Source organism: Candidatus Nitrospira salsa (assembly GCF_965152625.1).
Genome location: NZ_CBCUCO010000004.1, coordinates 1 through 114,621, shown reverse-complemented (window position 1 = coordinate 114,621; position 114,621 = coordinate 1). Strand labels below are relative to the sequence as shown.

The 114,621-nt window shown below is 46.6% G+C and carries 112 protein-coding genes, 2 tRNA genes and 1 pseudogene (1 of these 115 only partly in view); 53 read left to right on the top strand and 62 right to left on the bottom strand.

Annotation, left to right across the window (positions count from 1 at the left end; all coding sequences use genetic code 11):
* A protein-coding gene (gene der, locus ACWQXP_RS14555; protein ID WP_454063609.1) for a ribosome biogenesis GTPase Der crosses the window boundary here: on the top strand, positions 1-746 show its 3' portion. Its footprint begins 694 nt before the window's first position; only the last 746 of its 1,440 coding nucleotides appear in the window; its start codon lies beyond the left edge, outside the window; it ends in the stop codon at positions 744-746.
* A 217-nt stretch (positions 747-963) separates the two neighbouring features.
* Here the strand turns inward: der and ACWQXP_RS14550 are convergent, their stop codons facing one another.
* From ACWQXP_RS14550 to ACWQXP_RS14535, 4 genes are all read right to left on the bottom strand, one after another.
* On the bottom strand, positions 964-2,370 hold the full coding sequence (locus ACWQXP_RS14550) for a M20/M25/M40 family metallo-hydrolase (RefSeq protein ID WP_454063608.1): 1,407 nt from the start codon (positions 2,368-2,370) through the stop codon (positions 964-966).
* Positions 2,371-2,507: 137 nt separating this feature from the next.
* A complete protein-coding gene (locus tag ACWQXP_RS14545; RefSeq protein ID WP_454063607.1) occupies positions 2,508-3,557 on the bottom strand; it encodes a site-2 protease family protein in 1,050 nt (349 codons plus the stop codon).
* Positions 3,558-3,610: 53 nt separating this feature from the next.
* Positions 3,611-4,462: an MBL fold metallo-hydrolase gene (locus tag ACWQXP_RS14540; protein WP_454063606.1), complete on the bottom strand. Its 852-nt coding sequence runs from the start codon at positions 4,460-4,462 to the stop codon at positions 3,611-3,613.
* A gap of 222 nt (positions 4,463-4,684) precedes the next feature.
* Positions 4,685-5,182, bottom strand: a complete 498-nt coding sequence (locus tag ACWQXP_RS14535; protein ID WP_454063605.1) for a macro domain-containing protein — start codon at positions 5,180-5,182, stop codon at positions 4,685-4,687.
* Between the two features lie 497 nt (positions 5,183-5,679).
* Between ACWQXP_RS14535 and ACWQXP_RS14530 the strand changes: the two genes are divergently transcribed.
* Genes ACWQXP_RS14530 through ACWQXP_RS14520 form a run of 3 tightly spaced genes read left to right on the top strand, consistent with a single transcriptional unit; the run spans position 5,680 to position 8,500 of the window.
* A complete protein-coding gene (locus tag ACWQXP_RS14530; protein ID WP_454063604.1) occupies positions 5,680-6,981 on the top strand; it encodes an NAD(P)/FAD-dependent oxidoreductase in 1,302 nt (433 codons plus the stop codon).
* A gap of 49 nt (positions 6,982-7,030) precedes the next feature.
* Positions 7,031-8,044 carry a chorismate transformation enzyme, FkbO/Hyg5 family gene (locus ACWQXP_RS14525; RefSeq protein ID WP_454063603.1) on the top strand — a complete coding sequence of 338 codons (1,014 nt, stop codon included), beginning with the start codon at positions 7,031-7,033 and terminating at the stop codon, positions 8,042-8,044.
* A 48-nt stretch (positions 8,045-8,092) separates the two neighbouring features.
* Positions 8,093-8,500 carry a hypothetical protein gene (locus ACWQXP_RS14520; RefSeq protein ID WP_454063602.1) on the top strand — a complete coding sequence of 136 codons (408 nt, stop codon included), beginning with the start codon at positions 8,093-8,095 and terminating at the stop codon, positions 8,498-8,500.
* A gap of 41 nt (positions 8,501-8,541) precedes the next feature.
* On the opposite strand, the gene ACWQXP_RS14515 is transcribed toward ACWQXP_RS14520, so the two are convergent.
* The 15 genes from ACWQXP_RS14515 to ACWQXP_RS14445 form a co-directional block, all read right to left on the bottom strand.
* Positions 8,542-9,435 carry a glycosyltransferase family 2 protein gene (locus tag ACWQXP_RS14515; protein WP_454063601.1) on the bottom strand — a complete coding sequence of 298 codons (894 nt, stop codon included), beginning with the start codon at positions 9,433-9,435 and terminating at the stop codon, positions 8,542-8,544.
* Positions 9,432-10,154, bottom strand: a complete 723-nt coding sequence (gene fabG, locus ACWQXP_RS14510; protein WP_454063600.1) for a 3-oxoacyl-ACP reductase FabG — start codon at positions 10,152-10,154, stop codon at positions 9,432-9,434. Before fabG ends, ACWQXP_RS14515 begins: the two co-directional genes overlap by 4 nt.
* Positions 10,151-10,600 (bottom strand): hydroxymyristoyl-ACP dehydratase, encoded by a 450-nt coding sequence (locus tag ACWQXP_RS14505; protein WP_454063599.1) that lies wholly within the window; start codon positions 10,598-10,600, stop codon positions 10,151-10,153. The genes fabG and ACWQXP_RS14505 overlap by 4 nt, the downstream gene beginning before the upstream one ends.
* Positions 10,588-11,400 (bottom strand): beta-ketoacyl synthase chain length factor, encoded by an 813-nt coding sequence (locus ACWQXP_RS14500; RefSeq protein WP_454063598.1) that lies wholly within the window; start codon positions 11,398-11,400, stop codon positions 10,588-10,590. Before ACWQXP_RS14500 ends, ACWQXP_RS14505 begins: the two co-directional genes overlap by 13 nt.
* Entirely contained in the window at positions 11,397-12,596 is a 1,200-nt protein-coding gene (locus ACWQXP_RS14495) for a beta-ketoacyl-[acyl-carrier-protein] synthase family protein (RefSeq protein WP_454063597.1), read from the bottom strand. Before ACWQXP_RS14495 ends, ACWQXP_RS14500 begins: the two co-directional genes overlap by 4 nt.
* Positions 12,593-14,194, bottom strand: coding sequence for an NAD(P)/FAD-dependent oxidoreductase (locus tag ACWQXP_RS14490; RefSeq protein WP_454063596.1), 1,602 nt, complete (start codon positions 14,192-14,194; stop codon positions 12,593-12,595). Before ACWQXP_RS14490 ends, ACWQXP_RS14495 begins: the two co-directional genes overlap by 4 nt.
* Positions 14,191-16,425, bottom strand: a complete 2,235-nt coding sequence (locus tag ACWQXP_RS14485; protein ID WP_454064712.1) for an MMPL family transporter — start codon at positions 16,423-16,425, stop codon at positions 14,191-14,193. Before ACWQXP_RS14485 ends, ACWQXP_RS14490 begins: the two co-directional genes overlap by 4 nt.
* 104 nt (positions 16,426-16,529) lie before the next feature.
* Positions 16,530-17,105, bottom strand: a complete 576-nt coding sequence (locus ACWQXP_RS14480) for a LolA-related protein (RefSeq protein WP_454063595.1) — start codon at positions 17,103-17,105, stop codon at positions 16,530-16,532.
* Between the two features lie 355 nt (positions 17,106-17,460).
* Positions 17,461-18,381: an LpxL/LpxP family acyltransferase gene (locus ACWQXP_RS14475; protein WP_454063594.1), complete on the bottom strand. Its 921-nt coding sequence runs from the start codon at positions 18,379-18,381 to the stop codon at positions 17,461-17,463.
* A complete protein-coding gene (locus tag ACWQXP_RS14470; RefSeq protein ID WP_454063593.1) occupies positions 18,378-18,716 on the bottom strand; it encodes a hypothetical protein in 339 nt (112 codons plus the stop codon). The genes ACWQXP_RS14475 and ACWQXP_RS14470 overlap by 4 nt, the downstream gene beginning before the upstream one ends.
* Before the next feature lie 32 nt (positions 18,717-18,748).
* Positions 18,749-20,086, bottom strand: a complete 1,338-nt coding sequence (locus ACWQXP_RS14465; RefSeq protein ID WP_454063592.1) for an AMP-binding protein — start codon at positions 20,084-20,086, stop codon at positions 18,749-18,751.
* Positions 20,087-20,317: 231 nt separating this feature from the next.
* Positions 20,318-20,578 carry a phosphopantetheine-binding protein gene (locus tag ACWQXP_RS14460; protein ID WP_454064711.1) on the bottom strand — a complete coding sequence of 87 codons (261 nt, stop codon included), beginning with the start codon at positions 20,576-20,578 and terminating at the stop codon, positions 20,318-20,320.
* A gap of 236 nt (positions 20,579-20,814) precedes the next feature.
* Positions 20,815-21,594, bottom strand: coding sequence for a class I SAM-dependent methyltransferase (locus ACWQXP_RS14455; RefSeq protein WP_454063591.1), 780 nt, complete (start codon positions 21,592-21,594; stop codon positions 20,815-20,817).
* A 94-nt stretch (positions 21,595-21,688) separates the two neighbouring features.
* Complete coding sequence (locus ACWQXP_RS14450) at positions 21,689-22,318, bottom strand: hypothetical protein (RefSeq protein ID WP_454063590.1); 630 nt, start codon at positions 22,316-22,318, stop codon at positions 21,689-21,691.
* 97 nt (positions 22,319-22,415) lie between these two features.
* Entirely contained in the window at positions 22,416-23,081 is a 666-nt protein-coding gene (locus ACWQXP_RS14445; RefSeq protein ID WP_454063589.1) for a YajG family lipoprotein, read from the bottom strand.
* Positions 23,082-23,403: 322 nt separating this feature from the next.
* Between ACWQXP_RS14445 and ACWQXP_RS14440 the strand changes: the two genes are divergently transcribed.
* The 4 genes from ACWQXP_RS14440 (at position 23,404) to ACWQXP_RS14425 (ending at position 27,128) form a co-directional block, all read left to right on the top strand.
* The gene (locus ACWQXP_RS14440; RefSeq protein WP_454063588.1) at positions 23,404-23,736 is read left to right on the top strand and encodes a hypothetical protein; all 333 of its coding nucleotides are present in this window, start codon (positions 23,404-23,406) and stop codon (positions 23,734-23,736) included.
* A 192-nt stretch (positions 23,737-23,928) separates the two neighbouring features.
* Positions 23,929-25,686, top strand: coding sequence for a B12-binding domain-containing radical SAM protein (locus ACWQXP_RS14435; RefSeq protein WP_454063587.1), 1,758 nt, complete (start codon positions 23,929-23,931; stop codon positions 25,684-25,686).
* A gap of 301 nt (positions 25,687-25,987) precedes the next feature.
* Positions 25,988-26,329 carry a TRL domain-containing protein gene (locus tag ACWQXP_RS14430; RefSeq protein WP_454063586.1) on the top strand — a complete coding sequence of 114 codons (342 nt, stop codon included), beginning with the start codon at positions 25,988-25,990 and terminating at the stop codon, positions 26,327-26,329.
* A gap of 166 nt (positions 26,330-26,495) precedes the next feature.
* Complete coding sequence (locus ACWQXP_RS14425) at positions 26,496-27,128, top strand: outer membrane beta-barrel protein (protein ID WP_454063585.1); 633 nt, start codon at positions 26,496-26,498, stop codon at positions 27,126-27,128.
* 147 nt (positions 27,129-27,275) lie between these two features.
* Here the strand turns inward: ACWQXP_RS14425 and ACWQXP_RS14420 are convergent, their stop codons facing one another.
* The 4 genes from ACWQXP_RS14420 to ACWQXP_RS14405 form a co-directional block, all read right to left on the bottom strand.
* Entirely contained in the window at positions 27,276-29,264 is a 1,989-nt protein-coding gene (locus tag ACWQXP_RS14420; protein WP_454063584.1) for an Lnb N-terminal periplasmic domain-containing protein, read from the bottom strand.
* Positions 29,215-29,727, bottom strand: coding sequence for a DUF3015 family protein (locus tag ACWQXP_RS14415; protein WP_454063583.1), 513 nt, complete (start codon positions 29,725-29,727; stop codon positions 29,215-29,217). Before ACWQXP_RS14415 ends, ACWQXP_RS14420 begins: the two co-directional genes overlap by 50 nt.
* A 166-nt stretch (positions 29,728-29,893) precedes the next feature.
* A complete protein-coding gene (locus tag ACWQXP_RS14410) occupies positions 29,894-30,916 on the bottom strand; it encodes a methyltransferase domain-containing protein (protein ID WP_454063582.1) in 1,023 nt (340 codons plus the stop codon).
* A 1,230-nt stretch (positions 30,917-32,146) separates the two neighbouring features.
* Positions 32,147-32,650, bottom strand: coding sequence for a putative metalloprotease CJM1_0395 family protein (locus ACWQXP_RS14405; RefSeq protein ID WP_454063581.1), 504 nt, complete (start codon positions 32,648-32,650; stop codon positions 32,147-32,149).
* Positions 32,651-32,885: 235 nt separating this feature from the next.
* On the opposite strand from ACWQXP_RS14405, the gene ACWQXP_RS14400 reads away from it, so the two are divergent.
* Positions 32,886-33,590, top strand: coding sequence for a Crp/Fnr family transcriptional regulator (locus ACWQXP_RS14400; protein WP_454063580.1), 705 nt, complete (start codon positions 32,886-32,888; stop codon positions 33,588-33,590).
* Positions 33,591-33,722: 132 nt separating this feature from the next.
* Here ACWQXP_RS14400 and ACWQXP_RS14395 read toward each other — a convergent pair whose 3' ends face one another.
* Both ACWQXP_RS14395 and ACWQXP_RS14390 read right to left on the bottom strand, forming a co-directional pair.
* Positions 33,723-33,989 carry a hypothetical protein gene (locus tag ACWQXP_RS14395; RefSeq protein ID WP_454063579.1) on the bottom strand — a complete coding sequence of 89 codons (267 nt, stop codon included), beginning with the start codon at positions 33,987-33,989 and terminating at the stop codon, positions 33,723-33,725.
* A gap of 145 nt (positions 33,990-34,134) precedes the next feature.
* Complete coding sequence (locus ACWQXP_RS14390) at positions 34,135-34,506, bottom strand: response regulator (protein ID WP_454063578.1); 372 nt, start codon at positions 34,504-34,506, stop codon at positions 34,135-34,137.
* A 1,461-nt stretch (positions 34,507-35,967) separates the two neighbouring features.
* Here ACWQXP_RS14390 and ACWQXP_RS14385 point away from each other — a divergent pair.
* Positions 35,968-36,603, top strand: a complete 636-nt coding sequence (locus tag ACWQXP_RS14385) for a response regulator transcription factor (protein WP_454063577.1) — start codon at positions 35,968-35,970, stop codon at positions 36,601-36,603.
* Positions 36,604-36,712: 109 nt separating this feature from the next.
* Here ACWQXP_RS14385 and ACWQXP_RS14380 read toward each other — a convergent pair whose 3' ends face one another.
* Together ACWQXP_RS14380 and tatA are read right to left on the bottom strand one after the other, a co-directional pair.
* Entirely contained in the window at positions 36,713-37,420 is a 708-nt protein-coding gene (locus ACWQXP_RS14380; RefSeq protein WP_454063576.1) for a HEAT repeat domain-containing protein, read from the bottom strand.
* Positions 37,421-37,526: 106 nt separating this feature from the next.
* A complete protein-coding gene (tatA, locus tag ACWQXP_RS14375) occupies positions 37,527-38,309 on the bottom strand; it encodes a twin-arginine translocase TatA/TatE family subunit (protein ID WP_454063575.1) in 783 nt (260 codons plus the stop codon).
* Between the two features lie 259 nt (positions 38,310-38,568).
* Here tatA and ACWQXP_RS14370 point away from each other — a divergent pair, with 259 nt between their 5' ends.
* The 3 genes from ACWQXP_RS14370 (at position 38,569) to ACWQXP_RS14360 (ending at position 40,568) form a co-directional block, all read left to right on the top strand.
* On the top strand, positions 38,569-39,036 hold the full coding sequence (locus ACWQXP_RS14370) for a hypothetical protein (protein ID WP_454063574.1): 468 nt from the start codon (positions 38,569-38,571) through the stop codon (positions 39,034-39,036).
* 327 nt (positions 39,037-39,363) lie between these two features.
* On the top strand, positions 39,364-39,744 hold the full coding sequence (locus ACWQXP_RS14365) for a hypothetical protein (protein WP_454063573.1): 381 nt from the start codon (positions 39,364-39,366) through the stop codon (positions 39,742-39,744).
* Between the two features lie 62 nt (positions 39,745-39,806).
* The gene (locus ACWQXP_RS14360) at positions 39,807-40,568 is read left to right on the top strand and encodes a gamma-glutamyl-gamma-aminobutyrate hydrolase family protein (protein WP_454063572.1); all 762 of its coding nucleotides are present in this window, start codon (positions 39,807-39,809) and stop codon (positions 40,566-40,568) included.
* 49 nt (positions 40,569-40,617) lie between these two features.
* On the opposite strand, the gene ACWQXP_RS14355 is transcribed toward ACWQXP_RS14360, so the two are convergent.
* From ACWQXP_RS14355 to ACWQXP_RS14325, 7 genes are all read right to left on the bottom strand, one after another.
* Positions 40,618-41,166, bottom strand: coding sequence for a hypothetical protein (locus tag ACWQXP_RS14355; protein ID WP_454063571.1), 549 nt, complete (start codon positions 41,164-41,166; stop codon positions 40,618-40,620).
* A gap of 148 nt (positions 41,167-41,314) precedes the next feature.
* Positions 41,315-41,794, bottom strand: a complete 480-nt coding sequence (locus ACWQXP_RS14350) for a phosphate-starvation-inducible PsiE family protein (RefSeq protein ID WP_454063570.1) — start codon at positions 41,792-41,794, stop codon at positions 41,315-41,317.
* Positions 41,795-41,806: 12 nt separating this feature from the next.
* Positions 41,807-42,199 carry a hypothetical protein gene (locus ACWQXP_RS14345; RefSeq protein ID WP_454063569.1) on the bottom strand — a complete coding sequence of 131 codons (393 nt, stop codon included), beginning with the start codon at positions 42,197-42,199 and terminating at the stop codon, positions 41,807-41,809.
* Positions 42,200-42,363: 164 nt separating this feature from the next.
* Positions 42,364-43,467, bottom strand: coding sequence for a beta-N-acetylhexosaminidase (gene nagZ, locus ACWQXP_RS14340; RefSeq protein ID WP_454063568.1), 1,104 nt, complete (start codon positions 43,465-43,467; stop codon positions 42,364-42,366).
* Complete coding sequence (locus tag ACWQXP_RS14335) at positions 43,464-44,978, bottom strand: leucyl aminopeptidase (protein WP_454063567.1); 1,515 nt, start codon at positions 44,976-44,978, stop codon at positions 43,464-43,466. The genes nagZ and ACWQXP_RS14335 overlap by 4 nt, the downstream gene beginning before the upstream one ends.
* 56 nt (positions 44,979-45,034) lie before the next feature.
* A complete protein-coding gene (queE, locus tag ACWQXP_RS14330; RefSeq protein WP_454063566.1) occupies positions 45,035-45,691 on the bottom strand; it encodes a 7-carboxy-7-deazaguanine synthase QueE in 657 nt (218 codons plus the stop codon).
* Between the two features lie 204 nt (positions 45,692-45,895).
* Positions 45,896-46,591 carry an HAD family hydrolase gene (locus ACWQXP_RS14325; RefSeq protein WP_454063565.1) on the bottom strand — a complete coding sequence of 232 codons (696 nt, stop codon included), beginning with the start codon at positions 46,589-46,591 and terminating at the stop codon, positions 45,896-45,898.
* A gap of 119 nt (positions 46,592-46,710) precedes the next feature.
* Between ACWQXP_RS14325 and ACWQXP_RS14320 the strand changes: the two genes are divergently transcribed.
* The 4 genes from ACWQXP_RS14320 (at position 46,711) to ACWQXP_RS14305 (ending at position 48,886) form a co-directional block, all read left to right on the top strand.
* Positions 46,711-46,794, top strand: a tRNA-Leu gene (locus ACWQXP_RS14320).
* 511 nt (positions 46,795-47,305) lie between these two features.
* On the top strand, positions 47,306-47,527 hold the full coding sequence (locus ACWQXP_RS14315) for an AbrB/MazE/SpoVT family DNA-binding domain-containing protein (protein ID WP_454063564.1): 222 nt from the start codon (positions 47,306-47,308) through the stop codon (positions 47,525-47,527).
* A 110-nt stretch (positions 47,528-47,637) separates the two neighbouring features.
* Positions 47,638-47,997 (top strand): nucleotide-binding protein, encoded by a 360-nt coding sequence (locus tag ACWQXP_RS14310; protein ID WP_454063563.1) that lies wholly within the window; start codon positions 47,638-47,640, stop codon positions 47,995-47,997.
* A 661-nt stretch (positions 47,998-48,658) separates the two neighbouring features.
* Positions 48,659-48,886 (top strand): hypothetical protein, encoded by a 228-nt coding sequence (locus ACWQXP_RS14305; RefSeq protein WP_454063562.1) that lies wholly within the window; start codon positions 48,659-48,661, stop codon positions 48,884-48,886.
* A 39-nt stretch (positions 48,887-48,925) separates the two neighbouring features.
* Here ACWQXP_RS14305 and ACWQXP_RS14300 read toward each other — a convergent pair whose 3' ends face one another.
* From ACWQXP_RS14300 to ACWQXP_RS14270, 7 genes are all read right to left on the bottom strand, one after another.
* Positions 48,926-49,753 (bottom strand): AbiTii domain-containing protein, encoded by an 828-nt coding sequence (locus tag ACWQXP_RS14300; protein WP_454063561.1) that lies wholly within the window; start codon positions 49,751-49,753, stop codon positions 48,926-48,928.
* Between the two features lie 10 nt (positions 49,754-49,763).
* The gene (locus ACWQXP_RS14295) at positions 49,764-50,705 is read right to left on the bottom strand and encodes a hypothetical protein (protein WP_454063560.1); all 942 of its coding nucleotides are present in this window, start codon (positions 50,703-50,705) and stop codon (positions 49,764-49,766) included.
* Between the two features lie 397 nt (positions 50,706-51,102).
* On the bottom strand, positions 51,103-51,324 hold the full coding sequence (locus ACWQXP_RS14290) for a hypothetical protein (RefSeq protein ID WP_454063559.1): 222 nt from the start codon (positions 51,322-51,324) through the stop codon (positions 51,103-51,105).
* 258 nt (positions 51,325-51,582) lie between these two features.
* On the bottom strand, positions 51,583-52,044 hold the full coding sequence (locus ACWQXP_RS14285) for a hypothetical protein (protein ID WP_454063558.1): 462 nt from the start codon (positions 52,042-52,044) through the stop codon (positions 51,583-51,585).
* A gap of 10 nt (positions 52,045-52,054) precedes the next feature.
* On the bottom strand, positions 52,055-52,492 hold the full coding sequence (locus ACWQXP_RS14280; protein WP_454063557.1) for a hypothetical protein: 438 nt from the start codon (positions 52,490-52,492) through the stop codon (positions 52,055-52,057).
* 146 nt (positions 52,493-52,638) lie between these two features.
* Positions 52,639-52,968 carry a helix-turn-helix domain-containing protein gene (locus ACWQXP_RS14275; protein WP_454063556.1) on the bottom strand — a complete coding sequence of 110 codons (330 nt, stop codon included), beginning with the start codon at positions 52,966-52,968 and terminating at the stop codon, positions 52,639-52,641.
* Between the two features lie 2 nt (positions 52,969-52,970).
* Entirely contained in the window at positions 52,971-53,327 is a 357-nt protein-coding gene (locus ACWQXP_RS14270) for a type II toxin-antitoxin system RelE/ParE family toxin (protein WP_454063555.1), read from the bottom strand.
* 191 nt (positions 53,328-53,518) lie between these two features.
* Between ACWQXP_RS14270 and ACWQXP_RS14265 the strand changes: the two genes are divergently transcribed.
* Both ACWQXP_RS14265 and ACWQXP_RS14260 read left to right on the top strand, forming a co-directional pair.
* On the top strand, positions 53,519-53,839 hold the full coding sequence (locus ACWQXP_RS14265; protein ID WP_454063554.1) for a hypothetical protein: 321 nt from the start codon (positions 53,519-53,521) through the stop codon (positions 53,837-53,839).
* Positions 53,840-53,884: 45 nt separating this feature from the next.
* Positions 53,885-54,103 (top strand): annotated as a pseudogene (locus ACWQXP_RS14260) (tyrosine-type recombinase/integrase); the annotation flags it as partial.
* A 10-nt stretch (positions 54,104-54,113) separates the two neighbouring features.
* Here the strand turns inward: ACWQXP_RS14260 and ACWQXP_RS14255 are convergent.
* Both ACWQXP_RS14255 and ACWQXP_RS14250 read right to left on the bottom strand, forming a co-directional pair.
* Complete coding sequence (locus ACWQXP_RS14255) at positions 54,114-54,413, bottom strand: type II toxin-antitoxin system RelE/ParE family toxin (RefSeq protein ID WP_454063553.1); 300 nt, start codon at positions 54,411-54,413, stop codon at positions 54,114-54,116.
* The gene (locus ACWQXP_RS14250) at positions 54,410-54,655 is read right to left on the bottom strand and encodes a CopG family ribbon-helix-helix protein (RefSeq protein WP_454063552.1); all 246 of its coding nucleotides are present in this window, start codon (positions 54,653-54,655) and stop codon (positions 54,410-54,412) included. The genes ACWQXP_RS14255 and ACWQXP_RS14250 overlap by 4 nt, the downstream gene beginning before the upstream one ends.
* Here ACWQXP_RS14250 and ACWQXP_RS14245 point away from each other — a divergent pair.
* Both ACWQXP_RS14245 and ACWQXP_RS14240 read left to right on the top strand, forming a co-directional pair.
* Positions 54,654-55,034: a hypothetical protein gene (locus ACWQXP_RS14245; protein ID WP_454063551.1), complete on the top strand. Its 381-nt coding sequence runs from the start codon at positions 54,654-54,656 to the stop codon at positions 55,032-55,034. The two genes, ACWQXP_RS14250 and ACWQXP_RS14245, sit on opposite strands and share 2 nt — an antisense overlap.
* A gap of 347 nt (positions 55,035-55,381) precedes the next feature.
* Positions 55,382-55,639 (top strand): hypothetical protein, encoded by a 258-nt coding sequence (locus ACWQXP_RS14240; protein WP_454063550.1) that lies wholly within the window; start codon positions 55,382-55,384, stop codon positions 55,637-55,639.
* A gap of 171 nt (positions 55,640-55,810) precedes the next feature.
* On the opposite strand, the gene ACWQXP_RS14235 is transcribed toward ACWQXP_RS14240, so the two are convergent.
* Positions 55,811-56,473, bottom strand: coding sequence for a hypothetical protein (locus tag ACWQXP_RS14235; protein WP_454063549.1), 663 nt, complete (start codon positions 56,471-56,473; stop codon positions 55,811-55,813).
* A 358-nt stretch (positions 56,474-56,831) separates the two neighbouring features.
* Between ACWQXP_RS14235 and ACWQXP_RS14230 the strand changes: the two genes are divergently transcribed.
* From ACWQXP_RS14230 to ACWQXP_RS14220, 3 genes are all read left to right on the top strand, one after another.
* Positions 56,832-57,824 (top strand): ChaN family lipoprotein, encoded by a 993-nt coding sequence (locus tag ACWQXP_RS14230; RefSeq protein ID WP_454063548.1) that lies wholly within the window; start codon positions 56,832-56,834, stop codon positions 57,822-57,824.
* 228 nt (positions 57,825-58,052) lie between these two features.
* Positions 58,053-58,298, top strand: coding sequence for a CDGSH iron-sulfur domain-containing protein (locus ACWQXP_RS14225; protein ID WP_454063547.1), 246 nt, complete (start codon positions 58,053-58,055; stop codon positions 58,296-58,298).
* Between the two features lie 235 nt (positions 58,299-58,533).
* A complete protein-coding gene (locus tag ACWQXP_RS14220; RefSeq protein ID WP_454063546.1) occupies positions 58,534-58,710 on the top strand; it encodes a hypothetical protein in 177 nt (58 codons plus the stop codon).
* Between the two features lie 97 nt (positions 58,711-58,807).
* Here the strand turns inward: ACWQXP_RS14220 and ACWQXP_RS14215 are convergent, their stop codons facing one another.
* Entirely contained in the window at positions 58,808-59,554 is a 747-nt protein-coding gene (locus tag ACWQXP_RS14215; RefSeq protein WP_454063545.1) for an arylesterase, read from the bottom strand.
* A 135-nt stretch (positions 59,555-59,689) separates the two neighbouring features.
* Here ACWQXP_RS14215 and ACWQXP_RS14210 point away from each other — a divergent pair, with 135 nt between their 5' ends.
* The 8 genes from ACWQXP_RS14210 (at position 59,690) to ACWQXP_RS14175 (ending at position 71,378) form a co-directional block, all read left to right on the top strand.
* Positions 59,690-60,367: an ABC transporter ATP-binding protein gene (locus ACWQXP_RS14210; RefSeq protein ID WP_454063544.1), complete on the top strand. Its 678-nt coding sequence runs from the start codon at positions 59,690-59,692 to the stop codon at positions 60,365-60,367.
* Positions 60,368-60,459: 92 nt separating this feature from the next.
* Positions 60,460-63,120 carry an ABC transporter permease gene (locus tag ACWQXP_RS14205; RefSeq protein ID WP_454063543.1) on the top strand — a complete coding sequence of 887 codons (2,661 nt, stop codon included), beginning with the start codon at positions 60,460-60,462 and terminating at the stop codon, positions 63,118-63,120.
* Between the two features lie 285 nt (positions 63,121-63,405).
* A complete protein-coding gene (locus ACWQXP_RS14200; RefSeq protein WP_454063542.1) occupies positions 63,406-63,546 on the top strand; it encodes a hypothetical protein in 141 nt (46 codons plus the stop codon).
* Positions 63,547-63,672: 126 nt separating this feature from the next.
* Positions 63,673-64,131: a response regulator gene (locus tag ACWQXP_RS14195; RefSeq protein ID WP_454063541.1), complete on the top strand. Its 459-nt coding sequence runs from the start codon at positions 63,673-63,675 to the stop codon at positions 64,129-64,131.
* 876 nt (positions 64,132-65,007) lie between these two features.
* Positions 65,008-67,791: a DNA polymerase I gene (gene polA, locus ACWQXP_RS14190; protein ID WP_454063540.1), complete on the top strand. Its 2,784-nt coding sequence runs from the start codon at positions 65,008-65,010 to the stop codon at positions 67,789-67,791.
* A gap of 75 nt (positions 67,792-67,866) precedes the next feature.
* Positions 67,867-68,640, top strand: coding sequence for an exodeoxyribonuclease III (xth, locus tag ACWQXP_RS14185; protein WP_454063539.1), 774 nt, complete (start codon positions 67,867-67,869; stop codon positions 68,638-68,640).
* 432 nt (positions 68,641-69,072) lie between these two features.
* Entirely contained in the window at positions 69,073-69,762 is a 690-nt protein-coding gene (locus ACWQXP_RS14180) for a PEP-CTERM sorting domain-containing protein (RefSeq protein WP_454063538.1), read from the top strand.
* Between the two features lie 197 nt (positions 69,763-69,959).
* Entirely contained in the window at positions 69,960-71,378 is a 1,419-nt protein-coding gene (locus tag ACWQXP_RS14175) for a phosphoglucomutase/phosphomannomutase family protein (RefSeq protein WP_454063537.1), read from the top strand.
* 120 nt (positions 71,379-71,498) lie between these two features.
* Here the strand turns inward: ACWQXP_RS14175 and ACWQXP_RS14170 are convergent, their stop codons facing one another.
* On the bottom strand, positions 71,499-71,885 hold the full coding sequence (locus ACWQXP_RS14170; RefSeq protein WP_454063536.1) for an HPF/RaiA family ribosome-associated protein: 387 nt from the start codon (positions 71,883-71,885) through the stop codon (positions 71,499-71,501).
* Positions 71,886-72,180: 295 nt separating this feature from the next.
* On the opposite strand from ACWQXP_RS14170, the gene msrB reads away from it, so the two are divergent.
* Positions 72,181-72,681: a peptide-methionine (R)-S-oxide reductase MsrB gene (msrB, locus tag ACWQXP_RS14165; protein WP_454063535.1), complete on the top strand. Its 501-nt coding sequence runs from the start codon at positions 72,181-72,183 to the stop codon at positions 72,679-72,681.
* 167 nt (positions 72,682-72,848) lie between these two features.
* Here the strand turns inward: msrB and ACWQXP_RS14160 are convergent, their stop codons facing one another.
* Complete coding sequence (locus ACWQXP_RS14160) at positions 72,849-75,446, bottom strand: sigma 54-interacting transcriptional regulator (protein ID WP_454063534.1); 2,598 nt, start codon at positions 75,444-75,446, stop codon at positions 72,849-72,851.
* A gap of 59 nt (positions 75,447-75,505) precedes the next feature.
* On the bottom strand, positions 75,506-77,491 hold the full coding sequence (locus ACWQXP_RS14155) for a tetratricopeptide repeat protein (protein ID WP_454063533.1): 1,986 nt from the start codon (positions 77,489-77,491) through the stop codon (positions 75,506-75,508).
* 456 nt (positions 77,492-77,947) lie between these two features.
* Between ACWQXP_RS14155 and ACWQXP_RS14150 the strand changes: the two genes are divergently transcribed.
* The 4 genes from ACWQXP_RS14150 to ACWQXP_RS14135 all read left to right on the top strand — a co-directional run bounded on the left by ACWQXP_RS14150 (position 77,948) and on the right by ACWQXP_RS14135 (position 83,804).
* Positions 77,948-79,618 carry a SulP family inorganic anion transporter gene (locus ACWQXP_RS14150; RefSeq protein ID WP_454063532.1) on the top strand — a complete coding sequence of 557 codons (1,671 nt, stop codon included), beginning with the start codon at positions 77,948-77,950 and terminating at the stop codon, positions 79,616-79,618.
* Positions 79,619-79,749: 131 nt separating this feature from the next.
* On the top strand, positions 79,750-82,419 hold the full coding sequence (gene pepN, locus ACWQXP_RS14145; RefSeq protein ID WP_454063531.1) for an aminopeptidase N: 2,670 nt from the start codon (positions 79,750-79,752) through the stop codon (positions 82,417-82,419).
* 127 nt (positions 82,420-82,546) lie between these two features.
* Positions 82,547-83,413, top strand: a complete 867-nt coding sequence (locus ACWQXP_RS14140) for a hypothetical protein (protein ID WP_454063530.1) — start codon at positions 82,547-82,549, stop codon at positions 83,411-83,413.
* A 145-nt stretch (positions 83,414-83,558) separates the two neighbouring features.
* Positions 83,559-83,804, top strand: coding sequence for a hypothetical protein (locus ACWQXP_RS14135; RefSeq protein ID WP_454063529.1), 246 nt, complete (start codon positions 83,559-83,561; stop codon positions 83,802-83,804).
* A gap of 29 nt (positions 83,805-83,833) precedes the next feature.
* Here the strand turns inward: ACWQXP_RS14135 and ACWQXP_RS14130 are convergent, their stop codons facing one another.
* Both ACWQXP_RS14130 and ACWQXP_RS14125 read right to left on the bottom strand, forming a co-directional pair.
* Positions 83,834-84,097 (bottom strand): hypothetical protein, encoded by a 264-nt coding sequence (locus tag ACWQXP_RS14130; RefSeq protein WP_454063528.1) that lies wholly within the window; start codon positions 84,095-84,097, stop codon positions 83,834-83,836.
* Between the two features lie 384 nt (positions 84,098-84,481).
* Entirely contained in the window at positions 84,482-84,886 is a 405-nt protein-coding gene (locus ACWQXP_RS14125; RefSeq protein ID WP_454063527.1) for a rhodanese-like domain-containing protein, read from the bottom strand.
* 175 nt (positions 84,887-85,061) lie between these two features.
* On the opposite strand from ACWQXP_RS14125, the gene ACWQXP_RS14120 reads away from it, so the two are divergent.
* The 3 genes from ACWQXP_RS14120 (at position 85,062) to cysN (ending at position 88,701) form a co-directional block, all read left to right on the top strand.
* On the top strand, positions 85,062-85,475 hold the full coding sequence (locus ACWQXP_RS14120) for a hypothetical protein (RefSeq protein WP_454063526.1): 414 nt from the start codon (positions 85,062-85,064) through the stop codon (positions 85,473-85,475).
* Positions 85,476-85,852: 377 nt separating this feature from the next.
* The gene (gene cysD, locus ACWQXP_RS14115) at positions 85,853-86,794 is read left to right on the top strand and encodes a sulfate adenylyltransferase subunit CysD (RefSeq protein WP_454063525.1); all 942 of its coding nucleotides are present in this window, start codon (positions 85,853-85,855) and stop codon (positions 86,792-86,794) included.
* The gene (gene cysN, locus ACWQXP_RS14110; protein ID WP_454063524.1) at positions 86,794-88,701 is read left to right on the top strand and encodes a sulfate adenylyltransferase subunit CysN; all 1,908 of its coding nucleotides are present in this window, start codon (positions 86,794-86,796) and stop codon (positions 88,699-88,701) included. The genes cysD and cysN overlap by 1 nt, the downstream gene beginning before the upstream one ends.
* 942 nt (positions 88,702-89,643) lie before the next feature.
* Here cysN and ACWQXP_RS14105 read toward each other — a convergent pair.
* The 3 genes from ACWQXP_RS14105 to ACWQXP_RS14095 form a co-directional block, all read right to left on the bottom strand.
* Positions 89,644-89,901, bottom strand: coding sequence for a hypothetical protein (locus tag ACWQXP_RS14105; RefSeq protein ID WP_454063523.1), 258 nt, complete (start codon positions 89,899-89,901; stop codon positions 89,644-89,646).
* A 793-nt stretch (positions 89,902-90,694) separates the two neighbouring features.
* Positions 90,695-91,057 carry a helix-turn-helix domain-containing protein gene (locus ACWQXP_RS14100; protein WP_454063522.1) on the bottom strand — a complete coding sequence of 121 codons (363 nt, stop codon included), beginning with the start codon at positions 91,055-91,057 and terminating at the stop codon, positions 90,695-90,697.
* A 241-nt stretch (positions 91,058-91,298) separates the two neighbouring features.
* A complete protein-coding gene (locus ACWQXP_RS14095; protein WP_454063521.1) occupies positions 91,299-92,279 on the bottom strand; it encodes a transposase in 981 nt (326 codons plus the stop codon).
* 113 nt (positions 92,280-92,392) lie between these two features.
* Between ACWQXP_RS14095 and ACWQXP_RS14090 the strand changes: the two genes are divergently transcribed.
* The 4 genes from ACWQXP_RS14090 to ACWQXP_RS14075 all read left to right on the top strand — a co-directional run bounded on the left by ACWQXP_RS14090 (position 92,393) and on the right by ACWQXP_RS14075 (position 95,067).
* Positions 92,393-93,172 carry a cyclase family protein gene (locus ACWQXP_RS14090; protein ID WP_454063520.1) on the top strand — a complete coding sequence of 260 codons (780 nt, stop codon included), beginning with the start codon at positions 92,393-92,395 and terminating at the stop codon, positions 93,170-93,172.
* A 686-nt stretch (positions 93,173-93,858) separates the two neighbouring features.
* Positions 93,859-94,134: a hypothetical protein gene (locus ACWQXP_RS14085; protein ID WP_454063519.1), complete on the top strand. Its 276-nt coding sequence runs from the start codon at positions 93,859-93,861 to the stop codon at positions 94,132-94,134.
* Positions 94,135-94,442: 308 nt separating this feature from the next.
* Complete coding sequence (locus ACWQXP_RS14080) at positions 94,443-94,670, top strand: CopG family transcriptional regulator (protein WP_454063518.1); 228 nt, start codon at positions 94,443-94,445, stop codon at positions 94,668-94,670.
* On the top strand, positions 94,654-95,067 hold the full coding sequence (locus ACWQXP_RS14075) for a type II toxin-antitoxin system VapC family toxin (protein ID WP_454063517.1): 414 nt from the start codon (positions 94,654-94,656) through the stop codon (positions 95,065-95,067). The genes ACWQXP_RS14080 and ACWQXP_RS14075 overlap by 17 nt, the downstream gene beginning before the upstream one ends.
* A gap of 346 nt (positions 95,068-95,413) precedes the next feature.
* Here ACWQXP_RS14075 and ACWQXP_RS14070 read toward each other — a convergent pair.
* Positions 95,414-95,488, bottom strand: a tRNA-Gly gene (locus tag ACWQXP_RS14070).
* Between the two features lie 667 nt (positions 95,489-96,155).
* Between ACWQXP_RS14070 and ACWQXP_RS14065 the strand changes: the two genes are divergently transcribed.
* Entirely contained in the window at positions 96,156-97,478 is a 1,323-nt protein-coding gene (locus ACWQXP_RS14065) for a UDP-glucose dehydrogenase family protein (protein WP_454063516.1), read from the top strand.
* 50 nt (positions 97,479-97,528) lie between these two features.
* On the opposite strand, the gene ACWQXP_RS14060 is transcribed toward ACWQXP_RS14065, so the two are convergent.
* The 5 genes from ACWQXP_RS14060 to ACWQXP_RS14040 all read right to left on the bottom strand — a co-directional run bounded on the left by ACWQXP_RS14060 (position 97,529) and on the right by ACWQXP_RS14040 (position 102,879).
* Positions 97,529-98,200, bottom strand: coding sequence for a HEAT repeat domain-containing protein (locus tag ACWQXP_RS14060; RefSeq protein WP_454063515.1), 672 nt, complete (start codon positions 98,198-98,200; stop codon positions 97,529-97,531).
* 47 nt (positions 98,201-98,247) lie between these two features.
* Complete coding sequence (locus ACWQXP_RS14055) at positions 98,248-99,018, bottom strand: HEAT repeat domain-containing protein (protein ID WP_454063514.1); 771 nt, start codon at positions 99,016-99,018, stop codon at positions 98,248-98,250.
* Between the two features lie 5 nt (positions 99,019-99,023).
* Positions 99,024-100,109: a HEAT repeat domain-containing protein gene (locus ACWQXP_RS14050; RefSeq protein WP_454063513.1), complete on the bottom strand. Its 1,086-nt coding sequence runs from the start codon at positions 100,107-100,109 to the stop codon at positions 99,024-99,026.
* 35 nt (positions 100,110-100,144) lie between these two features.
* Positions 100,145-101,236: a HEAT repeat domain-containing protein gene (locus ACWQXP_RS14045; protein WP_454063512.1), complete on the bottom strand. Its 1,092-nt coding sequence runs from the start codon at positions 101,234-101,236 to the stop codon at positions 100,145-100,147.
* Positions 101,237-101,391: 155 nt separating this feature from the next.
* Positions 101,392-102,879, bottom strand: a complete 1,488-nt coding sequence (locus tag ACWQXP_RS14040; protein WP_454064710.1) for a glycine betaine uptake BCCT transporter — start codon at positions 102,877-102,879, stop codon at positions 101,392-101,394.
* A 383-nt stretch (positions 102,880-103,262) separates the two neighbouring features.
* Here ACWQXP_RS14040 and ACWQXP_RS14035 point away from each other — a divergent pair, with 383 nt between their 5' ends.
* The gene (locus ACWQXP_RS14035; RefSeq protein WP_454063511.1) at positions 103,263-104,915 is read left to right on the top strand and encodes a glycine/sarcosine N-methyltransferase; all 1,653 of its coding nucleotides are present in this window, start codon (positions 103,263-103,265) and stop codon (positions 104,913-104,915) included.
* 289 nt (positions 104,916-105,204) lie between these two features.
* Here ACWQXP_RS14035 and ACWQXP_RS14030 read toward each other — a convergent pair whose 3' ends face one another.
* Genes ACWQXP_RS14030 through ACWQXP_RS14020 form a run of 3 tightly spaced genes read right to left on the bottom strand, consistent with a single transcriptional unit; the run spans position 105,205 to position 108,114 of the window.
* Positions 105,205-106,587 carry a HEAT repeat domain-containing protein gene (locus tag ACWQXP_RS14030; RefSeq protein ID WP_454063510.1) on the bottom strand — a complete coding sequence of 461 codons (1,383 nt, stop codon included), beginning with the start codon at positions 106,585-106,587 and terminating at the stop codon, positions 105,205-105,207.
* Positions 106,588-106,619: 32 nt separating this feature from the next.
* Positions 106,620-107,027 carry a hypothetical protein gene (locus ACWQXP_RS14025; protein ID WP_454063509.1) on the bottom strand — a complete coding sequence of 136 codons (408 nt, stop codon included), beginning with the start codon at positions 107,025-107,027 and terminating at the stop codon, positions 106,620-106,622.
* 37 nt (positions 107,028-107,064) lie between these two features.
* On the bottom strand, positions 107,065-108,114 hold the full coding sequence (locus ACWQXP_RS14020) for an alkaline phosphatase family protein (protein ID WP_454063508.1): 1,050 nt from the start codon (positions 108,112-108,114) through the stop codon (positions 107,065-107,067).
* Between the two features lie 235 nt (positions 108,115-108,349).
* On the opposite strand from ACWQXP_RS14020, the gene ACWQXP_RS14015 reads away from it, so the two are divergent.
* The 7 genes from ACWQXP_RS14015 to ACWQXP_RS13985 form a co-directional block, all read left to right on the top strand.
* The gene (locus ACWQXP_RS14015; protein WP_454063507.1) at positions 108,350-109,615 is read left to right on the top strand and encodes a hypothetical protein; all 1,266 of its coding nucleotides are present in this window, start codon (positions 108,350-108,352) and stop codon (positions 109,613-109,615) included.
* Between the two features lie 440 nt (positions 109,616-110,055).
* Positions 110,056-111,219: a Re/Si-specific NAD(P)(+) transhydrogenase subunit alpha gene (locus ACWQXP_RS14010; protein ID WP_454063506.1), complete on the top strand. Its 1,164-nt coding sequence runs from the start codon at positions 110,056-110,058 to the stop codon at positions 111,217-111,219.
* A gap of 26 nt (positions 111,220-111,245) precedes the next feature.
* A complete protein-coding gene (locus tag ACWQXP_RS14005) occupies positions 111,246-111,524 on the top strand; it encodes an NAD(P) transhydrogenase subunit alpha (RefSeq protein ID WP_454063505.1) in 279 nt (92 codons plus the stop codon).
* Between the two features lie 44 nt (positions 111,525-111,568).
* Complete coding sequence (locus ACWQXP_RS14000; protein WP_454063504.1) at positions 111,569-112,957, top strand: NAD(P)(+) transhydrogenase (Re/Si-specific) subunit beta; 1,389 nt, start codon at positions 111,569-111,571, stop codon at positions 112,955-112,957.
* Between the two features lie 144 nt (positions 112,958-113,101).
* Positions 113,102-113,296 (top strand): 30S ribosomal protein S21, encoded by a 195-nt coding sequence (gene rpsU / locus ACWQXP_RS13995; RefSeq protein ID WP_447970159.1) that lies wholly within the window; start codon positions 113,102-113,104, stop codon positions 113,294-113,296.
* A 97-nt stretch (positions 113,297-113,393) separates the two neighbouring features.
* Complete coding sequence (locus ACWQXP_RS13990; protein WP_454063503.1) at positions 113,394-114,053, top strand: endonuclease III domain-containing protein; 660 nt, start codon at positions 113,394-113,396, stop codon at positions 114,051-114,053.
* Positions 114,054-114,522: 469 nt separating this feature from the next.
* Positions 114,523-114,621, top strand: a 99-nt coding sequence (locus ACWQXP_RS13985) for a twin-arginine translocation signal domain-containing protein (protein WP_454064709.1), incomplete at its 3' end; no start/stop codon positions are given.

The window sequence follows — 114,621 nt, the reverse complement described above, 5'->3', positions numbered from 1 at the left end:
CAGGAATCCGACGGCGTGGCCGCATAGATCGAGGCGTCGAGGGATATAGTGTGGTCCGTGCGATGCGTGCACTCGGGCGTTCTGATGTGGCCATTCTGTTGTTGGATGGCGTGGAGGGTGTCACTGAACAAGACACGAAGATTGCGGGCTTGATTCAACGACAGGGTCGTGGATGTGTGCTCATGGTGAATAAGTGGGACTTGCGGATTCAGGACCCAGAAGCCCAAATAACCTATGAGCGAGAATTACAGCGGCGATTTCCATTTTTTGGTTTTGTCCCAGTGGTGTTCGCATCAGCCTTGAACCCAGATACCATTTCACAGGTGTTTCGTAAAGTTAATAAGGTCATGTCTGAGTTCGTAAAGCGAATTCCAACGGGACAGCTCAATCAGTTCTTGCAACGTACCTTGGAGAAAAATCCCCTACCCCTTCGGGCTGGAAATCCAGTAAAGTCTGTCTATATCACGCAAGTCGCGACTAGACCGCCAACATTTGCACTCTTTGTGCGTCATTCCGGGGATGTGAATACCACGTATCAGCGATATCTTGAGAATGCTCTTCGAGAAGCCTTTGGATTTATCGGTACTCCCATCAAGGTTATGGTTCGCAATAAAAATGCTCCGTCAACCCAGAAATTGAAGCCCAAGCCGAGTTACAAGCTTCCGCCTAAGCCTACTAAGCCGCAAAGCAAGATTAAGTCCCCCAGAAAACCAAAGATCAAAAGCAAGTCAAAGTCTGTACGATAAGTTCGTTCCCGATATTGTTAATCTGCTGCTGACTTGCCTACTTGGAAGTGCTGAAAGGCAAGCAACATTGAACGTTGTTCTCCTTCTGAAATTTCGATGTAGAAGAGGGAACGAACGGAATGTCCTGGATGGTGTTGTGGTGTGCCGGCAGGGGGTATCTGAGTCTGCGCTTCTTCTCGTTTTATATATACTGGTTTTTATCAGCTGAGTTGACCGATTAACGTGCAGATCGCTTAGGTTTTTTCTTCATGGCCGATTGACGTCCCATCTGGGAAAGCTCCCGAAAGTACTGGACGAACGTTCGTATCCCACCTGAGGCCTGTCCCCAATCAAAATATTCATTCGGAGCGTGGTATCCATGTTCGGGTAGGCTTAATCCCATGAATAGAATTGGCACATTCCACGTTCGGTCAAGATGATCAATCGCACCAATTGACCCGCCTTCTCGCACCATGACTGGAACCTTTCCGAATCCCGCTTGTACCGAGCGAAGGAGAGCCTCAGCATACGGTCCGGTCGAGAGACCTCGAAAAGGTTCTAATTTCCCATCGCTGATCACTCGGACGTTTGGATTAATGTTTTTCACATGACGCCTCAGGAGTGTAAGAATTTTATCTGGACGTTGATTGGGAACGAGACGCATACTCACTTTAAGCTCTCCAGAAGCTGGCACAACGGTCTTGACGCCTGGGCCAGCATGTCCGCCCGTTAACCCGTGAATTTCAAACGTTGGAGCTGCCCAAATTCGCTTTAGCAGCTCTGTTCGATTGTCTGTGCGAAGCGAGTGTAATTGATAGGCTTGTTTAAATCGATTAACTTGAAATCCTGAAGCGAGAAACTCTTTCAGTTCTTCCTGAGTCGGTTTCACGGCCTTGTCATAAAATCCTGGGATTTTCACGTCTCCTGATTTAGCATCGACGCAGGCGTTGGCCACTTCGCATAATTCAGCGAGAGGGTTACGAGCTCCTCCCCCTGTTAATCCGGAATGCACATCGGTACTGCCGGTTTGTAAGGTCAGGCGTGCTGAAAGCAGGCCACGGAGACCACAGGGAATGGCGGGTCGCTGCTTGGCAACCCAGATGGTGTCGGAAACCAATACGGAGTCTGACCGGGGGACAAGGGCTTGTTGGCGCAACACTTCAGCAAAGTTCGGGCTTCCAATCTCTTCCTCTAATTCCCACAAAAAACGGATATTGAGATGAAGTTTTTCTTCAATCGCATATCGCGCAGCAAAAAGCGTTGTGAGAGCCGGTCCCTTATCATCAGTTGTGCCTCGTCCATGATAGCGATCAGACTCTTTCTGAAAGGAAAATGGGTCTTGTCGCCATTCAGGTTCATCTGCCGGCTGCACATCCAAATGATTATAAATCGTGACGGTGGGGTAATGGTTCCCGACAAACCACCCGCCGGACACAGCAGGATAGCCGGACGTTTCGACCATTGTGGCTTCGGCTCCAAAGTTTTTTAGAATACGTGTTGCCGCCGTCCCCATTTTTCGAATATCGGCGGTATGCGCAGGGTCAGAACTAATGGAAGGAATTTCGACCATCTGTGCGAGAAGGTCTTCATACTGCGATCGGGAACTTTTGATATAGGACTCAAGATGTGGGTCGTGTTTCTGCATCGTTCGATCTTCCAGAGAATGAAGCAGTCCGTACTATACCATGGCCTGAATGTTTTTCGAACGAAAAATTGTTCAGATTCGTGGGCGGTTGTTGAATGAGGAGAGGTGTCGCGATGGACCGTATAGGAATATCAATATCAAAAATAGAAAGGAACAGGGGAAAAAGACAGCACAAAAATAACTAAGGCGAACCAAGCCACCCATATGCGTTTCTTTCCCAATGTCATTCGTGGGTCCACAACTGGAGGATGCGAAAGTCCGACAAGACCTGCCAAGCAGGCCCATAATATCCAGCCTGGCCAGCCGATTAATCCGAGGAACACTAAAATTGGAACGGCAATGAGTGCCAATGTGCGTTGTCGTTGACCAAAGACGGCAAAAGCGACATGACCTCCATCAAGTTGTCCTATGGGAATCAGATTCAACGCTGTTACGAAAAAACCGAACCATGCTGCAAAACCGATGGGATGTAGGACAATGTCGTGGGTTTCTGGAATGGGGCCGAAAATAATCCATGCGATGAACTGTAAGAATAAAGGCTCACCCAACTGGAGTCCAAATGTTTGATAGCGAGGGACCACCTCAGAAAGCGATAGACCGATAATCAACGCGAACACGGCAGCGATAAAGCCGGTGATTGGACCGGCCACGCCAATGTCAAACAACGCACGTTTTCGCATAATTGGAGATTTCATACGAATGACGGCTCCAAAGGTTCCGATGAAATGAGGTGGACCAGGAATGAACAAGGGAAGAGAGGCAGGTACTCGATGAATACGTGAAAGGACATAATGTCCTAATTCATGGGTCACTAAAATTCCCAGAAGTGTACCGGCAAATGGTAATCCGCGGACGAGCGAGCCCGGATAGTTAACCAGGAAGTCCCACGCTCCGCTTGCTGGCTTGGTGTTGAGGTGCAGTGCACCAGCCCAGAGTGTCGTGAATATCGTTAACACAAAAAGGACAATCGGAAGGAACCATGTCGAGAATGTACTGGAAGTGGACTCAGGATACGAAGAGATTGTCTCAGGCCATTCCTGGGAGGATTGAGAGCTGAGGGGATGTTCTGTTTCCGAAAGGCCAGAGTTTTCCTGTTCATTATCATCAGCGTTCTTGCCTGGTTGAGATAACAAGGACTGATAAGGATTTTCTTCCGGCTCATGAGGGTGAGGCTTGTTCTCGTCCACAGTTATCGAGTTCCTGACAAACCCGCAATGGGTTGGTTAGCATGGAATGAGAGTTACGCGAACGGATTATGATTCTGTTCTTCTTGGACCGTTGTCGATGGCCCATGACCAGGCAAGAGGACGGTATCGTTCTCAAGGGTCAGGACAATATTTCGAACAGAGAGTAAATGGTTTGGATAGAGCGTGAATGGGTTTGACCGACCGACCGATCCTGCAAATAGAGTATCACCAACAAAACAGAGAGACTGCCCGTTATTGTTGAGACGAAAGCAAAAACCTCCTGGTGTGTGACCAGGTGTTGCGAGGCATTCAAGTGTTCGAGATCCAATCGAAATTTTCTGCCTATTTTGGAGAAACGTGAGGAGATGCTGAGGAGGTGTCCAGGGTAGAAGCTCAACGTCCTCCTTTCCTAAATAGACGGGAACCGGCCATCGTTCCAGAATTTCATCAAGGCCTCCTGCATGATCGGTATGCCCATGTGTCAAACACACGCCTTTGAGATTCAGCTGATGAACCTGAAGCGTTTCAAGCATTTGTTTTGCATTATAGCCCGTATCAATCATCAATGATTCTCGCGTGATGAGGTCAGACAGTAAGTACCCCTTCACCTCATATCCGCCAATATCCCCCAAAACAGTCGTGACAAGTCCATCTTGAGCAATCCAAGAAGGAGCGGCTTTTGGCGTCCATCCATCAATAACAATACTGGTTAATGGTTGAGTACGAAGGTGAAGTACCTGTGACAGTACGTTGACTTCATCGCTGCTGGGAAGTCGAGAGCCTTTTTCAAGTGCTTCCAGATCATTCTGAGGAAGATGACTTTCTTGGGCCACTGTGGCTAACGACAGGCTTTGCCCATGTCGGGATTTTTTGATGATGTCGCAGAAATCGTCTTCTAAACTCATGGTTAATTTGTCAGATTATCGGTTAAAGAGGATATTTTCTTCACACAACTGTTGTATAGTTCACTCTGATGTCCAGGGCATCCTTCTCTGATGACAATTGAAGAGAATGTTCAAAAAGTATGCCCTGTCTTGAGGACGATCATCAAAGATGCCTTGTCTTTTGAGTGTTCTCATTCGTTGTTGGAATGTTGACTCATGAGCAGGCGATTGTCGGTCCTCAAGTTATGATACTCGATCCTGCCATGCTTGAACCATAGCTGGATCAACATCAATGAGTATGACGTTTTCTAACGTGTGCGACGGATACGAGAGAATTTCATTCATCATGTGTTCAGCCGCGTCGGTGTGTGAAACTCCACCGACCCCGGTGCCCATGCCTGGGAGAGCCACAGAAGTCCACCCCTGGCAATCAGCGAATTGAATGGCCGCTCGAGTGGCTTGACTGACATTCTCAGCCGGGATGGACATGGCTGGTTCGGACATCGTTGGAGCATGAATAATTCCTGGAAATGGGGTCTTTCCTCCGGAAGTGAGGACCGCTCTTCCGACAGGGATGGGGGCCTGTTGCATGGCTTCTTGTTCGACTGATGGCCCCGCCGCCTGCCGGATCACGCCAGCAACCCCGCCGCCCATCAGCCCATAGCTGTTTGCGGCATTCACGATAACTTGGGCATCAGCATCAAGAATGCTACCTTGTATGATTTGAATCTTTAAGAGCACCCAGATCCTTGCTGTGATGACTGCTAGATTGATTGCTCAGGTTAACATAGGGTCGTTCCATGGTGAAATCATTTAAGTTTAATTGCGGTGTGCAGATGCACATCATCAATTCAGGCCACTGCTTCCGTTCTGTTAAAACTGCTTGTTTAGTTATTTGCATTAACTTTCGAGAATCTCCTCGAAAATAACTGTCAAAAATATTTGTTTGGGTTTCAACATAAAAATCTTGGCTCGGTCTAAAAATATTTCTATCCTAGCGATTGTCACTTATATGCCTTCGTTGTAGATGGAGCTATCCGACGATGTCTAAGTCCAGTCTGACGCATTGGACTCTTATCGAGAGAGAATTTTAAACTCAAGAGTTTTAGCGGCTTGCTTTACTTATTCAAATCAAAATACCTTCACCTTTGGCAATGTTTCTTCTATGATTAGAGATTGTTCTTGCGACAATAGGTAAAGTTATACTTCAGTAAATAAATAGGAATAGAGTAAGAATCATGAGAAACGTCGTAACAGAATGTGATGTGGTTGTGTTAGGGGCAGGTCCAGCAGGGTCTGCCGTTTCTGCTTTACTTGCAGAAAAAGGCTGGCATGTTGAAGTTTTAGAAAAGGCGACCCATCCACGGTTTCATATAGGCGAATCACTTCTCCCACATACGTTACCGTTTTTAAAACGATTAGGAGTTCTTCAGCAGGTTGAAGAGATTGGACTCAAAAAAAACGGCGCGGAGTTGATTTCTCATCTACATGACAATGCCCAGACCTTGTATTTTTCTGAGGCTATGGACAAACAGTATCCGTATGCCTTTCAAGTTCAACGGGCCGAGTTTGATTCGATCCTCGTACAGAATGCAGTTAGGCGAGGTGTGAACGTGCATCAAAACGTATCCGCGACAGATGTCAATTTCGACAATAATGAATTTGTGAGTATTACCGCCACGAATCAGCAAAACCAAGATGTCAGCTGGCGAACTCGATTTGTGGTTGATGCAACAGGTCGACAGACGTTTTTGTCCTCCAAGCTTCAACTCAAACGCAAGAATACGAAACACAATAGTGCGGCTATTTTTAGTCATTTTAATGGCGTTCAACGTCATGAAGGCCATAATGAGGGAAACATCACCATTTGCTGGTTTGAGCATGGGTGGTTTTGGATTATTCCTTTTAAGAATGGAGTCACGAGTGTTGGGATGGTCTGCACGTCTGCCTATATAAAAGCACGTTCAGGAACGACCGATGAATTTTTATGGCACACGATCCGACAATGTTCACCCATGGCAGAACGAATGCGGGAGGCTCAAATGGTCATGCCAGCCGTAGGAACCGGTAATTATTCTTATTGGTCGGATCGGATGATTGGGGATCGTTTTATTTTGTTGGGAGATGCCTTTGCGTTTGTTGATCCAGTGTTTTCAAGCGGTGTGCACCTTGCTTTGAATAGCGCCCTTCTTGGGTCAGACGTTGTTGATTCAGTCTTGAAGAAAAGTTCGGATGTTGAACGGATAAGACAGAAATTTGAACAGACGGTACGACATGGACTTTCCACATATTCTTGGTTCATCTTCCGATTCACACAGCCGGCGTTTCGAAATCTTTTTATGGCTCCACGGAATATTTTTCGAATGAAAGAGGCGATTTTGTCGATATTAGCAGGAGATATTTTTGGTACAACTCCTACTCGATTTCCTATACTTGCGTTCAAGGGGCTGTACTATGTCTCCTTATTATTCGATTTAAAAGGCAATTTGAACACTTATTTGATACGTCGTTCGCATGTTGAAGGTTCTTTTCATAGTTAAGACGAAGTTCATTCTCGTACTCTGACTCTGTTCGTCAAAAGGTTGTTCATTGATTCAATACATTCATCCCGCTCAGCTATCGAGAATTCTTTCGGATCACTCCGGTCACGTTTTAGCGCTCGTGGATTATGGGAAAAACTTAAAAGAGTTGGATCGTGACGAGGGACTGACGATGGCCATTGATCTGCCCCAACGAGGTCATGGCCAATTAGTGGAAATGTGGACAAGTCCTCATCCCGTCTCCATTTGTCGTGAAAAAGATGTCGCTTTCGCGTTTGATGATGACATCTTACTTGGCTCTATCGAAGTGTCTCAGAAGCCTCACGTCTCTCTTGAGCAAACGACTTTGACTGTCTACCAGAACATTCTTCGTTCGATCACCAACATGGGGTATATTCATCTCGCTAGGATGTGGAATTACTTTCCGTTGATTAATGCGGAAGAAAATAAGCAAGAGCGATATCAGCGTTTTTGTGTGGGTCGTCATCAAGCATTCTCAGAGCATAGAGAGGAGTTTCAAGCAATATTGCCGGCGGCAAGTGCGATAGGCACTTACGGTAATCTATTTCAAGTGTATTTTGTTGCAGGAAAAATACCTAGTACGCATGTTGAAAATCCACGGCAGATCAGTGCCTACCACTACCCAAAACTCTATGGACCCCGGAGTCCTTCATTTGCTCGTGGAACGTTATTCACGATGCAAAACACTTTATATTTTTTTGTGTCAGGAACAGCGAGTATTGTGGGACATGCCACACAGCATATTGATGATCCACGAGAGCAAACAGTCGAAGCCATTCTGAATATTCAGGGGCTCGTAGATCATGCAAATAAAGAACTCGAAAAAGAGTTCGGCCAGGATTTCATGTTAGATTTGCTCAAGGTTTATGTCCGGAATATCAAAGATACGAAGATTGTACGAGAGACTCTGGAAGAACATTTCGGAAAGGAGCAGCCAGTCTTATATTTAGAGGGTGAAATGTGTAGGAAGGACCTGCTCGTAGAAATTGAGGCTATTTTTAGGAGTAAAAGTCAATTAAAGTGCAAGTCGGGTTCAAATTAAAAGCAGAGGTCATACGTTTTGAAACTTACATTCAAGGAGGAAATGCCCATGAACGTGTCGATGCTTCGTGTCTGCTTATTACTTATCGCGATTGTATTTATCCAAGGCTGTCGAACGGCTCCACTAATGAATGTCACAGATTCTGGCATCAATCCAGGATCAGGCAAGGAGGCAACGTTGCAAGAAGTCACGCAAGCCATCCTTGGAGCGGCAACTTCGACAAGACCTGCCTGGTCAATGAATGTCATAAAGCCTGGTCATATTCTTGCCACTCTATACAATCGTTCCCATATGGCAGCAGTCGATATTACGTACACCACAACGTCCTACAATATTGCGTACAAGGAAAGTACCAATCTGAAATATGATGCCGAAGGTCCCACGATCCACGCGAACTATAATAGTTGGATTCAAAATCTTGATACGGCTATCAAGGGACAGCTCAATGCCATTTAGAGATGATGAGTGAAAGCGATACGAATGTCTTGCTGGAATCTTCATGAGTTGGGCAAGACAGGAGGAGATGTTGGGACTTCCTGTCTTGCTTGATCATGGCTCCAACGTGCTCGAAGCGATTGATAGAGTCCAGTCACATACATTCCTCGAGAGAGGAGTTTCCATGCCACCATTTTCGTAATTCTTGTAATATCAAGGATTGGGCGAAAATGACTGTTTCGCATGGTCTTTCGATTGTTTGATTGAATGGAAACTGGACGACTTTGATAGCCTAACTTCGCCCCTTCAATCAGAACTTCGCTCTCAAAAACAAAGCTATGTTCCGCATCATGCTTGCACTTCAACATACGAAGAAGGTGACATGGATACACACGAAACCCTGATTGGCTATCGACAATCGCGTACCCCGAAGCCCAAGAAATCCAAAAGTCTGCAATCTGGTTTGCGACTTTTCGATGCCAAGATTGACGGTTCCAGTTCCCTTGCCTTGCTCCAATAATGACGTGTTGAGGAACCCGTTCAGCTTCTTCAATGAGGCGAGGAATGTCTTCTGGCGAATGTTGACCATCACCATCAAGGGTAATGACGGCCTGGAAGTTTTGTGGGATCGCATGTTGAAACCCCTTCCATAAACAGGCGGCTTTCCCCATATTGGTTGGATTCTTCATGATCGTAACCGGCAAATCCTCAATGTTCTTCGACGTGTCGTCGGTCGACCCGTCATCAATCACAATCACGTCATCGATAAACACGAGAGATCTTTGGACAACGTTCCTAATGGTTTCAGCTTCGTTATACGCTGGAATCACGACCGCGTACTTTGAACGTGGAGCGTAGGATTTTTCTACGGTGTGCCAGGCATCCCTTCCATCAGGGAAACACGTTGAACGGCCTGAGTATCCTTTCGTTTTATCAAACGATTGGGATGTGTTCATGACGCCATGGCTCCATTGACCCCAATAATTTGACCGGAGATATATGCGGCCTTGTCAGAGGCTAAAAATGCCACAATGTGTGCCACCTCTTCAGGCGTTCCAGCCCGTTTCATCGGGACCAGGTTCTCTATTTGCTCTTGAGTAAAGGCATGGCTAATGGCCGGGGACTCAATGAGCCCTGGCGCGACAACATTGACCGTGATCCCTCGCGAGGCCACTTCAATTGCGAGAGATTTTGACGCTCCATGAAGCCCCGCCTTGGCCGCAGCATAGTTGGTCTGTCCTTTTCGGCCTATCATACCGGAAAGCGAGGAAATTGTAATAACTCTTCCCCACCGGGTACGAATCATTGGCAGTAACAGCGGCTGGGTTACATTAAAAAATCCATTGAGATTGACATCAATCACGTGGCGCCATTGCGTTTCATCCATTCCAGCCATCGGACCGTCATCTGAATACCCTGCATTGTTCACAATCACTTGAATTGGACCATTCTCAAGTAGAGTTTCCAGTATCTTCCGTGTCTCTCCGGTATCACGGATATCACATAAGATACTTTCGGCTGATCCTCCCGTTTGATGAATATGATTGACGGCTTCTGCTGCAATTTCTGGATGCTGATACCCGAGAACGATGATATGGAACCCTTGTCTAGCTAATTCTAGGCAAATGGCCCTTCCGATCGTACTGGTTCCTCCGCTGACGAGTGCGCGCGTCATGCCTGGTCCTTGGGTCTTTGAACAAAAATAGAGGCGCGGCCACTGAGTACGCTGATTTCTTCTGTCGTGATATGAAATGTATACATGAAATTAGCCCCGGTATTCATTACGCATGTCGCTTGAATATTCAAAAGCTTTGTACACACGTCAAGCCGTGAAACGTTCATCGTTACATCTCGGAGACCTCCCAACAATCCCAATAATGAGGTTTGTTCATGTTTGAAGGCTGTTAAGGCTATATGGATTCCCATAGCTTGAGCCGCATATTCGATACCGCAAATTGACTCTAGGGTATCCCGATGGCGAAGAGGGTGGGCTTTGTTCAGATGAGAGTTCGTCGTACAGACAATGTCAGATTCGTCCCACCATTGCACATCGCCAAGAAGGCACATGTCTTCACCATGTGGCAGCAGTCGGCAAATTTCTGAACGAGTTAGGACGGGCATGGATTGCTCTCAAGCGCTAACTGTTGGTCATCAAAATAGTCTAAGATGATCTTCTTTTGATCTTGTTGTTGGGCAAGACTGGCAAGCAGGGGAAGGGCGCGGGCTGCAGGATTTCCAAGTCGTAGTTGTTCTAACGCATCGTTGGTCATCCGGTTGGCGGATTCGACCTTTCGATGAAGAAGGGTGATATCCAGGGTCGATAGACTTTGTGGTAAATATTCAGAACTCATAACAAGCGCAACTGCAAAGGGATTCACCAAGGGGCGTGCTTCGAACAGCGGGTGGGGAGGTGGAAGATCGTATGAAACAAGCAACGCTGGAGTGTTTTGCGTGGTGCACAAAACGGCGGCTTCTATGAGTCCTCCACAAAATGAAGAGTCATAACAGGAAAGACTGGTCGACGGTTGTTGAGATTGAACGGCAATACTCCAGTATCCAGCTGCGGCGTTATGGACGGAATGATGAAAAAGGGTCGGGGACAAGACCGGCTCAGTCTCACATAAGGATAGACAGATGTTGTGGAGGATATCAGTTTCTCCTCCTGATGAAGAAAAGACCGCTGGAAGATTTTGAGGTTCTAATTTCGCCTGTTCAATGGCTTCTTGTGCAACAGTTAATGACCATCGAACGATATGACTGCTTCTTCGAAGTTCATTTGGTTTCAGGCACGTGGGCGTTGGGTCTGGAATTGCCAAAGATTGGTCGTACGTGAGTGTTCCCGTCAGTACGCGTTGGACGTCAGGCCATCCCACCAAACCCGGCCCTAATACTCCAATGCCATTGAGGTATATACGCATCATATCTTTCTGAAAACCAGACTACAATTATTGCCGCCAAATCCAAAAAAATTGCTCAGAATTGTGGAGATTGGTTTTTTTTGGTTTTGCAGAACAATGTTACTAGAGAAACAAGGGTCAACGGTTTGGGTATTCAATGATCCTGGAATGAGCTGATGGTGAAGGCACAGTGCGGCAATAACGGCTTCAACGGCTCCTGCAGCGCCGAGCGTGTGACCCGTCCACCCCTTTGTCGAACTGCAGGGGATTTGGTTGCCCAAAACCGAACTCACGGCATGGTCTTCCGTTTTGTCGTTTGCTTTCGTCGCGGTACCGTGTAAATGCACATAATCAATATCATTCGCCTGGATCGAACTGCTGGCGAGTCCCTGCTGCATGGCCAATATGGCGCCGGCTCCTGATGGATGAGGGTGAGACATATGATGGGCGTCGCAACTTTCGCCATAGCCGATCAGTGCGACTACAGGGGAAGTTGTATCGCGATTTTGACGCTCAAGTAAGACAAAGCCTGCGGCTTCACCTATACTTAACCCATTACGATTGATGTCAGATGGTCGGCATGGCTCTGGAGATTCCAGTTCCAGAGAAGCGAACCCATACAAAGTGGTTAAGCAGAGGCTGTCAACTCCTCCGACCACAACCGCATCGCAGAGGCCAGCCTCAATATATCGGGAAGCACTGGCGAAAACTTTGGCGCTAGACGAACAGGCCGTCGATATCACAAGGGCCAGTCCCTGGAGCTGTAATTGTGTTCGGACAAAATGTGCGACCGAGAATGTGTTGTGAGTATATTGATATCGAGAAGTAAATGTATCAGACAAGGTACTGGACTCAGAGTTGCATTGTTGGCGATACGCGTGTTCGGTTTCTAGAATGCCGGATGTGCTTGTTCCAAGAATGACCCCGATACGATGAGCGCCATATTGGTCACGAGCACGGACAATGGCCTCTTCGAATCCATCCTGTTGGAGAGCGAGCAATGCGAGGCGATTGTTTCGACAGTCGAAATGTTCCAACTCATCTGAAAATGAACTGTCTTCAATGCCTTTAACCCTTCCGATATAGGTATCGAGTTTGGTGTCCTGAAAATCGCATGGGCTTAGGCCTGAACGTCGTTCGCTGAGAGCTGAAAACATCGCCTGATTGCCACGCCCAAGTGCCGTGACATTGGTAAAGTGGGTTAAGAACAATGGATTCATGCGATATCCCCTACTAGGGGATGTGGAGTCAAGAATTGAGAAAGAGAGAGAGAGGGTTGGATCTGCTCAATGTCCGAACGAGATGGAAGAAGGTTGAGTGCTGATTGTCGACTTGAGTTGAAAATCTGATTGAGCCGCTTGAGTTCTTGGTGAAGACCCTGTGGGGTCCCGACTTGTTCGATCCAATCCACTCCTTCCAAGGCATTGGTAAATTGATGTTGATTAGAGTGGAAATATGTTCCATTCGCTCTCATATGTGTATCGAGTCGAGTGAAGAGCAAGGAAAAATTCGAAAGAGCGTTGAGAATCAAATCTTGTTCAGAAAGTTGTGTGCGGAGAAAATCTTCCTGAAGGTGGAGATCTTGCATATATTGTGAGAGCCACAAGTGATAGTACAACGGGAAATCTAGCTGCCATTTTAATTTTAAGAGTGGATAACTCCCTAGCAGTGAATACAGATTGCGGTAGAGACGCATGCTAGCTTCGTATCGAAAACACATGTAGTCATTATAGAGTGATGCGATTTGCTGTAACCGTTCCTCTGATTCTTCCTGCAGGTCACGCTGAATGAGGTCTGTGAGAAAATCGTTTACCAGTGCGATAAAGTCAGAACCAGGGCTGTAGAATGGATCGGTAAATGCCGCGGCTTCTCCCGTTAATCCCCATCCATGACTACTCAGATATTGCTGAGTTCCGTAGGAAAGACTTCCCAAACTTCCAATGTCAATCAGTTCGGCATTCTTGAGTAACGACCAGACAGCAGCGTGTTTTCTCAGGAACGCCAGGAATCCCTCTTCTTTGCGAAGGGTATCTTCCCAATGAACAGAACGATCCAACACGACACCAACACTTGTCACGCCTTCCCCAAGAGGGATAACCCAAATCCAATAACCGGAATAACAAAAATGACAGGTTGCAAGTCTTCGACTAGTATAACGAATACGTTTTCGAAAGGTATCTGGTCCCACCGTATCGATATTGGTGACATGGCGAAAGCGGCCCCAGATGGATCCAAGGGTATGGCCGGATTCGGGCAACCGCAAATGTAATTGCCGTGCAAGGAGAGAGCTTCGTCCGCTTGCGTCGATAATCCATCGAGCTTGACCATGAAAGTTTTGATTATGTGCCTGTTGCACATCAAAGGAATGTCGAGTCTGGCTTTTACTCGGTGTTCCAAGGTGAATATTCTCCACTCGGGCTTCTCGATAGACGTTGATGCCATTTTCCTGGTTCATGTTTAGCAAGTCAGCTTCCATGCGTGCCCGATCGATTTGAAACGCAGGGTGATACGGAAATGCGACTCCGCCGATTTCGCTCATGTTCCATAAGTCGGTGCTTTTTTCTTCATCATCAAAGAAAAACCGTAGTCCATTTTTGGGCAATTGATGCTCGTACAGATACGCGGAAAGATTAAGCCGTCGTAGAAAATAATTCGTAGCAATTTCAACAGTTGACTCTCCAACTTTGTATGATGTCTGGGCACGTTTCTCGAATACGCCAATGGTCAGAGAAGGCATGGCGATGCGAAGCTGACGGGCGAGCAGACTCCCGGCTAACCCACCGCCTATAATGGCCACCTCAAATGAAACCCTATTCATATATTATTACGCCTCTCTTCTGAGAAGGGTTGTGACAGGAGCGTTGAAAATATCAGGCAACAAAAGGCACCAAGGGCAGCCGTCAGGCCAATGCTATGCAACACAGGTGTCTGCGAAAATGCGAGTAGACCAAACACCATGATTGTTGTGGTACTACAAATAAGAATTGCCCATATGGTTCGGACCCGTGATTCTGGTTCTTGCTGATGGTGATGAAAAAAAAGCGCATAATCCAGGCCAATTCCAATGACTAATAGCAGGGATGACAAATGAAATAAGGAAATCCGTTCATCAAAGAGGTGGAGAAGGCCCAAACTCGTGACGACGCTTGCAGCCACTGATCCCACGATTCGCAGCACGAGCGACCATGACCTTAGGCGAATGATCAATGTCAGAATAATCGCGATTGCTCCAAAACTCAAGAATCGCACAACTTCATCGCGATAGGTCGTGAGGATGTGTTCAGCCTTATGTTTTAGGTCCAAATAGTACCAATTTTTGGCATTTTGCTTTTTAACCAATGTCGATAGTTGGCCGCGATCCGTAACACCTTGCAGATAGATTACCCCGATCCATTGTTGATCTTGTTGAAACAATAAGGAACTCAACTTTAAGCCGAATGAGGTTCCAGTAAAGACATGGCTGTTGACAGGCTCTTGGTGTTTGGCGGTATGTATGTCATGAATGAAAGGCTCAAAGATGCCCTGTTTGAATGGTAACCCGTTTTGTGCTTTTTCCAAACGATTCCTTAAGAGTGGTGAAGCTGGGAGGAGGGCTTGTCGTACGTGTTGAGTTTTGATACTTGGGAGATATTGTGCCGCCATCTCATAGCCTGTAATCACTCCGCGATGTTTCTGATCTTCTAATTGTGGAATGAGTTCTTCACTTTTTCGTAGCACGTCTTCCTCTGAGGGGCCGGTCAAGATTATAAGGTCGCGAACTGCTGGTGCACCGACTTCTTTTCTCATCCATGTATCCCGGTCTTTTGTTTCTTGAGAGAGTGGACTCAAACTTGCGATGTTTTGCTCCCAAAAAGCTTTGGGAGACCAGAGGAGATAGCCCGTTGCCAACATGATGATCATAAGTATGAGGACTGTCATGTTGGGTAACCTTTGTATGAAAGATATGAGAGGCAGTCCTATAGGTGAAACCGTCAGGCCTGTTGGAATCATTGACGGTAACACGAGACGTGTCACGAAAGCTGATGTCAGGAGTCCGGCAATGGCAAAAAGACCAAGTTGTGAGAGTCCAGGAAATCCAGAGAACAGCATGGCACAATAACCCAGAGCTGTGGTGAAGGCTCCTAACCCTATGACAGGCCAAAGACTTCGTAAAATCTGGGAGGCTGAACGTTGTGGTCTGAGGTGGCTGAGGACATGTACAGGATAGTCAATGGCCACGCCAATGAGGGTTGTTCCGAATCCTAGCGTAATTCCATGGACGTACCCAAAAACACTGGTAACGATGAGAGTACCGACCAGTAATCCGCTCGCTAGTGGAATGACGGTCAACCAAATTAACGTAAGAGATCGGTAATTCACAAATAGAAGAGTAATCACAAGACCCATGGCCAAGATTGACAACCATTGAGCTTCTTCTTTGATCGTTTTTCTTGACTTGACCGCAAAGACAGATGGTCCTGTTCTTAGCAATTCGATGTGATTGTTATGTCCAAGGTTGGCGTTGATTGTTGCTACGCTGTCCATGAGTTCTTGCTGGATTTGTTCCTGTGCGTCAAGGTCAAAACCGGAAGCAGTCGTTTCTGCTGTCAGAAGTGCGACATTACCATTAGAGGAGACCCAGACTCCGTTGTGGCGATGAGGGGTGTTGGAGAAGGTTGAACGTTTCAGAATTTTCAGAAACTCTCCTGTGATATCACTCGTTGCGCGGGTCTTCATAAATGGAGGCATAATCGAACTGACATCACGGAGACGGTTTCTAAGCGCTGTGTGTAATTGCGATTCATGAAATTGCTCGGCTGTCAGTTGAGGACTTAAGAGATAGCGATATTTAAAGAGGAGATTCGAGTCTTTTTGAAAAGACTTCATATCTCCATTGTGGACAGAAGAGAAACTTTGGCTTTTTCGCAGCTCGTTGGCCAATCTCTGACTTGCCTGAGCTAAGATGTCTTGGTGGGCTCCTGTGAGCCCAAGAAGGATGAGGCGCGACGTGGCCCCTTCTCGCATGTGATTGATGAGAAGTTGTTGTGTGACCCCGCTGCCAGTTGGCATTAACAAGGTGAGTTCCGTTCGAACTTGTGTCGAGTGTAGGGCGATCCAACAACCGATGCTAAAGATTGAGGCCCATAGCAAAATGACGATCTGATTGCGTGTGATCACGGTTGTGTCAGCATGAGCTGTAAGGTGGAAGAGTTTCCGCTGGATTCGTATATGACCATGGTCGTGAGTTTTTGTCTTCGTCCCTGGAATAGGATAGACGTGATGGCCTCATGCATTTCTTCGTCTCGTGGGATGATTGTCAGAGTCCACTCATCTTTCGTGCCTAGTAATGTTGTGTGATAAAGTTGGTGCAAGGTTTCGGCATCTCCGGATAACATTGATCGAAGTCCTCCAATGAAGACACGCAGAGAAGGATAGTCGGTCAAGGAGAGTGTCAAGTCGAGATCTTCAGCTGAATTTGTATAGTGAACACGGTCTCCGTTCACGGTAAATGATTCTTGTTGAGGTGTATGGACGTGCTTTTCAAGTTTGGCGGGTGGGGTAAATCGAAAGACTCCCTTTTTGGTAATAGGCGTTGTCAGAAGGGTAGAAATATACTGTTCTGTAAAGTCGATCTGACGGGGCTGTGTGAGGGTCAGGGCTTGTACAAGTTCATCGATGGACCATGTTCCCTGAGTTTCAACGAGAACGACGTGATCGTCAGACTCATGAGCCGGCGTGGCAGAGATCATGAAGATGCCACACCAAGATAGAGAGAAAAGTGCAAATAAAATGAGGACGACCTTCTTGCAGAGTCTCGGATATTTATGATTTCGTCGTTGTCGCATGGTCTAGCATTCTTGTGGATTGACTTCCGATGTTGAGCATTTGAAATTGTATCCTTATAGTCATAAGGAAGGAGATCAGATTAAAATGATCGAGGTTTGCAAGCAAGAAGGTTCAAAATGCTCACCGATGATTCGTGGTCTACTCTTGCCATGTTTGATGTGATGGTTCGTTTTCAGTCATTGGCTATTTTGCTCTTTTTCCTATATAGAAAAGTGTCTGTCCGAATGCGAAATGTCTTTTCATGCAGAATTCAGCTCGTTAAGGAAGCTTTGGCTGATGACCTGAGTGCTCTTCGTCCCAAAAGTCATAAAAATTGAACCAATTGTGTGGGGCGATCTGGCAGTGGTGTTCGAGGCGAGTAACATACTTCTGGGTCCATGCTTGAATGTCCTGCTGGCGAGTGTGTCGGTCAAGCGTGACCTGTTCTGAGAGCAATTCAAAAAAGATATCATACCGATTCTTTCCGCGATACAAGCCAAAAAATAAGATCACCGGAACCTTCATAATGCTGGCCAACAACATCGGACCTGCGGGAAACTTCGCTGGATAACCAAGAAATGTACATGAGACGACTTTGTCGTCTTTCAGCAATCGATCGCCAAGTATGCCGACGAGGCCTCCCTTGTCGACACAGTCTTTGACGCGGAGCATGGTATCAGGTTCTCCCACCGGGATAATGGCCTCGGCCATTGTTGGATCTAATTTATTGAATATTTCATTGAGAATCGGAGCATTCTCTTCATGCATGAGCAATCGAATATTCACATGTCTGCTGGATAATCCACTCGCCCGGACAACCTCAAAGCTTCCAAGGTGTGACCCCAGAAGCAGGCAGCCTTGTCCCTGATCGACACGATCTAATAGGACTTCCGCATTGTGGAAATTCAGTGAGAAATGATGGTACTGCTTTGCCAGCAAATACGTTCGGTCAAGTATTGTTGATGCAAAGCAATGATAATGCCAAAAGAGATCTCGTTTTCCTGGAGAGCGCTGGAGTACACGTTGTAGGTAGACTCGTAATCCTTGTGACGCTTGTCGAGAAAATACCACGAAGTATACAGAAATAGGATACAAGAGCGAGCGGGCGATCGGGCGACCGAGTCGAAGGGCAATCCATGTCATCAGCCGGTATGCCAACCGGCTTCCCCGTTCTCGTTGACGAAGCCATCCTGCACTCATAAAGATTCTTGTGGTGCCGTATCCATGACGCGATATCGAAGTTGGCCGCTGGCAATGAGTGTGGTCCCCTCTCGGCAAGAAAACTCTCTATTTTCCCCGTCTCGAGGGTTAAGCGTGATGCATAATTGTTTGTTGGGCTGCAAGGGTGAATGAAATTTCACGGTTCGTGCTTCGAGAACACAAATCGATGCCCTTTCATCTGCACGAATTGCGTCGAAAACCTGTCCTAGGATTACGACGCCAGGGACGACAGGATTGCCTGGAAAATGCCCAGGTAACGAAGGGTGATCGTGCTGGATGGTCACGAATACTTCTGTTGATTTTCTCTCACTCACTTTTTAGACCTCGACGCGCGATCTTCCATCTTCTATTGACCTTCGGCTTCACGATTTGCCAGAGACTTCAGTGCCTTTTCCGTTAATTTTCCTGTAGGATTTCTAGGGAGCGCGTCAACTAAATACAGGGGTCTCGGAAGAAACACCGAGGCAATTTTTGTACGCAGGACTTCCCAAATTTGATCTAAGGTTTTATCGGGTGCGACGGCAAAGGCGATGAGGCGAGTGACGGATTCGTGTGATTCATGTGGTAAGTAGAACACGGCATCTTTCACGCCATCGATCGTGGATAACTGCAAGCTCAAATCATCCAACGACGCGCGATGACCACCAATATTGACTAAATTTGCAGGTCTTCCTTCTAAGAAAAATTCTTGAGAACTCTGGATGGTAATGGTATCAGGTATGGGAATGAGACACTGATGATAAGGGGTCTCCAGTTCGACCGTCGTATCTTTAGGTCGAAGGCATAAGCCAGTAAGGAGCGTCCAATGTTTTTCCTGCACCGTGCGACGTGTCGCAATCGTACCCGCTTCGGCGAATCCATAGATTTCCATAATTTTTGTATGAAAGACTTTTTCTGCCTCTCGAGCAAGATGATCAGAAAGTGGAGCGGTCGCAGAAAGAATGGTCTCTACCGATGGTAATTGCGTGTCTTCTCTCACACATGCACGTAAGTGGATGGGGGTTGTCACTAAAATTCGTTTGGTTGGGACCGCTGAAAGAGTGATACGGATATCCTCCGGGAAAAAAGGTCGACTCGACTCGAAAGCCCATCCGTGTTGTAGGGGGAGCATGATCGAGGTTTCAAGTCCGTACATGTGCTGATGCGGAACGGTCGCCACCATAGTGAATAATTGTTTTTCGTCGTTGTCTTTGAGCTGTGCGCCGGTCTTTTGAGCGATGGCCACCATAGATCCCCATGTCTTTTCATAAGGCTGAGGGGTTCCGGTGGTGCCTGATGTAAAGGCTATGACAGCCACGAGATCTTCGGGAATTTCTGGATTTGGCAAAGGAGGATGGCCTTTTGTTTCGTCCAATTTCAAAACAATGTTTCCTCGTTCTTCTTCCGTTTCACTATTATCTGTGATGTAGTAGTTACTTGGGTAGTTCTGCGAAAGCTGTTCGAAGGCTGAAGGGCTTGTGTGAAGCGGGAGAAGTGTCGTTTGGTTGCGAAGCAGTGCGGCCGCGAATCCAATAAGAAACAGGTATCGATCAGTACAGAGATTGATGACGTAGGACTTCTGAGGGAGGAGATTCTGATAGGCCGCTACGTGAGAAAGAAACGTTGCCTGAGTAATTGCTTTTCCATCTTTCCAGGCGATGATCGAAGAGGGATGACAGTGTCTTAATAACGGAAAAGTATTCATTCCGTTATTTCTTGATACATGTGTCTCGCAAAGTGATAGACGTCATTGTATTTGGTTCTACCCCAATATTCTGGGATTGGCCATAAGTTCATGCAATGAGCGAACTGTGAACTCTACGCAAGAGAATGTCATTACACACGTATTCGACACAGTAACAAAATTTGTGGTCATTTTGGCGACGTTCCTTCATGCTTAGCCTTTTGCGATTTCTTGACTCTTCCCATACGCTTGTCACTTTGTCCTATTACGTTCGATTGCCTCGGACAACGAACGGAGCGAAGAGAAAATTCTTGTATTGTCAGGGTCATCCGAGCGTAATTTATACCCGTATTTTTGAGAAATGACGAGGGCCAATTCAAGCGCATCGATCGAATCAAGGCCAAGTCCCTCACCAAACAATGGATCGAGTGGCTGTATGTCTGAGGGCGTAATCTTCAGATTCAGTGTCTGGATGATTAGTGTCGCAATTTCCTCTTCAAAGGGGGACATGATCGATAACTCCTGTTTCCCAACCCATTTGTCGGTATATGTTCATGCAAGATGTTGATTGTCCTTACCGTATGGGCCGCTGTCAATACACTTTGCTATGTTTACGTACATTGCGGATCTTGCAGACACGCTGAGAAGAAACGCACCTGTTCCTGCTTTCTTGAGACAGCTATTCCCGTAACATATCAATAAAATGAGATTGTAGTCTCTTGTTTGTTGGTCCACTGTTGTCAGTGTGGTCATAGTTTTGTGGCATGGTAATCTTTGATTAATCCTCCGCAAAATTCAGCGACATTCACCTGAGAAAATCCCGACCGTTTGAGTGTCGTTAGGATAATCTCTGGCGAGACACAATGTTCAATGGTATCCCAGAAATATTCCATAATTGTGAGAGCCTCTTGATTTCTTGTTTTGTATCGGGCAATTCGGGGAATAATGGTTTTTAAAAAGAATTTTGCCAGCCGCATCTGTACAAGAGATCGGGGTCGAGATATTTCAAGAATGAGAACCCTGCCGCCGGGTTTCAGGACTCGAAAATACTCTGTGAACGTATGTTGGAGGTCCGAAACATGACGAAGGGCATAGCCCATAGTGACACGATCAAATATTGAATCCTGGAAGGGCAAATGCTCTGCAAGTCCCTGGCTTAAGCGCCTTAACCCATTTTTCTTCGCTTCCTGAAGCATCCCGCGGCTTGGATCATGTCCAACCACGTAGCCTTCTGGTTTCACAAGGTCTTGTGCGCATCGAGCAACTGTTCCCGGCCCGCAAGCGACATCAAGAACGTTCATCCCCTGGGAAAATCCCGATTGGCGAAGTGTATTTGTGCGATGCCAATTTCCAGATCCAAACGATAACGCCTGACTAATCCAGTAGTAGTCCGGAGCGACTTGATCAAATAACTGATTAATCGTACTTTGCCTCTGAGAATCTAGTGCGTAATAATCATTCAGCATCGGGTGGGGTTTAGTCGTTGATTGTTCGGGGTTTTTTATAAGGAAGTGTGGAGTGGAATGCATGATTGATATGAACCCTCCCCATGCTACACACTTTTTGTCATCCCCATTTCTGTTATGTGTGAGAGACAAAAGGTAGTATTCGATGGTTAAGTCACTAAGAGTTTTTAAAAAACCAATCTTCCTGGTTTCGCAATTCAGTGATGATACGATTAGCTAAATCGGCAAACCCCTTTGCTCTCGCATCGGGCGTATACCTCTCAGCTTTGGAAAAAAGGGTATGTCGTACTTCAACCACCGAACTAATTTTGACTGGCCCCAACACACGTTCCTTCTTGTTCACCCACATGTCCACTGATACGGTGAAGTTGTCTTCATATTGAATAATCCCAACGGGGAGAAAAAGGAGGAGTCCGGTAAAAAAGGCTTTGAGAAAGCCAGTCGAATCTTCATCCTTGTTACCATGTGCCACGACCTTTAACTTTAATGGGTCTGTGTGAGGTGGATAAATTGGGTAATGAACCTTGGTGAAGGTTTTATTTTCAACTAATCTTTCCTTTAAAATGGTGCCTAGTTGACCATCTCCCCACTTGAGAGAACTTTCATCTATTTCTAGTCTAATTTCATGTGCGAGTGGTGATGCTTTAGAGGGACGTTCAATAGCATCACGAACTTGTGAAGATGCACCACATCCAGAAAGTAAGCAAACTTGGATCACGCTGATGACGATTAGCGCGAGGCTTCGGATGTTTCTTCTTTTTCCCCAGGGTAACTTTCTATCTGCCAATCTGGATCGTTTTGGCTGGATACCTGTTCTGGTTGAATAACAAATATTCGTTCGTTCGTACAGGCGGACAACACCAGAAGAGATAAGATCGCGAGTCCTAGACAAAGTCTTGCTCCAGTTTTCCACATGGCGTAATCCTCAAGTTTGAATGATTGATAGTTTCTGGATACTGGTTAAGTAAGTTGATTAAGTCAGCGACAACCCTTTTCATCAATGTCATCGTGGCTTTATTCAATGCGGCCGTGTAGTGCCCCTGAGAAGCAATTAAGCCTTGATTGATGCCTTTGACATAGTACTTGCGAGTAGCCTTTAGGCCATCAGGTCTTTTCACTTGCAACTGGACAGAAAAATCGGCTTCATGATCTACGGTTGACCATTGGATGACTGGTTCTATGAACAGCTTGAGAAGCGTGCCATTCACCTCGACGTCTCCCCTGCCTGCATTATCTGTTGCTACTGTAAACCCTGCAACCTTGAGTTCCGATGATAGACGCTCGTGCAGCCATGGTAAGACATCCTTGTTAGGAAAGACGTCGGCCGTATCTTGTCCATATCCATTTTTTTTCATGCCGATTCGGTTGCTGACCTGACGTTTATCTGTAAAGGGTGCCAGGACAAGTACTTGTCCTTTACCTCCAGAAAAGTCAATCGTTGGTCCAGTAAGTGGTAATTCTGCAGTTATATCGGTAAATGCGCAGCCAGACGCCTGGGTTGTCAGCATAGCTGTGAGGCACAGGGCTTTCACGAACGATTTGCTTAGCATGTTTGCATGCCTCCTCTCGTAAAGTTTTAAACTTCAGAGAACTAAATATTACCGTATTAAAATTAATATTAGAAGAACTAATGTTTTTGCTAGGTTCTCGACCTATATAAGAGGCTGATTCAATAATTTTCAAAGATATTGCCAGAAGCATGCGTTGCAGTCATATGCTATATCCCTTGTTATTCATATACCGATTATGACAAACGTGCCTTAAATTATTCTTGACACATTCCACCAACGGCGTTAGGTTTTGGATTAATGCTTAAAAATGAGAGACTCCTGTATTGACAATAGGTAATCCCATTGTAAACAAAGGAGGATAATGATGTTTGATTACATCGTGAGAGTCCTGCTGATTCTAGGGGTGTTAACAATCACGGCGTGCCATTCGACTCCGCTTCACATCCCGACCGCTCCTCCAGGGCCAGATGAAGAAGTCCTTGGACCAGCGACCGGTAACTCCACAGGGTTAATGTTGTTCCAATTTATTCCCATCAAACAAAATGATCGATTTCAAGCGGCCTACAACGAAGCTCTTAGCAGCAAGGGAGCCACACGATTGGTTAATCCAACCATTAGTGAAAGGTGGTTTTGGGCTTGGATTCTCAATGGCTATAGCTTTACGGTAACGGGCACAGCGGTTAAGAAAAAATAACCAGATTATTGATTTCTCCAGTGGTGAGATTTTCTTGTTTTTGCTCAAGGTAATGAGAGTTGATGCAGTGCATGAGTCTTAACACGTTGGTCAATTGACGAGACGACATGATTTTTTCGCAATGGCCTTTTGTCTTGCTTTCAGAAAAAATCCTTCCTAGATATTCTTCTCACGTGGTAGGCTTAAAGGATTGTGAGCCTACCACAACCATTCCACCTCGTCCTCATCAAGCCTTCTCATTATGATGACCAAGGGTACGTCATCCAATGGGAACGGTCAGCGATTCCTTCGAATAGTTTAGCGGCATTACACGCTATTGCGATGGATAGCGTTGAGCGTGAGGTTTTAGGGGTCGATGTCGACATGACGATCGATGCCTATGACGAGACCAATACGGTTATCCCGATTACGCGCATCATCAGGAAGTTTAAACGTGGAGCAAGAGGCCTTGTCGGCCTTGTTGGTGTCCAAACCAATCAATTTCCTCGTGCCGTTGATCTGGGTAAGATTTTTCTTGATGCCCAAATTCCGGTCATCATCGGAGGGTTTCATGTCAGTGGCTGTTTAGCCATGTTGCCGAAGATCCCTGGGGACATACAGGATGCCATGGACCGTGGAATGACCATGTTTGCCGGGGAGGCTGAGTATCATTTCGATGAAGTTCTTCGTGATACGCATCAAGGAACATTAAAACCTCTCTATAATTTTTTGTCAGATAATCCTTCCTTACAAGAAGCGCCAGCTCCTATTTTGCCATTGAATATTGTCCGAAAAACTTTTCGGCGTCTTGCAAGTTTTGATGCCGGTCGAGGCTGTCCCTTTCAATGTAGTTTTTGCACAATCATTAATGTTCAGGGTCGTACCTCACGATGGCGGTCGGCAGACGATATTGAAGCGTTAGTGCGTGCCAATCTCCAGCAGGGCATTAGAAGATTCTTTATTACTGATGATGATTTTGCAAGAAATAAAGGGTGGGAGGAAATCCTCGATCGCCTGATTCAACTGCGAGAAGGTGAAGGGCTCCCGCTCTCTCTGGCGATTCAGGTGGATACGGTGTGTCACAAGATTCCAAGATTCATCGAGAAGGCGGTGCGAGCTGGTTGTTTTAATATTTTTATGGGTCTTGAATCGTTGAATCCACAATCTCTCGCTGATGCAAAAAAACGACAGAACAAAATTTGGGAATATCGAGAAATGCTGCAGGCGTGGAAAAATCATGGATGCACGATTGTGGCTGGGTATATCATCGGATTTCCTCAGGATACGCCTGAAAGTATTGCCCATGATATTGACATTATTAAAAAAGAATTGCCAATCGATCTTCTTGAGTTTTTTTGTTTAACCCCATTGCCAGGTTCAGAGGATCATAAGAATCTCTATCTTCGTCATGTGTCTATGGACGATGATATGAATAAATATGATCTAGAACATGTCACAACGGATCATCCGCACATGTCAAGGCAAGAATGGCAAGAGGTCTATCAGCGGGCATGGCAGCAGTACTATACCTTTGAGCATTGTGAAACCGTGATGCGACGTGCCGCAGCAAAAGGACAAAGTGTGGTGAAGGTCATGTTTTTTCTTTTGTGCTTCTATGGTTCAATTACTTACGAGGGCATTCATCCGTTAGAAGGCGGGATGTTTCGTAAAAAAGCGAGAAAGATGCGTCGGCCAGGAGTTCCTCTAGAATCGCCATTTCTCTTCCATGTCCACCGAATTCAAGATGAACTAAGCAAAAGTTACCGTTGGATTCGTTTGGGATGGAGGTTGAACCTCCTTCGTCGACGTATCGAAAGTGATCCCAATAAAACGCGATATACGGACCTTGCCATTAGTCCTGTGACAGAGCATTCGGAAGAGAATCTTGAGCTCGTGAACACCTATGCTCAGTATATTCCGATTTCACACATTTCACGTGGTAAAAAAGGTGGTCTTGCTCCCGCACGTTGAGGTTTGGGTTTTCAAGGAACTCCATAAACTCTGTCTGTATGGGTTTTCTCCTCAGTTATTCCTTCAAGCGTTTCATTGAAAATTACGTTTCAAGTCTAGTCCTTTTTCAGGTTTTTCATCTCCGCATCGACGAATGTCTGTCATGAAATTTTTCCTGCTCTATCATTTGTTTATCTGGTAAGAAGTGTTTCATTGTCAGGCCAATATGTTTCTTGACATGATTGGTGAAGTGAGTTAGGTATAAAAACTAGACCTAAGAAGGAAGGTTTGTGTTCTATTAACAATTTGTGGAGGAGATGCGATGAAAAAAATTCTCGTTCTTTTTGGTATTGGATTGTATGCTCTCACATTGACAGGATGTGGAATTGGTTCGCTTAATCAGCCAAGTGCTTCATTTGCTCTGGCTGGTATCTATTCAGATGTCAAAGGTGGAACCCAGGTTCTAGACAATGGTGCTACCCCAACAAAAACGGGAAAATCGTGTAGCAACCAGATACTAGGAATTGTCGCAAAAGGCGACAACACTGTAGAGGCAGCAATGGCTGACGGAGGAATGAACAAACTTGTCTACGTAACCTACGAGCTGAAGCATATTGTCTGGGGAGTGTATACACAGCTATGTACTGTTGCTCGAGGGAATTAAGCTTCGCAAGATAGTCTGTCTCACAAAAGTTTTTCTCTGAAATGTTAAAAAGGGTCCCGCCGATATGTGAGTTTCGGTGGGACCCTTTTTTTGCCTAGCTGGAAGTGTCTTTTTACCATTACGTGAACGTGATATAAATTACCTTTCTTCTCCACTCAACATCTTTATGAAAAGAATAGTCTTGCTGGTGGTGGCCGTGATCCTTGTTGGTTCTACAGATGAACTCATGGCACTGGATGAGATCGATATTTATTTGGGAGGATATGCACAAGGAAGCATGCCTTCAGATTCAGATAATGATGTTCAGGCTCTGGGACGATCTGTCCAAAACCTGTCGATTGGTGGAGGATTGGGAGGGGGAATAAAAGTAGGGTTATTCCACGATATTACTCATAGAATTATCGGTATTGAGCTAGAGTACGGCGGGAATGCAGGAGATCTCCGTTTTCAGCAAATTGGCAGCATTGATAAATCAACCGCTGATCTTGTTGTTTTCCATTCGATGGTGAACTTGATTGTCCGGTACCCTCATGAACACATACGGCCGTATGTCGGGATTGGCGCCGGTTCGTCAAGCGGTCTCTTAATTCATGCGAAAGTGGAAGGAAGGAAGAATAAAAAGATTGAAAGTGCGCTTGCATTCGAACATCAATATTTTGCTGGATTACAAGTCAATTTGAGGGAGCAAATATTTATATTCGGAGAACTGAAATATGTCAGGGCGAATTATCATTGGAAGCAACTTTCCCTTGACTATCGTTCTCAATCTGTTGTGGGGGGGGTTGGATTTCAATTTTAGAGATTACCCAGTCTTTATAGATGAGAAATCATTTTACCCTGTTGTGCATTATAAAATAACAAAATTGAACGTGAATACACCGAAAAAACCTAGTCCATGCTGCGTCAGTATGGTCTATGACATGCTGACAAGAAAAGAAGTTTTTCACTAAAAGAACGCTTGTAGCCGGAGAATGACTTCATTGTCCTGATCTCGGTGATTGAATTCTGTACGTAATGCCCAATTTTGACTAAGTGTATAGCGTTGTCCAAGCGAAAACCTGAAGTCATCAGATTGGTCTCCCAGCGGGTAGTAAAAATAGCCAATGGAGAGTAAGGCTTTCCAGTCATCTGTGAGATTGGTCACGACCCCGCCTGTTGTTCCTGCTCCAACGCGATGATGCTCGTCAAATGCTCCACTGACATTTGCATCAACTTCTGCGAACGCAAAGTAGACCTCCCTTTTCAATCGTTGAGTTTCAGTTGCCGCGCCGATTCCCAGATTAAAGTTTCCATTGCTACAGAGTTTGCAGTTGTTCACGCGAATGGTTTCCATTCCGATATTAAATTTCCAGGAAGGGGTTTGAAACAGAGTATCAATGGGGGATAGCGAGACGACTTTGGCAAAGGTAAATTGATCTAATCGAAATTGATTGCGTTTTTCGTAGTGACGAAATGTTGCGGCGAGTAATTCAATCTGTGCATCTCGTGTGTATCCGGTATCCGGGTCAAGCAGATCATGATACCCGGCCCGTATTGATAGTTCTTCAAAGAATTCGTCTTCTCTCCATCCCATGCCGATGCTTGCTCTGGAGGTGTGATGACCCGTTTCTGGCGATGTCGTATATGGTTGGACGTTGAACCGTGGTGATGGAACTTTCACTTTACTACGTTCCAGCAATAGGGGCTGGCCAAGAATTCTTGGGCGTTTACCCTGTTCCTGTTTTCCTAAGCCTTGGTATTGTAAATAGTCAGAGGCCAGATCCATGAGAAAAACCTGTCGATCTTGGGGTAATGTTTTAAATTGAGGATTTCGGACTTGCGTAGGGTCTGAGGTGAGTTTCTCGAGCCACAGGTTTTCATTCTTCGTTAACTTCTCGCGTTTGCGTTGTATTTGAGTGTTTCTTGCCGGCCGGTAGCTGATCTCTTCGACTAAGCCTTCGTATTCGGTAATTGCTCTGATCGTATCTGCCGGAACGGTCCAAAAGACGTACTGATCAGTTAGGTAGAGTGCCGGATTGGCCACTTCTAGAAGTGACAGGATGTGATACGCACAGTTTTCTTTAAAAAAGAAATAGTCAAAATACGCGTTGCCAAGTTCCCATGTATGCATGAGCATTCGGTGGATTTGTTCACGTGTCAACGAGAGTTGATATTCCCAGATATCTCGATTTTCGATATCTCGATATTCTTTGACCTTCATGTAGTAAGGAAATGTTGAAAAGAAGCCTTTATATCCCCCGAAAATTCCTTTCCAGGCATAATCAAGTCCGACATCTGGAGGCAATTCTGCAGCGTAATTAATGGTATAGGCGAGAATTCTGGTCTGTTCGGTTTGACCGACCTGATTGATGCGGAAAAACGTATGACCGAACATCGAGGCCGGATTATTCATGAACGCTGAAGGAAAAATAATTGAGATGCTTTGGGGGTTGAGCTCTGAGAGCCAAACATCGAAACGTTGGCATGCCATTGAAGGTAACTTGTTATTGTCAAAATTCAGTTGTGTTCGTAGCCAATGGTAGCGTGCTATGAACGCACATTGTGCGGGTTGTTGTGATCTGCCGACTGGTTTGTCCGAAAAGAAATGGCGGAGTGTTTCCATGAGTTCCGATTGAGGGTTCTGCTTGCCTTCCTTACTCAGAAAAAACCCTGGATCATCAACTTCACTCGTATGTCCTCCCAAAAGATTGGTCCGGTAATGTAGAAGAAGTTGCCAGTAGCGTTTTTCAAAAAGACCTTCTTGAGTCGCACGTGCTTGGAGCTCACGGAGGTAGGTGTTGTCGTCAGCTGCGTGTAAGAGGATTGGGGTTAAAGACAGATAAACAAGACAGATGACCGAAGCAAGGAAAAGGGGCCCCAGTCTTTGAGCCAGGGCCCGAGGAGGATTATCGCGTTGAGAGCTGAGCCAATACTGGATGAGTAACGATTGAATCATTCAAGGCTTTTACCACGGCCTTTGGCGTCGTTTCACCATTATTGAGAAGTGTTGTGTAATTTTCTTGAGTCATGGCAAAAAATTCTGCATGATGGTCTTGTGGAATACCCATTAACGTAGCCATAGAGGCCAAGTGTTCCCCTTGTCCCTGCGCCATCTCTTGAGAAAGATTTTCAAGGTTGACCGCTGCAAAGACATTAGCCTTTTCTTTCATGACAATGGTTCCGTCATTTGTACAACCTGAGGTTCCGGAACTTATGCCGAATGTTTGCATGCCTGTTCCGTTCAAGGTGGCCATAAGTACTTGGACCCCAATGGCGTTCTGGTTAGCGCCGCCACCAGATAAGGCAAGGTGTCCCAATCCGCAGCCAGGGCCATTGTTTGGCGGGTTGCCAAATGCAAGCCCTGTGATTCCCAGGGATAGTACCGCTGTCAAACACATCATTGATAACTTCTTACCCATGCGCATCCTCCTAAGTTTATGGTTATCATTGCTCCTGGCCCCTCATGAGCCATAACTCCCAGAGTATAGCAGAAACATGGGAATTGAAAAGAGAGAATGTGGATCTGGACGAGGTTGAACCGGAGCCAATTATTCGGAAAGGCTTATGGGGCAATTTAGGGTAAGATTAGCCCGTCGGACGCATGTGTTTTTGCCATTGTTGGCGTCGTCGAAGATTTTTTAGCGTTCGATGGCCGTCGAGATAAGCCGGGTGAGCGTGGGTTAAGTTTGTTAATGTTGAGACGGCTTGATCAATTTTCCCATTGTCGATAAGAATTGTTGTAAGGTTGAGCCAAGCCTCGAGGCTGTCGGGATTGTGGGTGAGTAATTTTTCGTATGTTTGAATGGCTTCGTCCGGATCTCCCTGTTTAAGGCAACTTTCTGCAAAGGATAAGTACAAGTGGGTATCAAGAAAAGACGCATGCTCTTGGCATTCAGCTTGTAGCCATCCCACATGAATTTCCGGGCAAATGGTGGCAATCTTTTGAGCCAAGAAAAACCCGTGAAACGCGTGACGACTCTGTGCACATGCTTGAAGTGATACTGGGCGTTTTTCATCAGTCTCCAATAATTGAAATCCTCGTTGTATGAGTTTTTTTTGGAGTTCGTGATATTCATAGAAACGGACAGCGATGGTGTCCTCCATTGGAACGTCGGGTTGAATTCCAATAGGGATTTGAAACACCAGGAGTCCTTGATGTTTAAGGACGCGATTAATTTCTTCCAGGTATCGGTCAAAAACTGGGCGTGGCATATGCTGAAATGCGACGTACGAATACACAAAGTCAAAATGACGATTTGGGAAAAGGTTCAGGTCAACACCCGATGTCTCAAATGTTGTCACATTAGGGGTTTCTCGAAGCCAAGTCTTGCTTTTGTTAATCATTTCCGCTGATACATCGACACCGAACAGTTGACGAAAGTGGAGAGCAAGAGGTTTTAGCACTCTGCCAATTCCGCATCCAATATCTAATCCTGTCCATGTTTCCCTGTAAAATGGACCGAAGGCAGCTAAGATGGCGTCGGCGGTCCGTCTTCCTGAATCAGCAAAGACCTCTTCGTTTTTGTAATCTTCTGTCGCAATCCAATACCGCGTGTGGTGCTTTGCCCGACGGTCCCAATCCTGTTTCATTTTTGTGACAATGTTCATGGGCAATTCCTTGAATGTACGTAGAGTATTGAGAAGATGGTTCAAGCAACACTAGAGGAACTGAGAGAGTTTTTATCCATACTATTTTAAATTCCAGAAAATTTGTCAGTAAATGTCGTTATGTGCATGAGCTATTCAGGAGCTAAAAATTATTTAGCAAAAGGTTTGCCAGACTTCCCTTCAGTTTTTGCAATAGTTCGGGTCTTGATTATGAGTGATGGCACGCATGTTTTGCTTTTCCACGGAGATTGTTAATCGTTGCGAAGAAATTCTATTTTAGGCAACAGACTCCTGGTAGTGGGCAAGCGATGCCTAGCAATATACTACAGTTTAATTGATTGTAAGAGAAATTCATTAGGAACTGAGGAGGGATGAACACAACGGAATTCCGGATTCACTTTTTTTGCTTAAGATAATTCTCGATATTCATTAAGGGGGAAGAACTCGTTCATACTCCAATAAACTGGTTCTTGGAGCTTGTAGAGGCTGTGAGTCACAAGAGTTCACTTATAGCCGTTTCAGTTATACCGAAACGATGAAGCGCTACCTTGGACAACTTTGCTATCAGATACGTGATATCAAACATCAATCATTGTCAGTTATAGCCGATTCAATGATTTTTCGTATTCTTGACACATGGGATATCGCGTTGAAAGTCCTCATAGTTGAGCTGGAACGTATTTGTATTCGCTATAATCCAAGCGGGTATAACCTTCCAATGTTTGAAGTAAGAAATCGCGTGGGCTTGGAGACCTTTCATCGACACCTCAGAGGGAAGACCAGGTTCAACGTTGCATGCCAATTCGGATCTCCGTCAAGTAGACAATGATCGTCGCCAAGGCCACCTCAAGTCTACACCTCAGAAGCAGAACTGCGTTGAACGTCAGTTCCCTATTGAGGTTACGCAGAATCACACCACAATCGTCGCTACTAGGACACTGTAACCCTTATGGTTCGTATGCCGAGTGCGTCTCAGTAAGAGTTGGACTGACAAAAAGCACTGGCGTGTTACGCGTTCGTGTCTTAGGCCATCTATGATCACACTATTGAGTGACCCTGGAGTATTCTCAGTAAAAATTGAAACGACAAGGCCAGTGGTGCGTTGAGCGTTCGTAGCCTAGGCACTCATCGAACTTATTTGGATTCCCTATAATTAAATCTATTGGCCGAATGTTTGACGAGTTCCACAATGCTTTTCTAAGAAATAGATACAGAGCGGAGGGTAATCGATTAGACAAATATGTCGATCTTGGGCTGATTTGAAGAGTAAGGGCTATCTGAATTTTCTTCTTCTCTTTCTTTCTGCAACTCTTGTCGAGCTTGTGCCTCCAGTGTGGCCGTCGATGCTGCGACGGCTCGATCTTGGGAGGATGGGTCTGCTGGAGCTAATGCGGCCGATCGAATCTGTTGAGCTTTTCGAATCGTCGCTTCAGGGTTCCCTGGAACTGGAGATGTATCGATATTCACCTCTCCGCCGACCGCGTATTGCCGTCCATCCGGTCCTCGTTCATAGGTAAAGCTGGCCCCACCCTTCGCGAGTCCTCCCGCAGCTGCGCTATGAGCTTGCTCGTGAGCCCGAACTTGTTTGTCTCGCGCACGAAGTTTGGCCGTCTCTTCGCGTTCCCCTTCAGTGTCGGAAGAGGACAACCCATCTTTACGAGAATTTGAATTGGCTCGTGCTTCAGGTAGGTGAGCGGTGGAATGATACGGTAATGTCGTGGGCGAAATTTCCATTTAATACATCGCTTTATTCATAAACATGTTATCGGTTTATCGGTACTTTAGAGTGAAAACTCAATGAAAATTGGTGGATGGCATGTTGAATATGTTTAGTTGGCTTTGTTCTTGGTCGTTGTTAGATTGATGTGTAATGATGAGCAGGAATGAAGGTTAAAGAGATGTTCTTCGTTGGTCATATATGATAGGAAAATAGTGTCTGTTGTTGTAGGTTTGTGATTGAGGAGTCATCATGCCATTGATCGATAAAAGATTTCAGGCCAAAAAATTTTGGTATCTTAAGAATATAAAAGTATTTGCTGAGTTGTCGTGGCAGGAACTTCAGGAGTTTCATCGCACGACACGCATGGCATCGTATCGAAAAAGTGAGATCATTTCCCTTTCTGGTGATCCAGGGGAGAATGTCTATTTATTGAAAGAAGGCCAGGTGAAAATTTCTAAAATGAATCAGGATGGACGTGAATCCACGGTAGCCGTTCTTGAGACTGGGGAGATTTTTGGAGAACTGGAAGCTTTGGGTACGGTTTTGCACGAATCGATGGTGGAAGCGGTTGACCCAGTGACTATTTGTGAAATTCAACGTGAAGTTTTTGATAGATACATACAGGCATATCCGGAGACAGGTGGAAAAACTTTAAAGTTTATAGGTGGTCGTTTGCAGCAGTTTGAAACCAGGGTGCGCGGTCTCGTCTTTAAAAGTGCTTCAGCCCGGCTTGCCTCACTGCTCTTGGAGTTAAGTGAGAAGATGGGAGAATTCGAACGTAGCGTTACTCAATCGCCAATTCGGTTATCGCATCATAGTCTTGCTAATTTGATAGGAGTTTCAGCAGAGACTGTGAACACTCTCATCGGACAATTTGCTCAGCATGGGCTTCTTGAGCAAGATCGCCGATATATTCGGCTTCTTGATAAGACAAAGCTTGCCAATGTGAGGTAACCGACTTATTCGGAACGCTATTTCATGTGGAGGATCGGTTGACATATTCCCTGATTGGTTATTAGCAGGAATGCGAAAGTTCTAAACCGATTGGGATGGTGAATGAAGTAAGTCTGCTATGAAAAGACTTACCTAAAGAGTTCTCATGCGATTTCGACGTAATTTCTGAATGACTAAGTCCGTTTGCTTATTTTGTTTTGTGATGGATCTGGCTAACTGCACTAATAAAAATGCCAAAAAGGCCAAGAGGTAAATGGTAAGAGTCGTACTTCCTTGCGAAGATTGCGTTTCGAAGATGGTTTGAGCATTCTTGATGACTTTATCAGCAACCGGCGCTCCACCTAAGAGAGTCATCGTGATGAGAGAACCTATGATCATTCCACAAAATAATTTAAGCATAACAGGACCTTTCTATTTTAAAGAGTGAAAGCCTGTGCTTAACAAGCAAGGATAGTGAATCTTACCCACCAATCTTCGAAGGAATAAATACCTCTGATGAGGTATCTCCATTTAACATTTGATGATAGAAATTTTGAACGTTGTATTAGGAAGATTGCTCAAGTGCGAGTGACACTATTGAGAGAAATTCGCTGAAATTGCAGGGTTTGTTAAGGATGGCATAGGTTCCAGCATTACGTGCTCTCGCCTTATCTGATTCATCAAGGTTTCCGCTGAGCAGAATAATGGGAGGAATTGGAGTGTTCGGTTTGCTTGATAGACGCTCAATAAATTCCAGGCCAGTCAAAACAGGCATTTTATTATCTGTGACAATCAAGTCAGCCTGTTCTGTATCTAACCATTCCAATGCAAATGCTCCGTTGAGCGATTCAATGCATTCCAGACCTTGTGATTCCAGAACTAATCGCAGGGCTCGCCGGGCGTCGTGGTTATCATCAACTAATAAGACTCGTTTCATTCGTGATGTTCTCAATTAAATATACACACCTATGATCAGGCTGTTATGACTTGAATCATCTATGTTTGAAAGACCAATATCTATTCCCCTTTTGGGGGATATGTGAAAAATTGGAGATGGCTCAGGTCCGTATGCGGCCCAAACCTTCTGTCAGTTTAACTCGTAGATCGCGTTAGGACGTAGAAGAGTCAAGGATCACCCATCCCTTCTCTTCCATGCATCCTGCAAATGAGTAGGTTTTAGAGGAAAGGCCAGTTGTGCCTGTACTTAAAATGGCCTCTTCGCATGCAAAACGATCCTGCTCAAAGTTCTGAGGGGATGCGCCGGCCTTATACCACTTATTTGGTCCGGACGAGCAACTTGCCACCAAGATAGAAATGGTCAGGACGTTGATGAGACAGATACCAAGTCGCAGGTTGCCCAATTAGATCTCCACTTTCTCCCGAACTGTTAAAGGTAAAGTAATTTTACGTCAGTCCTGCTTCAGGTTCAACTATACCGAATTCGATAGATTTTCAAATGAATCTCTGTCGCGATGGCTTGGTAGGGCAATAGAGGCAGTGATAACTCTCTTCGAAGGTTCAGCATTGTGCCATATGAACATGAATCAGAGGTGACTATAGTGAATCAAAATAGGTTCCAGTAAGGTGCCTGGGTCACGATTGTTCAATGGGTCAATGCCTTCCGTCTACCCACCATTTCCTTAAAATACATGTGAAGCATGAAATGGGGTTAGTTATAGGTGCCCAGGTGAATACGGTCGAGCAAAGGCCAAGCGTGACTGATGGGCAATTTATCGTGACGACGTTATCCTTATAGATGCCACCATTTTAGGTATTTAAGTAAACCAGCGAAAATACCAACATCAAACATGCAGAAGGTTATAGTCGCTTGGGTTATAGCGAATACAAATACGTTCCAGCTCAACCATGAGGACTTTCAACGCGATATCCCATGTGTCAAGAGTACGAAAAATCATTGAATCGGCTATAACTGATAATGGTTGATGTTATATATCACGTATAGAATTTCAAAATTGTACAAGTTAGCGCTTTCTCGTTTCGGTATAACTGAATCGGCTATAGCTGGACAGCTTTGTGGAATGACCGAGTTCCAAACCTGGTTTATGTAACTGTAAGTTCTCGACCCAACGATCGGGTTTATGAACTGTGTCCAGGTATATTCGCTTTAAACGTTGGCAGTCTGATGAAAAAGTTAGAAGGCAGATTCTAGAATCTTAATGAGAATCAGTCTCATCACTGTCGTCTAATCAGTGTATGCGTGTTTAGTGGGAACAAAAGAAACCGATAAAGAGAATGTCATTTGTTAAATTTCAATGGCCGTCCCGATAAATTTCCGAACGTCCACAGTGTGGTCCTCTATGTGTCAACGAGATTGTTTCGTGATGAAGTTATGGGTTTTTCTATAAGATTCCCGAATTTTGAAAGAGTATCGTAAATAATGAAAATTCTTGTGGCAGATGACGACTCGGTGACACAAGCTCTTCTGGTTCGCTCTCTCTCTGGGTTTGGTCATGAGACGATTGGGTGTGATAATGGGATAGAAGCTCTAGAGCATCTGAAGTGTAATGAAGGGCCAATAGTCGGTATTCTGGACTGGATGATGCCAGGATTAGATGGACTTCAAGTGTGCCAATCTCTCAGGAGAACCAATAGCTCGAGTCTGATCTATCTGATCTTGGTCACTTCGAAGAGTGGTCGGACGGACATTATAGAAGGGTTTGAGGCTGGGGCAGACGACTACATGACCAAGCCATTCGACTTGCCAGAGCTTCACGCTCGGGTTCGAGTTGGGTTTCGTGTGCTCTCTTTACAGGAAAAGCTTGGAGAACGTGTTCAACGTCTTGAGCAGGCTCTGGCCGAGGTCAAGCAACTACAAGGACTGCTCCCGATATGTAGTTATTGTAAAAAAATTAGGAATGACGAAAATTACTGGCAACAAGTTGAAGAGTATTTATCACATCGTATCGATATTCAATTTAGCCATGGCGTTTGCCCACATTGTTTCGAGAAAGAAATTGCCCCTCAATTAAAAGCTATCAAAGAAAGTAAGTCCTCTTCCTTTATCCCATCGTAGATCGCAACGTTTTCAATGGAAATTGTCAGGTACTTTGACCTGGGCACATGTTTCTCTCATTGAAGAGGCGTTTATCTCAGACCATCGGTAAACACGCAACGTGTGCATATTAATCTGGGTTGGAGGCGGCTTCTTTTAGCGCCCAAGATGCCCAAAGGTGGACATTGGGTGTCGGGTCGGCTTCAATGGCTTTCTTGAGAACTGGAACGTCATTCTGCCCACCGAGTATGCCAAGACGAAAAGCGGCTTCGGTACGAACCCCTTCATCGGGATCGTTGAGTAGGAATGTTCTAAACACAATAAGGGCTCGTCGGTCGGCAAGTTCGCCAAGTCCAGCTAGGGCGGTCTGGCGTACACGAGCGTCTTCATCTTTTACCGCATCAAGAAAAATAGAATACGAAGATGGAATTTCAAGTTCTGTCAGCGCTTGAACAACAGCACGCCTTGTCGAAACTTCTGAAATGGCCAGAACTTGTCGTAGCAAATTCGAGAGTGCTTCTTCGGGCACGACATTGCGAAGCGCGGAAGCCGCTGCCTGTTTCACAGGAGTTGAGGAGTCTCCGAGAGTCGTAATCAAAGATAAAGCTGAATGCTTGGGAAGCTCCGTTTCCATTTGTCCAAGTGCCCAAGCACTATATTCTCGAACTAACGGGTCTTCATCGTTTAATGCAGACGTTAATGCGGGAATACCGTTTGAATCAGCAACTTTTCCCAGGGACATGGCTGCCGTCCGTCTCATATCAGGGCTTGGGTCATGGGCCAAGAGGTCAGTGAGAATCGGAACTATTGAATTGGCATCATGAGAACGGGGTTCCATGGAACAGCCCGAGAGAGCAGCTAAACATATACTGCTGAACAGCAGGAAATGGAATGAGGAAAAAAGACGCAAACTGATCAAGGGGTAGATTCTAAAAAGATGTTCGTTATTCTTTAGGAGGAGCCGGTTGCTTGGCCGCTTCAATCGTTTGTTGCATTTCTTTTTCGGCTGCATCCATTTCGGCTTGAATGGTTCGCATTTCCGGATCAATGGAGTTCTTAATGTCGGAGGCTGCATCCCGAAATGTTCGAATGGCGCTTCCTAGCCCTTCCCCCAGAGTTTGCATGTCCTGCGGGGCAGGTGCCACAGCAGGTTTGCCTTTGGCTTTCATGGCCGCTTGCTGAGCCTGAACTCTGGCAACGGCCTGTTTATTAACAATAGCAGAGGGACGTTTGGCCATAGGTTTCGTTTGCGCAGATGCAGGTAAAGCCGGATATGATGGAGCGGACATAGAAGGAGCAGACATAGACCGTTCTTCCATTGTCATGGGCGGTGGAGCGTTGCTGGCTGCAGCTTCTGTCTGTTGCGCGGTCTTAGGCTGAACGACTTCTGGGCCAGCTCCCTTGTACAGCATAGCTGCTGTTGTTCCCGGCGTGAGTTCAGGTCCTGGTTGATAGGGCTGGTTGGAAGGTGGAGATTGAGGTGGAGTGCTCGCTGTTGATTGGGCTGAAGCTTCTGTTTGAGTTCCTGTGTTAGCTTGCGCCGTGGCTTGTGGCTCCGGTGGTGCGTCAGGGTCAACAGGAGGAGGTATGTCGTTCACCTCCTTCTTAAAGCCTTTCAAGGCCTTTCCGACACCTTCGCCTATCTGTGGGAGTCGACCGGCTCCAAATATGATCAGAACGATGACCAGAATGATGATCAGCTCTGAGAAGCCCATTGTTCCAAACATGTATCTCTCCCAATCCCTATTCTGATGGAATTTTTGATAAAATAATGCTTTTCCCTAAGAAACTGTATCCTTCAAGGTAAGGGGGTGTCAACCCGGAAGTCGTCATATGCAGAACGGATATTCTTCTGTTCATAGTTCCAAGCTCATGAGAGAGCAGTAACAGTCATCATTGTCCCAGGTAAGGAACTAGACCTGCCGTGAGTCGAAGCACCAGAATAGCAATTGTATTTCTCCTTGAGCATGATAAAATTCATCATCGATGGCTACGCATTCTTCACCACGAGTTCCACCCTATCGCATTACTCTTTTTTATGGACCGGAATATATTGAGGGTTCCCCGAAAACGATTCAATGTGTTTTTAATGTCAAAAAGAGAAGCTGGAAAGGTGGCGTCCAAATCGTCGTCGACGTTGATAAATTGCAATTCGCACGAGTCGAGGCATCTCTTCAGTTCGACAAATGGTTAGAAGGCATTTTGGCTCAGCTTCCAGAAGAATTTCGATCTGAGAGTAAAGTGCGAGCTAGAGATCTTTTTGCGCAACAAGTATGTCTCATGAAATTACAGCAAGCTATTCAGCAAGGGATCCGACAGGAAAATGCCAAATTAACGCGAGAGGTCTTAGTTGAAGAGCTAGACAAGGTTACGACGCAAGAAGGCGAGCAAATAAAAAGTCAGGTTCTCACAGAACTTGATGTGGAAGAGATTGAGGCTCAAGAGTTTTCATGAAGTATATGAACGTTTCCAAGTTTTAAAGGCCTGGTGTTCTTGGCAATGATATTTAAACGCATCAATGTCGGGTGTTCAAAATCTCTTGACTTACATGGTGGATCACGGGACATTGGGTGAAATTTCTTGCAAGCGTGGTAATGAGTTATGATACGAAAGTCTAGCGTACACGATAGTGGTTGCCAACAGTCTCACGTGACACGATTTGAGTAGTTGAAGAAGAGAATCTTATAGAAACCGAAGAGAAGAATAAAAAAACTCTCCTCTTCTATTCCATAATGATCTACAATTCTATTTTCTCATGCTTAGCTAAGGAGGGCCTGTTTCATGAATACCTATTCTGTGACAAATCGGCGAATGAATGGTAGACGAGGAGCCACTGCATTGACGGTAATATTGTTTGCAGCAATGATAATGTTGCATCCAGGTGCCGTGTTTGCCCAAGAAGACGAGAGTCCCTCAGGAGAAGCTGGCTTGGGAATTGGGAGTGGATTGCTAACTCTGGTGTATTTTCCTGTAAAAGTGGTGTATGCCGTCTTGGGTGGGGTGGTCGGCGGATTCACTTACGCCTTGACCGGTGGCGATCTTGAAACGGCTAAAACGGTATGGGAGCCAAGTTTCCATGGGACCTATGTCATTACCCCCGCACATCTCAAAGGCGATGAAGCCGTTCGATTTTATGGCGTCTCACCCTATGAAGAAGATTAGGTGAAAGACCGATAAGGAAATCTAGTGGGATTTGACGCACGTTTGGTGTTGATAAAAGAAGTATGAAACCTATTATTGGTATTACCCCTGATTACAATGCCGGCGATCGTGAAGATATGGGAGGGAAAGAACCTACCTATTTTCTTCGAGCTCGATATGTTCAAGCTATTGAAGATGCCGGTGGGCTGCCCATTCTGTTGCCATTGGTTATCGATAAAGCGAGGCAACGTCAACTCTTAGCCCAGGTTGACGGTCTTCTCATCACAGGGAGCGGTTCAGATTTAGATCCTCAGTTATATGGGGAACGCCAATGTGTCCCGTTTCGACAGATGAGCCATCAACGAAGTAGTTTAGAGCTGGGAGTGAGTAAATTAGCCTATAGCGAGAACGTACCAACATTGGGAATTTGTGGTGGAATGCAATCTCTGAATGTGGCGCTAGGGGGAACCTTAATACAAGATATTACCGTCCAACATTCAACGGAAATTGCCCATTTGCCGCCTGGATCTGCCACGAAAAAGGCGCATGGTCTTTCGATTACACCTCGAACACTCTTGCACCGCATTGTTCGAAAGCTGAGGATTCGTGTAAATAGTTCGCATCATCAGTCGGTTAAGAAGGTTCCTAGTCGATTGGTCACAAGTGCTCTAGCCCCAGATGGCGTCGTTGAAGCCATCGAAGCTCCTCACCATCCATTCTTCTTAGGCGTTCAATGGCATCCTGAGTTTCTGTACAAACACGACCCCATCCAAAAAAGTTTGTTTCAGGCCCTTGTAAAAGCCGCCAAATCATTCGCCACTTCACGCGCTCTACGATCAGCTTAAGCGGGTTTCTCCGAATATTCAGATATGAATATCAGGCACAGTTGAGTGTTTACTCGGCGGTTTGCGCTGGTTTGGGCTTCTGCTCAGAAGCTTTGCCTGGCGGTGGAGCCTCTTGAGGATTGGCTGCTTTCCCAGGTTGGGCATCAGGAGTTGGAGTCGGTTGTTTATTGACGGCTGGTGCTGCTGCCGGGGGCGAGGAAGGGCTAGATTGCGTCCCTGTTGCGGCCGGAGGGATAGATTTTGCAGCCGGGTCATTGGATTTTGCGGCCGTTGCTGGTGCACCTGCCGCGGCAGGTGCTGCGGGTTTGGAGGCCGCAGGTTTTGGCGGGGGTTTGGGTTTTTCTGGTTTGATTCCCCCTTCCCAGTGAGGCCCTGAATACATCTCAGCAGAAAGATCGTTCTCTTTCCACTTCGCCTCAAAAGCTGCAGCGGCCTTATTCGGCGTTTCTCCGCTACCAACTGTTCGGTTCCAAGGATAGACTCTTGGAGAAATGTGGCACATGGTCTCCTCTTGCCGCATATATAATGCGATAGGATTGCCACGGTAGGGCCCAAGGAAAATATGAACAGTTCCGACAAACTCTGGTAGTGAATCCATTATCTCCCTAATCCCATAAAAAGAAAAATCATAGTGCCACAAGGTACGTGAAGACAGCAAGATATGAGGCTGAGAAAAGTATCAGGAAAAAGAAGGGGACGAATGCGTCAAATGAGTGACTTGAAGGTGATTGGCGAAGAGAGGAAGGTTACGGGGTGATCGTGGTAGTGGGGACCACTTCACTTTTCCTAACCAAATAGAGTGCAATCATTAGCACCAGAATGATCACGACATGAAGGCTAAGATCCATCAAATAATGATAAAATGTGTCTTTTGGAATGTTCTTTACATGTGAGAGCTCTGCGCCTGTGGTCAGGATCTTTCGAACTGAGGCGATCACGCCGACATGGAGGAATGGCTCAAGGCGGACACGTTCGGACTGTAAAAATCCCAATACGGTTCGAAACAGTTCAAGCAGGATAATGACTAACAACAAATCATTGATCAGGACAATAGACGCTTCTAAAAACCCCTGAGGGGCTTGATGGAAAAACTCTATCCAACTGTACCCAAAAATCAACATACCGAGGGCCAGGAAACTCAAGCAGGCAGAGATGTAACCCCACCGGTCGAGCCATTGCATCCATTTCACCCATTGTTTAGTTGATTCTGGTGTCCAGCCGTGCATTGGCGTTTTTCCTTATGCGTTGCCTGATTGAGGGGTATTGGGGGCCTCTGCGGGGCCGCGCATGCCAATACCAAATTCAAGTGTTTGCATAGCTGCCTCGTTAACGGAATGGCTGCAGCAGAGGATTTCTTGAAATCCTGCTCCACCATCCATAACCATGACACGAAGTCCACAGGAGTCTGGAAACAGTTTTTTTTCATCAATCGTCATTCCAATCACGAGACTACCTTTTTTCCTGCCTTTACTCGTCTCAGGCGATGGTACGACATCCTCTTCTGTGAGTTCGTGTCCGCAACAGATCAGCTTTTCAAATCCTTCGCCACCGCTCATCACTTTGACCACAAGTCCACATGAATCTGGGTAACGTTTGCGTTCATCAATGATATCGCCTTTTTTCAGTGCCATGTGTATTCCTTTCTATTGGTCCCAGGATGAGAAGAAATCTGTGTTCTGATGAATGAATCAATGATGAAGTGTTTACCTAATCAGATCATGGGGCGTAAAGTCCAGAAGCCTATCGTACGTCATAGTGCTCAATGCAGAATTTTATAACAATCTGAAAGTGAATCTCAGGTTTGAGCAGACGAGATCGTTTGAATTTCAGCAAGAAGGTTCCGATGTGATGACGAACCAACCACTTGGGCTATCGAATGGTAATCCACAGGCGTATAGGAAGCAAGGAAACGTTGTTTCAGTGCAGATATCCGAGCGAGGCTCATATCCAGCCGACTTTCAGAAATCGTGCCTTTTTGAATGGCCTCTTCTACCGCCTCAATGGCTTCGGCCTGACGAGTCTGTTGGTGGCAAATGAGAATGAGATCAATGCCAGCTTGAATGGATCGCACGGCGGCCTCACCCATGGACATGTGTTCAGCAATGGCATTCATTTCGAGGTCATCACTTAACATCACACCAGAAAACCCGATTTCGTCACGAAGCAATGTTGTCATGACTTTGTGGGAAAGGGTCGCTGGAACGGTGTCATCTAATGCGGGAAAATGAATATGCGCACTCATCATGGTCATGAGGCCATGAGTGATGGCTGAGCGAAACGGATGGAGTTCAATCTGTTCTAATCGTTCCTTGGAGAGCGTGACGATTGGCAATTCTTTGTGGGAATCTTTCGTCGATTCGCCATGTCCAGGAAAATGTTTGCCGCAGGCAATAATCCCATGGTCATGAAGGCCGGAGATCGTTGCGTTGCCTAACGTACACACTTGCTCCGGGTCTGCACTAAATGCCCGATCCCCAATGATGGGATTCAACAGATTGGTGTTCACATCTAAGACGGGTGCCATATTCATATTGAACCCGACTGTACGTAACTCTTGGGCTGTGACTGCCGCCGCCTGATAGGCATAGTCAGTCGATCCGCAGGCTGCCACAGTTGCTGCAGGCGGGAAGATCGTAAACTCCGGGGGCAAGCGAGACACCTTTCCTCCTTCTTGATCAATAGCCATCAAAAGGGGGGAAGGGCCTGCAAGGTCCTGCAGAGCATTGGTCAAATGTGCAATTTGATTGGCGTCGACTAAATTGCGCGAGAACAAGATGATGCCTCCAGGTTGATAGTCTTGTATCCAAGAGATCAATTCTGGAGACAGCTCCGTTCCATCAAAACCGATCATGAACAGTTGACCGACTTTTTCACGAAGCTTCATGGCGGATTTTGTCATGTATGAGACTTCTTAGTGGAATTCAAGAGAAATTGAATGAGGAGCCTGGTCCCAATGGCTGTCGGTCCTTTACTAATACAGGGACGGTCGGTTGCACTCCAGTCGGTACTGGCGATATCAATGTGAACCCATGGGAATTTCCCAACGAATTGCTTGAGGAACATGGCTGCCGTGATCATGCCTCCTCCACGGCCTCCAATATTTCGCATATCCGCGACATCACTTTTTAACTGCTCAAAATACTCATCCCAGAGCGGCATTTCCCACACGCGTTCTCCCGAGCATTCCCCAGCCTGCCTAAACCGGTCTTTGAGTTTCTCATCGTTCCCTAACATGCCAATGGCAAATTGTCCGAGTGCGACGATGCAGGCACCAGTGAGCGTGGCAATGTCAATGACGCAGGCAGGTTTGAAGCGGCTGGCATAAGCCAAGCCGTCGGCGAGAATTAATCGGCCTTCGGCGTCAGTGTTTAACACTTCGACAGTTTTCCCTGACAGCATCGTGAGAATATCACCGGGTTTTGTGGCTTTGCCTCCCGGCATATTTTCAGCAACGGGGAGGAGTCCGATAATATTCAGCGGTAAACGCAAACGGGAAGCGGCACGAACCGTCGCCAAGACTTCTGCGCCCCCGGTCATGTCGGCTTTCATGTGGTCCATATTTTCCGCGGATTTCAGCGAAATACCTCCGGAATCGAAGGTGACCGTTTTCCCAACAAACACGATAGGTTTTTCACCCTTTTTCCCGCCTTGATACTCCAAGATAATGAATTGTGGAGGATGTTGACTGGCTTGTCCCACTCCCAATACGCCTCCCATCCCAAGTTGCTTCATTTTGGCCGGATTGAGGACGGTTAACCGAACCTTCTTTTCCTTAGAAATTTTCTTCGCTTCTTCTACGATGCGAGAGGGAGTCATGACATTAGCGGGATGGTTGCACAGATCTCGCGCAAAAGATGTCGCCTCGCCTGTGGCCGTGCCTCGTTCAATACCGAGTTTCACGTTGGCGAGTAAGGATGACTTATCGACTAATATGGTCATGCTATTCAAGGGTTTATTATTGTTAGAGGTATCCGTTCGGTACGTTGAAAAACGATAATCCCCTAAAATCACACCATCGACCATGGCTTGAGAAAGGTCATCAGGCGATAGTCCTGGTTGGTCGAGTCCAAGAATCGTGGTCGAAAATGACCGGACTTCGGCCTGACAGACACGTTTGGCCACGGCGCCCATGGCTTGTCGCACACGATCTAATGTCAGCTCTTCACGTTTTCCGAGACCCACAAGGAGCAGGCGTTTGGCAGGTATCGCGCCGCGTGTATGGACCAAGACGCATTGGTTGAGTTTCCCTTGGAACTCTCCGCTTTTCCGCAATTCAGCTAATTGGCCGCCTAGATTCCGATCCAGAGGGTGAATGGCCTTATTGAGGGCACTCTCTCCTTCATATCCTGGAATGACCAGCACTTCAGTTGGGGTCCCTGTCAGTGTTCCTTGCTTTACAGTAGTGTTCATGCAGTCCTCTTGCGTACAGTGAAAAGTGAGTAGTGGAATTCTCCCCGCTTATGCGACTAGACTCCGCGCATGTCCGGGGCCCAAATGAATTTATGGAGTTGAACTTGAAAGCGAACGGGAAGTTGATCTTCAAGAATCCATTCAGCGATTGGCTGAAGGTCGAGTTCACCAAACACGGGGCTGAATAAGACTGGGCATCGATCAATCAACCCATATTGCGCTAACACGTCTTTGGCCCATTCATAATCCTGACGGTCTTTGATCACGAATTTGGCTTCATCCTTCTTTGATAACCGGTCAAGGTTGGTCCAGTCCATTCGATCAACCATCCCACTGCCGGGACATTTTACATCGAGAATGACATGGGTACGCGGATCGACCGGTGCGGTGTCGATGGCTCCGCTGGTTTCGAGCAAGACGTCAAATCCTTGATCGCACAACACGGAAATGAGCTCTGTGGTCGCGGCTTGGCTCAGGGGTTCCCCGCCTGTCACTTCGACTAACCGGCAGTTGTACGTGCGTACGTGTTTGAGAATTTCTTCGAACGACAGGCGCTCCCCGCCATGAAACGCATAGTCGGTGTCGCACCATGTACATCGAAGGGGGCAGCCGGTGAGCCGGACAAACACGCACGGATGTCCGGCAAAGGATGATTCACCCTGGATACTATGGAAAATTTCTGTGACTTGAAGGTGACGGTTCGTCAAATCCATGAGCACTTTGGGTCAGAAGTTTAGGTTTGTTGGAGTGAATGGCAGGGTGACATATACACGACATGCCTATGACATCACACGTACCATGTTAACACAGATTTCTCGATTCGTATCTCGTTGCTGATAAATCGTATCTAGACAAGAAAAGACAAGAAGCTCTTCTCACGAAATACGAGATACAAAAGATGAACGACGATTCACGCCCTAGACCCACTCGGTCACCGGCCAACCTTGTTCTTTGGCTCGGCGCGTCATGCCGCGAATGGGGTTCACGACAATGGGATTTCCCACCACTTTTAGGGCTTGATAATCCCCTGGACTATCTCCATATGCATAGCTTCGCGTCAGGTCTAAATGATACAGGGCGGCGAGATCTTCAATGATTCGACGTTTGCCTTCGCCATACGGGAGCGGGGCATAGACTCGACCGGTGTATCCGCCTTCCGTCGTTTGCAGTCGTGCGGCTTGGACGATAGAGACATCTAAGACTTCTGCGAGCGGTTTGACAAGAAAGTCCGGCGATCCGCTAATTAATGCGACATGGTGCCCTGCCTGTTGATGACGAGAGAGAATGCCCTCCCCGCGAATCGAGAGTTTCGCGCACACTTCGTTGCGGACAAACTCGTCAGCCAGCGGCTCGATAAACCCAGGTTGTTGCCCGACTAAATAAAGTTTATGACGACGGAGCGGACTAAGTGAGACTGGAGGGATGCGTTGCGTCAAAAACCAGATACTCTCTCGCATCTGCTGAAACCCGATCACACCCAATTTCCATAAATGCCGAAAAAACAGCACTTCAATTGAGAGGCCAGGGATTAAGGTGTTGTCAACATCGAAAAAAGCGCCAATCCAATTTTCTTGGTATTCAGGCGAAGGGAGGTGCGACGACGAATTTGGCATGAGAAATTTACGAAAACGTTTAAGATGAAATAGATGAACCAACTATAAGAATTTCTAAATTTTACTTACGCCCCAGTTCGTTGACAAGGGGAAAAAAGCGATTCATAATGGGACCGAGTGCCGAAGTGGTGGAATGGCAGACACGCACGTTTAAGGGGCGTGTGGCGCAAGCCGTGCGGGTTCAAGTCCCGCCTTCGGCACCAAATACACATAAATCTACAGTTTACTCGCCAGCTTCAATATTCGAACATTACCACCGAAAATAGCTAGGACTTGAACCGGGGGTTTTGAAGGGGGTATGTCCTCTTCATGGGGTGACCGGAGCGTAGCGGAGGCACGAGGGGGCGTGGCCCCCTATAGCCGTTCCTATAAACTTGCGGACATATGAAGTGGTGTCTCGCGCTGTGTTAGTTGGAGTGAATCGACTGAAAGTTATTTGGTTTCGCTATAGTGAGAGCATAGCCAGGCTTCCGCTCATGCGACTTCAAGTGCCCGCCTTCGGCACCAAACTCTTTCTTCCTCGCGATATCCTCTCCCTCTTTTCAGATAATACCGAGTGCCCGATTTGAGTGGTAATCCCTTGCCTGAACGTACAAGTGTGCGTTCGAATAGGTTAAGGGATGTTGGGAATTTCAAATTGACGGATGCATGAGGGCAGTGTGGTATTTCTATGGTATACCAGTTTGGTATTACTTTCTGGGTTGGAGGGGGAGCATGAGCACGAGTCGAATGACTGAAAAAGGCCAAATCACCATACCGAAACTGTTGCGAAACCGACTAGGGCTACACCCTGGCGATGAGGTTGAATTGAGAGAGGTGAAAGATGGAATTCGAGTACAAAAGAAAGCATCACCTGCCCGCTTTGCAAAATATTGTGGGTTTTTAAAACCGCTAAAAGGAAAAACCTCGGACGAGCTTATTGAAGATATGCGTTGACAATGATTACGGCGGTTGATACCAATATTCTTCTTGATCTCCTCATTCCCGGTTCTTCAAATGTTAAGGAAGCTCAGCATCAATTAGACGACGCGAGAGAAAAGGGCTAGGTGATCCTTAGCGAAGTGGTCTTGGCCGAGCTTGCTGCATATTTCCCAAGCTCTCATGTATTAGAAGTATTTCTCGTGGATACCAGGCTCGAACTCCTGACGAGCGACCAAGAAGTGTGGGTTCGTGCTGGGCAAGCCTGGGGAGTGTATGCCAAACGTCGAAAGAGCGTCATGGTTTGTGCAAAATGTGGGGGGAATCAACAGGTGCATTGTATGCAATGCCAAGCCTCACTACGGAGTCGACAACATATCGTGGCTGACTTTTTGATAGGCGCGCATACGGAACTTCGAGCCGATCAGCTATTAACCCGAGATCGCGAATATTACCGCACCTATTTCCCAAACCTTTCTCTCGTCTGATCGTAGTCTCGATGTCTCCCTGAGAATTTCATTTCCTCTATCACTCTACATTTTGCCTTGTTCGTTGCCTTTTTAATGCATCTGCACTACGCTTAATTCTTACAATCACACAACGCTTCCTTCCGGTTCTCGCCCTCGCCCTATTAGGGAGAGGGAAGGGTGAGGGTAACGCGCAATCGAACTGAAAAGGCCTGATGATTAAAGTCTAAAATACTATCTGTAATCCTTTATGCCCACAGTTTTTCTCAGCTATGCAAGCCAAGATGAAGCCTACGCAAAATCCTTAAAACAAGAATTGACCAACCACGAAATCACCGTCTGATTTAATCTTATTCCCATCGACATCAATATCCATCACTTTTCCTCAAAGAAGGCTCCTAGGCTTCATGTTTTCTAAACGCTACGCCACGTCGCACCTAAAAATTTACACCTCCCCTGCGTTCGCTCCTCTCACTTGCCCCATGCTTCGCATGGGTTCCGGAAAAATTCCTAGACAGCGACGGCAACGAACAAACGGCATGGACCACGGTTGGCACTGCCTTTCAAAATGACAAAGGCAGTATTTCCCTGCGATTGCCAGCCAATATTGCGGTATCCGGTGACGTGGTGTTATTTCCGAAAGATGATGACCCGGCGGAAGACGAATAGAGCAGGGGACTGTATGCACCATGTCCCGCGACGCGCTCAAGCCGGGAACGGCCTTCCGCTCTACCTAGTCGAAGACGATATTTTTGTCTTCGTGCAGCCGTGCTCGATCATTGAAGGGGATGGATTATTTCGGCGGTTCAACATGACCGCTGGATTTATTGAGCCAGATTGGTATCGATTTAAGATGGATGCGGCACATTTAGAACGAGCAGGGGGATTTCGATTTTGTGTGATAAGATAACGCATGGAAAATTGCAGAAGAAATATTTAGTGGAAGCGACTATTCAAACCACTTTCTTAAAGTTTCAGACAAAGTTCCTATAGAATTCGCGTTTCGCATTACCCACTCTGTGCCTTTTTTCAAGAGAGTTTTTCGCTCTGTTTCAGATGCAGAGGGAAGATTGTCCAAAATTTCCTCAAGTTCATTTCTTTCGCTTTGAGGGACGCCATAACGCTTAAGGTCGCTGTGCAGACTATTGTAATCACCAATTTGAAGCTCAGCATTTGAGACATTTCCAATGACTCCCGCGAAATTATCTATATTAAAAGTAATATTTGATGCGCGTTTCACTTCCTCCCTAGAAAACGTAAGGCCTTCACCTAAAATACCCTGGCCCTCCACCTCAAGACTCCAATTAAGAATCCTATTCCTTACAGATTCAACCATACCTATTAACTGATTTTTCCCTACAAGGAGTGTTGGAACCATACCTAATCGGAAACTTTCTGATTGGCCGAAAAATGTAATCAATACGTCATGAGGTAGAGGTACCTGCAAAACCCCATCTTTTGCATCAAAAGAAATATCTTCAAGCTCTCCAATTGATTGCCCAATGACGCGTTTTGAAAGTGTTTCTTGGGACTTAGAGTCTTCCATAATTACTGGCATCCAACCGTTATGGGGATTCCAAGCTTTTAATTCCCCTTTTACAATACGATAAGGAGGTGCTTCCTCTGTAAAGTTACCGTTCATTTCATCTTCGCACCACTTCCTAAAATCCGTTAATTTAAGCTTTGTTGCAACAACCAGAGCTTTTCGTAGTAAGTCTGTGACACGTTGGTTTTTATCCAATGCCGACTGTTGAAGTTCTAGAACTAGAGATGACATATTATTTAAATTAATCGTCCTTTGACATTATGTATTGATGATAGCCACACAAACCTCCAAAATCTTGTTCTTCAGGGGTAAGTTCGGTGCTACATATTGAACATTCCTCATAGGTTCTTGTGGCAGTACAGGCGGCGCAAAAATCCTCTTCTCTAAGAAAAGTTTCAAGACTACAGTTAAAGCAAGTAGTTACAGAAGGTACCTCTCCATCAGTCATAGCTACAGAGTCTTCCCATTCATAAGCTTTTGAACATGCCGCTTCTATAATATTCTCGAATTCCGACATTTCGCCGCACGCGCGGCAATAAAAATACATTTCCATTCTATCTTCTACTTCAGGGTTATGTGGTTTTATTAATTCTGATTGACAAGAAGAACAACGAAAACAATCTGCAATAGTAGAGATTTCGGCTTCTTTCCAATTGATTTTGTCGAACTCGTTTTTACAGTCCTCAAGTTCTCGGTTGTAAACCTCTGCAACATCCAGTAAAACTTTCCATGTATCCTCACCTAAAATTTCTATAGGATCTTCATTTAATTGAGTCGTGATAAAGTTTCTTAAAATAATGAAAGAATCAGCCATTAGCTCTCTTAGACGTGATGGAGTTTCCGGCGTACAATAATGTTCTATGTCATTCCTAATATCCAATATACATTTAAGGGCTTTAACTTTGATGATGATTCCAAGACTTTTAAAACGTTCAATAATTTGTTGGACATCTACTGTTTTTCGCCCTGAACGCTGGAATGTAAATTTTCCTTCTGTATCAAGAGTAGGCAAAATCTTTTGGAAAATTAAAGCCTCGTCAGAGTCGCTAGGAGAAAGTTCTCGAAGCTTTTCCTTAAAGATAAGTAAAATACCCGCTGTTATATTTCTAACTGCCGATAAAATCCGACGATGATCGTCATCGGAAGCTTGATAGTCTTCTATCCCAATTTGAATTGACTGCACCGCGTTGTCGAGAATGGTATTCATTGAAGAAATAGAGGAGGTCTGGTTTCGAGACATTTAACCGACATAATGTGGAAATGAGTGATAATATAGATTACTACAAATCAGACATTCTTTTGCCAAGCGTTTCAATGCGTTAGGGTTTCTGTCTTCCGCTCCGAACGCGAAGAATATCAATGACATCCTTCTTGATCTCGTCATACACCAGATGGCTTTTGTAGACGTAGCGCCGGATATTGCCCTCGAAGGCCCGCCCTCATTGCGGATTATCCATGAGCAAATCAAAACTATAGAAGAGGCCGTCCAGATATTCCTGGGCTTGCTTCACCAAAATATTGAATTGTGTAGTGAGTAATCGCTTTGATATCAGATTGCGCGCGCCGGGAAAGCCTGTAGGTCATCCACCATTCATCTCGGTTTTGACTTCGGCCATGATATCGGCTGGGGTGCAAGGTCCAGCGAACCCGCTGTCGATGCCCTCTTGAACATCCCGGCGTTCAACCGCCTTCTTCTGTTCGAGGGTGAGACTATCCCACAGCTTCATATCCTCATCCGTGGGAAAGACGGTTGAGGAGAATTTCACATGGGAAATGTCGTCTGTTATGTCGATGTCGCTCATAGGCTCAGAATACCAAAGAACCTTCAAAACTGCACGGCTTTTCTTTCGGTGTGGACAAGGAAAAATTAAGGCTTCTGTCGGTTTTCATTTTCCGGCATACTTTCCCTATGAATATCACCGCGTCATTTTGGAAAGTGGCTCGTGTTCCGTCCCGTCGGCACGGCTATAAGTTCAAAAGCCAGAAGTTTTGGCCACGTCTGAAGAATACCCGCCGTTTTAACATGCCAAAGCCGAAATGGACGAAGTAACCGCGTCCCGTTACCGGCGAGCGAATTGTTCTTCGAGTTCGGCTTCTTCCCGCTGTGGCCGTGATTTTCGACCTCTTGGAATGTCATGGGTCATCACATCCACGTCATAGAGAAAGGCTTTCATCATCCGAAAGGCTCCCCAAACTTGCGCGTGAAGGTGCTGCGGGTCCGGCACCTCTTGTACGGCCACCACCAGCCCCCGTTCAACCCATGTGAGCCACGACGTATACCCGCTCCCCAACTCCCGGACGATTTCTTTGGCATGTGCCGGGTCAAAGTCGTGTTCACACACGGCCAACGCGCAACACTGTAATAGCCGTTCCGCATCTTTCCATTCTCTCGGCGTGAAGTCACAGCGAGAGCCAATCGTGCGTTTCATGGTTTCTAGGAGCAACGGAATATAATTGCCAAGTACCCGGTCAACATCAACGTGTTGGGCAACCGTCCGTTCTCGTTCCGCTTTCAACGCCATACGATGCCTCTCACAGAGAATGCTCCTTATTGGGTGGGTCTGAAGGCGGTAGCAGGCCCAGTTTGATGAGTTGTTTTGTGACTGGCCTTCCACCAAACATGAGTTCCAACTCTTCAATGGAATCGCGGCCCGCTTCATAGCGTTGTTTCAGTAAGTCCGAGCGCCGATTGGTCGTCCAAAAGACCTCCTTCGACTCCTTAATCATCCGACCTTGCTTGCCCAGCGCCCAACACCATGTTTTTTCCTCATCTTCAGGTTTGAACTGGGGTTTCGGTTCAAATTGCTCCCAGATCGCGAACTGGATCAGCTTCATAATGATCTCGTGATTGGTGGGGGAAATGGATGGGTCTACGCGGTGCGGCGTGGTGTTGTTCAGATCGCTTTCAATCCGCGCCATCGCTTTCTTCAGCCGCCAGAGGCCCTTCTCTGCCTTCTCCCTCATGGCCATGTCCTCCTGTGCTTAAAATTTCTGCCGTTTCAGGTGTGCTGGGACAGAGTCACCCTCCTCGGTTTTGTTACATTAGAAATCACGACGCTGCATGAGGCCTATGCCGTAGGATTTGAACCGGGGCAAGCGCAGGCAAAGGATGAGGGTTAGGCCATCACCACTTCTTGCAGCGGTTCGTTTTTTCGACGTCGTGAGACTTGTACGGTGACTTTCCGATCCAGTTTATTCAAAAATCCAAACAGGCGTTCAGGAGAAAACAACGTATAGCGCCCGTTCATCAGGTTCGAGACTTCCGGTTGCTTAATCTCCAAGAGCGTTCCGATTTCCCGTTGTTTGAGCTTTTTTTTCTCAAGGATCGTGCGCACGGAATGGCCAAGTTTGGCCCGTGTCAGCAGTTCGTCAGCATCATCAAGGCCCACATCGGCAAACACATTGCCGGAGCTTTCTTCAAAGGCTATTTTCCCATTCTTCTTCATCACTATTGCTCCTTTTCAATTTCCACGGCTTCCTTGTAGCGCCGTGCAATCATCTCGACATCGAGTTTGGCGGTTTGGCGTCCTTTCGGCGATTTCTTTTGAAACGCATGCAGAACATAAACCCTTCGTCCAATCTTGACCGCATAGACGGTTCGAAACGTATCCGTCTCGAACCGGGTGACGATCTCTAACACACCACTCGCAATCCCTTTAAACGGCTTGGCTTTTGGCGGTTTATCTCCCTTTTGCACGTCATAGAGGGCCGCACCGATATCTGCCCTGACAACCTTAGGAAACGATTGCACTTGTTCCCGTGCATCGCCGACCCACACCACAGGTTTTATGTCATCGTCATCCATCTCTATTTCATGTTATAAGTAATTACTTATAATTGCAAGCAAAATAAAACCATTATGTAACACTATGGGGTACTCTGTTACATCCTGACGGCCTTAACCTGTCTAAATCACCCCCTTTTCCTTGCCTGCATGCTCCAAAAATGTAACACTTCCCTAAGCAATCTGTTACATTTCCACAAAAGTAGTCACCTATGCCAGAACTCGAATTATACGACATTGACGGCCAGCGCCTCTATCTTACACAAGAGGAACGCCACGCCTTTTTTGATGCTGCCATGCTCCAAGCGGGCGAGGTTCACACCTTCTGCCACACACTCCATTATACCGGAGTGCGGATATCGGAAGCTTTGGCCTTACGCCCGTCAAAAGTCGATCTGTCCGAACAAGCACTGATTATCCGGTCCTTAAAAAAACGCGACCGGATTATTCACCGGGCGATTACGGTTCAAGAGAGCTATCTGGATACGCTCGAACTGGTCCATGGGATTAAAGACGCGCAGAAGCAAAAGTAACGCAAACCACTCTGGAATTGGTCCCGCGTCCATGCGTGGCGATTAGTCATAGGCATGATGGAGCACGCCGGGATTGATACGCGCCTGCCCCATGCCACGCCCAAAGGCTTACGGCACGGCTTTGTGATCCATGAGCTTGCGCATGAAGTGCCGTTGAATCTGGTCTCCAAATGGCTCGGCCATGCCGACATGAAAACTACGACCATCTATCACAATGCCGTCGGCATCGAGCAGCGGGATTTTGCCTCAAGGATGTGGAGTTAAGCGAAGCGGCCTATTGCAAATTGGTAAACGTATCCGGCCATTTTCGGGAGGTGTGTAGCACCGCTAAAATACGGATGGTATTTTTCTTAATGGAATACGCCAAGATATAGGGCAGGCTGGGAATAATCAGTTCTCGTGTTTTGGGGACCCGTCCGGTTCGGCCTAATTCGGGATGGTGTTCAAGCGAATTGGCTGAGGTTTCGATTTTAGTCAGGACCCGATAGGCGGCGGCGGGATCATCTGCGGCAATGGTGTGTCCGATCTCTTGTAGGTCGTCAACTGCTTCCTTGAGCCAGACCAACTCCATCATGGTTTGAACGATTCAATCAGATCACTGACCTCGGACCGGGTATAGAATTTCCCGCCCTTGTCCGCTCGTTTGAGCCGTTGCCGAATCCGCTGTTCCTGCCATTGATGCACATCGAGGTAATTCTCAATGGCTTCATTAATCAGCCAGTTGCGTGACCGTTCAAAGTCTGCGGCAATTCGTTCCAGCTTCTTTTGTGTTTTCACGGGCATGCGCACCGTGACGTTTCCGGTATCCTCAGCCATGGCCTTGTCCTTTCGATTGCAATGTATTCTCTTGCAATCATACCAGCAAATCGAGGTTTCTTCCAGCAGTATTTTGCAATTTCCCGAACGCATTATTACAATTTGTCTCTCGTTCAACGAACCCGGTAAAACCTTGGCTCTCATGGCCGGCACCAAAAAACATGGCGATACGTGGTACGCGACCTACCTCGGACAGGACGAACACGGCAATCATTTGTACAAGGAAAAGAAAACGGGCCGGACGATGGTGTGGGCCGGGACCGTGCCCAGGAAAAAAGACGCGGTCGAAGAAATGTTAGACAACGCCGTCAAAGATGAAATGCGCCGTCGCCATCCTGACACCTACCAAGACCCGGACGACAAGGCCGGAACCGCTTAACCACCCTTTCCTTCTCTATCACCGTGTTTCCGTGCTTTTCGTATGTTCTGGTCAAAATCCCCGTTTGTCTCAAAATGTTTGTCCGAGGTTGCCCCGTAAGGCCGCTCAAACTTTACCCGTGATACCGGGTACTCCCTGAATATAGCCCTCGTCCTTTCTGTGGTGGGTGCTGGATTTTCTCTGGCCTTGCGCCTTGCACCGCCCACGCCATCCGCTTCGCTCCTGTCATGTTCGGATGCTGGTCTGGCGCTACGCCCGTTGCCTGATGTGTTCTCCTTTGTTGCAGAAATTGGCTTCCGTCCTTTGTGAGGAGCCAAGTTTCCACAACAAACAAAGGAGAACACCTCATGGCAACTTCAGATAAGAAAATCCCACCACTACAGGAAATCCCTATCGGTGCGATCCAAGCGGATATCTGGCAGGTCATCCCGGAAATGGGTCACTCGTTCCTCACCGTGTCATTCTCACGCTCGTACAAACACGGTGAGCAATGGAAAAACGGCCATTCCTATCAAGCGCATGAATTGGAAGCTTTGAGCGACGTAGCTGCTGACGCGAAAGCTTGGATGAAGCAGTACCGTCACTCACATCCGGGGGTGGCCTAATGGCTGCCCTCCTTTTTTTGAACAATTGGCAGCGAATACACCGTGCAGCAATAATAGATTCATTTGTATAAAGATGTCGTCCCTGAAAAACCTGAAGCCGCAACTGCATGATCCCTTGTTTTAAATCGATATTGTGAATCATCTCCAGCGAAGCAGGCGTCAATCAAATTCTCAATATTTGGTGAAGTTTTTAGATACTTTGTAGCTGATTTCCTGGTTTGTAGCCTTTTCGACCTCTAACCGGGCACCTTTATAATTAACAACGTTACCCTCAGTAAGATCCATGGTGAAGTTGGTGGTAAAAGGCGCTGAAATTCGGTCACGAGTAAATTCGCGATAGGTAAAATTCAGGATGTTTCCAGCTTTACCGTTATATTCGATAATTTGCTGCACGGCGCTGGGTTTTGAACAGGTACTATCAGGCTTATAGGTATAGCTGCCAAATGAACTATCAAAACAGCCTGACCAAAAATCGTCAATGCAGATTTCGTTGTCAGATTTTTTATAGCTAACGACACTCCCAAAACCCCGGATTCCACCAACAAAGTTTATAAACCGGATGGCCCTGCGATCAAAACTAAAGAACTCTGTCGATTTGGGGCCGTAGCGGCAGAATGTTGCATTTTCAATTTCCGCATACTTTCCTGTAATTTTATCGACCTCCAACACATCGGTTCTAAAGCCCTTACCCTGCATTAATAATCGGTCGCCGAGGTAGGCGGTGCTGGGAACGTTGAGTGGTGGATAGGAAATATTCTGGTAGGCAATATCTGGCGTACTTGAACAGCCTGAAAACATTAATAGTATAACCAATACCGCAAGTAATTTAGGCATCACCTATTCCTTTCTGCTATTAACTTGATAAATGGCTTCGCTTTTCCGTGAACGACGTATATGTCGGTTAAACAAATCCAATGTCGATGTCCATCTAATGCGGATATCCAAACTAAACCACTTTTGAGGGTTTTAACAAGCCAAAATTGCCGACAGGGGGGAATTGAAATAAATTGCCAGTTGCGTATCCTTGTCGTACATAGCCGTGTCTCCACCGCGCATCTGTGATGATTCATTTTGCTGATCAGTTTTTTTCTTGCCTGGTGAATCTAAGCAGCCAATAACGCTATTGCATAGGGATTTGTCGGCTCTCTGTATAATACTTGCAGTCAAAATGACTGTGTGTTAGATGATCTCTATGCATAGAATCTCAATGGAACGGTTTGCGTCGCAGCAATTTCAGAAGGTCACAATGTGGTCTTGTCTGTGTCTTCTGTTGTTTCAGGCATCGTGTGCTTCAACACCCGACTTGTCATCTACAGTGCGCGACTTTCAAGTTGGTCAAATAATTGAAGTGAAAACTGGGGAGCTCGTTGAGTTTGAAGATCTGAAATCTGTTTTGACGGATGCTGATGTTGTCTATATTGGCGAGGAGCATTATACGCCTTCCCATATTGATGCGGCGGTTCAGGTCTTAGAGACGTTAGTTGCCTCTGACCGTAAGCCTGCGTTGGCGATGGAAATGTTTAGTTGGGATGGTCAATCGGCACTTGATCAATATACTCAGCAGCATGTATTGACTGAGGCACAATTTCTAAAAGACTCGCATTGGGAAGAAAATTGGGGATCTGATTTTACGGGCTATGAACGGTTAGTCCATTTTGCGAAGGAGCATCGGCTTCCGCTCTATGCTCTTAATCCTCCACGTTCGTTGGTGCGGATGGTTTCCAAGCAGGGTCTTCAGGCAGCGTTGCTCGATCCCGCGATGGAAAAATGGGGAGTGAAGAAAGATATTTCGTTGCAAGATCCTGAATATGAAAAGGTGATTTTTAAACCCATAGAACTCTGTCATCCTGGATTGCCAAAAAAAATGTATGACAGATTTTATCAAGCCTCCATCTTTCGAGATGAAGGCATGGCCAAGGTAATTACTGGATATTTAGACCAGAAGTCTCATGACCAGGGTCCATTGGTCAGTTACACGGGTGGTGGCCACATTCAGTATAAGGTCCCCGTTCCCAAACGAGTGAGGCGAGATGCGTCTTTGTCGCTCAAGGATGTTTCGATTTACCTTATCGCGTTAGACCCTGTGAGAGAAGAGGACGTGCAGGAAGCGATTGATGAAGGCATTGCCGATTACATTTGGTTGAGAGCATTAGGTCCTAACGGTCCACAGCCCCGTTGCGGTTAGAAAAAAGCGTCGCTCGTGCCTGTGCGCTGAAGCGTTTTCAGCCTTCGTAGCCACTTCGGCGAAGTAGGCCTGGCGCGTACGCGTGAAGCGTATCTCGTATTTCGTCAAAGTCACAGGGCGTCTTCCACTGACTCGCGACGAGCCTTTGATTCCCTCTGTTGATTTTTGGCTTCTTGATTCATCAGAATACGAACTTCGTGGTTGTTTGACTATTTAGAAGGAGGAACAATGGGAGATCCGATTATTATTCCCCAAAAGCTACCGTACATCATGGAAATGGAACCTGGGACTTATTACTGGTGCAAATGTGGTCGATCAAAAACCCAACCCTTTTGTGACGGATCACACACCGGAACCGAGCATACACCAATGGAAGTTGAGCTCAATGAGGCTAAACGGGTTGCATGGTGTGGCTGTAAACACACAAAGAGGCCGCCTTTTTGCGACGGTACCCATTCACGGATTGAGGAGTAGCAAGCCAGGGCGCCTTGCCCCTTTATGTGGTGGATTGCCAGAATTATTTGAAAAAAATCAAAATAATCAGTAGGTTATGGTTTTAATGGCTGATAGATTACGGCCATTTTCCAAAGATGAGAAATTGAGGCCTGGTTATTGCGAAAGACCTCTTAAGTTTTATAAAATTTCAGCCTGATTAAGATCCAATCTTAATGTGTCATTAGAAACAAAGATCACAAGGGAGGGACCCGCAATGAAAGGCATATCAAAAGGTTTATTGGGATCGGTGATGGCTATGGCACTGAGTGCCTCTCCGGCATTGGCCAATGCACCAGGTGGTGGCTATGAAGGTATTACGGCCATGTATGTGGGCTTTATCGCTGCCATCCTCGGATACGGCGTATACGACATCTTCTTTAAAAAGTCATAAAGTCGTTCCGACAAGAAGTTTTTTCAAGTTCTCAAACCTTCCAGATCTGCGTGCTGTCAGGTCTGGAAGGTTTTTTTATGTCCGCCTCACTATGACTCTATGAGGTGATGGTGGCATTGGTTTTCAGTAACGGCTCTAAAAACGTAAGGAGATTTTCCACAATGACTTTATATCCTTCACCCGTCGGATGGATGCCGTCTGCCTGATTGAGCATTCGATGCGCGGCGACCCCTTCTAAGAAAAACGGCATAAAGGCGACGTCAAACTCGTTGGCCAATTGGGGATAGATCTCTGCAAATTGCGATGTGTAGTTGAACCCGTAGTTTGGGGGAATTTTCATTCCTGTCAGTAAAACGGTGATTTGGAGATCCGTGAGGCGTTGAAGAATCTTTTGAAGATTCTCATAGATGGTTTTGATGGGTTGCCCACGAATCCCATCGTTGGCGCCTAATTCGATAACGACAATACTGGGTTGGTTTTTCAGTATCCAGTCCAAACGGCGAAGCGCACCAGCGGTAGTATCGCCGCTGACACCCGCGTTCACAACACGATAGGGATATCCAGCTTGATCTAAATGCCGTTGCAGCCGAGACGGGTATGACTCTTCCGGTGGAACTCCAAGTCCGGCGGTTAAGCTATCACCAAATGCGACAATTCGTGGTCGTTCACTTTCGATTGGGTGGGTCGCTTGTGTGAGAGAACGTGTTGATGTCACCGCAGCAGAATCTATGTGCTGGTTAGAGTTTTTTGCAGAAGACAATGGCCTAGGGGTTTGCAACGTCTGCTCGTCTGCGGTATCGCATCCAGAGAAGACCATGCAGATTGCGCATAATATTGGTATCATAAAAATCAAGAGCCTGTGGAAGTCCAAACTGTTTTTTATGATTGACCCTACTTCTGATCTCACGATGGTGTTCAGTCTACGTTCTGTATTCATCTGTCCCACGTATTGGCCTTTCTCTTTTACCATATCGAATTTATGATTGTTGTCCAGAGTCTTGTGATGGAATTGAGGGCAGGGAGTCACGTCGTTCCCATTCTTCATGATATCACGTTTGAAATTCCTCAAAAGCAAGTCGTGGCCATTGTCGGCCCATCAGGAAGCGGGAAATCCACACTTCTCGGCCTGCTTGCCGGTTTAGATAAACCGACTCGGGGGTCTATTACGATTCATGGTACTGATATCACGGCATTAACTGAAACGGAAATGGTGCATCATCGTCGGGAGCATATCGGCTATATCTTCCAATCGTTTCATCTTATCCCGACTCTTACTGCCCTAGAAAATGTTGCCCTTCCTCTTGAACTCAATGGTGATCCAGGAGCAATGAGCCGAGCCAAAGAATTGTTGCAGGCCGTTGGCCTGGAAGATCGGCAAGACCATTACCCCGTTCAACTGTCAGGCGGTGAACAACAACGCGTCGCGGTTGCTCGGGCCTTCTCAACAAAACCCCCGGTACTTTTGGCCGATGAACCCACGGGTAATTTGGATAGTGCGACAGGAGAGCTTGTCATAGACTTATTGTTCCGTCTGAATCACGATCATGGGAGCACCATGGTCCTGGTGACTCATGATCAGTCTTTGGCTACCCGGACTGAACGTATTATTGCCTTGCGGGATGGCGAGGTTGCCAGTGATACGCCCATGATATCCTAGGACCGCATCGGAGTAAGAATCGTCACGCATACATATCTGCTGGAATCCATAATCAGGGTGTCACGCGGTTGTTGGATTGAAAGAAATCTTGGATGAATAGACCATTTGCTGCAGTCATGGCCTGGCGTGAAGCTCGAGCAAGCTGGCATCGATTTGTGTTTTTCTTTATATGTATTGCGATCGGTGTGGGTGCAGTGGTCGGGGTTGGACTGTTTGCTGCAAACGTTGAAGAAGCTATTTTTCATGACGCGAGAAGTCTGCTCGGTGGTGATCTGGAAATCTCATCACGTCGTTTGATGAGTGAAGACACCCGGCAAGTCATGGATTCTCTTCAAGCAAGAGAGATTGTGGTTTCTCATGTCAGTGAACTGGCGGCGATGGCTGCTGTGGCAGACCCACAGGCTAAACTCTCTGACACGCCACCGGCGACTCAATTAGTTGAGCTCAAAGCTGTTGAACCAACCTATCCACTCTATGGATCCATCGAAACCAGCCCGGAGGCATCACTGGCTTCGCTCTTGGCCAGCCAAGCATCAAGCTGCAAGTCAGTTCCATGTTTTGGCGCTATTGTTCAAAAGTCTCTGTTGATCAGTCTGCAGGCTGACGTAGGTGACCAGATTAAAATTGGCCAGGCGCAATTCAGTATTACGGGAATTATTAAAAAAGAACCGGATCGTGTCGCTAGTGCGTTTAGCCTTGGTCCTCGTGTTCTGATTTCTCGTAACGCTCTTGACGCCACTGACCTTCTTCAGCCTGGAAGTCGAATTCGCGAGCGCTATCGACTTCGTGTTTCTCCGACCCAATCACTTGAACCGTTATTAGGTGAACTGCGAGGCCGTTTGGCGAAAGAGGGAGTCCGTGTGGTGAGCTTTCAAGACGCTCAACCTCGAGTGCGGCGCTTTCTGGATCAGTTATCCACGTACCTCGGGCTGATCGGGTTGACGACGTTGTTTATAGGCGGCATTGGGGTGGCCAGTACCATTCAGGGCTATCTCTCTCAAAAAATGACGAGTATCGCCATTCTGAAAACCATTGGAGCCGAGACGAATTTTATTATCAAGACGTACTTGTTCCAAAGCCTGTTGATGGGAGGGATTGGGAGTGTGCTCGGAGCGGCGCTTGGCATTGGGCTTCAGGCTGTCATGCCTGCTCTCCTTGGAGGCTTACTTCCATTTTCGATCGAATTTACACTCTCACTCACTCCAGTGTTGAAGGGACTGATTTTAGGATTGCTCTCGACCGCAGTCTTCACGCTTTGGCCGTTGCTGTCCATCAGGCATGTTCCTCCAGCCTTGGTGTTTCGGCGAGAGATTGATCGAGCAAATGTGCAAAAAGAATCGGAATCCTATTGGCATTGGCTTCAAAAATTTCTGAAAGGACTCGTTCGAGATCGAGCCCGTCTGATGACAGGATTTGTGATGAGTTGCAGTCTGGCTGGATTGGCGATGTGGCAAGCACAATCTGTCGCATTAGGCCTCTTTTTCATTGCAGCATTTTTTGTGGCATTATTTTGTCTTTTACTTGCGTCTAAGTTTTTGCTTCACTTGCTGAGCCTCTTGCCGCGCCCGCGAACATTTATGATACGAAACGCGATCAGTAATCTTCATCGACCAGGAAACTACACCGCTGGGATGACCGTGGCCATTGGAGTTGGCGTCATGGTGATCGTATCCATTGTGGTGATCAAAACTTCTCTGTTGGAAGCCCTGGGTGAACGGATGCCGACGAAAGCGCCGTCATTTTTCTTTATCGATATCCAGCCTGATCAACGGGAAACGTTTGAACAGATTCTTCTGCAGTGGACGGATGATCGTGACTATGAATTGTCTCCTGTGGTTCGATCAAGACTGACGGCACTTGACGGCAAACGTATTGATCCTGAAGAGCATAAAGGTAAACGAAACGGATGGTACTTCACTCGAGAATATGTCTTGACGGCACTCCCTGATCTGCCCAAGGACAATACGATTAGCAAAGGAAGCTGGTGGGATATAGATGACGCTTCTTCTCCTGCACTCCTCGCATCGAGTCCAGAGAATCCAGCAAGTTTATCGATTGAAGGCGAAGCCGCGAAAAATCTTGGACTTGATCTTGGTTCCATTGTAGAACTTGATATTCAAGGTGTTCCCCTGTTCACGAAAATCGAAAGTACCCGTAAAGTGGATTGGGGAAGTTTTTCGACGAATTTCTTCATGATCCTGTTTCCCGGGGCACTCGATGGGGCGCCCATGACCTATATTGCAATGGCACGGGTGTCCACAGCCAATGAGATACCTTTACAGCAAGCTCTTGTGGCACGTTTGCCGAATGTGACGGCCATTAATGTGGGCGACGTCTTAGATAATATCGCTAATCTGCTGCAACAGTTGTCCTGGGCCATACAGGGAATGGCAATGTTGTGTATCGTCAATGGCACGATTGTGATGACCGCAGTTCTTGCTACGACACGATACCGACGTCTCTATGAAGCGGCCATCTTAAAAGCCCTCGGCGGGACCCGCCAAATGATTGCGCAATCGCTGGCCCTTGAGTTTGGGTTGCTTGGCAGCTTGGCCGGGGTTATTGGCGTCGTGCTGGCGAATGTGTTGTCTTGGGGAATCCTTCATTTTTTCTTAGATCTTGAATGGTCTGTTCCGATAATTCCTCTTGTCATGGCCTGCGTCTTCACCATTCTTCTGACACTGATCGTTGGGTTTTTCAGTAGTTATCGTCTCCTTGCCCATCCCCCGCTTGCTGTCCTGCGAGAAGAGTAGCGACGGACTGTTCTCCTGCGGGTATCCGTTCAGATTACCCTTCAGATTTCAACGTTTCTTTTATTATCCATTTTGATACGTAGTGTGCGCAATTGGATAACATTTCTTTTTGCTCTCCTGGTTTTTCTCTTGTAACGCAAATACGAAATCCATTTTTAAGTGAATGATAACAGCTAGTTATGGTGGTTTTATATATTCAATTTATGTGTCTCATCATTGGTATGTCCTTTGCTTTAGTACAGATCTATCAGATCTTTTTCATAATTTAATACGAGGAGCAAGTCGATGGAAATATTTATTGTCGCAGTCATCACAGGACTGGGACTTCTCATAGGAATGTTTTTCATTTGGCAGGGATATCAGCCTCCGCATGTCTCAACGACCAGGTCAGATGGGATTAGCGGGGATGGGGAAAATAGGAATTGAACAAAGGAGAAAAGGTGGAATTTTCCATGAGCGATGTCACGATAGCAATATTGTCTGTAGAAAGTTCAGAGGGCAAAAAATCGCTATTTTACTTAACGGTCTTCTAGAAAATAAGGGAGAATCAATATGGATCGTGTAGAACCTGTATCCAGAAATTTGGGCATCGAACCATTGTATTATGCTCCAAAATGTATTCTTATTATTGATGACGATCCGTTGGCTCGATCGATTCTTCGTTTACTTTTCGAAACAGACGGATATCTCTGTAAAGAGGCTGAAAATGGAGCCTTAGGGCTGGCCATGCTTGAGCAACATCAACCGGACTTAGTCGTGACTGACCACAATATGCCGATTCTCACGGGAATTGAATTTCTTCAACGTTTGGGGAAAAAGAGTCGAGAGCAGGTCCCTGCTGTCATTTTTATGTCTGGCGATTCGAGTCGTGAATTAAAAACGCTAGCCCTTCAGTCTGGCGCTCGGGCCGTTCTGGAGAAACCCTATGATATTGATGAAATTCGAACCTTAGCCAATTGGCTGCTCAGATCGGAACAGGCTATTGCATTTGGTGCGCCTTCGGTAAATTGATAGACTGTAAGCATAAGGATAAAAGTAGAAATACGTTGTGCCCATGTTTTTGAATTTTTATGTTTTTTCCATGCGATGCGAGCTAAATCTGCCGGTCTCTAGCTAGGCCACGTGATTCAACGCAAGAAGATCCTCCTCAAGATGTGCCCAGCGTCCATCTTGACCATTCAAACACGTTCTTAATCAAGACATACCATTATAATACGTTCACAGATTCTTGAATCCCTTTCACTGAATTTTCTTGTTTTTCCCTAAAAAATGTAGACATTTTTCAAAATAGTGAAGGGTGTAACCTTCGCTTTACAGGGTGAGTTACTCCTCACAATATCTCAATTTCTTTCCTAACCCTCTGATTACCAAAGAATTTCAAATTGACGCTAAATCGGCATTACGTTTGCTTTCATTAACATGTAGTCCCCTTGCTGAATGAGCGAAAGGTTTTTTGCGAGTCAGCTATAGCTGGTATTTGCCGATATATCTGCATTTTGAAAGGTCTGTTGCATGAAGTATCTCCAATCCCCTCCCTTATTGCTCCTGCCGGATTTCTTCTTTACTCAAAACCCTAGGGACTTAAGTCCCATGGGGTTTTCTCATCATGACCATATTCCTCCTGCGTATTGTTTGAGATTTTTTGTCTTGAATTAGTACGAGCCCACCACGTAAGCCGGGGATTGGATGAAGGCACTGGGGTTCCTGCCCCAGTGCCGCACACATTCGGAGGCTGGACGAGTCTTTCCCCCATAATCTTCCTCAGAATCTTCATTTTTCTAACCACCTTCTTCTCCTGCAGCATACGAATGTCACTTTGATATCGACACGAGTTTATTCATCAGGTATGTTTCATGGCGATCTTTTCCCTAACTCGAAGGATGAATCGTGGAACACAGTCAAGAGCTAGACAACAACCTTCCCCTCCGAAACCTTGTGCTCATTGATGCGTCAAGTTTTATTTTTCGGGCGTATCATGCCATTAAACCGTTGACCTCCCCTGATGGGACCCCCGTCAATGCGGTGTATGGGTTTATGCAAATGCTCATGAAGCAATTGGACGATATGGAGCCAAAGCATGTCGCGGTGGTTTTTGATGTCGCGAGAATGACCTTTCGAAACGACCTGTCTCCAGAGTACAAGGCTAATCGTCCTGATCCGCCTGATGAACTCATCCCGCAATTTGCCCTTGTTCGAGAAGCAACGCGAGCGTTTAACCTTGACTGCATTGAATCCCCGGGATTTGAAGCAGATGACCTGATTGCCACGTACACGCATTTGGCGCTTCAGACGGAGGCGACGGTGACGATTGTGTCGTCTGACAAAGATCTTATGCAGTTGGTATCTGATCGTGTCAGGATGTATGACGGCATTAAGAATCGGTTTATTGGAACCAAAGAAGTTAAGGAGAAGTTTGGCGTTCCGCCTGAAAAAGTCGTTGATGTGCAAGCGTTGGCCGGTGATGCTACCGATAATGTTCCAGGCGTGCCCGGTATCGGGATCAAAACGGCAGCGCAACTCATTAATGAATATGGTGAGCTTGATACGCTGTTGGCTCGAGCATCAGAGATCAAACAAACGAAGCGCCGAGAAAATCTGATTGAACACGCTGATAAGGCTCGGTTGTCACGAGAACTTGTCCGGCTCAGAAAAGATGTTCCCCTGACGATTCCTCTTGAGAATCTCGGTCGACGTCCTGTTGATCGTGAGAGATTAATGAATTTTCTCTCTACCCTGAACTTCAAAACCATCATTGATCGAATTCAACATAAGTATCCTTCAACGGATACCTTGATGAGTCCAAACTCAGCAGCCGTCAAACCTGTACGTCTAGTGTCGAAGTATGAGCTAGTTCAAACCCGATCGGATCTTCAAAATTGGGTGGATCGAGCGTATCGCGCAGGAATAGTGGCAGTCGATACGGAAACGACCTCGTTAGATCACAGTCGAGCCGAACTGGTCGGGGTGTCTCTCAGTGTGGAGTCGACGAAGGCCTGCTATATCCCTCTTGGGCATTGTGATAGTCAAGTGTCAGGTGATGCTGCACTTCAACAAATTCCCTTCAATGAGGCATTAGAGATACTTCGTCCGTTATTGAGTGATCCGTCAGTGTTAAAAATTGGTCACAATATCAAGTATGACATGGTTGTGCTCGCTCGCTATGACGTCAAGGTATGTCCAGTCGATGATACGATGTTGCTTTCGTACGTGTTGGAAGGGGGGAGCCATGGCCATAGTATGGATGAACTTGCCGAATTGTATCTTGGCCACACCACTATCAAGTACAAAGATGTGACAGGAAGTGGAAAGGCGCAAATCACGTTTGATCAAGTTCCGCTCGATCGGGCCGTCGACTATGCCGCGGAAGATGCCGATATCACGCTTGAACTGCACCAAATTCTCAAACCTCGGTTAGTGCGAGAGCGGATGATGACCGCGTACGAGACTCTTGAGCGTCCGCTCATTCCGGTTCTTGCCGCGATGGAAAGTGAAGGGATCAAGGTTGACCTCTCGCAACTTAAACGACTGAGCGCAGATTTTGTCAAACGTCAAGGCGAATTGGAAGAAGTGATCCATCAACTTGCGGGAAGGTCGTTTAATGTTGGGTCACCCAAGCAACTTGGAGAAATTCTCTTTGATGAGCTGGGGCTTGAAGGTGGTCAGAAAGGTAAGTCTGGGACATACACCACCAGTGCCGATGTTCTTGAGTCGCTCGCGGCACAAGGGCATGATCTTCCAGCAAAGGTGTTGGAATGGCGGCATTTAGACAAACTGAGAAGCACGTATTCAGAAGCGTTAGTCGAACAAATTAATCCTGTCACCAATCGTATCCACACCTCCTATGCCATGGCATCCGCTTCCACAGGCCGCTTATCGTCGACCAATCCGAATCTCCAAAATATACCTATTCGAACAGAGGAAGGGCGAAAAATTCGCCAAGCTTTCGTGGCCGAAACTGGACATGTCCTTCTTTCCCTAGACTATTCGCAAATTGAACTACGACTTCTGGCTCACATCGCGGACATTGATGTCCTCAAGCAAGCATTTCGAGATGGGCAAGATATCCATGCCCTCACGGCCAGCCAAGTATTTGGTGTTCAACGAGACAAGGTCGACTCTTCAATGCGTCGAAAAGCTAAGGCCATTAATTTCGGAATTATCTATGGCATCAGCGCATTTGGTCTCGCTCGTCAACTTGGTGTTGAACAACGAGAAGCGGCCACCTATATGAAAACCTACTTTGAGCAATATCCTGGTATTCAAGACTATATGGAGCGGACAAAGAAGTTCTGCCGAGAGCATGGCTACGTGCAAACACTCTTTGGCCGTCGTTGTCATGTGCCGGGAATCCTTGATAAAAATCCCGCAAAGCGAAACTTTGCCGAACGCGCGGCCATTAATGCACCGATTCAAGGGGCAGCGGCTGATGTGCTCAAACGTGCGATGATTCGTGTCCCTCCGGCCTTGAAAGAGCATGGGTTGGATAGCAAAGCGTATATGCTCTTGACCGTCCATGATGAATTAATCTTTGAAGTCGCCGAGTCGGCTGTTGAACAGACATCACAGGTCATCAAGCAGGTCATGGAGTCGGCCACGTTGCCGATACTCAAATTATCAGTTCCGCTCATCGTCGACGTTGGGCAAGGATCTTCCTGGGATGAGGCGCATTAAAATGATGAATGAAATGTTGTGCGCAAGATGGGTGCAAACAATTGATCTTGGTTTTCTGAAATCGAAGGCGGCATCATGAAAATTGCCACGTGGAATGTCAATTCCATAAAGATGCGAGTTCCACATGTCGTGGAGTGGGTGAAGCAGGCACAGCCGGATATTATGTTGCTTCAAGAACTGAAAGCCATGGACGAGCAATTTCCTCGAATTGCGATGGATGAGCTTGGATACAATTATGCGGTTGTTGGTCAAAAAACATATAATGGTGTGGCCATCCTTTCCAAGTTGCCTATTGAAATCGAACAGAGATCTCTTCCCGGTGATCCAGCCGATGAACAAGCGCGTTATGTCGAAGCGACGGTTGGTGATGTCCGTGTGGCGTCGATTTATTTGCCAAATGGGAATCCAGTGAATACAGAGAAATTTTCATATAAATTGGCTTGGATGGACCGATTAATCACACGCGTTCGCACGTTATTATCGTATGAAGAGTCTCTCGTTCTTGGTGGAGATTTCAATGTCTGTCCGACTGATGATGATACGTATGACCCGGAAGGCTTTGCTGATGATGCCTTGTGCCGACCAGAGTCTCGCTCACGCTTTCGTGAATTATCTTATCTCGGGTTGCTTGATGCACTTCGTGAGCTTAATCCTCAAAAAGGACTGTTCACGTACTGGGATTATCAAGCCGGCCGCTGGAACAGAGATGAAGGACTACGCATTGACCATCTCTTGCTCTCGCCTCAAGCCACAGACCGACTGACAGCCTCGGGCGTTGACAGGGGACCACGAGGAATGGAAAAACCATCCGACCATACGCCTGTCTGGTGTGAACTCTTGAGTTCATAATTCCAAGTTTCTCATCAGCCATGGCCCGATAGCTCAGCAATGTTCAGCTATGAGTCTTCCTCCTTAATGTTTGAAAGAGCTTCGGCATTCTTCTTGACGACAGTCGTGACGGCTGCAATATTCATCAATAATTAGTATAGATTGATCCCGCTTTTCCTCCAAACTTTCTTCTCATTACTCTGCGACTTCTTTGAAGGCTTTCAATTTCCACTGATCTGTTCATAAATCCAGGCAACCACCATATTTCCTCTGTCTTGCTATTGCACCAAACATGAAGAATGTTTGCGAAATATTCTCCAATGAACAGGAACAGAAATTTGACAATTTTTCTCAACACACCGAAGAGATAGGGTAGGAAACATGAAACGAAAACATCTGGTCAGGAAAGCAATGTGTGTGTAAGCCGAAAGGCATCAAGAGGAGTCGAAGCCTATGCAAAAAATTATGCTCAGTGCCGCATTCGTGTTATTACTTTTTTCAATGACGGTGTCACCCTCGTGGGCCGTTCCTGTCAATACGAATATTGAGATCCTGAACGGCGGATCAGGGTCTGGATTTAGATATAGCGTCATTCACTCGGCCAATTGTTCAAGTACGCCTCTGTGTATGTCCGGGAGCTATTTGTATGGCACGCCGTTGACTGGCAGCTTAAATGGTGACTTTGATCTTACGGGGCCGCTCTCTCTCCGCAACATCAGGGGAACCTTGAATGCTCCTCAAGGAAATATTCAATTCACTGGGGGATTTTTGAGTACCTCTGGTGGAGGTGGTCTGACCAGCGGAGAATTACAGTACAGCTTTCTTTCAGGAAATCTCCAAGGCGAAACCGGCACGTTCTATTTCCTTGCGAGTCAGCATTGTTGTGCCGGTGGGCCGTTTGGAGGTCCTAATCACTTGACGGCCAGCGGGTTTACACTCTGGGGTAATAATTGGGATATCATGGCGAATAGTGGTTTGAGCAGTCGTCAAGCCGTTCTTGATGCAGGGTTCACACCTCTCGGGATCGACATCGTCGGAGTGAACTACACGGCCACTCCTGAGCCTAGTTCGATGCTCTTGCTGGGTTCAGGTCTTGCGGGGTTATTTTATTGGCGAAAGAAGCAAGTTCATCATGTAGAGTGACAATAGTTCCATTAAGCAAAACCTCTCTTCCCCCTAATTCTCAATTGGGGGCCAGACTTCCATCACTTCCTTTTTAGCCTCTGTATGATCTTATAAATACCAATGAGGGGCTGGCATGTTGTAAGAAAATCAACTATTCTCTTATAAAGACGAGTCATTTTTCGTCAATTATTTTGATCTGGGACGGGTAAGAGATCATGGAAAGTATAAAGTTTGGGACCTCGGGTTGGCGGGCGATTGTGGCAGACGAGTTTACCTTTCGAAATGTACGGATTGTCTGTCAGGGAATTGCTCAATATCTACGCCAAGAGAAAATTGGTCAGCGTGGGGTCATTATTGGATATGACACGCGTTTTATGGGTGAACGCTTTGCTCAAGTCGCCGCTGAAGTGTTGTCAGCGCATGGAATCCCGTCATTGATCTGTGATCGAGACACGCCAACCCCGACAATTTCTTATCATATCTTACACCGTAAGCTTGCAGGTGGTATTAATATTTCTGCGAGTCACAATCCTCCAAGCTACAACGGGATTAAATTTACTCCGGCATGGGGTGGTCCGGCGCTTCCAGAAACCACGAAAGCCATTGAGCAGCGTATCATCCCACTCTTACATGGCGAATATATCAAGTGGCTTCCCTGGGAGCGAGCGAAAGCGGATGGGCTGGTTCGTTATCTGGATGCGAAACCGGAGTATCTCACCGGCTTAGCTACTCATATTGATTGTGAAAAGATTCGCGGACGTCGACTGCGTATTATCATGGACCCGCTCTATGGCACCACGAGAGAGTATTTAGACGAATTTCTCAGAGAAGCCGGGTGTAAATTGGCCATGCTCCATCATTGGCGTGACCCGTATTTTGGTGGATTACGTCCAGAACCCACGGCAGAGACATTGCGAGACTTGCAAGATGCCGTTCAGAGAGAACAAGCTCATCTCGGGTTAGCGACAGATGGCGATGGTGATCGATTTGGTGTCATTGATGCTGATGGGACGTTTGTCGAGCCCAATCTTATTTTGGCTTTGCTTTTGGACTATCTGATTCAAACTCGGAAATGGACTGGCTGGGTGGCTCGGTCGGTGGCCACGACTCACCTTGTTGATGCGGTGGCCAATGCACATGGATTATCTGTTCATGAAACTCCTGTCGGGTTTAAATATATTGGCGAACTCCTTGCTAAAGGGGAAGTGGTGATGGGAGGGGAGGAAAGTGCCGGACTCTCGATTCAGGGTCATGTGCCTGAAAAAGATGGGATGCTCGCGTGCGCTCTCGTCGTCGAAATGGTTGCCCACTCGGGAAAAACTTTACGAGAGCTTCGTGACGACCTCTTTCACCGAGTTGGGACGATATACACGGCACGAGAGGATTTCACGATTGATGAAGGTGTTCGTCAATCGTTACAGGGGATTCTCGATCACCCACCGCAATCGTTCGCCGGCGCGGATGTGGTTCAGGTCAATCGATTAGATGGATGTAAACTGTTATTTGGAGATGGGAGCTGGTTTCTTCTTAGACCATCAGGGACCGAACCTATTGTTCGTTGCTATAGTGAAGCGAAAACCGAAGAACGTCTCAATCAAGTTATTCAAGCGGGTCGGATTCTTCTCAAGCATTAAGTTTTTTCAAACGTCTGAGTAATTCTCTCTATCCTGCCAACAGAACACCTTTCCTGACAGAACGTTCTTGTTTCCCTCCCGTTTTGCCTATGCCTGGTTAAGGTCGCCCATGCGTAACAGTCAGATGCCCTGAGCCATTTTTTCGTCAGGCACCTCTTCGGATGTCACGTCGAGTATGGCTGGCTCAACTTTGCTCGTATCTTTTGCGACTCGCTTTTCATGCATCTTTTTAATTTCAGTTTCTACTGCCTGAAATGCATGTCGAATCGCTTCTTCAAAAGTTTTTGCCTCTTTTCTGGCGGTCACGGTGTGTCGCTTGGGAACGGTGAGCAACACAAGAGCTTCTGCATTATCTGCCCCTTTTTTATGGTGAGCATTTTTTGTCAATGTGACTCTGGCATGGGTAATCTGAATGGAATCGGTCTCGAGTGCCGCCACACGATTTTCAATTTCAGTCTTCCAACGAGGGGTCATCCCCACATTACGGCTTTCAATCTTGATGTCCATGGAACCTCCTCATGTCACCATAAAAAAATTACCAAAAACCTCTATAAATAGTTTCGGGTAAACGGATAAAGATCTTGATGAGTCCTCTTGATAGTGTAAAAATTTCCTAGCTATCTGTCAAAACATCTTCTTGTGAGCGTGTTTGCTTGTAGTGCAAAATTCGACATCTTAGAAAATCGATTTCTTGTTTCACTGTAACAGTTCCGATAGAGAAGAGACTATCAATCATCACATATTTTTGGAAGAATATGATTGAAGTTGGCCTGTCGTTAAGAAATCAATGAAGGAGGAGGTCATGGACATAGATAGAAGAAATCTCTTGAAAGTTGGGGCGATGGTGGTATTGGGGAGTGTTGTGAAAACAACCGGTCTTGGTTTTGCGGGAGTGAAGGATTCAAGGGACTCATTTTCGATTATGAAATCAGAAGAAGAATGGAAGTCTATTCTTACACCGATACAGTATCGAGTATTACGAGAGGAAGCGACTGAGCCGCCGTTTAGTAATGCTTTCCATGATAGTAAGGAGAAAGGTGTCTATGAATGTGCCGGATGCCAACTTCCCTTATTTTCTTCAGACACGAAATATGACAGTAAGACCGGATGGCCAAGTTTCTGGAAACCTGTGTCAGATACTGCTGTTGAAACTGAAACGGATTGGAAGCTGTTATATCCCCGGACTGAAGTTCATTGCCGACGGTGTGGTGGTCATCTCGGACACATTTTCGAGGATGGGCCAGAACCAACTGGTCTTCGTTACTGTATAAATTCCGCCGCCCTCACGTTTGTGCCTGCTTAACGGGTTTGAGGTTAAGCCTATTACAGTTCTGGCATAGGCGACGATGTTCTGCGTTTGAATAATTGATACGGTCAGATTTAGCATGATAATCGTCTCGCCGTGAATATAAGGTGGCTTTGGTGACTCTTGCTCAGACGCTATCGTGTCTCATATGTTCTGAGCTGAATTCATGCAACTGGCCCTTTGTTGGTAAAGTGTTGACGGATGAGGATTTCAATTGCTGGAAAATGTCGTTCAGGAATGTTGCGTAAACGTTTACGGCAATTCGCGAGAGCTTCTTCCGCGGTCTCGTACGGTGTCGTTGAAGCGAGTAAGTTTTGGTAGTATTCCTTCAACTTGAGCTCTGCAATTTTCTCCAAAGACGGTGTGCCAGCAATCGAAACTGCCGCACGGTATACATCACGGTTATGGTCAACTAACGCTTGGAATCCAAGTCCTTTTAAGCGTTGAGTGACAGTACTTCTATCCCATGCGAGGGTTTTTGCCGTCGCTTGCATATCAAATCCATGCTGTCGAAGGGTCGAAAGGACGAAGGCGTCTTCGCGACGAGCCATCTCATCTTTCCCCTCTAGATTCGGCTGGACTTCATGTGAGGTTGTATCTTCAATTGTTTCGGCTTTCTCGCCTTGAGGAAGACGAAGATCATCTTCAGACAGCATATGTCCATTGGCTAAGGCTATAGCCTGGGCTAAGGTTTGCCGAAGTTCTCGCACGTTGCCAGGCCATGCGTAGGCATGAATCGCATGCATAGCGCCCTGTGTGATTTGGATCGGTCCTTGCTCTGCCTGAGGTGAAAGATCTTCAACGATACGCTGGGCTAGTAACGTTAAATCCTCTTTCCCACGTTCCCGAATTGGCGGAAGTCTGAAGACGAGGCTTCGCAGTCGATAGTAGAGATCTTCTCGATACCGTCCTTCTTTGACCGCTTGACTCAAGTCACGGTTTGTCGCAGTGATGATACGGACATCGACCTGCGTAGGCGTTGATTGTCCAACGCGATAGAATGTGCCGTTTTCCAAGACTCGCAGTAACTTGGCTTGAAGATCTAACGGGAGTTCTCCAATTTCATCAAAAAATACGCTTCCCCGATCTGCTGTCTCGAGAAGACCGCGTCGACTGATGGCACCAGTGAACGCGCCTTTGACATGTCCAAACAACTCACTCTCAAATAACTCTGGTCGAATAGCCGCCATGTTCACTGAGACGAATGAGTCTTGAGATCGGTGGCTTAATCGATGAGCCGCTTGTGCAAAGAGTTCTTTTCCCGTTCCCGTTTCTCCGAGAATGAGAATCGGGCTGTGGGTGGTGGCCGCTTTTTTCAGTTCAAGAAAGATTTTAAAGATAAGCGGGGAGCAGGTCACAATTCCAAACTTTGCACATTCTTCCTGAAGTGTCTGCTCGTCTGTCTCAAGGGCGGGTTTTTTGAGATGAGAAAGAACGGGTGAGACTTTGCGGAGTTGAGAAAGTTCATGTTGAAGACCTTCAAGCTTTTGACGGGCACCTTCAGCCTCTTCCTCAGCCTCCCGCAATTGCTGACGGGTTTCATCTTCTGACACTGACAAACTGACATACTTTTCGGAAGTATTCTGAGCATATTCTTTCGCATCAAGTAATTCGTCTTCTAACTGTTCAACATGTAGTTCTTTTCTTGCCAAATTTTCCTGCATGACAGTGAGTTGACGACTAACATTTCTGATCTGCTCTCGATCATTTTTCCGTTTTTCATACTTCGGCCAAAACGTTATTCCTATTAGCGTGAAGACAATGGCAACAGTCGGACTTGCAACAGGCCAGATGGATTCTGTGCCGACAAACAACCCCATATTCAAGGCATAATGGGTAAGAATGACGATGCTGATAGCTCCCCATCCCCAACGGTCTTGTCTCCACGCTGCGAGTAGGACAATGATCACAATCACACTGATCGTTCTGAAAAACTCCGATGCCCAGGAAGGTTGGCTGAGCCAAGAATCGGTGAGAACCGTATTTAAGAGATTGGCATGGATAAACCCGAGTGGGGCCGCATGCTCTAAAGGAGTTCCCAGAACATCGGTCTTTGAGGTAACGGGAAAGAGCAACACAATCTTGCCTTGAACGAGTGTTGAAAGCTTGACGTCCTGTCGCCCCTGAACGAAGTCAAACAATTCGGTGAATGTATAGGTTGGGAAAGGTTGATCCGACCATCGACCGACAAAAGAAACCAATCCTTGATCCGGTAGATCTAGGGAACTGCTGTTGTTGTACGCTGACGCCATGGTAAGTCCTAAAGGCAAAGGCTTCATATCATGTGTCATCTGACGGGACGATATTCTTCGAAAAATTCCATCTCCGTCAGGAGCCAGCATAAACCCGCCAGTGGCTTGAGCTTCGTTCGCAATCAGCGGCTCCACAAATGATGGATAAACCACATTCCCTGCCTGTTTGGTGGCTTCAAGAAGCTGTGCATTTCCAAATACATCACCGCATTCTGGAGGGTTGGGAAATTGGAACCGAACGGCTGGTGCAATGATTGATGCCCCGGCTTTATGTAATGCAGAAATTGCGCTGGCGATGACCGATGAATTCCATCGCTCATTTCCACACGAAGCTGGATCTTGTTCATCAAGAGTGATCAGCACAATTGCTGAATGTACGACAGTGGATGACTTGGCTTTCATCTGCCAGTCATATGATGCCACTTCAACTTGAGGAAACAATAGTGAGAATCCCAGTCCGAAGAGCATACCCAATAGGCCAAACAGGAGCCCTGCGGTTGCCGTTTGCATTGCACGTGTTGACGACGTGTTCTCAGAAGTCAATGATCGTGTCATCTTGTGGGGAAATATTAAAACCTGCAATCCTGTTGGACAATGTGCTCCATTTCAAGCCTTGGTAGATCTTCACGGACGGAAATCTTCCTCAGAAATTCACAGGATGCTGATTTCTTCTCCTGTGCGGTCTCGATCATATAGTCCAAAATTCTTGTGTCATACGGTTTCAGTTTGCCTTCCACGCCATTCTGATACAACCACTCAAGTTCTTGATGTGCGGACTCATCAAACGCGAAGGCTTCTTGGATCAACACCGGAATCGCTTCTGACACGCGTTCGTGTTGAATGAGTTGGTGCCCGAGACTCTGCTCAAACGCGTAGCCATCAATGTTTCGGACCGTTTGTCGTAGAGCCCGACGAATGAGGAACAGTCCACTCTGAATTTCCTGAGTTTTTGATGATGAGAGTTGTTGCCCGCTAAGCTGACGACGAAGCTGGGAGAGTCTCTCCTTTGCCTGGAGGTTCGTTTCCGTTGAGGATTCTCCAGAAGCAATACGAGCCCACCAAATCATCGCCATTGGAATATTTTGATCGACTCCACTCCCGTTCGCATACATCGACGCTAAAAGACTTTGCGCATCTTCTATCCCTGCCTTGGCCGCCATTTGTAGGGGAGCGATGGCTTCTTCCGAACGATTCTGTGCGCGAAGTATTACTCCAAGATGATACGAGGCATCAGCAAACCGTGGTTCAAGGCGAGTGGCAGTACTCAGGGCTTCAATGGCTTCCGTGATCGCACCCATCTGATAATGGACTTTTCCTAAACTGAAAAAAGCCTGAGCCCAGGAAGGATTCAGTGCGGCGGCTTTTTGAAAATGGGTCAACCCCATTGCCCACTTCTTGTCCAGTACCGAGACGGTGCCAAGTTGATAATGGGCTTCGGCCCATTCCGGTTGAAAGACCAATGCTTGTTGAAATTCCCCAATCGCTCCTCGCGCATCGCCCATCATCAATAATCCTGAGCCTATATCATAATGAAGAATGGCCGCTGTCGAATCTGGTGGGCGAAGGTGAAGCGCTTCCCTCCACTCACTCGTGGCTTTAGCCCATTCCCCTAGATGAGCCCAGGCGGTGCCTAATAACAGGCGGGCGGCAAGCATCTGAGGGCGTAAGATGAGCACCTGTTGAATCGGTTTGAGAACGGCTCGCCACTCTCCCTTGTTTGATAAGGCGACCGCAAAATTGAAATACGCCTCAGGTAAATTGGGGTCGAGTGTCGTTGCGTGTTGAAATGCCTCAGTGGCCTGTGCAATGTCGCCTTCAAGTAATTGAACTAATCCAAGATTGGCATGGGTTTTTGCGAGTTGAGGTTGGAGCTCAAGAGCTCTATGCCAGGTCTTTTTTGCGAGCTCGAATTCGCGAATCTCGTAATAGGCCACGCCTAATTGATGGTGAGCCATTGCCCAATCAGGATGCCAAGTGAGCGCCTGTTGAAATTTGGCAATCGCTTGGAGGGCATTACCTTGTGCTAAATATCCGAGACCTTCCGCGTAGTGAGCCTCAGCAAAGTTTGGCTGGATCCGTAACGTTGCCTGCCATTCGTCCATGGCACGATCAAGTTGACCTTGTTGAAGTAAAGACACTCCATAGTTATATGACACCAGAGCCGAAAGGTGGTATTGCACGGGTATGTCACCCGGAGCCAGGCGTTGAGCCTGAGACCAGGCAGCAATGGCTCCGGTTAAATCTCCACTCTTAGCGAGCACGACACCAAGATTGTAATGAGCGTCGGCGTAACCTGGTCGCAAACGAACAACTTCTCGAAATTCATCGATGGCGATTTCTAATTCGTCGGTCAAAAAGAAATCGATTCCCAAGCGTAAGTGATCTTCGGCTTGTTGATTGATTTCTGTCGGAGGGTTTTCGTTGGTTTGGGCGAACACACACTGAGGTGAAAAAAATTCTAGAACCACCAGGGCAATCGAGAAAATTATCTGAGTGCCGATGGAGGTAGAGCTCGAAAAGTTCATGGCATACGGGAGATGAATCTGAGGCTTCATGAAGCGATTGCCCTGGAATTGTAATGAGATGTGAATTGTCGAGTGTTGCCGAATCCTTAAGATTTCGCTCTTTCAATGTATAAGGTATTAAATGAAATTGGAAGAGGAAAGCGCAAATGCCTCCGTGTCAGGGACTCATTGAGAGCCCCTAGCACACATGAACGATTCCTGAATAGGCTGAAAATCTAAGCTGGCGTGGGGTCTTTGAAGAAATGCACGTCTCGTTGTGGAAATGGAATGGTGATCTGTTCACGATCAAAGGCAAGCTTGACATAAATCGCTCACTTTAAAAGGTTTAAAATGCGTGAAATGTCTACAGATCGTTATAAGGACAACTATCATTCACCATGGATCTCTTGTATTCTTGAGTCTATGAGAAAACACACTTTTTGATTTTCGAACTCCCAACACACTTCCTCTCAGGTATATTTTTGTGAAAGCGGGTACAGAAAACACATGATGTCAAAACTTATCCACGGATTGCACTTTAATAACCTACGAGGTGACGTCTTTGGTGGAGTGGTTGCTGCAGTGATCGCTCTTCCGCTCGCTCTCGCATTTGGTGTGTCTTCGGGAGCCGGAGCGGTTGCAGGGTTATATGGCGCCATTTTCGTCGGATTTTTTGCCGCAGTATTTGGCGGAACACCTGCTCAAGCCTCGGGTCCTACCGGACCCATGACCGTCGTGTTTGCCGGGATGTTTGTCCTGTTTGCTGATGATCCTTCTGTTGTCTTTACCACGGTCATCATGGGTGGAGGCATCCTGATCCTCATGGGCATCCTTGGTGTAGGACGGTATATCAGTTTAGTCCCGTATCCGGTAATTTCAGGATTCATGAGTGGGATCGGGGCCATCATCATTATCCTTCAGGTTGCTCCCCTCTTAGGACACGAATCGAGCGGAGACGTTGTCGCGAACCTAACAACGCTTCCGCATGTGGTGAGCACGCCGATGGTCCAGGCCTCAATCTTAGGGTTTCTGGCCTTAGCAATTGTGTACTTCACTCCGACCATCATAGGGCAATTCATTCCACCATCATTGCTTGCCCTGCTCGTGTGTACCCCTGCAGCGGTATTTTTCTTTCCTGATGCGCCGGTTATTGGTGATATCCCTCAGGGGTTTCCATCAATGCTCATTCCGACATTTCAGATTGATGCGCTGACGATCATGATCGAAGAGGCTTTTGTGATTGCCTTTCTCTGTGCCATCGATAGTCTTCTCACATCGTTAGTTTGTGACAATATGACCAGAACCCAACATGATTCCAATCGAGAACTCATTGGTCAGGGAATCGGAAACATGGTTTCAGGCTTGTTTGGTGGGCTGCCGGGTGCCGGTGCGACGATGCGTTCGGTCGCGAACATACGATCGGGTGGCCGCACGCCTTTATCCGGGATGCTGATGGGGTTAGTGCTGCTTGCCACATTGCTCTGGCTAGGTCCGCTTGCAGAACAAATTCCATTGGCAGTGCTTGCCGGTATTTTGCTCAAGGTCGGCATCGACATTATTGATTGGCGATTCCTTCGGCATGTCTTTCAAGCCCCTGGGGCCGATGTCATTATTATGATTGTGGTGCTATTCATTACCATTGCTGTTGATCTCATCACGGCAGTGGGCGTGGGTGTCGTGTTAGCCAGTATTCTGTTTGTCAAAGAGATGGCGGATCTTGAATTGGCGAATATGAGCGTGATTACGAAAGGAAGTCAGGAATCACCCCTGACTCCGGAAGAAAATGCGGTTTTAGACCGAAATGCTGGCAAACTTGTGTTGATTCATGTAGACGGACCGATGAGTTTTGGATCGGCGAAAAACATGGTTCGCCGGCTCGAGACTGTTCCGGGCCTCAAGACATTTACAAGTTGCGTATTAGACCTGTCGGATGTGCCTGTGATTGACGGGACGTCGGCCATGGCTATCGAAGATATGCTGCGAATCGTTCAGGCTCATAAACAACATCTATTTTTTGTCGGCATGCAACCTCATGTCACCGAAGTTCTTGATGGGCTAGGTGTCCTCTCCAAGATCAGGCCAGGCCATCGATATGCTCACCGCCTCGATGCACTTCGTCACGCAGCTTATGCCGCCGGGTCCACGCATTCCGACGACAAAGCAACGACGATAGGATAATGTGGGCAGTTATGGCGTTGCTCGAAGATTGTAAGAAGAGCGCTCTCGTATCTTTGAACGTTTGACGGTTGCGTGACATGACTATTTTATTTTCTAGAAGCAACAAGTATTAAAAAATAGGGGAGTAAGCCGTGTCTGAAGAACATACTGTGAAATATTTGAAAGATTATCAACAGCCAGATTATTGGGTTAAGCACGTTGATTTGACTTTTGATCTTCGTGATGGGGAAACGTTGGTCAGTGCCAAATTGCATGTTGAGAAAAATGGCGTGCATCAGAATCCACTCGTCCTTGATGGCGAAGAACTGGAATTACTCGCCGTGAAGCTGAATGACAAGAACATCGACAAAGGCGCGACTGTGGCGGAAGGCTATGTGGTTGATACAGCGTCCCTGTCTCTTCAACCCACACAAGATTCGTTTACGGTAGACACGCTCGTCAGAATTCATCCTGAACAAAATACAGCACTTGAAGGATTGTTTACATCAGGGGGCAATTGGTGTACGCAATGTGAAGCTGAAGGGTTTCGACGGATGACCTTTTTCCCCGACCGCTCGGATAATATGGCGACCTACATCACCAAGATTATTGCTGATCAAACCACCGCCCCGGTCCTACTTTCAAACGGCAACCTCGTCGATCAAGGACAAATGACTGATGGGCGTCATTACGCGGTGTGGGAAGATCCGTTTCCCAAGCCCAGTTATTTGTTCGCCCTTGTCGGCGGTACGTTAGAATGCCTCGAAGATACCTTCGTGACCACAAGCGGTCGTAAGGTCGCTTTGCGCATTTGGGCCGAGGCCAAAGATCTCGATAAACTTGGCCATGCCATGGCCTCGCTTAAAAAATCCATGAAATGGGATGAAGAGGTGTATGGTCGTGAATACGACCTCGATCTGTTCAATATTGTAGCGGTTGACGATTTCAATATGGGTGCCATGGAAAATAAGTCACTCAACATCTTCAACACAAAGTATGTGTTGGCGCATCCTGCCACCGCCACCGATGCTGACTATGAAGGTGTGGAAGGTGTGGTCGCACACGAATATTTTCACAACTGGACCGGCAACCGCGTGACCTGTCGAGACTGGTATCAGCTGTGTTTAAAGGAGGGGTTGACGGTCTTTCGAGATCAGGAATTTTCCGGTGATATGGGCTCACAAGCGGTGAATCGTATTGCCAACGTCAGAAGCCTTCGCATGGGACAATTCCCCGAAGATGCGGGGCCGATGGCGCACCCGCCGCGACCGGATCAGTTTGTCACCATCAACAATTTTTATACGGCAACGGTCTATAGTAAGGGAGCTGAGCTCAATAGAATGTTGCACACACTCTTGGGAAAGGAAGGGTTTCGCAACGCGTCGGATTTATATTTTGATCGGTTCGACGGGCAAGCGGTCACCGTAGAAGACTGGGTGCAATGTATGGAGGAGGCTTCTGGTCGTGACCTCAGTCAGTTTATGCTGTGGTATACACAAGCGGGTACGCCTGAAGTAAAAGCCAATTGGTCCTATAATAAGACAGCGAAAAAATTTACCCTCATGCTTGAACAAGTTGTCCCGACCATACCCAATCAGTCAAACGGTCAACCTAGGCATATTCCTGTAAAATTTGGATTGATTGGTCCTGCGGGTCAGGAAATCATGCAGGATGTGCTGGAGCTGACGAACGCGAAACACACGTTTACATTTGAGAATGTTCCCTCTGACTCGGTCCCTTCACTGTTCCGCCACTTTTCTGCCCCGGTCAAACTGGAAGCCCCGTATACAGACGACCAATTGCGTCATCTGATGGTACATGATCGTGACGGATTCAATCAGTGGGAAGCAGGAAATAGATTTCTCACCACGAAACTCTTGGAGCAGATTGACCGTTATGAACGCGGAGAAGACATCCTTATTGGGGAGGATGTTCTGGATTCTTTTCGTCGTATTTTGAAACGAACCGAGATGGATCAGGCACTCATGAGCCTGGCGTTAAGCCTGCCCGTCTATCATGAATTGGCACCCAAGCGAGACATCATTGATCCGCACGCCATACTGGCCGTCCGAAAGACATTTTTAGAAACACTTGGGCGTCAGTTGCACGATGAATTTCTTGAAACGTACAACGTAAATTATGATCCAGGCAAGGTATATGATCGTGAAGATGTTGGTCGACGCAGTCTGCAAAATACCGCACTCGCGTATGTCTCGCATTCAGGAGATGCTGAAGTGGCCAAGCTAGCCGTCAGGCAATACAGTCAGGCCAATAATATGACAGACCGTTATGCTGCACTGAACATCATTATCAATATGGATGAAGCCGAATCATATCGGGACGGCGTGACACAACATTTTTACTATCAGTTTGAACAGGATGCGTTAGTTATTGATAAATGGGTTGGAGCATTTGCGAGATCACAGAACGATGATATTCTGCAGGTGGTGAAAAAACTGTCAAAACATAAGGCTTTTAACACTCCAACGCCAAACAGAATGCGGGCTCTCTATGGAAGCTTTTCTCAGGGCAATCCCAAAGGCTTTCATGCAGAAAATGGATCAGGGTATGCATTTGTTACGGACTTTCTCACGGAGCTTGATCAAAAAAATCCCCAAGTGGCTTCACGAATGATTGGTGCTTTTGAAGAATTCAGGCACTATCGACTGGATTTACAAACCAAAATGGAATCTCAACTTTGCCGTATGGCCTCAATGACGAATCTTTCCACGGATCTCAGTGAAAAACTGGAACGATATTTAGGGCACGATACTTTCACTCAGCTTAGGGCTGGTAAGGCTGCGGAGCAACCGCGAGACTAAAAAGCAAAGTAGCAAAGTGGGTTGAGACACAGAATCTTGCCGTCTTCTTTTTGAGCACAAAAGAGGACATATTATAAAACAAGTTTCTTGACCCCTTTTTTTAAAATAAAGTATTGATGATATAAAAATGAGTTATAAATTTATTCTGGACACAAATGTTCTACGAGATGATTCAGTTCAACAATTAAAAGATGTCGGACTTGGTCATTCTGGCAGGTTTGCCTTTTATTTTACACCAGTGCTATTGAATGAGCGTTCGAACTTTCTATTAAAAGGGGCTATTCCAGAGACCGCTAGAAAATCTTTTGAATTCCTTTTGTCTCTTAGGTGGCAAAGATTCTTTAACGATCTTAATGGCCCTGGGGGTATTTATACTTTGGAATTGGAAGGTAAGCTTCCAAGCGAGTATCTTTTTATTCCTCATTTACAAATATGGAAAAATTTAACGTTGGTTCTTCAGGGAGGCGAACTAGATCAGGTAGCAAAATCAGCAGTACAGTGCGAAAGGGATAGGAGGTCAAGGCAAAAACAACAGAATCTTATTCTTTATAGAGAAATGCGTGAAGAAACTACTGAGTATCTACGAAAAAATCCTTCTACAAGGCGAGAAGGTTCTAAATTTTCAGACTTTAAAGATGCCAACTTTGAAAAAACGGCAATAGATAAAATCAAAAACAGTATTAATTCACAGATGACCAAGGAAACCTTAATTGAATATTGGAATAATAAAAGACAAAGATGTCCCTATTTCAACAAGTTTATTGAAGGCCAGCTATATCAGGCATGGTATGCAATGTCGACACCGGCAGAGCCAAAGATTAAGCCAAACGATTATGAAGACATTGAGCATTTGGTATATTTGAACTTCGTTGATGGGATCGTTTCCAATGAGAAGGGTTTTATGAAAGATGCTTGCCTTGAACTTTTTCCTGAAAAAGATTTCTTATCAGTTGATGAATTTTTGAAGAAAATTAATTATGAAACAAGGGAATAGGGATTTTAAATGGCCTTTTTGGTCAAACAGGAAAGTACCAAAGACCCCCGTGCGGGGCCAATCTGTGGACACCTGCTCGCTGACATGCGGGGAATCACCCTGCCAGGAGGGTTTGACAGGGCTGGTCCCATGGACCCGGCCCAGCATGACGCGCCATGGTGTGTGGGAGCGGGTGACCGGGGCAAAGGGGAGTGTGGCCTCCGGCTCTGAACCGGAATCCTGGGAGATAAAGCCATTTAACCCCGTAGGGATTAAGCCGTCTGGAACAACTCGTCGTGGTGGGCCATGCGTGGGCAAGCCCAGGTGGCGCGAGAATCTTGGCAATCACCGCCGGCTCTTCGATCGCCGTGATGAGGGGCAAGGGGCCGCCGCACTGGGGACATGTGGTTAGGTCGATGGCCAACACCCGTTGAAATGGGGTCATGTTGCTTTCTTTATAACATAGCGCTGAATCTGCTGAATCGTCTTTGCGAAGTCTGAGGATTCGCTGATGCGCTTCCGTATCTGGGTCGTGATAAAACTGACAGACCCCACATTCGACAAGCCCAATGTTTCCCTGCTGTCTGCCAAGCGATAGCTCCCGAGCTGCTGACAGAGATAGATCGCCACGTTGCGAGCGAGCAATCCTTTCTTCGGTCCTTTCACGACTGTGGTCAAGATCGTGGTATTGATCTTATAAAGCATGCAACCTGCCCCCTATGTCTACCAGACTGCTCGGCCTAAAAATCGGCCCCCTCAGCCAATCAGGATAGAATCTAAATATATCTTTTAGCGTATAAACTATGTTTATACGTTAATTGGTATATTGTAAAATTATTCGGCGACATTCTCGGACGGCATTTTATTCAGGTCGTGGAAGAAGCAGGGCTGCCGAAAAGATTCACTCGTGAAGCTATCGAGGAGTTGGTTGATACAGCCGGGCAGGTATTGGATGCCATCGAGCGCGTCCTACCGTCGGATTTTCCCGAGGTGATTCACAGAGCCATCAAAGTCGGTATGGCTGACCGTCTGCGTAAGCTGCGGATTGTTTAACTTGTCAAGTCGGGTAGGCGTCATGTACTCATCCGGCTATTCGACGCGGTTGGACATGGGGAGGCCTCGCTGTTTCCAGCCTGACATGTGACCGTCCAAGTAAACAATACTTTTATACCCCATCGTCCAGAAAGCGAATTTCCCGATCCACGCTCTCGGGCCATGCTCGCAATACAAGACAATCGGGTCTTCTGGTGTGGCCTTTGTCTTCTCGTGACGGCTCCAAATGGCGTAAAAAGGCAAATGCACAGCGCCGGGCACATGCCCGGAATCGTATTCATTTTGGGAGCGGACATCCACGACTACTGGGGCGGTGTGCGTTTGAATGGAGGCTAACAGTTGCTCTGGGGTCATATCGGACAGCCCTTTCTCCGAACATGAGACAAGAAGAGTTAATACGCCGAAACCGAGGACCCAATGTAATTGAGTTACCCCACGCATGATTGTTTAGTTTAAGGGGGACAATCTTCTTTTTCTATAGGCCTCTCCATGCATTGCGTGACAATCTGGCTATGCCTTGCGCTTCTGTTTGGTCCCTCTGCTACCATGTGATCAATTGCGGCAACGCAATGAGTTTGGGCGAGAGTGAAAAACCAGTGAAAGAGGTATATCAATCGTGAATGGTCCCTACAAAATCGAGACTCCGCTTGGAACTGGTCGGTCGTATGTTCTCAATGGTGAGGCCCATCGCATTCATACATTTGATTGTACGGCTGATGCCGAGTCATTCTGTGAACAGATGAATGAGGCATATCGCACAGGTGCAGCCAATTCTCAGAAGAGCAGTGAGTGGACCGCAGAATTTCCGACGGAAGAAGGCTGCTATTGGGTTTTGGATTACCGTAATGCGAGCGACGTTAATTCAGGCCTTTATCTCATACGGATAAAAGGAGCCGGGAATAAGCAGTGGATAGAGCATATGGGGACAGCAGCCGTAACAACCCATGAGGACATGGAAGAGTATAAAAAGAGGGATTTGCGGTATATACGTATAGACTATCCTCTGCCTCCGAGCCAGTCATCAAGCTAAGAAAGATGCATTCAACTATGAACTGCGCTGCTGAGGGTTATCGTAAATGATTGATAGTATGAAATTTTTTCGGCTTTGAGACTTTTTGTTACATTAAGATTTGCTTCTAAAGATGTCGGTGGTATCGTAAAAGAATAAGTGAGGCGCTAGCTGTCTCGTTGTGGCCATGATCGCATTGAAGTGACAAATTTTTGTTTTCTTTATGTTTCCACTCTGAGTGTAGGGTTGTGGAAACAGTTGATATAGTCAAATAGTAGGGATTAAGGTGTAATCTGTTTCATAAGCCAACTCTGTCAGTCCAAGCACGACAGCTTGTCCTTAACTAACCACCTCTTTCTTAACTAAACGGTATTTTCCCATTCATCCGTGAGGTCATCATGTCATTCTCTGTACGAGAGCTTCAGAGTTCTCCAATGAACGTTTCGAGGTCTTCCCATTTGCAGCAGTTAGAAGCTGAAAGTATTTACATATTTCGTGAAGTCTTCGCTGAATGTGAAAATCCAGTGATGCTCTATTCGATAGGCAAGGACTCGTCAGTCTTACTACATCTCGCCCGAAAGGCCTTTTATCCCTCGAAATTACCATTTCCTCTTCTCCATATCGATACGACTTGGAAATTTTCTGAAATGATCCAATTCAGAGATAAGATTGCAGAAGACTATGCGCTCGACTTAATCGTCCATACCAATCAGAGAGGTCTTGAGCAAGGCTTTAGCCCTTTGACCCACGGGTCGGTGTATACGGATGTCATGAAAACCGAGGCGTTAAAGCAGGCGCTGGAAAAGTATCGCTATGATGCGGCATTTGGCGGGGCTCGACGAGATGAAGAAGCCTCACGCGCTAAAGAACGCAAGTTGTCATTTCGGACTTCGACGCATCGCTGGGATCCGAAGAATCAACGTCCAGAATTGTGGAATATTTTTAATGCTCGAATCCGCAGGGGAGAAAGCCTTCGAGCGTTTCCGTTATCAAATTGGACGGAGCTGGATGTGTGGCAATATATCTATCAGGAAGACATCCCTGTCGTACCTCTCTATTTTGCCAAGGAACGGCCCGTAGTTGAACGGGATGGCATGCTGTTGATGGTCGATGATCATCGGCTTCCTCTCCTTCCTGATGAAAAACCGGTTTTGCGGTCCGTCCGATTTCGCACGCTTGGGTGTTATCCCCTTACGGGAGCCATTGAATCCACGGCTAGCAATTTACCAGAGATTATCAACGAAATGGCATGTTCCCGGACCTCTGAGCGTCAAGGACGACTGATTGATCGTGATGCCATTGGCTCCATGGAAAAGAAAAAACAAGAGGGGTATTTCTAATGACCAACGATTCACACGAAATCAGTCATCTGCCTGAATCCTCTTGTACAACAAAAACAGAGCTGGGATTGTTGCGATTCATGACTTGCGGAAGTGTGGATGATGGAAAAAGCACATTTATCGGCCGATTATTATGGGATTCGAAGCTTGTCTTTGATGATCAGTTGTCCTCTCTGGAATCTGAAAGCAAGCGCGTAGGGACACAGCATGGTGACATCGATTACGCGTTGCTTGTTGACGGATTGCAAGCCGAACGCGAACAGGGAATCACAATTGATGTCGCCTATCGGTTTTTCTCAACTGACAAGCGAAAATTTATTGTTGCTGATACGCCTGGGCATGAACAGTACACACGGAATATGGCCACTGGGGCTTCCACGGTTGATGTCGCGGTGCTGATGATCGATGCCCGCAAGGGCGTTCTGACTCAGACCAAGCGGCATAGCTATATCCTTTCGTTATTGGGAGTCAAACATATCGTTCTTGCAGTTAATAAAATGGATTTGGTGGACTATTCAGAAGAACAATTTGACTCGATTCAATTCGAGTATGCGTCCTTTCGTGTCTCATTAGGGTTCGAGAACGTCGTAGCCATTCCGATTTCAGCCTTAAAGGGTGACAACCTTCTCCATCCAAGTGACGCCATGTCGTGGTACCAGGGGCCAACGATCATGAATTATTTGGAGACGGTCACGATCAATCAAGATGTGACGGCCAAACCGTTCCGACTGCCTGTTCAGTGGGTGAATCGGCCCCATCTGGATTTTCGCGGTTTCTCGGGCACGATTGTCAGTGGAACCGTTTCACCTGGCGATTCTGTTGTGGTGCCCTCGTCTGGAAAAACCAGTACCGTCGAACGAATTGTGACGTTTGACGGAGACCTCGAACGCGGGGTGGCTGGTCAAGCAGTTACGGTCACGTTAACTGATGAAATTGATGTCAGTCGGGGGGAAGTGCTGAGTGATCCTCGCGCACGACCAGAATTTGCCGATCAGTTTGAAGCCAAGCTCATTTGGATGCATGAGGAGCCGCTCTTGCCTGGTCGTCATTACCTGATGAAGATTGGGTTTCAGACGAGAACGGCACAAGTCAGTGCACTCAAATATAAAGTCAATATCAATACGCTCGAACATCTTGCTACGAAAACGTTAGAACTCAACGAGGTCGGCGTCTGCAATTTCTCGCTGGACCATCCTGTGTCCTTCGATGCCTATCAGGACAATCGCGATACTGGCTCCTTTATCCTGATTGATCGTTACACCAATGGCACGATTGCCGCTGGGATGATCGATTTTACCCTACGACGAGCTCATAACATTCATTGGCAATCCGTCGATATTCATAAAGCCGCCCGGGCGAATTCAAAAGGGCAAAAACCATTTATCTTATGGTTTACCGGCTTATCAGGGGCGGGGAAATCCTCGATTGCCAATCTTGTGGAAAAGAAACTGCACTCACTGGGGCATCATACCTATTTGTTGGATGGCGATAATGTTCGGCACGGGCTCAACCGGGATTTAGGTTTTACTGACGCCGATCGCGTCGAGAATATTCGCCGCGTGGCGGAGACAGCCAAGCTAATGGTTGATGCTGGCTTGATTGTACTGGTCTCGTTCATCTCACCATTTCGAAGTGAACGACAAATGGCTCGCTTCATGGTAGAAAATGAAGAGTTTCTTGAAGTGTTTATCGATACCCCGTTGGAAGTGTGTGAACAGCGTGATGTAAAGGGACTGTATAAAAAAGCCAGAGCCGGTGAAGTGAAAAACTTTACAGGTATTGATTCGCCCTATGAACGTCCGGAACATGCTGAAGTAATCATCGATGGTTCCAAGGACACACCAGAACAGGCGGCCTTAACCATTTTTCATGAACTTGATCGCAAGCGGCTCTTGTCTAGCGACTGAGAGGCCTTAAATATTATAGCGAATCTCAATGAGTTCCAGCTGAGGCATATCAACTAACTCCACGCGATTATTCACTTCAAACATTGGAAGGTTATAGCCGCATGGAATTTCTCACAGCAACAGCAATTGATCTTATGACGTAGTGAATATCAAAATTTAGCAATTTGGTATTCGAGCGAATCGGTATAACTGAAACGGCTATAAACGCCCTCTCTAAACGAGAGGGCGTTTTTACGTGGAGTAACAATGTCACGTGAGACGATGAATTTATACTTTGATCATAAGGTCGCGTGTAGAACGACTTGTTGGGAAGGGCACCGCTCTATACTTCATCGAATTGTTTCATTCGATGTATGGCGAGAAGTATTATTTGGAATCAGAACATTGTTCCTCTTGGCCTTCCTCGTAGTTAGACAAGAGGCTCGATTCTGGCCAGGGGATACGAACGTACTTGCCACACCGGAGTTCAATGACAAGAGGGTGTGATGATTCAGAAGGGCTGGGATTTTCTTCGATTAACGCGTTATGGGTCTGGCTGTCTTCAGGCAAGTGAGAGGTTGTAGCATCAGAGTACTCAGGTGTGTTGGGAGAGAAATTATCAGGAAAAAGAAGTGGAGGTTGCAAAAAATTGAAGTTCCGCTTTTTAAAAGTTGGTTTTTCCCGAGGAATCTTCAACGCCTTATGAAGAACCCTGGGTGCCCTTGGTTGAGGTGCAATGCCTTTGGTAGTCGAATGTGATGGGCGAGCTTGAGAATTATTCCGGCCAGTTTGGGATGAAATGATTCCACCCTTTACAGATTTTCCAACAGCAGTTGCAGACTCTAACAACACTCCCCAACTGAATAGTGGAATCATAAAGATGAGAAGTTTTGTGAGCCTAGAATGGTATCTCATAAGAAGAACCTGGCTATTAACAGTTGTATGTTTAGGAGCAAAGCTAAATTATTCTCCGCTCAAGACGCGAGCGCTGTCAATATCGGGTTGTATTTCAATGCCTGTGGTCCCCTGTCCGTTATTTCCTCCAGCCTTTTGCGAATGAGCTTCCTTGTCAATACAGCCGCTTCCCCGGTCTGCCAAATCTGTATGGGGTTTCGGACACGATCGCTTCTTTCCTATGTGTATGCGATATTCCGAATAAATAATAAGTATACGGATTGGCGTGTAATTTGTGGTTATACGCCAGACGGGATAAATCATCATCGCTGTTTCCCTCCTCGCCTAATCCCTTTCTCGTGGGTTTTGGAGTTTCGTCATCAGTGCCTTCTTTGGCAGGGTCATACATATTTAGAGTCAGTCATGTGTTGAAAAAATGATAGAAAAATGGTTGTGAGTCGTTTATTCATGCGCGGAATTCAGAGTTTAGCTGGGGAAGTGTATGAAGCAAGCAGCTTGACCTCCTCTTCCATCTCCTCGACTCAGTTCTTTGACCTTGATGCCGACATGCGCTTGTTTCTAGATCGTGACGATTTGGATTCGCTAAATAGAGTTCGTTTCATGTGAGCCTCCTGGTATATTCTGCCAGAAAACTCTACTGTTACTTGTCCTCGATTGGAGAAGACTAGACAATGGTTGAGGATGACCATACGTCAGAAAAAGGAGAATGTCCCCTTTTCCAATTTTTGGAGTCGCTACATTCAGTTCAAAGAACCATTTTCGAAAATCTTCATTGACTTCCTCTCTGGGCACGTCAGATTCCAATTCAAGGAAGGCAACATCAACCGATCGATTATGAATCTCCGAAAGTGAAGGGCAACTATGCATAGATTTTACTCTCCAAATGAGAGGCTCGCGACTACGATTCACAATCTGGATAGCGATCACTCCAAAATCGGAATTTTGATCAAGTTTTACGTCGTGGAATCTTTGGTCAAAAGGCTGTTCAAGAATGTGTGTAGCGGTCATCGCAATATTACGTCCTACTAAAAATGCTGACCCGCAAGGATCAAAGTGTCCATTTTTAAAAGCAGCAAGCAATAGAATATGGTTCCAGACATCAGTTTTTCTTGCAGCCATAGCTCTTTAATATCCAATGGTGTTGGGTAAGAGTCAAGTCTAGCTTTATTAATTTTAAGGGATTTTGTAACCGCTGTTCCTTGGCCAAGTGTGCTTTAAATTGACGAATACTACTGCTCGCGCTGGCATAATGCTTCAACCCAAATCGCTGGGCAATCTCTTTTAATCTCATGTCTGCCTCTTGTTGACACAAATATATCGCGAGTCCCCGGGCCGGGTTGCTTGACGTTCGCCCCCTTTTCAATGTCCACACGCTCTTCGGTTTTACATGCAGACGCTGACAGACCACCTCGACTATTCGTTTAACCGTTGGCTTGACCCGTGCCTCTCGCAGATCTGGCACATCAATATCTTTAGATCGTAGTTTGAGGGAATGTTTAAACGCATCACTTCCCAGGACTGGAGGCTGTTTGCTTTTCGCATAGTAAAAGGGGTCAAGGCACTTGCTTCACAATATGTTTGATCACCTTGTTTAAGCGAACGGCGAATTCTTTTTCAGCTCGTTTCTTCGTTCGGACTTGGTGAGTGATAAAACTTACTGAGCCAATATGACGTAGCTGGAAATACTCCGCAATCAAAAGGGGTCAAGACACTTGCTTCATAATATGTTTGATCACCTTGTTTAAGCGAATGGCGAATTCTTTTTCAGCTCGTTTCTTCGTTCGGACCTGGTGAGTGATAAAACTCACTGAGCCGATATGGCGTAGCTGGAAATACTCCGCAATATTCTTGAGTTGGAAATCTGCCAGCTCCTGACACAGGTACATCGCAAGTTTCCTAGCTTCATTACCTTTTTGTGGGCCTTTGACGACTGTGGTGAGTTGCTCTGGCGTGGTTCGATACGCGTGAGCCACGCCCGTGACAATAGCGTCCATGGTCAGACTTGGCAAGATGACCTGCCCTTTCTCTTCTGCTTCAAGATTCGGCAATAATTCGTCATAAACCCAGGCCTTAAAAGGCTGATCTCCCATAATGGCTGCCCGATTATTTCGATGGTAAAAGTGGACGGTTTCTTCATCAACCCCCTCCAGGACATAGCGGAGATAGGCTTGAGCCCGCTGTTTGGAGTCAAGGAGGTCATATATCGTATCCCGACAGAGCCAGGAGGGGGCCTTGGCTTGACCGATGTAGGCCTGGAAGCTGGACCATTGGAAATTACTCAGATTTGTGACCAATGGCCGTTTGCAGTCAAGCGGGTTTCGATGGATATAGCGGGACACTTGGAGTAAATAGGCGTCTTGTTCCACCAAAATGGCTTTATACCGTCCTCGAAACAACGGGCCATCCGTGCGTTTGAGTCGGTTGTGCCGTTGGGTGTAAACCCCGTTAAGATGCCGCATGATGCGGCTAAGATTGGCTTTGGGAGTTTCCAGCAAGACATGATAATGATTGCCCATAAGGCAATAGGCATGAATCACGCCATGGAAGCGTATATGCACCTCAGTCAACGTGTCGAGAAAGGCTTGATAGTACTGCGCATCATGAAACACGGTGTGTCGGGCTCGGCCCCGATTCATCACATGATACACGGCATGATTGTAGGCAATGCGTTGGGGGCGGGGCATAGAGGGAGGGTAGCCGAGGAAATATCATGAAGCAAGCGATTTGACCCCTATTTCGGATCAGAAATTTCTTAACCAGGTTGCCATTTGGCTCGGGTTTCTATGAAATAACCGTCATGTTACCTCAGACTCCTATTTTAATTGCTATCTCGATGCTGCTCTGTGCTTCCTGCGCCTCTCAAGCGACGAAGATCGTGGACTTGACCTATGCCTTCGATGAGCACACGGTCTATTGGCCTAACAATGCTTCATTCCAGCGAGAAGACACTGCACATGGGTTGAACGCACAAGGAAAATGGTATGCCTCCGGCCAATTTTCGGCTTCAGAGCATGGTGGGACGCACATAGATGCTCCTAATCATTTTGCTTCCTCGGGAATGAGCGTGGATGCGATTCCCATAACCCGACTCTTCGGTCAGGCTATCGTGATTGATATCGAAGAGCAATGTATAAACAATCCAGACTACACACTGACCATTGCAGACATTCAGGAGTGGGAAGAGCAGTTTGGTCGAATTGAGGCCAAGACGTTAGTCCTTCTTCGAACAGGATGGGGGAAGTTTTGGCCGGAGACCATTCGTTATCTGGGTAGTCCAACTCCGGACGATCCAACGACTCTTCATTTTCCTGGCTTCTCGGGTGAGGCGATCAAATTCTTAGTTCATCAACGACACATCCGAGGCGTGGGTATTGATACGGCGAGTATTGATGCCGGGCAATCACGGGATTTTGCTGCCCATCGTGTCCTGAGCGAAGCGAACCGTTATGCTCTTGAAAACGTCGCCTCTCTTCAGGACATTCCGCCACGAGGAGCCACGGTCTATGCCCTGCCTATGAAAATCAAACATGGAACCGGAGGCCCTGTCAGAATTCTTGCGATCATACCCTCTCGATAATCTACTACTCCTAAAATGGATTAATCTGCTTGTTTGATAATGTCGCTCTTCATGACCTGGAAAAGGGGGACATTCAATTTTTATTGACACGCTGCGCCAACTGACTCTTTCGGGGTCCTAAACAATCGTCTACAAAGATGGTCTCAGGGCTACTAGAAATTTCATTACGAGGAAAGACCAGCTTTCAGGATACATTGAAAAAGTAGAATGTCTCCTTTTCCTTAATCTAATCCCTCTAATTGCCGGAGACACAGCCGACGTTTGTGAATTACGCAACAATATCCCCAATATATCAAAAATGAGATACTTGAAATTATTGAAGGATTGTGGCTCAATTAGGTCGAATTAAAAGAACAGAAAGATTGAGCGGTCCTAAGGCGTTGAGGGTAATCCTAGAGAAACAACGAATTCGAGTTTTTTGACCATACGGGCAGTGTCCGTGTCGAAGCTAGTAGAGCAGAATCCGACCGTGCGGCGGTTGGATACGCTGATAATCCGGCTCAACCGCGCGATCCGACCCAGCTTGTCTCTAACGCTCAATCGGGTACTTCGACCCTCCGCTACTAGGACGGGGGAGGGACGGTACCCAAACCGAGGAGGCGGCGCAGGTTTACGAGAGCGCCGGAGCAACCATGAAATGCAGGACCATCCTACGCGGTTTGGGATAAAACATAGGAGCAGAGACCATGAAGAACATCATGTGGACGCTGTTTGTGGCCAGTATTTTCGTGAGCGGGTGTGCTTCTTCAGAGACACTCGACCAGCTCGGCCACTTTAAAGCCGGGAAGCTGATCGCCTGTGATGCCTCGAGGTGGGTGAGCCCGCAGGAGGCTGTTGATCATACGATGACGTTTGCTCGCGCCCGCGAGGAGCTGCAGCATCCCGGCCAGTGCAACGAGGGCTGCCAGCGTGATCTCGAGGTGTGGCAACGCGGCGCAGAAAAAGGTTCAACCTGTAAATAGTTGACCAACCCACTGTGATTATGCCACCCGCTCAGTTACGTTTGGCAGAAAAAATGTAACATTCTGAGGGGGCCCTCAACCCACGGACACGCCATTAAGAGGCAGAAGCCTGTCGTTAAAACGCCTCGAGACTGCAATAGCCGAACGTTAGTAAATGGGGACATTCTCATTTTTTAAGGGCGCGTCGAGCTACTCTATTTATCCAGTCTCATCAATTGGAAATATGAATAAGGGTCGCAGTATGGAAGTTTTTTGTTTTCTGACTTTACGATCTTGCCTATGATAACATTTTGTCATAGAATGTTATCATGATGATTCGAACACAAATCAGCCTCACGAAGGAGGAGTATCAGACCGCGAGGCAAGAGGCGAGGCGTCTGGGAATCTCCCTTGCTGAATTACTACGACGGTCGCTCCGCACGATGCTTCCGGTTGATGGCGACAAACCCTGGATGCGCTATGCTGGACTCATTGAGTCTGGCGATTCACAAGCAAGTCAGCATATCGATGAGATCGTCTATGGGCACAAACCCTGAGGCCTATGTTGACACATCAGCCTTGATTGCCTTTCTCGATCGTTCGGATACGTACCATCTTCTTTTTTGTCGACTCTTTGCCGATCCGCCAAAACTTATCACGACTCCTTTGGTTGTTGCTGAAGGCCACGCGTGGTTTTTGAGGAGGTATGACCGCACTAGGGCTCTTCAGTTTCTCGCTATGATTGAATCCATGCGTCCCTTGAAGCTGGTCGGAATTGGTCCAAGAGAGCAAAAAGCTTCGACGGACATCCTGAGAAAGTTTTCCGATCAAGACCTTACACTAGTCGACGCAGCTGGTCTTCACTTGATGTCTAATTTAGGAATACAAAATTGTTGGTCAACCGATTTCCATTTAGGGTTGACCGGCATCCCGCTTATCATTCACAAACTCTAGCCAAGTCATACCGACACCGGCGACAGAGAAAATAAGGAAGATTTATTTTTAACCATCCGACTTCTACGGAAGAAATCAATCTCTTCGTTGACGCATATTAAAGAGGTAAACCCCTTTCGGATCCCCTCCCGGGAATTCATCGTAACATATAATATTTGTTCAATAGTTGCTAGAAGGATTGGTAGGTCGTGAACCGGTATTGAAATATTTGAGCCGAAAGGGGATTTGAATCGCCCTCCGTCGTCCGCTCGGCTAAGAAGGCCTCACCGACTCCCGCAGCAGGGGCAAGCCTACTTTTTGCAATCCCCGGTCGGGGCTTCAAATATTTGAGACTGTTTGTGGAATTTGGAGCGGGAAAGGGGATTTGAACCCCCGACCCTCGCCTTGGCAAGGCGATGCTCTACCACTGAGCTATTCCCGCTCTCTTAGATGCTTAACTGAGTCTCGATTCTAGTGTTGTGTCCTAAGGCTGTCAAGCTGTTGAGTCAATGGAGTTTTTCCTTCTAATGGACTTAATTCGTGCCCATTGTTTGAGACGGCTACTCATACACAATGTAACACATGATGGAAAATCTGGTATCCGTCCATTTAGAGATTTTGATGCGCCAGATTTAGGAGCTTGGACTTATTATCGTTTCAGCATATAATCGATGTCATTGACGACGTTGAACGCGAGGTCCTGTATCGCATTCTGGGTAATCTATTGAGAGTTGATTTGGTAGATATTGAAGAATAGAGCCGTCCCGGTTTTCAAAGTTTGAAGTGCTTATATTCGCTGTGCCAGCGAATCGAATCCATTAGACTTGAACGCCTTTATACCTCTACACCAAATGGATTATTAAGCCACAAATCGAAAGAATGTAAAATAACCTGCGGCCTTGAGTTCGACCATGTCCGAGCATACTTCTTTGTTCTTGTTTGGGTTCGCTATAGTTAGGAAAATACTACTTTATTCCGATAGATGAAAGTAAGAAGGGTTTGCCGGTGAATTCCGAGAGAGTTTCTTCCCTTCCAGCCTTGCGATAATACGAAAAAACCATACAATATCTGATTATACGTCTTCATTCTTAGCAATCGGAGGAGTCATCATGCATGTAAGTGTTATTGGAACTGGCTATGTTGGTTTGGTCACCGGGGCATGTTTTGCCGAATATGGCATTGATGTGACCTGCATGGATGTCGATTCCAAGCGCATCGACAAATTAGAAAAAGGCGAAATTCCATTTTTTGAACCTGGGTTAGCGGAGCTTGTGACAAAAAATGCCAACGCGGGACGGTTGCATTTTACCACCGACCTGTCGAAAGCCGTTGATGAAGCTTTGGTGATTTTTATTGCGGTCGGGACACCATCGAGAGATGACGGGTCTGCAGATTTGTCATTTGTAGACGAGGTGGCCAAAAGCATTGGCAGCCGTATGACAGGCTATAAAGTTGTCGTGACAAAGTCTACTGTTCCGGTAGGAACGGCTGAACGTGTCCATAAGTTAATTGCAGAAAATCAAACACGGCCTCAAAAGTTTGGAGTTTGTTCTAATCCTGAATTTTTGCGAGAAGGCTCAGCGATTGAAGACTTTATGCGGCCTAATCGTGTCGTGATCGGGGCCGATAGCGAGGCGTCTGTGGCGATTATGAAAGATCTATATCGGCCGTTGTATCTTATTGAAACGCCTATTGTGATTACCGATGTGCCGACGGCAGAAATGATCAAATATGCGTCCAACGTGTTTTTAGCCACAAAAATCTCGTTTATTAATGAAATGGCGAATCTCTGCGAAAAAGTCGGAGCAGATGTCCAAGTTGTCGCCAAAGGCATGGGGCTCGATCATCGAGTGGGTTCGAAGTTCCTACATGCAGGACCTGGGTATGGGGGCTCGTGTTTTGGGAAAGACACTGCGGCCCTTATTCACATTGGAGAAACGGCTGGCTATGACATGCAGGTTGCCAAGGCGACGAAACGGGTGAATGAACTGCAGCGAGTGCGTATGCTCGATAAAATTCGTGACGCATTAGGAACCGTTCAAGGCAAAACCGTCGCGATATTAGGGTTGTCCTTCAAACCCAATACCGATGATATCCGGGATTCTCCCGCATTAGCGATTGCCGAACAATTAATAAAAGAAGGGTGTACGGTTCGTGCGTACGATCCAGAAGCGTTAGAAGAATCGCTGAAAATGGTGAGTGGGTTAGTGGCGTGTCAGGACGCCTATCATGCCGCAGAGGGTGCGCATGCGCTAATTTTGGTGACTGAATGGAATCAGTTCCGGAGTCTTGATTTTGATCAATTAAAAACGCTTGTCAAATCTCCATGTCTCATTGATTTGAGAAACGTCTATGAGCCAGACCGGGTGGCTGAGCAGGGATTTTATTATGTGTCAGTTGGACGGCCGCCTGCCGGAAGCCGTCCTAGCTGAGTGTCGACATACAGAAAAAATCAGAATAATCGTGACGGGAACCTAATGACTTAGGTTTTGGGTTTGTACCCCATACGATCCAGCACTTTCATGATGCGTTTGGTGAGTTTAGGGTCTGCATCACCAAGCGCATCGGCCAAAGGCGCGACCGCTGGCTTTCCAATTTTTCTCAAAATCTCCGTTGCTGACTGTCGCATATCATCCTCTTCCGAAACCAGGAGAGGAATGACCTGAGCGACGGAAGGTGCCCCAATTTTAATGAGGGCTTCGTACGCACGGTGTCGCACGTCTCCTACCTCGTCATTGAGCGCTTCAACCAAGGGTTTAACCGATTCTTCGGCCTTGAGTTCTCCAAGAATTTCAGCCGCATATTTTCTATTCAACCAATGGGTGTCTGAAAGGTCTAATAAGGCGGCTTCCGCTTTTTGCACATTCGGGTCTTTGGCACGAATCCGGAATTGCTTGACGAGCCGTTTCCCGTCTTCTTCCATCACGCGAAGCGTTGCGCCATCTCCGATATGAATTTTTTGAAGATCTTCAAACGCCTCATCCGAGACGTCTAGTAAGACGGTCTTGCCGTCATAGGCCAAAAGTTCAACTTCGATCTGTTTGGCTTCAATATTAATCGCGGTCACATTTTCTGTTACGAGATTAAACCCATCCTTCTTGGTCCCACTTTTGGGGCCGATCTGGACAAGTTGTGCTGGGGATTCGTCTGCCATTCTTGCTCCTTTCACCCTCTTATGAAGAGATGAAGTCTATACAATGTTTATGATTTTGCGGAATCAGGAGTCCACCCAAAACTACTCAGGGCCCCTTCAGCGGTGTCTCTTACCATTTCGTTTTCATCTTCAAGTAACGGCACGAGGGACGTGACGACTCGCTTGTCCCCTAATCGTGCTAATGATTCTACCGCGTTTCGCCGAACTAACCAATCCTCATCGGCTAACGATTCAACCAATGGATCGACGCCGCGTGGGTCCCCGATTTTTCCCAAGGCTTCGGCCGCATGTCGACGGACGATCCAATTCGGCCCTTGAAGCTCTTGAATCAGTGCATCTGTCGCTCGAGAATCACCAATTTTTTTCAGCACGCGGGCAGCATCTTCGCGTAGCGTTGCATCCATCAGGGCATCAACAAGTGCTGGGACGGCTTCCGGGTCACCAATTCGTTCTAACGCCCAAACCGCCGCATTGCGTACGGCTCCATCTTTATCACCTTGGAGGGCTTTCATGAGGGGGGCCACTCCACGAGGTGATTTAATTTTTCCCAAAGCCGAGGCCGCTTGCTCTCTCACCATCCATTCTTCGTCTTCGGCTAAGGCTTCGATCAACGGCTCAATTGCCGGTTCACCGATTTGTGCGACCGCGCTGGCTGCAGCTTCTCGAACGACCAAATCGTCTTCCAAGAAGAGGTTGATGAGTTTTGGAACAGCCACTTCTCCAATTTCACTAAGATTCGTGGCCGCGTGATTACGAAGAGCTTCGTTGTCATCACGCAGCGAAGCCAGTAGTTGTTCAACGCGATTAGATTCCTCCATCGTTTCTATTCCTTTCCTGCCCAAGCTTCTTCATCCAATTGAGCGTCAAGGGCAGCTAATTTGTCAAGGATGATTCCTGAATTATATGAGATCAACCCATCTCGATCGGTTTTCAGCTTTTTAAATAGTTCCACGTGTGGCCGTAGCACTTCCACATCTTTAATCTTTTCCAATGCCTCTACGGCCAAGACACGAAGCGGACGGATGGGAATGATTTCGACGAGTAAATCGACAGTGCGCGCGTCGCCAAGAAGACCTAATGATTTTGTGGCAAGTTCTTTGACGCCAGTGTCGCCATCGACGCGAAGTCGTTCCATTAACGGTTCGACGGCACGAACATCTGAAATTTTTCCCAAGACGTCAGCCGCTGCCTCTCGGACAACCCAGTCGTCGTCTTCAAGATATTCAATCAGGATTTCAACCGCTGGACGACCGATGGGATGAATTTTAATGACGGCTTCTTGCCTAGCGCCTTCTCGTAACTCGGATTCTTCCACATTCGCGAGTTCGTTCATCACGTCATTAATCCGATCACGAATGGCGGTCAGTTTTCGAAGCGTCTCCATCGTGATATGGGAAATCGCAGGGTCAGCCATGGCGTCGACCAAGGCATCGGCTGAGCGTGGATCTAGAAGATGATCGAGAATCGTTGCGGCAGTCACTCGTGCGGGTTCTTCTGGATCATGGAGCATCTCTGTTAATGGACCGATGGATGTGGGAATAGAGCCAAGCAATTCCGTCACTGATTCTCTGTGACGCTCATCTTTGAGCAGTTTCACGAGTTCCGCGGCGGTGGGTTCATCTAAAATGCCTGCCATTTGTTCCAGCGATGCCATCGCAGCCTTGCTCACGGCCTCATTTTCATCTGCAATCATTTTGACAACGGGAATGCCGGCATGTGGATCTCGAATACGTGCGAGCATCCTGACGGCTTCAACTTTGTATTCAGGTGTGCCGTGAGCCATGGCTTCGATCAATCCGGCAACAGCTGGGGGACCACCTTTGAGACACGCAACGGTTGATCGCATGCGTCGCCAGTCTTCTTCGTGATTCAACTCTGAGATCAGTGTTTCTAATGTTTCTTTTGGCATTCTGAATATCGCAAATGTCTATAAATCATTCTTGGTTACAGCCGAATTTGTCCAGGCCTCCAGCCCAAACGAGAAAGAGTTTCTTTCACGTGAAACCGAATATTGTCGTCTGTTTCCGTTTTATACATCGCAACCAGTGGGGATACGGCTGTTTTCCCAAAGCGGGTTAACGCTTCGGCGGCTTCGACTCGAATGAGCGTGCTTTTTAGGCCTTGTTGAAGTGTGGGAATGGCACGTGCGTCACCAATTTGTGCCAGAGCTTTGACTGCTGCCTCCACCGGCGGCAGATCTTCCTGATACAAATTATCTTCGCATGCCGCCATTCGTCCTTCGTAGGCTTTCGTCACCAAACTGTTAATAATCTTCGTCAACGTGGGTAATGCTTCCGGATCGCCGATTTTCCCAAGTGCGGTAATGGCCTGGGTCTTCAATGTCGGCTGATCGAGAATCGACAAGAGGGGCTTCACCGCATGCAAGTCACCAATTTCACCAAGTGCTCGGATGATCTCTAGTTTGACAGCGGTGTCAGGGTCTTCAATCATCAGTTTAAGCAGAGGTTCGATGGCGGCTCGAGGTTTCAACAGAGCTAAAGCTTCCACACTATGAAGGCGAACCCTCCAGTCTTTATCTTTTAATAGGTCTAAGAGAGGAGAAACAGAAGCTTCACCTAAAGCGGCAATGGCTGCTCCTGCATCGTCTCGTACAGCGGGAACCTTGTCTTGAAGTAATAAAATGAGTGTGTCGATGGCTCGCGGATTGCCAATGTTGCCTAGAGCTTTGGCGGAATGGCTGCGTACAATCCAATTTGGATTGAGGAGCGCTGCAATGAGGGCGTCCACGACGCGATCATCCCCGATAGTGACGAGTATCGAGGCGGCTATTTCTTGAACATTGAGGTCGAGGTCTTGAAGTGAGTGCCCGAGAGCCAGGATTGCGGGTTCGCCTATTGCCGTGAGTGAGGCCGTGGCAGCCATACGGACTGCCCGATCGGTATCTTTGAGTGCCCGGATAAGGGGTGGGACACTACGTGGATCCTGAAAGTTTCCGAGCGCCGTGGCCGCGTCTTCACGAACACCCCAATCGTTGTCGTTGAGAGCAGAGATATGTTCGGCCACACTGTCTGCCATAATAAGATATTCCTAAGTAATATTTAGGCAAACTCAGAATCTGCCCCACGTCTTTCATGAATCGTGGAAATGCCATGAGAAGTCGGATAGCCGACTCACGTTAGCACAGGGTTTTTTGGGGGGTCAACTGAATACACGGTACGGGGTAGGAGGAGTTAGTGAGTCGGTAAGGCTTCTTGTTTAAAGGATTTTAAGAGGGAGAGAATCATCAGAACAATGATAATGGCGAACGGAAAGGCCGAAATAATGGCCCCTGTTTGAAGAGCTTTGAGGCCTCCGGACCATAGTAAGACGGCAGCGGAAACAGACTGAATGATTCCCCAGGTGAATTTAATGTGATTAGGAGGATTCAGACTGCCATGGGTCGTTAAGGTCCCGAGGACAAAAGTGGCCGAGTCAGCTGATGTGATAAAAAATGTTCCGATAAGGAAAATGGCAATCATCGACATCAGGGTTCCTAGAGGGAATTGTTCTAAAACCGTAAACAAGGCAACCTCAATACCGTTTTTATCGATCGTTTCTCTGATTGGTACGTGGTCGAACAATTCGAGTGAAATTGTGGTTCCGCCAAAGACGGAAAACCAAAAGGCACAGAAGAGCGTCGGAACGAGAAGGACGCCAAGGACAAATTCACGAACGGTACGGCCTTTGGAGATACGGGCAATAAACGTCCCGACAAACGGTGCCCAGGCGATCCACCAGGCCCAATAAAACAGGGTCCAGTCGTGAATCCACGTCGAATCGGTCAGCGGGGCTAAGTTGAGGCTCATGGTAGGTAAGTTTTGAAGATAGTTTCCGATTCCCGAAGAAAAGATCTCCATAATAAACCTTGTTGGTCCAAGAAAAAGGAGAAAACAAAGCAGTGTTGAAGCCAGTGCCATGTTTAAATTACTTAAATACCTGATGCCGCGCTGTAATCCTGTTTGCGCTGAGATCATATAGAGGATAGTGACGATTCCGATTATTGTCAGCTGAGTTTCCAGTGTATTCGGTGTTCCGAAGAGATAGGAAAGCCCACCACTGATTTGCACAGCACCAAACCCTAACGATGTGGCCACGCCAAAGACTGTGGCAAATACGGCAATGACGTCTATCGCATTCCCGAGTGCTCCATCAGCCTGTTTGCCGAGAATTGGTTTGCAGCTGAGGCTAATGAGTCCAGGGACACCTTTTCGAAATTGAAAATAGGCCAGGACTAACGCCACCATGGTGTAAATGCCCCAGGGATGGAGGCCCCAATGAAAGAAGCTATATCGTATCGCCATTCGAGCGGCTTCAGGTGTGTTGGGGTGCCCTGTGGGGGGATTGTGAAGATGGGAATTCGGTTCTGCAACTCCCCAAAAGACTAGCCCAATACCCATTCCCGCACAGAAGAGCATGGCAAACCACGTAAGAAGCGGAAATTCAGGTTTGGCTCCATCCGGCCCAAGGGGGATGTTTCCGTATCGTGAGAAAATGAGAGAAAAAGCTGCTAGTAAGAATGTCGAGGCAGCAAGGACATAGAACCATCCAAAGGCATCAAGGAGAGATTTTTGAGCCGCACCAGTCACCTCCGCAAGATGGCTTGGAGCAAAAGTTCCCCAACTAAGGAATGAGAGAGCGAGGAGTAGGGAGATTTTGAAGACAGGAGTCGTGGCTTGCATATTCATGAAGTTCGCCCTTGGGGATAGCACAAATGATGACTGTGAACAAGCAAAAGCAACAGAAATTGGCTAGTGAGTCGCTAAGGACACAGCTCTGTTGTCAGGTATTTACCAAAACTAACACCAGAGAAATCATGGTCAAGAATTTGCGCGTTCATTCGTGACATAGATTTGTAAATACTTATTTTTATTATAAGTATTGGCTAAGGACTGGATTGATGAAAATGAAAAGGGTTGCGGGAATGCGTCAGAACTCGTTAGACTGTGGCCAGAATTTAGGGGCTTCCTGCGACTCGTAGGAGCGCAAGGAGTCCCTTCGCTATTTTGCCTCTTTCCCACATACTTGCCTAATTCATAGGCAAAAGCTAATAGGAGTTCCATCCATGGCCAAAGAACAGCAATACGGCGACAACCCAATCGCTCAGCGGAAAACGGATCAATATAAAAAAGAGTATGTCCAAGGTTTTGTCCAGAAATGGGATGCTCTAATTGATTGGGAGGCTCGAGCCTCAAGTGAAGGCGACTTTTTCATACGAATTCTCCAGGAGCGTGGGGTCAAGCGAGTCCTAGACGTGGCCACAGGGACTGGATTTCATTCCATACGGCTGCTTCGTGCAGGGTTTGACGTGACTAGTGCTGATGGTAGCCCCGAAATGTTGGCTCAAGCCTTTGAAAATGCGAATCAGGCTGGATTTATCATGCGAACCGTTCATGCGGATTGGCGATGGCTAAGCCGTGATATACACAATAAGTTCGATGCGGTGATTTGTTTAGGGAACTCCTTGACGCATCTCTTTTCCGAGCAGGACCGTCGTAAAGCCTTAGCCGAATTTTATACGGCTCTCACGCATGATGGCGTTCTTATTCTTGATCAGCGCAACTATGATGGGATTTTGGATAACGGCTTTACTTCGAAGCATGTGTATTATTACTGCGGCGATAATGTGAGCGCGAAGCCAGAATATGTTGACGAAGGTCTTGCGCGATTCGAATATCAATTCCCAGATGGCTCGCAATATCACCTCAATATGTATCCGCTTCGAAAAGAATATACTCGTCGTCTTATGCATGAAGTAGGATTTCAGCAAATTAAAACGTACGGGGATTTTCAAGAAACACATAAAGTGGAAGATCCAGATTTTTTTGTGCATGTTGCGGAAAAACTGTATAGAAATGAGGACCGGACACAAAGCACGGTCCAATCAAATGCCTACTCACAAGCTGTTGATACGGCAAGAGATTATTATAATAGTTCAGATGCTGACCGGTTTTATGCCACCATCTGGGGCGGAGAAGATATTCATGTTGGTCTCTACGAAAAGGATGGCGATACGATTTCAGAGGCGAGTCGGCGAACCGTCGAAAAAATGGCATCCTTAGTTTTAGGTATAGATCAAAAAAGTCGAGTGCTTGATATTGGTTCTGGGTATGGTGGATCTGCGCGTTTTTTAGCCAAAACCTACGGCTGTCAAGTCGGGTGCCTGAATTTAAGCGAAATACAAAATAAGCGAAATCGTGAGCTCAATAACATACAGGGTATGAGTCTTACCATTAACGTGGTTGATGGAAGTTTTGAGGATATTCCACTACCTGACGGGTCTGTTGATGTTGTTTGGTCCCAGGATGCGATTCTCCACAGTGGGGACAGAAAGCGTGTCATAGAAGAAGTTGTTCGGGTCTTAGCAAAGGGTGGTCAATTTATCTTTACCGACCCGATGCAGAGTGAAGGCTGTCCAGCATCTTCATTGAAGCCAATTTTAGATCGTATTCATCTCGACTCTCTAGGTTCGATTCCGTATTATCGAGCCATTGCAACAGAGTTGGGCCTAAAAGAGGTCCAGATTGTAGACCTCTCTGAACAATTAGCCAACCATTACGGTCGAGTTCTCAAAGAAGTCAATGCAAATCGCAATACGCTTATTCAGGTCTGTAGTGAAGAGTATGTTGAGAAAATGAAGGAAGGGTTGCAGCACTGGATTGATGGTGGAAATGCTGGGCACCTTACGTGGGGAATTCTCCATTTTCAGAAGGTATAGTATTCAAAGAAGCATAAAGAGAAAACGCCCTCTCACGTTTTGTGAGAGGGCGTTTTTTTATATGGGAACAGCCTCTATAGCCGTTTCAGTTATACCGAATCGCTAGAATACCAAATTGCTAAATTTTGATATTCACTACGTCATAAGATCAATTGCTGTTGCTGTGAGAAATTCCATGCGGGTATAACCTTCCAATATTTGAAAGTGAGTCATTGCGCGGGGTTAGTTGATATGCCCAGCTGGAGCTTATTTGGATTCGCTATAAACGTACGACCCATGCAAGGGAAGGTTATCGTTCTATTTTGAGATCTTTAGCGGGTTTCGCAAAATCTCCAGATGTTCCAAAGCGTCCCTCTAAGCCTAAAACATTTGATGTATCTGTATATTCAGGGTCTTGCGATGATTCTTTCTCTTCCACATCAGGCTCCCACCCTAACTTCTCAAGCGTTTCACGTACAACATTTTTAAGTGCGCCGGATGCGGTCATTCGGGTTGAAGCAAAGGCGAGGACTCGTTCGCTCTCTTTGCCGACCTTTGAGAGATCAGGGTCATGTAAAAAGGAAACGAGAGGTTCTATGGCATTATCTCCAATAAGGACGAGGGATGCGGCAGCATAGTCACGTAAGACAATATCTTTAAGAAGTAAAATCAAATCAGGAATAACTTTCGGATGGCGGAAATGCCCTAAGGCTGTTGCGGCAGCCTCTTTAATGAGTTGGTCTTCACTAATAATGCATCCCGGCGTTGGCCTGCCTTCTTGATGAATACCTTTGCCTTTCAGAGCATCAAGTACGGCTGGAAGGGCACGCGGATCGCCAATCATGCCGAGTGAAGCAATCGCATGTCGTTTGACCGTCCCGTCTTTCATAGTTTCAAGTAAGCCGTCGACTGCAGTAGGGTCCCCAATATTGCCTAGGGCAATGGTGGCATCTTCTCGAACAGCTCGATCTGGGTCTTTGAGTAGCTCAATCAAAGCCTCAACGACACGGCTTTCTTTGACCCAGGCCCGGCCTATTTGATAGTCGGTCGTCATACCGCCAAGCGCTCGCACACCATGGCAGCGCACGACAAAATGTGGATCCTTGAGGGTTTCAATCAACGCTCCAACTGATGGTGCGCCAATTTTGACTAATGCTGTTCCAGCCGTTTCTCGAACAATCTTTGATGTGTCTTTGAAAAGTTTGATAAGTGGAGGAATACCTTGGGGGTCGCCGATTTTCCCTAACGCTTCTGCAGCCGCACTCTTCACGGCTCCGTCGCGATCCCGACAGGCTAGGGTCAGTCCTTTTATGGCTTGAATGTCTTTAATTTCTCCGAGTACTTTTGCCGCCTGTTCCCGCACTCTCCATCTCGTGTCCTTAAGACACGTTAATAATTGTGGGGAAACTGATTGACCAATTGAGGCCATGGCTTGGACAGCCTCACTCTGAACTTCCATCATATTGTCATTAAACAAAGTGATGAGTCCATCGATGGCATTGGGTCCCCCAATTTTGGCGAGTGCCCATCCTATTTGGACTCGGACAGCCCAATAGTCATCTTCAATGGCTGCCAAGAGCGGCTCAAGGGTCGCAGGGTCACCCAGTGTTGCAAGCGCTTTGGCCGCTTCTTCGCGAGTGACATCATCAACGTCTTCTAGAGCTTCAAGCCAATCTTGCGCGGTCTGTGTCATCGTGATTCCTTTTATATCGTTACGGAGATTTGTCAGTAATAATCAGGGTCTTGCGGGTAAGGCTGGGTGTGGCTGCATGTCACTGTCAGCTTTTGGGTTCCTCGACCTTGTACACATTGATCAAGTGACTTGTCGTAATCTAAGGTGCCTGACAATGTGACTTTGAAGAAGAAACTAAAAGTGTAGGTTCCAAATTGATATTTTCCGGGTTTGAGTTCAAGGGTTTTGACTTCTTCAGTCGAATACGCGACGTTACTTGCCGGATCCATAATCGAAATGAGCGGTGTAATACCTGGGACCTGCCACTTGGTAGGTGGATGAAGTGCGCTTGGATCAACCGTCATGGTGAATTTTCGAAGTAAAGGATTCGTCGGTTCCGATGCCAACCCTACTGAGCTGATAAAAAGACAGCTTGCTACGAGCAGGACAGAAATGCTCACGATACCCGATCGTGACAATCGATGAGAATGAGTGATTTTAATATAGGCCTTCAAGTTCATTTTCCGTTGTTCGGTGTTCAGGTATGGTTTCAAAAATTTCATCAACTGCATGACTCTCCCACTCGGTATGGGTTTTGAGCCCAAGGGCATATAAAATAGTGGCTCCTGTATCTAGTAGCGAAACGGGGCTTTCAATGGTGTAGCCCTTTTTTACATTTACACCGGAAACGATCCATGGAACAGTATGGCTGAGGGCTTCCGACGCACTTGTTTTTTGGGGACTGCCGTTCTTCCCTGGGCTTGATGATATTCCTGCATTTAAGCTTGTCACGAGAAACATGGTTTTATCTAAGGCCTGAAGTTCTTGGTAGTTTTCTTGAATTTTCCCAATAGCCTTGTCAATTTCACGAATTGAGGTTTTATACGCATCAGAATCCCATCCATGCTTTTGCCCGCTTCTGGAAGCTGTTGGCATGTGAACCAATAGCAAATTGGGAACAGCAATCAGTCGAAACCCATGTCCTTTATCGCTCGTCACTTTCTTCAAGTAGTCGCGAATGTAAATCGAAATGGTATTCGGATTACAGAGGGGTTTTGCAATACCGCATGTCTGCGAGTCGACGTAAATTTCCGGACGCGAAAGCTGGTAAAAACGTTCATCCATAAAAAAGACCGCGCTGTCTCGTCCGCCGGCAAGATCCATATAATCAAATACCGTTGGAGCGCGAAGAAACGAGCGGGCGAAGTCGTACTCTTCCCAATCTGAAGTAATCCGATGTTTGCTGATTGGAAGTCCTGTGAGGAGCGAAGCCATCGTTGGAACGGTCAACGGCGGAGTCAGAGACTCTGCCGACCATGTAACAGCTCCTTCGTTGGCAAGCGACTCCAGCGTGGGCATTGCGCCTGATTGCACGGCATCCTTGTTAATGCCTTCTAACACAACCAAGATCACATGATCGGGTTGTTTGGCTTCTATCGGAGAAAGAACGTTTGTGATTGTGAGGAGAAAAGCGGTAAAGGCCCAGGAAAGCTTATAGATTGTTGGTCGATACTGAGCGGAAAGCGTTAAGAAAGTCTTGAAGTTCATGACTCATTCATCCAGAAAGAAAAAATGTATGGAATTATGACGGAAAACTCTCAACCTTAGCATGTGAATTTTCAAGCGGTCAACTGACTGTAAGGCTGGTAAACAGGACGATGATCTCAGGGAGAATTTCCTTATCTGGACTGAGAAATCGTTGTCTCCCCATTGCGTAGAAACGTCTGTTCAGGTTAAGAGAGAACGCTGATACTTATGATACCTATCGTGAAGGACGAGTCCTATGCCGCAAGATAATAATTTTCAACATGCCAAGTATTCTCGCTCTAATCCTGGAGAGCGAGTTGCATACCCGGTGTTTCACGAAGGTGAATGCTACGAGAGCCCTGAGTGGTGTGTCTCTATGGGACAGATGGCAAAACGAATAAGTGAGTCCGGTGTTCGGGGCATGCTATTTGTGAGTGGGCTTCCCTATGACGATCTCTTTGGCGTTGGCCGCCTTGATGAAGTGGGTGGACTCAAGCGAGGGTATTCCAGAGGAATTCCCGGGATTGAATCGTTACTCACTCTTCTTCGACCGGCTTCCAATCAGATTGTGAGCGCAAGTGATACTCTGAAGCCTCCCTTGACGAATTCCCCGGAGGTGCAGAAGGCTGTCGATCTGATCGCGAAGGATGTTGGGAACTTTTCTTCAGAGTCTGTAGCTATATTTCAACAAGCTATTGATCAGTGTGATCAAAAAGAAAGCCGTTTGCGTCTTGGTCGTTACGTCTGGTCAAGCCAAAACCATCATTTTGGTCGAGTCAAAGCGGCATTTGCTCTCATCGAATTTCTTGACCACTGGGCTCAAGAGCTTTCTTTGTTGGCCAACGAACGGCTTGTGGTCCATGCGCACGGCCATGCGGGGCAGGTTCTGAGTCTTGTCTCGAATTTAATTGCCCCAGGTGAATCATCAAATCGCCAAATATTATTTCAGGTTCTCGCCGCCCATTATGAACGGACACAGGATGCAGAAGTCAGAACTGACCGGCTTGAAACACTGTATCGCAAGCTGACGGAACAGCCGTTTCTGGGCGGAGCCGTGTTAGATGTCGTGACGTACGGCACACCGGTACGCGGTGGTTGGGAGGTCGAAGGGCTTGGCCATTTACTGCATTTTGTGAACCACCGGCCTGTGAGAGCTGATGGGAAGCAGTGGTTAGCAAAAATGGAATTGCCGCAGATTGCCTGGGAGCTTCCATTGGTCTCGGGAGGAGATTATGTTCAACAGTTAGCTGTGGCGGGAACAGATATCGTCCCTGAATTGCCGCAAGATGAACTCGTTAACCAAGAATTAGGTGAAATCGTCGAACCGTATGATGGTTTCGAGCGGTGGTTGGAATGTGCTCGTCGTGGGACCCGATGTCAGAATGATGGAAAATGTTTCTTGGTAGATTATCAAGTCGATGGGGAAGCCTCACCGCGGGCACATTTATACGGGCATGCTTGCTATACAGAGAAGCGGGCGATGTTATTCAATACCTCAGAGCTTGTTAATCAATTGTGTTAAAACAGGGAGACCCTGCTCACTTTATCGATGAACCCTGCGTTACCGCTATTTTCTTATTTTGTCAGAAAATAATAAATAGGCATGCTAAGAATTATTAATAAAAACAATAGCTTATATGTATTAGACCAATTGAACTATTAGAGAACAGTCTAAAGACACATTGATTCTTACGAAAACCCTATGGTATCCCTACGTTCTTTGTCTGACGGGTCAATAACTATAGCTTATACAATTAATTTCCATTTGTTAGTGATTAAAGACTGCCGCCGCGTAAAAAGGACGTATCAAATGTCGGAAGATTATACCCGCTTGGATTTACTGGCAATGATTGACGTTTTATCTTACGTATTGGATATCAACATTGTGCAAGTTGACGCTTTATCGTTTCGGTATAACTGAAACGGCTATAGGTCAAACGATAACGATATGGTGCATTTCTTATGATTGTTGGCGTTCCAAAAGAATCTTACCCAGGCGAGCATCGAGTTGCCTTAGTTCCAGGCGTTCTAGAATCTCTGAAAAAGATTGATCTCGAGGTCTTGGTTGAAAAAGGGGCTGGCGAAGAAGCTGGTTATCCTGATTCAGCCTTCACAGATAAAGGTGGAAAGATTGCCGAGACTCGTGCTCAAGTCTTTGAGGCCGCTGACTTTATTGTCCAATTGCGATTATTGGGAGCCAATCCTGATCAGGGCCAGAATGATCTGTCTTTGATTCGGACCGGACAAATGATCATTGGTATGGCCGAAGCGTTAACCGAGCCACAATCTGTGAAAGCTCTCGGTGAGCGTGGTGCATTGGTCTTTGCCATGGAGTTGATGCCTCGAATTACCAGAGCCCAGAGCATGGACGTCTTGTCTGCAATGGGCACAGTCGCAGGATATAAGGCGGTGATCTTAGCCGCAAACTCTCTTCCCAAAATGTTTCCAATGCTGATGACGGCTGCAGGGACTGTTACCCCTGCCAGAGTGCTGATCATTGGCGCTGGCGTTGCAGGGCTGCAGGCCATTTCTATGGCACGTCGGTTGGGGGCCGCGGTTGAAGCTTATGACATTCGGCCTGCCGTAAAGGAACAGATCCTTAGTCTTGGGGCTAAATTTGTTGAATTACCAATTGAAACCAAAGATGCAGAGGATAAGGGTGGGTATGCAAAGGTTCAGGATGAAGCCTTTTACCAAAAGCAACGAGAATTATTGGCTCGAGTGATCGCTTCGAGTGACGTCGTGATTTCCACCGCCGCTGTCCCTGGGAAAAAAGCTCCAGTGCTTGTGACGGCTGATATGGTGGCGGGTATGAGCCCTGGATCAGTCATTGTGGACCTAGCAGCTGAACGAGGTGGAAATTGTGAGTTGACGAAGCCTGGTCAGGTTATTGTGGCAAATGGCGTTACGATACATGGACCGGAAAACTTGACAAGCACGGTTCCCTTCCATGCGAGCCAAATGTATGCGAAAAATATTGCAACCTTTTTACAGCATCTTGTGAAAAAAGGTGAATTGAAGATTGATATGGATGATGAGATCACAAAAGGGACGTTACTGACCCGTGATGGTGAAGTCATTCATCAACACGTTCGAGAAGCGCTAGGTCTATCCGTTAGTTCTTAAATCAAATAGGTAAGGGGTTTCGTACGATGGAAATGTTCATCATGGCTTTCACAATTTTCGTGCTCGCCATCTTCGTGGGATTCGAAATTATTACGAAAATCCCACCGACTCTTCATACACCTTTGATGTCAGGGTCGAATGCCATTTCAGGAATTACGCTGGTCGGAGCTGTCCTGTCGGCCGGTGAACAAGTCACGACTCTCACCACAATTTTAGGCGTTTTGGCGGTTATTTTTGCGACGATTAATGTTGTTGGTGGTTTTATGGTCACTAATCGTATGCTTTCAATGTTTAAAAAGAAATAGTACGCGAAACGTTTTTGTGAATAATAAGGAATAATCTACATCTCATGTCTGGCGTCCTCATCAATATTGGCTACTTGATTGCTTCTGTCCTCTTTATTTTAGGGTTGAAAGGACTCACCCATCCTCGTACGGCGGTCCGTGGAAACCTTCTTGGTGCCACAGGAATGTTCGTTGCCGTTGTCTTAACACTCGCCAATCAGCGAATCGTTAGTTATGAAATGATTTTGCTAGGGATTGTGATTGGCGGAGCAATTGGAGCTGTTCTTGCGATAAAAATTCAGATGACCGAAATGCCTGAACTGGTGGCATTATTTAATGGATTTGGTGGGATCGCCTCGGTTTTGGTGGCTGGAGCCGCATTATTTGAAAGTGCGCAGGGAACAGATGTTCCTATCATTCAGTTAACAATTGCTATTGCCGCATCTGGGCTTATAGGAGCGGTGACATTTTGGGGAAGTCTCGTTGCATTTGGAAAATTAAAAGGCCTGGTCAATGAAAATGCCTTTTTGTTTTCCGGACAACAAGTCATCAATGCGGTGCTTGCCCTAGTGACGTTGTCGTTTGCTGTGTGGGTAGTAGTCGATCCAACAAGTTATGTGGCCTACTGGGGTCTTGTTGGTACCGCGTCGATTCTCGGCGTCTCGCTGGTCATGCCGATTGGTGGTGCTGACATGCCTGTTGTTGTGGCGTTGTTGAACTCATATTCTGGTTTGGCGGCGGCGGCAAATGGTTTTGTTCTGTCGAATAACGTGTTGATTATCACTGGGTCGTTAGTGGGCGCATCTGGCCTGATTTTGACACAGATCATGTGTAAGGCCATGAACCGGTCGTTGACAAATGTTTTATTCGGTGTACTAGCTCCAGTTGGCGGTGGACCGAGCGCTGATGATGTGTATGCAGGAAAAGTTAAATCAGCTTCCCCGGAAGAAGTGGCATTGCTTTTCGACGCGGCTCGCCGTGTTGTGATCGTCCCTGGATACGGAATGGCCGTATCTCAGGCTCAGCATCCTGTCGCAAGCTTGGCCGCTCTTCTTGAAAGTCGCGGTGTAACCGTGGAGTATGCGATTCATCCAGTTGCTGGACGAATGCCTGGTCATATGAATGTACTTCTTGCCGAGGCCGACGTACCGTATGAATCGCTAAAAGACATGGATGAAATTAATGAAACCTTTGACCAGGTTGATGTGGCCTTAGTCATTGGAGCGAATGATGTCGTCAATCCAGTGGCACGTACTGATCCTTCTAGTCCAATAGCTGGAATGCCAATTATTGATGTCGATAAAGCCAAGACCGTTGTGGTAATCAAACGAAGTCTCAGCCCTGGTTTTGCTGGTATTCCAAACCCGCTTTTTGCCCTCGATAATTCGTTGATGATGTTCGGTGACGGTAAGAAAATGGTTCAGGATATGGTTGCATCGCTAAAAGATAGCTGAGCGTTATTTATTAGTCTAAGTTATTGAAAAGTAAGGATTTATTTAATTTTTTAAAATTAAGATTTGACTCTTGCTAGGGTCATGATGGCGTGGTAAAGTAAGGTCCTTGGTTATTAAACTTTAAGAAAAATTAAGGCTGAAATCATGGAAGTCAGAGTCATTAACAACAATGTCGAGAAAGCTCTCAAAGTCGCAAAAAAGAAATTAGCCGCCGATGGTCTCTTTAGAGAATTAAAAGCCCGAAGATTTTATCAAAAACCAAGTGTGAAACGAAAAGCCAAAGAACGCGAAGCTGCGAGACGTCGTCAAAAGTGGTTATCAAAGCACCGAGTTTTTTAAGTTCTATTTTTTCTTTCCAGGTATTTTTACCTAATATACTTCCTGCTACTCCTTTTTCCTCTAGTTTTTTACTCTAAATCTCGAAATCTGTTCCATAATGACAGATCAAGATATCCACGCTGTCGTACGTATTGTGATGCAGGAAGTGCGGCAGTGGCCTGCGGCACTCTTAGGAGAACTGGCTGCAGCCTCGGCTTCTCCATTTCAAATATTAATTGCCTGTGTGCTAAGTCTTAGGACAAAAGATCAAACCACAGAAGAGGCTGCACGTCGCCTTTTCTCTCTCGCAAGTACTCCTACTCAGATGAATCAGCTGAAGTTGGCAGCGCTCGAACAGGCTATATATCCTGTGGGTTTTTATCGCACGAAATCAAAGCAAATTCTTGAAATTTGTCAAAGACTTATCACTGTTTATCAAGGGAATGTTCCAGATTCGATTGAGGAGTTACTCACACTTAATGGAGTCGGACGAAAAACGGCAAATCTCGTCGTGACGGTCGGTTTTAGTAAGCCTGGTATCTGTGTTGATATACATGTTCATCGTATTTGTAATCGATGGGGATACACGAGAACTCAAAACCCAAAAGAAACAGAATTGATGTTAAGAAAAAAGCTCCCTCGTCGTTACTGGATACACTTCAATGATCTCCTCGTGCGATTTGGACAAAATCTCTGCAGGCCCACTTCACCTCTCTGCCGTAGCTGTCTTCTCTATGAAAAATATTGTGACAGAGTTGGTGCAACCTCTTTTCGATAGTACAAGACCCCACCCACATCTCCATTTCCATCATTAAAATAGTCTGTAACATGCATGTTTATGAATGTTACGAAGTTCTTCCGATGTTACCTTTTCGTATCATTTTCGATTTTTGTAAGTTGTTTATTTTATTGCTATTTTTTTGAGTCCTGTTAATTTAAAATAATTTCATTACTAAAACTCCACGTTAGCTAATTTTATTTTGATTAGATTTCCATTGAATGGATAATAGGTATTTCCATATTTATCAAATGTTTATGAGTTTATTTTCAAGTAATTTTGAGATGGACCGGATATTGCTCACTCAATGAACAGGTTATATTAGCCGTGATAATTCGATGTTCACATGCAACGTATTGAAATGAAAAGTAAAACTACAAAGGAGGTGATAACTCGTTCAAGGTTTATCGTGAGAGATGCAGTATCACTTGGGCCGAATGTTCGGTCGTTAATTTAGGAGGTGCATGCAATGTTTCTTTCTAGACGGCAATTTTTAAAAGTCTCAGCGGGCACGGTGGCCGCGGTGGCATTGGCGGATAAGGCATTAGCCTTAACGGCCTTGCAGCCG

What these genes read in the sequence shown, in the direction of transcription:
- ACWQXP_RS14550 (WP_454063608.1), bottom strand. Translation starts at nt 2,370, where the DNA reads ATGCAGAAACACGACCCACATCTTGAGTCCTATATCAAAAGTTCCCGA.
- ACWQXP_RS14540 (WP_454063606.1), bottom strand. Translation starts at nt 4,462, where the DNA reads ATGAGTTTAGAAGACGATTTCTGCGACATCATCAAAAAATCCCGACAT.
- ACWQXP_RS14530 (WP_454063604.1), top strand. Translation starts at nt 5,680, where the DNA reads ATGAGAAACGTCGTAACAGAATGTGATGTGGTTGTGTTAGGGGCAGGT.
- ACWQXP_RS14520 (WP_454063602.1), top strand. Translation starts at nt 8,093, where the DNA reads ATGAACGTGTCGATGCTTCGTGTCTGCTTATTACTTATCGCGATTGTA.
- ACWQXP_RS14515 (WP_454063601.1), bottom strand. Translation starts at nt 9,435, where the DNA reads ATGAACACATCCCAATCGTTTGATAAAACGAAAGGATACTCAGGCCGT.
- fabG (WP_454063600.1), bottom strand. Translation starts at nt 10,154, where the DNA reads ATGACGCGCGCACTCGTCAGCGGAGGAACCAGTACGATCGGAAGGGCC.
- ACWQXP_RS14505 (WP_454063599.1), bottom strand. Translation starts at nt 10,600, where the DNA reads ATGCCCGTCCTAACTCGTTCAGAAATTTGCCGACTGCTGCCACATGGT.
- ACWQXP_RS14500 (WP_454063598.1), bottom strand. Translation starts at nt 11,400, where the DNA reads ATGATGCGTATATACCTCAATGGCATTGGAGTATTAGGGCCGGGTTTG.
- ACWQXP_RS14495 (WP_454063597.1), bottom strand. Translation starts at nt 12,596, where the DNA reads ATGAATCCATTGTTCTTAACCCACTTTACCAATGTCACGGCACTTGGG.
- ACWQXP_RS14490 (WP_454063596.1), bottom strand. Translation starts at nt 14,194, where the DNA reads ATGAATAGGGTTTCATTTGAGGTGGCCATTATAGGCGGTGGGTTAGCC.
- ACWQXP_RS14485 (WP_454064712.1), bottom strand. Translation starts at nt 16,425, where the DNA reads ATGCCAACTGGCAGCGGGGTCACACAACAACTTCTCATCAATCACATG.
- ACWQXP_RS14480 (WP_454063595.1), bottom strand. Translation starts at nt 17,105, where the DNA reads ATGATCTCTGCCACGCCGGCTCATGAGTCTGACGATCACGTCGTTCTC.
- ACWQXP_RS14475 (WP_454063594.1), bottom strand. Translation starts at nt 18,381, where the DNA reads ATGAGTGCAGGATGGCTTCGTCAACGAGAACGGGGAAGCCGGTTGGCA.
- ACWQXP_RS14465 (WP_454063592.1), bottom strand. Translation starts at nt 20,086, where the DNA reads ATGAATACTTTTCCGTTATTAAGACACTGTCATCCCTCTTCGATCATC.
- ACWQXP_RS14455 (WP_454063591.1), bottom strand. Translation starts at nt 21,594, where the DNA reads ATGCATTCCACTCCACACTTCCTTATAAAAAACCCCGAACAATCAACG.
- ACWQXP_RS14445 (WP_454063589.1), bottom strand. Translation starts at nt 23,081, where the DNA reads ATGCTAAGCAAATCGTTCGTGAAAGCCCTGTGCCTCACAGCTATGCTG.
- ACWQXP_RS14440 (WP_454063588.1), top strand. Translation starts at nt 23,404, where the DNA reads ATGATGTTTGATTACATCGTGAGAGTCCTGCTGATTCTAGGGGTGTTA.
- ACWQXP_RS14430 (WP_454063586.1), top strand. Translation starts at nt 25,988, where the DNA reads ATGAAAAAAATTCTCGTTCTTTTTGGTATTGGATTGTATGCTCTCACA.
- ACWQXP_RS14425 (WP_454063585.1), top strand. Translation starts at nt 26,496, where the DNA reads ATGAAAAGAATAGTCTTGCTGGTGGTGGCCGTGATCCTTGTTGGTTCT.
- ACWQXP_RS14420 (WP_454063584.1), bottom strand. Translation starts at nt 29,264, where the DNA reads ATGATTCAATCGTTACTCATCCAGTATTGGCTCAGCTCTCAACGCGAT.
- ACWQXP_RS14415 (WP_454063583.1), bottom strand. Translation starts at nt 29,727, where the DNA reads ATGGGTAAGAAGTTATCAATGATGTGTTTGACAGCGGTACTATCCCTG.
- ACWQXP_RS14410 (WP_454063582.1), bottom strand. Translation starts at nt 30,916, where the DNA reads ATGAACATTGTCACAAAAATGAAACAGGATTGGGACCGTCGGGCAAAG.
- ACWQXP_RS14405 (WP_454063581.1), bottom strand. Translation starts at nt 32,650, where the DNA reads ATGGAAATTTCGCCCACGACATTACCGTATCATTCCACCGCTCACCTA.
- ACWQXP_RS14400 (WP_454063580.1), top strand. Translation starts at nt 32,886, where the DNA reads ATGCCATTGATCGATAAAAGATTTCAGGCCAAAAAATTTTGGTATCTT.
- ACWQXP_RS14395 (WP_454063579.1), bottom strand. Translation starts at nt 33,989, where the DNA reads ATGCTTAAATTATTTTGTGGAATGATCATAGGTTCTCTCATCACGATG.
- ACWQXP_RS14390 (WP_454063578.1), bottom strand. Translation starts at nt 34,506, where the DNA reads ATGAAACGAGTCTTATTAGTTGATGATAACCACGACGCCCGGCGAGCC.
- ACWQXP_RS14385 (WP_454063577.1), top strand. Translation starts at nt 35,968, where the DNA reads ATGAAAATTCTTGTGGCAGATGACGACTCGGTGACACAAGCTCTTCTG.
- ACWQXP_RS14380 (WP_454063576.1), bottom strand. Translation starts at nt 37,420, where the DNA reads ATGGAACCCCGTTCTCATGATGCCAATTCAATAGTTCCGATTCTCACT.
- tatA (WP_454063575.1), bottom strand. Translation starts at nt 38,309, where the DNA reads ATGTTTGGAACAATGGGCTTCTCAGAGCTGATCATCATTCTGGTCATC.
- ACWQXP_RS14370 (WP_454063574.1), top strand. Translation starts at nt 38,569, where the DNA reads ATGGCTACGCATTCTTCACCACGAGTTCCACCCTATCGCATTACTCTT.
- ACWQXP_RS14365 (WP_454063573.1), top strand. Translation starts at nt 39,364, where the DNA reads ATGAATACCTATTCTGTGACAAATCGGCGAATGAATGGTAGACGAGGA.
- ACWQXP_RS14360 (WP_454063572.1), top strand. Translation starts at nt 39,807, where the DNA reads ATGAAACCTATTATTGGTATTACCCCTGATTACAATGCCGGCGATCGT.
- ACWQXP_RS14355 (WP_454063571.1), bottom strand. Translation starts at nt 41,166, where the DNA reads ATGGATTCACTACCAGAGTTTGTCGGAACTGTTCATATTTTCCTTGGG.
- ACWQXP_RS14350 (WP_454063570.1), bottom strand. Translation starts at nt 41,794, where the DNA reads ATGCACGGCTGGACACCAGAATCAACTAAACAATGGGTGAAATGGATG.
- ACWQXP_RS14345 (WP_454063569.1), bottom strand. Translation starts at nt 42,199, where the DNA reads ATGGCACTGAAAAAAGGCGATATCATTGATGAACGCAAACGTTACCCA.
- nagZ (WP_454063568.1), bottom strand. Translation starts at nt 43,467, where the DNA reads ATGACAAAATCCGCCATGAAGCTTCGTGAAAAAGTCGGTCAACTGTTC.
- ACWQXP_RS14335 (WP_454063567.1), bottom strand. Translation starts at nt 44,978, where the DNA reads ATGAACACTACTGTAAAGCAAGGAACACTGACAGGGACCCCAACTGAA.
- queE (WP_454063566.1), bottom strand. Translation starts at nt 45,691, where the DNA reads ATGGATTTGACGAACCGTCACCTTCAAGTCACAGAAATTTTCCATAGT.
- ACWQXP_RS14325 (WP_454063565.1), bottom strand. Translation starts at nt 46,591, where the DNA reads ATGCCAAATTCGTCGTCGCACCTCCCTTCGCCTGAATACCAAGAAAAT.
- ACWQXP_RS14315 (WP_454063564.1), top strand. Translation starts at nt 47,306, where the DNA reads ATGAGCACGAGTCGAATGACTGAAAAAGGCCAAATCACCATACCGAAA.
- ACWQXP_RS14305 (WP_454063562.1), top strand. Translation starts at nt 48,659, where the DNA reads ATGCACCATGTCCCGCGACGCGCTCAAGCCGGGAACGGCCTTCCGCTC.
- ACWQXP_RS14300 (WP_454063561.1), bottom strand. Translation starts at nt 49,753, where the DNA reads ATGTCATCTCTAGTTCTAGAACTTCAACAGTCGGCATTGGATAAAAAC.
- ACWQXP_RS14290 (WP_454063559.1), bottom strand. Translation starts at nt 51,324, where the DNA reads ATGAGCGACATCGACATAACAGACGACATTTCCCATGTGAAATTCTCC.
- ACWQXP_RS14285 (WP_454063558.1), bottom strand. Translation starts at nt 52,044, where the DNA reads ATGGCGTTGAAAGCGGAACGAGAACGGACGGTTGCCCAACACGTTGAT.
- ACWQXP_RS14280 (WP_454063557.1), bottom strand. Translation starts at nt 52,492, where the DNA reads ATGGCCATGAGGGAGAAGGCAGAGAAGGGCCTCTGGCGGCTGAAGAAA.
- ACWQXP_RS14275 (WP_454063556.1), bottom strand. Translation starts at nt 52,968, where the DNA reads ATGAAGAAGAATGGGAAAATAGCCTTTGAAGAAAGCTCCGGCAATGTG.
- ACWQXP_RS14270 (WP_454063555.1), bottom strand. Translation starts at nt 53,327, where the DNA reads ATGGATGACGATGACATAAAACCTGTGGTGTGGGTCGGCGATGCACGG.
- ACWQXP_RS14265 (WP_454063554.1), top strand. Translation starts at nt 53,519, where the DNA reads ATGCCAGAACTCGAATTATACGACATTGACGGCCAGCGCCTCTATCTT.
- ACWQXP_RS14255 (WP_454063553.1), bottom strand. Translation starts at nt 54,413, where the DNA reads ATGATGGAGTTGGTCTGGCTCAAGGAAGCAGTTGACGACCTACAAGAG.
- ACWQXP_RS14245 (WP_454063551.1), top strand. Translation starts at nt 54,654, where the DNA reads ATGGCCTTGTCCTTTCGATTGCAATGTATTCTCTTGCAATCATACCAG.
- ACWQXP_RS14250 (WP_454063552.1), bottom strand. Translation starts at nt 54,655, where the DNA reads ATGGCTGAGGATACCGGAAACGTCACGGTGCGCATGCCCGTGAAAACA.
- ACWQXP_RS14240 (WP_454063550.1), top strand. Translation starts at nt 55,382, where the DNA reads ATGGCAACTTCAGATAAGAAAATCCCACCACTACAGGAAATCCCTATC.
- ACWQXP_RS14235 (WP_454063549.1), bottom strand. Translation starts at nt 56,473, where the DNA reads ATGCCTAAATTACTTGCGGTATTGGTTATACTATTAATGTTTTCAGGC.
- ACWQXP_RS14230 (WP_454063548.1), top strand. Translation starts at nt 56,832, where the DNA reads ATGCATAGAATCTCAATGGAACGGTTTGCGTCGCAGCAATTTCAGAAG.
- ACWQXP_RS14225 (WP_454063547.1), top strand. Translation starts at nt 58,053, where the DNA reads ATGGGAGATCCGATTATTATTCCCCAAAAGCTACCGTACATCATGGAA.
- ACWQXP_RS14220 (WP_454063546.1), top strand. Translation starts at nt 58,534, where the DNA reads ATGAAAGGCATATCAAAAGGTTTATTGGGATCGGTGATGGCTATGGCA.
- ACWQXP_RS14215 (WP_454063545.1), bottom strand. Translation starts at nt 59,554, where the DNA reads ATGATACCAATATTATGCGCAATCTGCATGGTCTTCTCTGGATGCGAT.
- ACWQXP_RS14210 (WP_454063544.1), top strand. Translation starts at nt 59,690, where the DNA reads ATGATTGTTGTCCAGAGTCTTGTGATGGAATTGAGGGCAGGGAGTCAC.
- ACWQXP_RS14205 (WP_454063543.1), top strand. Translation starts at nt 60,460, where the DNA reads ATGAATAGACCATTTGCTGCAGTCATGGCCTGGCGTGAAGCTCGAGCA.
- ACWQXP_RS14200 (WP_454063542.1), top strand. Translation starts at nt 63,406, where the DNA reads ATGGAAATATTTATTGTCGCAGTCATCACAGGACTGGGACTTCTCATA.
- ACWQXP_RS14195 (WP_454063541.1), top strand. Translation starts at nt 63,673, where the DNA reads ATGGATCGTGTAGAACCTGTATCCAGAAATTTGGGCATCGAACCATTG.
- xth (WP_454063539.1), top strand. Translation starts at nt 67,867, where the DNA reads ATGAAAATTGCCACGTGGAATGTCAATTCCATAAAGATGCGAGTTCCA.
- ACWQXP_RS14180 (WP_454063538.1), top strand. Translation starts at nt 69,073, where the DNA reads ATGCAAAAAATTATGCTCAGTGCCGCATTCGTGTTATTACTTTTTTCA.
- ACWQXP_RS14175 (WP_454063537.1), top strand. Translation starts at nt 69,960, where the DNA reads ATGGAAAGTATAAAGTTTGGGACCTCGGGTTGGCGGGCGATTGTGGCA.
- ACWQXP_RS14170 (WP_454063536.1), bottom strand. Translation starts at nt 71,885, where the DNA reads ATGGACATCAAGATTGAAAGCCGTAATGTGGGGATGACCCCTCGTTGG.
- msrB (WP_454063535.1), top strand. Translation starts at nt 72,181, where the DNA reads ATGGACATAGATAGAAGAAATCTCTTGAAAGTTGGGGCGATGGTGGTA.
- ACWQXP_RS14160 (WP_454063534.1), bottom strand. Translation starts at nt 75,446, where the DNA reads ATGCAAACGGCAACCGCAGGGCTCCTGTTTGGCCTATTGGGTATGCTC.
- ACWQXP_RS14155 (WP_454063533.1), bottom strand. Translation starts at nt 77,491, where the DNA reads ATGAAGCCTCAGATTCATCTCCCGTATGCCATGAACTTTTCGAGCTCT.
- ACWQXP_RS14150 (WP_454063532.1), top strand. Translation starts at nt 77,948, where the DNA reads ATGATGTCAAAACTTATCCACGGATTGCACTTTAATAACCTACGAGGT.
- ACWQXP_RS14140 (WP_454063530.1), top strand. Translation starts at nt 82,547, where the DNA reads ATGAGTTATAAATTTATTCTGGACACAAATGTTCTACGAGATGATTCA.
- ACWQXP_RS14135 (WP_454063529.1), top strand. Translation starts at nt 83,559, where the DNA reads ATGACGCGCCATGGTGTGTGGGAGCGGGTGACCGGGGCAAAGGGGAGT.
- ACWQXP_RS14130 (WP_454063528.1), bottom strand. Translation starts at nt 84,097, where the DNA reads ATGCTTTATAAGATCAATACCACGATCTTGACCACAGTCGTGAAAGGA.
- ACWQXP_RS14125 (WP_454063527.1), bottom strand. Translation starts at nt 84,886, where the DNA reads ATGCGTGGGGTAACTCAATTACATTGGGTCCTCGGTTTCGGCGTATTA.
- cysD (WP_454063525.1), top strand. Translation starts at nt 85,853, where the DNA reads ATGTCATTCTCTGTACGAGAGCTTCAGAGTTCTCCAATGAACGTTTCG.
- cysN (WP_454063524.1), top strand. Translation starts at nt 86,794, where the DNA reads ATGACCAACGATTCACACGAAATCAGTCATCTGCCTGAATCCTCTTGT.
- ACWQXP_RS14105 (WP_454063523.1), bottom strand. Translation starts at nt 89,901, where the DNA reads ATGATGATTTATCCCGTCTGGCGTATAACCACAAATTACACGCCAATC.
- ACWQXP_RS14095 (WP_454063521.1), bottom strand. Translation starts at nt 92,279, where the DNA reads ATGCCCCGCCCCCAACGCATTGCCTACAATCATGCCGTGTATCATGTG.
- ACWQXP_RS14090 (WP_454063520.1), top strand. Translation starts at nt 92,393, where the DNA reads ATGTTACCTCAGACTCCTATTTTAATTGCTATCTCGATGCTGCTCTGT.
- ACWQXP_RS14085 (WP_454063519.1), top strand. Translation starts at nt 93,859, where the DNA reads ATGAAGAACATCATGTGGACGCTGTTTGTGGCCAGTATTTTCGTGAGC.
- ACWQXP_RS14080 (WP_454063518.1), top strand. Translation starts at nt 94,443, where the DNA reads ATGATGATTCGAACACAAATCAGCCTCACGAAGGAGGAGTATCAGACC.
- ACWQXP_RS14075 (WP_454063517.1), top strand. Translation starts at nt 94,654, where the DNA reads ATGGGCACAAACCCTGAGGCCTATGTTGACACATCAGCCTTGATTGCC.
- ACWQXP_RS14065 (WP_454063516.1), top strand. Translation starts at nt 96,156, where the DNA reads ATGCATGTAAGTGTTATTGGAACTGGCTATGTTGGTTTGGTCACCGGG.
- ACWQXP_RS14060 (WP_454063515.1), bottom strand. Translation starts at nt 98,200, where the DNA reads ATGGCAGACGAATCCCCAGCACAACTTGTCCAGATCGGCCCCAAAAGT.
- ACWQXP_RS14055 (WP_454063514.1), bottom strand. Translation starts at nt 99,018, where the DNA reads ATGGAGGAATCTAATCGCGTTGAACAACTACTGGCTTCGCTGCGTGAT.
- ACWQXP_RS14050 (WP_454063513.1), bottom strand. Translation starts at nt 100,109, where the DNA reads ATGCCAAAAGAAACATTAGAAACACTGATCTCAGAGTTGAATCACGAA.
- ACWQXP_RS14045 (WP_454063512.1), bottom strand. Translation starts at nt 101,236, where the DNA reads ATGGCAGACAGTGTGGCCGAACATATCTCTGCTCTCAACGACAACGAT.
- ACWQXP_RS14040 (WP_454064710.1), bottom strand. Translation starts at nt 102,879, where the DNA reads ATGCAAGCCACGACTCCTGTCTTCAAAATCTCCCTACTCCTCGCTCTC.
- ACWQXP_RS14035 (WP_454063511.1), top strand. Translation starts at nt 103,263, where the DNA reads ATGGCCAAAGAACAGCAATACGGCGACAACCCAATCGCTCAGCGGAAA.
- ACWQXP_RS14030 (WP_454063510.1), bottom strand. Translation starts at nt 106,587, where the DNA reads ATGACACAGACCGCGCAAGATTGGCTTGAAGCTCTAGAAGACGTTGAT.
- ACWQXP_RS14020 (WP_454063508.1), bottom strand. Translation starts at nt 108,114, where the DNA reads ATGAACTTCAAGACTTTCTTAACGCTTTCCGCTCAGTATCGACCAACA.
- ACWQXP_RS14015 (WP_454063507.1), top strand. Translation starts at nt 108,350, where the DNA reads ATGCCGCAAGATAATAATTTTCAACATGCCAAGTATTCTCGCTCTAAT.
- ACWQXP_RS14010 (WP_454063506.1), top strand. Translation starts at nt 110,056, where the DNA reads ATGATTGTTGGCGTTCCAAAAGAATCTTACCCAGGCGAGCATCGAGTT.
- ACWQXP_RS14005 (WP_454063505.1), top strand. Translation starts at nt 111,246, where the DNA reads ATGGAAATGTTCATCATGGCTTTCACAATTTTCGTGCTCGCCATCTTC.
- ACWQXP_RS14000 (WP_454063504.1), top strand. Translation starts at nt 111,569, where the DNA reads ATGTCTGGCGTCCTCATCAATATTGGCTACTTGATTGCTTCTGTCCTC.
- rpsU (WP_447970159.1), top strand. Translation starts at nt 113,102, where the DNA reads ATGGAAGTCAGAGTCATTAACAACAATGTCGAGAAAGCTCTCAAAGTC.
- ACWQXP_RS13990 (WP_454063503.1), top strand. Translation starts at nt 113,394, where the DNA reads ATGACAGATCAAGATATCCACGCTGTCGTACGTATTGTGATGCAGGAA.